Below are 115343 nucleotides of genomic sequence, written 5' to 3' on the forward strand. Positions count from 1 at the left end.
GAACATACAGGGAAGGCCCCCACCGCAAGGTGGGGGCCTTTTCGTATGCCCTGATTCGGAATTGCGCGATAGGATTCGGGCTGTGAATGAGCTGGCGGTCCGACGTATCGGGGTATTCGGCGGGACGTTCGATCCTCCGCACCTCGGGCATTTGGTGGCGGCCAGTGAAGCCGCATTCGAATGCGGATTGGACGAAGTGGTGTTCGTCCCGGCCGGCGACCCGTGGCAGAAGGCCCACATCAAGGTCACGGATGCGGCTGCGCGGCTTGAGATGACGCGGTTGGCAGTCGATTCCGACCCGATGTTCAGGGTCAGCACCTGCGATATCGATCGCGAGGGCGCGACGTACGCCGTGGACACGGTCGCCGATGTGCGGGCCGAGTACGAGGGCGATGTCGACCTGTTCTTCATCATCGGCGCGGACTCGCTGGAGAACCTGCACACGTGGCACCGGGTCGAGGATCTGGTGAGGTCGGTGAAGTTCATCGCGCTGAACCGTCCGGGGCATTCGCGGCGGGAGGTCGACACGTCGTTCGGGATCCAGGTCGAGTTCATCGACATGCCCGCGGTGGACCTGTCGTCGACGGAGTGCCGGCAGCGGGTGCGGGACGGGCAGCCGGTGCGGTACCTGGTGCCGGATGCCGTGGCGGCGTTCATTGAAGAGCGCGGGCTGTACCGCGGCTGAGGGCTGGGACGCGTCGCACAGCGACCGGCGCGAAACAGGGAGGTCGGCGTCGGACCGCCCGTGTAAAACTAGAGCTGAGCCGGTGGAGCAACCGGTGAAGACTCGTCGACAGGAGCGTTCGTGACCGCAAGCGAAACCGCCAAGACCCTGGCCTTCTCAGCAGCCCAGGCGGCGGCCGACAAGAAGGCCTTCGCCATCAATCTCCGGGACGTCACCTCGAAGATCGCACTCACCGATGTCTTCGTGATCGTCTCGGCCTCGAACGAGCGGCAGGTTCACGCGGTCGTCGACGCGGTCGAGGAGAAGCTCATCAAGGAGCACGACACGCGTCCGCTGCGCCGTGAGGGCAGGGGCGGCGAGCAGTGGGTGCTCCTGGACTACAACCACATCGTGGTGCACGTCTTCCACCAGGAGGCGCGTGACTACTACGGCCTTGACGGGCTCTGGAAGGACTGCCCGGAGATCGAGTTCGTCGACCAGGCCGAGGTGGAGCGGGAGCGCCGCGCCGAGGTGGCCGAGAGCGACGAGGACGAGCGGTGAACCGGCTCCTCGTCGTCCGCCACGGGCAGACCGAGTGGAACATCGCGGGCCGCATCCAGGGGTCCACTGACATCGACCTCGACGAGACGGGGAAGGCGCAGGCGGTCGAGGCCGGTCCTGAGCTGGCCCTGTATGAGCCGGTGCGGATCATCTCGTCGGACCTGCGCCGCGCCGTGGACACGGCCCGGCCGGTGTCCGAGGCGACCGGGGTCGAGATCGAGCTGGACAAGCGGCTCCGGGAGCGCGCGTACGGGCCCTGGGAGGGCCTGACGGGCGCGGAGATCGCGGAGCAGTTCCCCGACGACCACCGGCGGTGGCGCGCGGGGGAGCCGTTGCAGCACCCCGGGATCGAGACATGGGCGGAACTGCATCGGCGCACGTCTGAGGCGGTGCGCGACATCGTCGAGTCGGACGTCGAGGGGACTGCGATGATCGTCTGCCACGGCGGTTCGGCGCGGCAGATCGTCGGCGGCATCCTCGAATGGGACCAGGCGCCCACGAGCTCGCTGTCGGGCCTCGACAACGCGCACTGGGCCGACCTGCGGCGGATGCGGTCGGGGAAGTGGCGCATGTTCGGCTACAACCTGGGCGTTCCGGCTCCGCACACGATCGGCGCGAGCCCGCTCGCGAAGGGCCAGCTGGCCCGGTAGCGGCGGTTTTCCGGGCCGAGTGGTGGACCCGGCCGCCGTCCGGGAATTACGCTTCGGTCGTGGCGCAACCGCGCCGGGACCGGAGACGTCGAACCGTCATGGACACGCGAACTTCACGAACCAGACGAATCGCGAACGCTGCGGGGCTGCTCACCGGCGGGCTCCTGCTGGCCGCGCTCACCGCGTGCGGCGCGGGCGGGAGCGGATCCGGGGACGAGACCTCGGCGACCGCGTCCCCCACCGCGTCGCCTACGGCCGCAACGACTGAGGAGAGCACCGTGCCCGAGGAGACCAGCATCCCCGACCTGGACCCGACCATGGGCGACACGTCGAGGCCCGGGTCCGACTCGGTGACGACCATCTCCGGGACCGTGGAGGCGGGCGTGGAGTCCGGCTGCCTGGTCCTCACGTACGAGGGCACCGTGTACGGGATCTTCGGGAGCTTCGACTCCTCGGTCGTGTACGCGGGCGCCCAGGTCACGCTGCGCGGCACCGTCGACGCGGGCATGATGAGCACCTGCCAGCAGGGCACCCCGTTCGTGGTCCAGGAAGCCGAGACCGCGGATTAGGTAATGTGGCCGGGTGACCGTCGTCGTCGTTACCGACTCCACTTCTGCCCTGCCTGAGGCGCTGCGTGCTTCGCACGAGTGCCTGACGGTGCTCGGCATCCCGGTGCTCATGGGCGGCGACGAGCACCGCGAGGGCGAGGACGTCGGCGGCGAGGCGATCCTCCGCGCGATGCGCGAGGGCCAGACCGTGACCACTTCGGGCCTGCCTCCGGAGGAGCTGCGGGCCACGTACACGCGGCTGCTCGACGAGGGCGCGAGCGGGATCGTCTCGGTGCACCTGTCCGGCAGGCTGTCCGGGACGGTGGCCGCCGCCGAGGCCGCGGCCGCCGGGTTCGGCGGGCGGGTCGCCGTCGTCGACTCGCTCGGCGCGGGCATGGGCGTCGGGTATCCGGCCCTCGCGGCCGTGGAGGCCGCGGAGAAGGGGATGGACCTGCTGACGGCCGCGGCGGCCGCGCAGGCGGCGATCGGGCGGACCACGACGTACTTCTACCTGGACACGCTGGAGTACCTGCGGCGCGGCGGCCGGATCAGTGCGGCGCGCGCGATCGTGGGCACGGCGCTGTCGGTGAAACCCATTCTGGGCGTTGAGGACGGGCGCATCGACGTGGTCGAGAAGGTCCGGACCCCCACGCGCGGTCTGCAGCGCCTCGCGGCGCTCGCCGTCGCGGACGCCGGTGAGGCCGAGGTCGAGATGACCGTGCACCACTTGGGGACCGAGCGGCGGGCCGAGGCGCTCGCCGGGTGGCTCCAGGAGCGCTTCGAGGGCCGGCTGCGGCGCATGGACGTCACCGAGGTCGGTGCCGCGGTCGGCGCCCACTGCGGGCCGGGGCTCGTCGGGGTCATTACGCGTCGGCGTTCCTGACTTACGAGGGTTGTCGGCGGCGCCGGGTAGATTTGAAGTGGGGGGTCCCCCAGTGTCCGATATGCGGAGAACCGCCGTTCATATTGCGGGGCACGACTGCCGGGGATAATGGCTCGGCGGGGCGGCGGTCGTCCACGCCAATCAGGGTTGTCCACAGGTCGCGGTGAGTTATCCACAGGCCGGAAAAATCTCAGTCACGGCCGTAACCTTCGCTCGTTGAGCCGGGTATGGAACGCGACAAGACATCCGAAGACGAGGCCCTCGCCGCGAGGCTCCGCCTGAAACTCCACTCCGTAGACGCCGAGACTTGCAAAGAGACCGTCGACGCCGACAGCGGCGACGCCAGGCCCGAAGCCGTGCCGAAGGCGCCGCCGAAGCGGCGCTTCGAGGACCGGATCGAGCGGCTCCAGCACCGGTTCGGCCTCTCGCACCTGAACCGGTGGGTACTGGCGATCGTCGGGGTCCTCGTCGCCGCAGTGGGGCTCGCAGTGACGATCCTGTCCTGGCCCGAGACGCAGCCCGCCGCGACCGCGCCCACCGTGGTTCCCGAAGCGGCAGAACAGGCTCCGGAGCTGATCGTCGTGTCCGTGGCCGGGGCCGTGAACAAGCCGGGGATCGTCGAGCTCGAAGCCGGGGCGCGGGTCGCTGACGCCATCGAGGCCGCGGGCGGGCTCGCCGACGGCGCCGATCCCGGGTTCCTCAACCTCGCCCGCGTCGTCGCCGACGGGGACCTCGTGGCCGTGCCTGACGCCTCCGCCTCGGGGGTCCCGCCGCCCGGAGCGAGCGGAACCGGCGGCGGCGCAACGGGCCTCGTCAACATCAACGTCGCCAGCGCACAGGAACTCGACGCGCTCAAAGGCATCGGACCGGTCCTCGCCGAGCGGATCATCGAGTACCGGGAGGCGAACGGCAGCTTCCAGTCCGTCGACGAGCTGTCGGAGGTCTCCGGCATCGGGTCGGCGCTACTGGAGCAGCTGCGCGAGCAGGTGACGCTGTGAGCGCCGAGTTCACGCTGCGGCCGCCGCCTTCGGAGGTGGTGCGGCGGGACTGGCGGCTGCCGCTCGTCGCCGCCGGGGTATGGGCGGCCGCGATCGCGGGCCTGTACGGCAGCGCCGTCACCGGTCTGCTCACGGTGGTCGGGTGCATCGTGCTGGCGGCCTTCGGGATCGGCAGGCGCGAAGGGGTCGCGGCGGCGGTTGCGACGGTCGCGTTCGGGGCGGTGCTCGGGGCCGGGGTCACGACCGCGCACGTCGCGGCGCGCGACCATCCCGGGCTCGCCGCGCTCACTGCCGAAGAGGCGCACGGAGAGGCCGAACTCGTGCTGCACACGGTGCCGAAGCCGACATTGAAGCGGCCGGACATGGTCACCGCGACCGCGCGGCTGCGGTCGTTCAGGGCCGATGACGCCGTGGTGGACGGGAACTGGCAGGTGCTGCTGGTCGCGAGCGGCGGCGAGTGGGCCGAGTTGAGCTCCGGGCAGCGGCTCACTGTGCGTGCGGTGCTTCGGGAAGCGGAGCCGGGGCGCCTGACGGCCGCGATCGTGAGCGCCCGCGGACCGCCGGAGCTCGACGGCGAACCGGCACTGCCGCACCGGTTCGCCGCGCATGTGCGCGAACGGCTCGCCGAGGCCGTCGGGGCGGTGCCGCAGCCGGAAGCGGGGCTGATCCCGGCGCTCGCGGTGGGGGACACGTCGCTGATGGACCCCGAACTCGCCGCGGACTTCCGGACGACCGGGCTCGTGCACCTCGTGGTCGTCTCGGGCTACCACCTGAGCCTCCTGGTGGGCGCGGTGCTTGCCATGGCGGTCGCGTGCCGGGCCGGGCCGCGGGCCCGGGTGGTCGCCGGGGCGGTGGCGGCCGGGGTGATCGTGGTCGTCGCGGGGCCGCAGCCGAGCGTGCTGCGGGCCGCGGTGATGGCCGGGATGACGCTGCTGGCACTGGCGGCAGGGCGGCCGCGGGCGGCGATGCCGGCGTTGGCGACCGCGGTGCTGCTGGTGGTGCTCGTGGACCCGGACATGGCCGCGCAGGCGGGGTTCGCGCTGTCGGTGGCCGCATGTGTCGGCTTGCTGCTCTTGGCGTTCCGGTGGGCGAAGCCGCTGGAGCACCGTGGCTGGCCGCAGGGGGTGGCGCTGGCGGCGACGATCCCGGTGGCGACGCAGGTGGCGGTGACGCCGCTGCTCGTCGGCCTCGGCAGCGGGGTGAGCCTGGTGTCGGTGCCGGTGAACCTGCTGGCGGCGCTCGTGGCCGCGCCGGTGGTGGTGCTGTCGGTGGGCGCCGCGGCCGCGGCGGCGGTGTGGGTCCCGGCGGGGGAGATCGCGGCGCAGCTGGCGGCGTTTCCGGCGCGGTGGCTGATCTGGTTGGCGCGCACGGGCGCCGAAGTGCCCGGGGCGCTGCTGCCGGTGCCGGGCGGGCTGTGGTGGGGGGTCGGGTCGGCGCTGGTGCTCGCGCTCATGATCGGGCTGCTGCATGTACGGCGGTTCCGGCGGGCGGTGCTGGCGGTGCTCCTCGCCGCCGGGCTCGGCGCGGTTCCGGCCTGCCTGTTCTCCGGCGGGGCGCCGTCAGGCTGGGTCGTGACGATGTGCGATGTGGGCCAAGGGGACGCGCTGGTCCTCCCGGCGGAGGACGGGGCGATCGTCGTCGACGTCGGGCCCGATCCCGAGCCGGTCGACGCGTGCCTGGAGTCGCTCGGGGTGGACCGGGTGGCGCTGCTGGTGCTGTCGCATTTCCACATCGACCACACGGCCGGGATCGGCGGGGTGATGGACGGCCGCGAGGTGGCCGCGATCCTCGCGCCGCCGCCCGGGGAGGCCCGGTACGGGTACGACCTGGTGGAGGAGCGGGCCGGTGCGGTGCCGGTGCTCGAAGCGGTGCCGGGCGAGGTGTTCGTCTTCGGGGACACGAGATTGGAGGTGCTGGGGCCGCCCGCCGATCCGTTGAGCGGCACGCGGTCGGACCCGAACAACAACTCGGTCGCGCTGCGGGCCGAGGTCGCCGGGACGAGCGTCCTCCTCGCCGGGGACGTGGAGCTGGAAGGGCAGCGGGCGCTGCTCGACCGCCGGGCGGCGCTCGACGTCGACGTGCTGAAGGTGCCGCACCACGGGTCGTCGTTCCAGGTGCCGGAGTTCCTGGAGGCGGCCGATCCGGCGGTGGTGCTCGTCGGGGTCGGGGCGGGCAACGAGTACGGGCATCCGGACCCGGGGCCCTTGGGGCTCTTGGAGGAAGGGGGTGCTCTGGTCTTCCGGACGGACGAGGACGGGCCGATCACGGTGTCGCGTAGCGGCGGCGGCCTGGAAGTGCGGACAGGGGGGTGAGGTGAGGGATCGATTACATAGAGACGCCGTTCGGGTGATTGGGCGGCGGACGCGCCGGGGTGAACCGGGATCTTCCGGCAGGATGCGGGCGCTGCGAGGAAAGCGCCGGACCGGTCGCGGCCCGGGGCGGCCTGGACCGCATGCGAGGATGGTGCGGTGGCTGCACTCGAACCCATCCGACTGATCCTGGGCGACGACGAGTTCCTCGCCGAGCGGGCCGCCGCCGAGTACGTCAAGGCGGTGCGGGCCGAGATGCCCGAGGGGGACCCGGCTCCGGCCGTCAACCGCGTCTCGGGCGCCGACCTCACCGCCGGGGCCCTGACCGAGCTGACGAGCCCGACCCTGTTCGGCGGCGCGGTCGTCGGCGTCGTCGAGTCGGGCCAGGACGTCGACAAGGACGTCATCGCGGCGGTCCTCGCCTACGCGAAGCAGCCCGCGCCGGAGATCTACCTCGCCGTGTGCCACAACGGCGGCAACAAGGGCAAGGCGCTCTCGGAGGGGCTGAAGAAGCTCGACGTGCCGATCGTGCGGGTCTCGAAGATCAAGCGGCAGCCCGACCGGGTCGCGTTCGTGCGCGGGGAGCTGCGGGACGCGGGCGCGTCGCCGCGCTCGGCCTCGGCGGAGATCGCCGACACGATCATCCAGGCGGTCGGGTCGGACCTGCGCGAGCTCGCCTCGGCGTGCGCGCAGCTCGTCGCCGATACGGACGGGAAGATCACCCAGGAGAGCGTCGCGCAGTACTACTCGGGGCGAGCCGAGGTCTCCGGGTTCACGGTCGCCGACGCGACGATCGCCGGGGACGCGGCCGAGGCGCTCGGGGCGCTGCGGTGGGCGATGCAGGTGGGCGTCGACCCGGTGCCGATCGCCGACGCGCTGGCGATGGCGGTGCGGAACCTGTCGCGGGTCGCGTCGGAGCGGGGCGGGGCGGCGCAGCTGGCCGGTCAGCTCGGCATGGCGCCGTGGCAGATCGAGAAGGCGCGCAAGCAGGCCCGGAACTGGACCGCGGACTCGCTCGCTGAGGCGATGCAGGTGTGCGCGCGGCTGAACGGCGAGGTGAAGGGCGGCGCGGACGACCGCGGCTGGGCCCTGGAGCACGCGATCCTCCAGATCACCCGTTTGAGCGTTGCGGGGAGGGGCCGTGTCTGAGTACCGCCACGGACGGGTGAGCCGTCCGCGCAGGCCCTGGTACGCGAAGGCGCTGGGGATCAAGCACCTCTACCTGTCGAACCTGATGTGCGTGCTGCTGTTCGAGGGGACGGTCGGGCTCGCGGTCCTCATGGCGCTGACCGAGCTGGTGACCTGGTGGGTCGTGCTGATCCTGCCGCTCACGGTGGCCGCCATGGTGAAGCTCAACGACGTGGTCGCGGGGGCGCTGAGCCGGCACGGCTGAGCGGGCGGCCGCGGCGTTCGGCGGGCACGGCGAGAGGCTTCGGGGGTCGGATTTCGTCGCCCCCGGTTTCAATAGTGCCCGAGGGGCGCGACAGGAATGCCGAAGGCCCGGGGGCTGGGCCCCCGGGCCTTTGAAGCTTTTTGTGCTGTCTGCGGTGTCGCGGGTTAGGCGGCGGCGGAGAGCTTGTTGAAGGAGGCGGCGAGCTTGGACTTGCGCTGCGCGGCCTGGTTCTTGTGGATGACGCCCTTGGTCGCGGCCTTGTCGAGCTCGCGGCTCGCGGCGCGGAGGTGGCCCTGGGCGGCCTCGACGTCGCCAGCGGCAGACGCCTCACGGAACTTCCGGACGGACGTCTTCAGCGACGACTTCACAGACTTGTTGCGGATACGGCGCTTCTCGTTCGTGAGAATGCGCTTTTCCTTGGACTTGATGTTCGCCACGCGTGAAGCCTCAGTTTCGTGATTGCTTGGTTCCTTAATTGATCGCGTCGGAGGCAGAGGGCACTCCGGAGCGCCTGTCAACGTTACCAGGACCCGAGCAACACGCACGCCCTGGGAGCATGACCGCGAGCCAGGTTACACCAGGTCGCAGGGCTCGGCCGAGCTGAGGCCCCGGGCTGTCGCGCACATTACCCCCGCGCGGTCACACGCGCGCGCCGCGGGCGCGCAGCGCGGGGAGGACCACCTCGTCGACGATGCTCTCGATCGCCTCCCGCGGCACGGCCCCGTAGATGATGAACTCGTTGCGCACCAAGTCGATCGGGAGTCGCCGCAGTCGTTCCGTGAGGTGCTCCTCGGCCAGTTCGCCGCGGGCGATCGCGCGCGTGTACACGGCCCGGTCCAGGAGGTTCGTCAGCTCGCTCACGAGCGAGCCGACGAGGATCTTGCGGACCTCGGGGTCGGCGCTGACGTCGGTGAGCATGCCGAGCATCGCGGTCTGGCCGACCAGGCGCATGCGGCGGTGCGCGACGGTGACCAGCGCGACGATGTCGCCGCGGATGGACCCGGTGTCGGGGACCGTCTCGGCGCGCGGCAGGCGGCTCGCGACGCACGCGATGAGGAGCTGCACCCGGTTCGGCCAGCGCCGGTACACCACCGGCTTGCTCGTCCCGGCCCGCTTCGCGACGCCTTCCATGGTGAATCCGCCGTAGCCGGCGTCGCGGAGCTCCTCGAACGCGGCGTCGAGGATCGCCTGCTCCAGTTCCGCGCCGCGGCGCCTGGACGCTCCCTTGCGGTCCAACCCGTCCCCCCTAGATACCGATCGTTTCTTATGTTAGCTTGCGGCTAGCAAGATACGGAACGTATCTTACGAAAGGACACCGCCATGGAAACCACCCCCGAGCGCACCTCGATCGGACGCGTGATCGGGCTCAGCGCCGGTCTCGCCCTCATCGTCGGCGCCGTCACGCTCGCCTTCGCCTGGCCCTCCGCGGGCATGGGCCCCCACGAGGTCCCGATCGCCGTGGTCGGCCCCGAGGAGGCCGCCGCGCAGGTCCAGGACCAGCTCGACCAGGCCGAGCCCGACGGGTTCGACGTCACGGCCGCGGCCGACGCCGCCGAGGCCGAGCGGCTCATCGAGGACCGCGAGGTCTACGCGGCCCTCCAGATCGCCCCCGACGGGGTCACCGCCTACACCGCCTCGGCCGCCTCACCCACGGTCGCGCGGCTCGTCACCGGCATCGCCGACCAGATCGCCGCCCAGATGGGCCAGGCGGCCGGCCAGACCGTGGAGGTCACGGTCGAGGACCTGGTCCCGCTGCCCGCCGACGACCCGAACGGCGCCGGGCTCGCCGCCTCGGGCCTGCCGCTCGCCGCGGGCGGCATCATCATCGCCGCGCTCATCGGCTCGGCCGTGCGCGGCTCGGGCCGCCAGGCCGCGGCCGCGATCCTCGGACCGCTCGCGATCGGCGCGGGCGTGGCCGCGATCCTGCTGTACGTCCTGGAGTCCATCGAGGGCGACTACCTGCCGATCGCCGGGGCGATCAGTCTCGCGGCGGCCGCGACGGGCTGGTTCATCCTCGGGCTGCGCAAGCTCCTGGGGACGGCCGGGATCGCGGTCGGCGCGGTCGTCGTCATGCTCCTGGGCAACCCGGTCTCGGGTCTGACCAGCGCCCCTGAGCTGCTGCCCGCCCCGTGGGGCGAGGCCGGCCAGTACCTGACGCCGGGTGCGGGCGCGACGCTGCTGCGCTCGACCGCGTACTTCGACGGCGCCGGGGCGCAGACGGCGCTGCTCGTCCTCGCGGCCTGGCTCGCGGCCGGAGTGGTGTTCTTCACCATCGGGGCCGTGCGCAGCCGCGTCAAGGCCGTCGAGAGCCCGGAGCGGGAGCCCGCGGCCGCGGCCGCCTGACCCGGCCTGCGCCACCAGGAGACCGGAGGCCGTTCCCGCGACGTGGCGGGGACGGCCTTTCGCGCTGGGTGTGCGGGGGCACCGGGGCCCGTAAGGCAGAATTGTCAAGCCCGCCCCTTACACGACCGAGCCGTGATCATGAACGGCCCGACGGCGGGGAGCGGCGGCGCCTGCCCGCCGCAGTCCGTGCAGCCGAGAGGGAAGGTCAACGTGACCAACGCGCCAGGTTCGACCGCGCCGGAGTCGATCCGGAACTTCTGCATCATCGCGCACATCGACCACGGGAAGTCCACCCTGGCCGACCGCATGCTGCAGATCACCGAGGTCGTCGACGCCCGCCAGATGCGCGCGCAGTACCTCGACCGGATGGACATCGAGCGCGAGCGCGGCATCACCGTGAAGTCCCAGGCCGTGCGCATGCCCTGGACGGCCCGCTCCGGCGAGGCCGAGGGGCAGGGGTTCGTGCTCAACATGATCGACACCCCCGGGCACGTGGACTTCACGTACGAGGTGTCCCGCTCGCTCGCCGCCTGCGAGGGCGCGATCCTCCTGGTCGACGCCGCGCAGGGCATCGAGGCGCAGACCCTCGCGAACCTGTACCTGGCGATGAGCAACGACCTCACGATCATCCCGGTGCTCAACAAGATCGACCTGCCCTCGGCCGACCCGGACCGGTACGCCGAGGAGATCGCGAACCTCATCGGCTGCGAGCCCGAGGACGTCTTCCGCGTCTCCGGCAAGACCGGCGCGGGCGTCGCCGAGCTCCTCGACGCGGTCGTCGCGCAGGTCCCGGCACCCGTCGGCGACCCGGACGCGCCCGCGCGCGCGATGATCTTCGACTCCGTCTACGACGTCTACCGCGGCGTCGTCACCTACATCCGCGTGGTCGACGGGAAGCTCAACGCCCGCGACCGCATCCGCATGATGTCGACCCGCGCCGACCACGAGCTGCTGGAGATCGGCGTCATCAGCCCCGAGCCGGTGGTCTCCAAAGCCCTGAGCGTCGGCGAGGTCGGGTACCTCATCACCGGCGTGAAGGACGTGCGGCAGTCGAAGGTCGGCGACACCGTCACGCTCAACAAGAACCCCGCGACGGAGGCCCTGCCCGGCTACACCGAGGCCAAGCCGATGGTCTACTCCGGGCTCTACCCGATCGACGGCTCCGACTACGGGAACCTCCGCGAGGCCCTCGACAAGCTCCAGCTCAACGACGCCGCGCTCCAGTACGAGCCCGAGACGTCGGCCGCGCTCGGCTTCGGCTTCCGCGTGGGCTTCCTGGGCCTGCTGCACCTGGAGATCATCCAGGAGCGCCTGGAGCGCGAGTTCAACCTCGACCTGATCTCGACGGCCCCGAACGTGGTCTACCAGGTCGTGAAGGAGGACGGCGAGGAGGTCGAGGTCACCAACCCCTCGGAGTTCCCCGAAGGGAAGATCTACTCGATCACCGAGCCGGTCGCCAAGGCCACCATCCTGACCCCGAAGGAGTACATCGGGCAGGTCATGGAGCTGTGCCAGACGAAGCGCGGCGTCCAGATCGGCATGGACTACCTGTCGACCGACCGCGTGGAGATCCGGTACACGCTGCCGCTCGCGGAGATCGTCTTCGACTTCTTCGACCAGCTCAAGTCCCGCACCAAGGGCTACGCGTCGCTCGACTACGACATCGAGGGCTCGCAGGAGTCCGACCTCGTCAAGGTCGACATCCTCCTCCAGGGCGAGAAGGTCGACGCGTTCGCCGCGATCGTCCACAAGGACCAGGCCTACTCGTACGGGGTGCGCCTGTCGGAGCGGCTCAAGAAGCTCATCCCGCGCCAGCAGTTCGAGGTGCCGATCCAGGCGGCGATCGGCTCGCGGATCATCGCCCGCGAGACGATCCGCGCGCTGCGCAAGGACGTGCTCGCGAAGTGCTACGGCGGCGACATCTCCCGCAAGCGCAAGCTCCTGGAGAAGCAGAAGGAGGGCAAGAAGCGGATGAAGAACATCGGCCGCGTCGAGGTCCCCCAGGAGGCGTTCATCGCCGCGCTGCGCACCGACGAGGACTAGGAACGAAGCGACGAGGCGGCCGCCCCCTGTGCCGGGGGCGGCCGCCTCGCCTCATGTGCCGGTCCTTACAGGTCGACCACGGTGCCGCCGATGGTCACCACGAGGGTGCCGCCGGAGTTGAAGCTCCAGGCGAGGCTGCCGCCGTAGGCCGAGCAGCGGGAGCCGTTGGAGCCGGTGTCCCACTGGTTCGAACTGTCGGAGTTCCCGACGATGCGGTCGTTGGAGCCGCTGTCGCAGGAGGTGTTGCCGCGGAACACCGAGGAGCCCGCGTCGAAGTTGAAGTTGCGCTCGCCGTTGCGGATGCTCAGGTTGTTCGAGATCGTCATCGAGCCGGGGTTCGAGTTGTACGTGAACCCGTGCTTGCCGTTCTCGAAGGCGATGGACCGCACGACCGTGTGGTTGACGGCGATGTCCTCGCCGCCGAGCTTGTAGCCGTTGCGGTCCCCGGCGCCGGCCTGGCCGCCGTTGGAGAGCGTCCCGTTGTCGTACGCGAGGGAGTCCTCGATGGTCACCGCGCCGATGGGCCCGGTGTCCGGCTTGGTGTACAGGTCCCAGCCGTCGTCGATGTTGTTGTGGGACACGCAGAACCGGAAGACGTTCCCGGAGCCGGAGGTGAGCTTCGCGGCGAAGCCGTCCGCGTCCTCGCCGTCGGAGTCGACGTTGTCGTGCGACTCGGAGCTGAGGATGAGGTTGTTCGCCGGCCACTCGCTGGAGGGCGCTCCCGCGGTGTACCGGGCGATCTGGAGGCCGGTGTCGGCGTTGTGGCGGGTCACGACCCGTTCGATGACGTTGTTGCTGCCGCCGACGAGGATGCCGTTGTCGCCCGCGTGCTCGACCACGAAGCCCTTGAAGTGCCACCAGTCGCCGCCGAGCGCGATGCCGCGGTTGGCGCTGTCCTCGGCCTGCGCCGAGAAGTTGAGCACGGGCTGCTCGCTGCCGTAGGCGAACAGCTCGGTGCGGTTGCCCGAGACGCCGTCCTTGCCCGGCGGGATGTCGACCGTGCTCGTCAGGTTGTAGGTGCCGCCGCGCAGGTAGATCGTGCCGCCCGCGGTGATCCGGCTGATCGCCGAGGCGAGGGTCGTGGGCGCGGAGATGGTGCCCGCGGCGCTGGAGGAGCCGTTGGGAGCGGCGTAGAGCGCGTCGGCGCTCGGCGGGGGCGTGGTGGTGCCGGGGTCGCCCGGGGTCGTGGGCTCCTCGGTCGGCTCCCCGGTGGTCGAGCCGTCGGGCGTGCCAGCGTAGGTCTCGAACTCGGCGACGCGCGGCGTGCCGGAGGCGCTGGTGATGACGAAGTTGATCTTCTTGAGGGAGGTCGCCGCGAAGGTGATGGTGCCCGCGCCCGTGCCGGAGGCCAGCACGGACCCGTTGTCGTTGTTGACGACCTGCCAGTTGCCGATGGTGCCGCCGCCGGAGGCGGACTTGATGACGACGGTGGAGACGGTCTTCGCCGTGTCCCACTTGACGGAGACGCGGCCGGTGGTCCCGCTGGGGGACCAGTAGGTGCTCGTGTTCCCGTCGATGACGTTGCCGTAGCTGGTGCCGGAGGCCTTCGAGGTGCCGTCGGCGCCCGCGCCGAGGCTGAGGTTGGTGCCGAGGGCCTGGGCGGAGAACGACGGCTCGTCGGCGGTGTCCGCCGCGGCCATCGTCATCGACATGGCGGTTCCGGCGATCACCACCGCCGCCGCGGCCAGGGCCGCTCCGATCCGAAGTCGGGCTGTGCGTCGCATGCGCATTACCTCTCGTGAGGGAAATATTGAGGCATTTGAATGAATCTAAGGCAAGGGCTTTCATGCGGTCAAGGGTTTCGGTGCAACCGATTGCCTAAAATTTTTCGCGGGCCACTCCGGGCACGCGAAAAGGGGCGGAACCGGACCGGTTCCGCCCCTTGGCGTCTCAATTCCCTACTGCTGCGGCGGGTAGCCGGGCGACGGCGGGACCTGCTGGCCCGGCGCCGGAGGCTGCTGCGGGTAGCCCGGCGCGGGCGGCTGCTGGCCGGGGGCCTGCTGGTACCCCTGGGCGGGGGGCTGCTGCGGGTAGCCGTGCGGCGGGACCTGCGGGGGCTTGGGCTGGTTCCCCGGCTGCGACCGCAGGTAGTGCAGGACATCGGGCTGGCTCAGCAGGTAGAAGCTGAAGCCGACCGCGCCGAGGCGCGCGAGCGACACCAGCGCGCCGACCGCCGCGATCCAGCCCCAGCCGACCCACAGGCCGCCCAGGGAGAACAGGCCGAGGAGGCCGTAGCCGACCCACAGCCCCACGCGCGGGTCCTGCGCGCCGAAGACGCCCAGCCTGCTCTTGGTGATGAACCACGCGATCGTGCCCGCCACGCCGCCGTGGAAGATCAGGCCCACGATCGACGAGGCCACCACGAATCCCGTTGCGGCCCACCACGGCGCGGTCATCATGGCGACGATCGCCAGCGGCACCATGAGCACCGACAGGGCCACGTAGCCCCACAGCAGCTGCGTCAGCTGGTTGATCTTCTTGGGCCGCCCCGGGTGCTCCTTGGCGCCCCACTCGGTCAGGAGGTCGGGCCCTCCCGGCTGCTGCGGTCCGGGCGCCCCGGGGCCGGGGGCCGCGCCGTACGGATTCGGTTCGGGCGATTGCGGCGGATACGTCATAGTCGCTGCTCCGGGCATAGAGAAGGGTGTGCTATCACTGCTCACTGTAGCCGCACCGGGCAACCGCCGGTGTCCTCCATCGCGCCCTGAACGGCCGTCCGAAACGGGTCTTGCGGAGGCACCGCGGCGCACGGAGCGGGAGGGCGGCCTCGCGGCCGCCCTCCCTTTGCGGGGGAACCTAGTCCAGGTAGTCGTCGGCGAGCTCGTCGGAGTCGGCGAACGGGTTCGTGTTCGTCGACATGGTCGACACGTCGACCGGCCGGTCGTAGGTCTGGTGCAGCGAGGGGTCCCGGTCCTCGATCGTGTAGGACCGGCGGGTGTACACCGGCGCGTCCGGCACCGTCACCTGCGGCACGACCTGGAAGTTCACGTCCATCCGGTCGGGCCGGATCACGGTCTCCACATAGCCGCGCTGCGCGTTGCGGAACTTGATGTGCGGGTTGATGACCAGCGCCGAGTTGTCCTCCGGCACCGAGTCGACCCCGTTGCCGCCCGAGGTGATCGACGTCGCGACCAGCTCCACGCCGACCGAGTCGCCCTGCGCGTCGGGGAAGTCCGGGAGGATCTCCCCGGCCCAGTGCGTGTGCACGTCCCCGGTGAGCACCACCGGGTTGCGCACCCCGGCCTCGACCCAGCCGTCGATGATCCGCTGCCGCGACGCCGCGTACCCGTCCCAGCCGTCCATGCTGGTGCGCAGCACGTCGGCGGCGGCGCTGCTGTCGCGCTGCGTGAAGAACACCTGCTGGCCGATGACGTCCCAGCGGGCCGTCGACTCGTGGAACCCGTCGATGAGCCACTCCTCCTGGTCCGCACCGGTGATGGTGCGCGACTCGTCCCACGCGTCGGCGCAGTTGCTCTGCGTCCCGTCGCCGCACGCCTGGTCGTCGCGGTACTGGCGCGTGTCGAGCATGTGGAAGTTCGCCAGTCGCCCCCACCGGACCCGCCGGTACAGCTGCATGTCGATGCCGTCGGGCACGGAGCTGCGGCGCAGCGGCATGTTCTCCCAGTACGCCTGGAACGCCGCTGCGCGGCGGGCCAGGAACGCGTCGTGGTCGGGGGTGTCCGAGCCGACCTCCGGAACCTCGTCGGCCCAGTTGTTCTCGGTCTCGTGGTCGTCCCAGATCACCAGCCACGGCGCGACGAGGTGCGCGGCCTGGAGGTCGGCGTCGGCCTTGTACTGGGCGTGGCGCTGGCGGTAGGTCGCGAGCGTGACGGTCTCGGGCCCTTCGTGGTCGCGCACGTTCCCGTCGGGGGAGTTGTAGACGCCCGCCTTGTACTCGTACTGGTAGTCGCCGAGGTGGAGGATGAGGTCGGGGTGCGACTCGGCGAGGTGGCGGTAGGCGGTGAAGTAGCCGTGCTCGTACTGGGAGCAGGACGCGAACGACATGCGCAGCTCGTTCGGCATGGAGCGGCGCGAGGGCGCGGTGAGGGTCCGCCCGACCGGGGACGCCCAGCGGCCGGTCTTGAAGCGGTAGTAGTACTCCCGGGCCGGTTCGAGCCCGTCGACTTCGATGTGGACGCTGTAGCCGACCTCGGCGGCGGTCTCGACGTGCCCGGAGGCGACGCGGTGGCGGAAGCGCTCGTCCTTGGCGACCTCCCACTTGACGTCGAAGACGCCGTTCGGCATGCCGCCGAAGCCGTCTTCGGCGAGGGGGTTCAGCGCGAGGCGGGTCCACAGGACCACGCCGTCGGGCTCGGGGTCGCCCGAGGCGACGCCGAGGGTGAACGGGTCGGCGGTGAGCGTCGGGTGGATCCTCGTCTCGGCCCAGGCCGCGGCGGGGACCGCGGTCGCGGCGGCGGCGCCGGTGGACGCGAGCAGGATGCGGCGCGACATGCGCATGGTATGGCCTCGCTTCGGGGGGAGTTGAGCGGGTTTGTGACCCGTACAGCCCAGCAAGTGAGCGTGGATTGCCCGGAACGCGCGGACGACGCGCCGGTGAACCGGGGCGGAACTCTGCTCAGGCGGCGGCGAAGGTGATGATGACGGCGGCGTGGCTGTCGTTCGCGACGGCGACCGCGTCCTCGCCGTCCTCCTCCGCGTTCGGTTCGGTCCAGCCGTCCTCTCCTGCGGCCCAGACCATGCCGCCGTACGCGACGCTGGCGATCGAGTAGTCGTAGGACCTGGCCACCGCCCAAGCGGCCCGGTTCCAGCCCTCGGCGGCGTCGCTCGGGTCGACCACGACCGTCGTGCCGTCCACTTCGGACACTTCTGCGCCCCAATGGTACTCGAACGCCTCCGCGAGCAGCTCAGGGTCCGCCGTCACCTCGGGGGCGTTCCCCCTGACGCAGCCGATGCCGCCCTCCTTGCCCCCGGCGAAGACCGCGGCGATCACCGTCGCGTCCTCCTCCCACTGCTCGTACAGGTCCGGGTAGGCGCTCACCTGGACGGCCTGCGCGGCCTCGGCGAGCGTCATGTCCTCCCAGCCGTCGGTGCGGCGCAGCTTCTCGTAGAACTTGAACGAGGCGTAGACGGGGTCCATGAGCTCCTCCTCGGAGCCCCACCCCATGCTCGGGCGCTGCTGGAACAGGCCCAGGGAGTCGTCGTGGCCGTACTCGACGTTCTTCAGCTCCGACTCCTGCATCGCCGTGGTGATCGCCACGGCCACGGCCCGCTCGTCCATGCCGTCGCGCAGCCCGACCGCACTGATCGTCGCCGCGTTCGCCGCCTGCTCCGAGGTCAGGTGGGCCTCCCCGAGGCCGGTGGTGAAGTAGCAGCCGGTCTGGCTGGGGCGCAGGGCGTCCCGTGCTTCTTCGGTGCAGCCCGCGAGCACGAGCGCCGCGAGCAGCGAGGTCAGGGCCAGGAGTGCGCGCACGGGAGACTCCGATCAGGTCGGTCGGCGGCTGGTAAGCCTACCCAAGAAGCCGGTCGCTTCTCAATGAACGAACGGACCCCTTCGCGCCCCTCTTCGGCGAAGAAGTACTCGGCCGTCAGTGCCGCCGCCTCCCGCAGCCGCTCCCGCAGATCCGGTGTGGCCGTGAGCACTTTGATCCCCGCCTGGGCCGACGGGCCGCCCGCGACCAGGCTCTCGACCAGCTCCCCCTGGTGCTTCGCGAGCGCGTCGGGCACGACCGCCCGCGTCACCAGGCCCCACGAGGACGCCTGCACCGCGTCGAACGACTCCCCGGTGAGGAACAGCCGCCGCATCAGGCCCGCGTCGAGCTTGCGCGCCACGACCGGCGCGATCACGGCCGGGACGACGCCGAGCCGGACCTCGCTGAACGCCATCGGCGCGTTGTGGGCCGCGACCACGAGGTCGGCCGCCGCGAGCAGGCCCATGCCGCCGCCCTTCGCGCCGCCGCCCGCGGCCGCGACCACCGGTTTCGGCGCCTCGCAGATGTCGGCGAGCAGCTCGGCCAGGTGCGCCGCCGGAAGGTCTTCGAGCCGCGTCGCCGCCGCAGACTCCTTCAGGTCCGCGCCCGCGCAGAACACCGGCCCGGAGTGGTCGATCACGATGACCCGCACGACCGGGTCCGCCACCGCCTCGGCGATGGCCTCGCGCAGCTCGCCGATCATGCGAGTCGAGAGCGCATTGCGCCGCTGCGGGGCGTCGAGGGTAATCGAGGCCACGTTCAGGTCCGCGCGGTACTTGATGAGAGCGTCGTTGCCGTTCACGCAAGTACCGTAGACAGGGTGTCCACCAGTCCCGCAACCGACATCGCCGCGGCCGCCGCCGACCCCTCCGCCGGGAGCGCCGGATTCGGGTTCTACGTCCACGTCCCGTTCTGCGTCTCGCGCTGCGGATACTGCGACTTCAACACCTACACCGCCTCCGAGCTGGGCGCGGGCGTCTCCCGCGACACCTACGCCGCGATCGTGCGCAGCGAGATCCGCTCCGCGGCTGCACGCTTCGACACGCGCCCGAAGGTCGACACCGTCTTCTTCGGCGGCGGCACGCCCACGCTCCTGAGCGCCGCCGACCTCGCCTCGATCCTCGCCGAGATCGACCGCGAGTTCGGGCTCGCCGACGGCTACGAGGCCACCACCGAGGCCAACCCCGAGTCGATCGACGCCGACTACCTCGCCGAACTCCACGACGGCGGCTTCACCCGCCTGTCGGTCGGCATGCAGTCCACCGCCTCCCACGTGCTCAAGGTCCTCGACCGCGAGCACTCCCCGCAGAAGGCCCTCGACGCCGTCTCGCACGCGCACAAGGCCGGTTTCGAGCACGTCAGCCTCGACCTGATCTACGGCACCCCCGGCGAGAGCGCCGCCGACTTCGCCGACAGCCTCGCCGCCGCCGTCGACACCGGCGTCGACCACGTCTCCGCGTACGCCCTCATCGTCGAGGACGGCACCGCGCTGGCCCGCCGCATCCGCTCCGGACGGGTGCCGCAGCCCTCCGACGACGTCGCCGCCGACCGCTACCTCGCCGCGGAAGCCGCCCTTTCCGCGGCCGGGTTCTCCTGGTACGAGGTCTCGAACTGGGCCAGGAACGATACCGCCAGGTGCCGACACAACCTCCTGTACTGGGAGGGCGGCCACTGGTGGGGCGCCGGTCCCGGCGCCCACTCCCATCTCCCCGGCGTGCGCTGGTGGAACCACAAGCACCCCTCCACCTACGGGACCGCCCTCGCGGAGGGCCTGCCCGTCGCGGGCCACGAGCGCCTCACCGACGACGACCGCTATCTGGAGCGGGTGCTCCTGCTCACCCGCCTCGCCAGCGGCCTCCCCCTCGCCGAGCTGCGCCCCGAGGGCCGGGCCGCCGCTGAACGCGTTGCGGCCGAAGGACTCGCCGACATCCGGGACGACCGGCTCGTCCTCACGCTCCGCGGTCGCCTCCTCGCCGACGCCGTGGTGAGAGACCTCACCGGCTGACGACGCCCGAGCGGGCGCCCCGTAGATTTGAGCCCGTCACGGACGAGCCATCCTCGCGTTGGCCGTCGCGGCGCGCCGGCCCCCAGCCGACGGCGCCGACGCGGGCCGCGCCGACCCCCGGCACCAGGTCCCGTCCCCCGTACCGGACGGAACCCCCAGGCCCCGACCCCTGAATCCTCGACACCGGAGCCCGAGCACCCATGCACACGCCATCCCCCGCCGCCACCCGCCGCGGCGTCCTCGCCGCCTCCCTCGCCGGGCTCGCCCTGGCCGCGTGCTCCGAGGAGGAGCCGCCCCCGGCGGACGACGGCGGCGCGGGCGCCGCCGAGGAGAGCCCCTCCGAATCCCCCTCGCCCGAACCGCCCCGCGAGATCACCATCACCCACGTCGGCGACACCATGCCCGGCTCCTACCCCAACCAGATGGCCTCCGACGACGGCGCCAGCTTCTTCGACGGCGTCCGCGACAACCTCACCGGGGACGTCGTCATCGCCAACATGGAAGGCGCCCTCTCCACCCTGGAGTTCGACAAGTGCGGCGGCGGCGCCTGCACCTACTTCCGCCTCCCCTCCGACTACGCCCAGGTCTTCGCCGACGCGGGCTTCCACGTCCTCAACCAGGCCAACAACCACGGCTGGGACGCCGGACCCGACGGCGCCACCGAGACCCAGGACGCCATCCGCGCCGCCGGCATGGAGGTCTGCGGCATCAAGGACGAGGTCGCCCTCGTCGAGACCGAGTCCGGCCTCACCGTCGGCCTCGTCGGCTTCGCGCCCTACACCTTCTACACCGACAACCGCGACCTCGACGCCGTCGCCGCCCTCGTCTCCGCCGCCAAGGAGCAGGCCGACATCGTCGTCGCCACCGCCCACCTCGGCGCCGAGGGCACCGACCACCGCCACGTCCCCGAAGGCGTCGAGAACTACCTCGGCGAGGACCGCGGCGACACCCGCGCCTTCGCCCACACCTGCATCGACTCCGGCGCCGACCTCGTCTTCGGCCACGGCCCGCACGTGCTGCGCGGCATGGAGGTCTACAACGGCAAGCTCATCGCCTACTCCCTCGGGAACTTCGGCGGCGGCCAGAACCTCTTCAGCATGGACGGCGCCCTCGGCCGCTCCGCGATCCTCTCGGTCACCATCCGCGAGGACGGCACCATCGCCGCCGCCAAGGCCCAGGCCAGCCGCATGAACGGCGACGGCTACCCCACCATCGACGAGGACAACGGCGCGTTCGACGACCTCAACGAGCTGGCCGCCGACTTCGGCGACAGCGGCGTGACCGTCGCCGACGACGGCGCGCTCATCATCCCGGGCGTCTGACCCCCCACGTACACTGGCACTCCTGGACAGGGAGTGCCAAACTTGAGTCCGGCAGACTGAGCTTCCGCTCGGCCTGCCGGACCGAAGTAGGCACCGAGACCGAGGGGACGTGGCGGCGATGGACGATCGCAAGCTCGAAGTGCTGCGCGCCATCGTCGAGGACTACGTGGCGACCCAGGAGCCCGTCGGCTCCAAGGCCGTCGCCCAGCGCCACGCCCTGGGCGTCTCCGCCGCCACCGTCCGCAACGACATGGCCTACCTCGAAGAGGCCGGGTACATCCAGCAGCCCCACACCTCCGCGGGCCGCATCCCCACCGCCAAGGGCTACCGCCTCTTCGTCGACCGCCTCGGCAAGATCAAGCCGCTCTCGGCCGCCGAGCGCCGCGCCGTCCACCGCTTCCTCGCCGAAGCGATCGACCTCGACGACGTCGTCACCCGCACCGTGCGCCTCCTCGCCCAGCTCACGCACCAGGTCGCCGTCGTCCAGTACCCGAGCCTCAACCGCTCCTCCGTGCGCCACCTCGAACTCGTGTCCCTCACCCCCACCCGGCTCATGCTCGTCATGATCACCGACACCGGACGCGTCGAGCAGCGCTACGTCGAGGTCCCCGCCGAGCTCACCGAGGACGACGTCCTCGACCTGCGCCGCCTCGTCAACGAGCAGCTCCAGGGGAAGGCCCTCGCCGACGCCCCCCGCATCATCGCCGGACTCGCCGGGCTCGCCCGCCCCGAACTGCGCGCCACCGCCTCCGAGCTGGCCCGCGTCCTCCTCGACTCCGTCGTCGCCCGCACCGAGGAGCGCGTGGCCGTCGCCGGCGCCGCGAACCTCACCCGCAACGGGAACTTCTTCGCCGGGTCCCTGCGGCCCATCCTCGAAGCGCTCGAAGAGGAGGTCGTGCTCATGCAGCTGCTGGGCCGCGCCGACTCCAACGCGCTGCTGACGGTCCGGATCGGCGACGAGAACGAGGTCGCCGACTTCCGGGAGGCCACCGTCGTCACTGCCGGGTACGGCCCCGGCTCCGTCGTCGGGCACATGGGCGTGCTCGGGCCGACCCGCATGGACTACCCGGGCACGATCGCGGCCGTCCGCGCCGTCGCCCGGTACGTATCAGAGATTTTGGAACAGAACCGCTGACAGGACGATGAGCATCCACGTGGCTAAGGACTACTACGGCATCCTCGGTGTCGAGCGCAACGCGACCGAGGACGAGCTGAAGAAGGCGTACCGGAAGCTGGCGCGCAAGTACCACCCCGACGTCAGCGACGAACCCGACGCGCAGGAGCGCCTCCAGGAGATCAACGCCGCCTTCGAGGTCCTCATGGACCCCCAGAAGCGGGCGATCGTCGACGCGGGCGGCGACCCGTACGCGCGCGGCGCCGCGGGGGGCGGCGCCGGGGCCCCGTTCATGGGCTTCGAGGACATCATGGACGCGTTCTTCGGCGGCTCCATGGGCGGCTTCGGCCGCCGCGGCCCCCGCTCGCGCACCCGGCCCGGCAACGACGCGCTCCTGCGCCTCGACCTCGACCTCGAAGAGGTCGCGTTCGGCACCGAGTCCACGCTCACCGTCGACACCGCGATCCTCTGCGACGCCTGCGACGGCACCTGCACCGAGGGCTCCAGCGAACCGCAGACGTGCTCCACGTGCGGCGGCTCCGGCGAGGTCCAGGTCGTGCAGCGCACCATCCTCGGCCAGGTCCGCACCGCGCGCCCCTGCTCGGCCTGCTCCGGCTACGGCACGATCATCACCGACCCGTGCCGCAAGTGCGGCGGCGAAGGCCGCGTGCGCTCGCGCCGGCGCATCACCGTCAAGGTCCCCGCGGGCGTCGAGGACGGCATGCGCATCCGCCTCTCCGGCGAAGGCGAGGTCGGCCCCGGCGGCGGCCCCGCCGGCGACCTGTACGTCGAGGTCCACGAGAAGCCCCACGAGGTCTTCACCCGCGAAGGCTCCGACCTGCGCTGCCGCGTCCGCGTCCCCATGACGCAGGCCGCCCTCGGCACCAAGCTCACCATCCACACCCTCGACGACCAGGTCGAAGTCGAGGTCTCCTCCGGCACGCAGCCCGGCACGATCAAGAAGGTCCGCGGCCACGGCGTCCCCAAGCTCCGCGGCGGCGGCACCCGCGGCGACCTCTACGTCGAACTCGACGTGCGCACCCCGAGCAAGCTCGACGCCGAGCAGGAGGAGCTCCTGCGCAAGCTCGCGAGCCTCCGCGACGAGGAGATCAAGGAAGTCAAAGGCGGATCCGGTTTTTTTAGCCGCATGCGCGACGCGTTCAACGGCCACGCATAGGCCCCCAGCCTGACGAGCCCCGTCCCCCACTCCAGCGGTCGGGAGGCGGGGCTCCGCTACACTCCGGCCCCGTGATCAGCCTCGACCCCACCGCACTCGCGCTCCTCGCCCTCCTCGTCGTCGCGGGCCTCGTCGCCCTCGTCGTCTCCCTGCGCCGCCGCACCGCTCCCGCGGGCGGCCCCCGCCTCGACGCGGTCCCGCCGCCCGGCGGCCCGCAGACCGGCGAGCGCTGGTTGGCCGACGTGCCCTTCGAGGACGAGCCGCGCCGTTCCAAAGAGCGCCCCGTCCTCGTCATCGGCTACTCCGGCCGCGGGTACTGGGTCCTCAAATGCACCACCCAGGAGCCCCGCGAGGCCGAATGGCGCGTCGCCGCCCCCGCGAACCGCTGGGACCCGCCCGCCGACAAGGACGGCTGGGTCGACCTCGCCCCCGTCCACCTCCCGCGCCGCCGCTTCGACCACGCCTTCGGCCGCATCGGCGACCCGGCCCTCTACCGCAAGATCACCGGCCGCCTCCGCTGGGAACGCGCCGTCGACTTCACCCGCTGAATGCCCACTACACTGGCCCGGTGAGCGATCCGGTCTTCCTCGTCGACGCCCTCCCGGCCCCCGGCGACTACGTCCTCGACGGCCCCGAAGGGCACCACGCCGCCGACGTGCAGCGCCTCCAGCCCGGCGAGACCCTGCTCCTCGCCGACGGCTCCGGCGGCGTCGCCGCCGCGCGCGTCGCCCACGCCGAGCGCGGGCTCCTGCGCCTCGACGTCCTCGACAACCGCACGCTCCCCGACCCCGACCCGAAGCTCACCGTCGTCCAGGCCCTCCCCAAGGGCGACCGGGGCGAGCGCGCCGTGCAGATGCTCACCGAGATCGGCGTCGACGAAGTGATCCCCTGGGCCGCATCGCGGTCCATCGTCCAGTGGAAGGGCCCGCGCGGCGACAAGGCCCGCGCCAAATGGGACGCGACCGCCCGCGAGGCCTCCAAGCAGGCCCGCCGCGCCCACCTCGCGCACGTCGCCGAGCTGCACACCACGAAGCAGCTCGTGCAGCGCCTCCGCGCGGCCGCGCAGGTCCTCGTCCTCCACGAGGAGGCCACCCTCCCGCTCTCGCAGGTCCCGCTGTCCACCTCCGGTGAGATCGCCCTCGTCATCGGCCCCGAAGGCTCCATCAGCCCCGACGAGCTCGCCGCCCTGGCCGAGTTCGGCGAGCCGGTCCGCCTCGGCGACACCGTCCTGCGCACCTCCACCGCGGGCCCCGCGGCCCTCGCGGTCCTCCAGGCCCGCCTCGGCCGCTGGTGACCGGCCGCGCCTCCTAAGATCACCGGATGACCGACACCGACTGCATCTTCTGCAAGCTCGCCGCGGGCGAGATCCCTTCCCAGAAGGTGAAGGAGACCGAGCGCGTGCTCGCGTTCCGCGACCTGTACCCCAAGGCCCCCGTGCACGTCCTGGTCATGCCCAAGGACCACTACGCGAACACGGCCGAGCTCACCGCCGCCGACCCCGAGCTGGCGGCGGAGGTCCTGACCGTCGCGACCGAGGTCGCGGAGTCGGAGGGCATCGCCGAGACCGGGTGGAACCTCCTCGCGAACACCGGCGCCGAGGCCGGGCAGACCATCTTCCACGTGCACTTCCACGTGCTCGGCGGCAAAGCGTTCGAACCGCTGCTGGCGGGATGAAATCACACCGCCGCCCCGTTTACCCGCTGTCCCTTGTCGCAGGCAGGAACTACCATTGGGGCATGGAAACCGCGGCTCCCGAGGGGCCGCTCGAAGTCTCTTTTGAGGAAGCAGGTGGCGAACAGCCCTCGCGGCGAAGCCTATGACCGACCGCTCTGACAACGTCAACAACTCTTCGACGATCACGTCCACGATCACCGTCGGCGACCAGAGCGCGCTCATGGCACTGCTGGGCCGCGCCGACGAGAACCTGCGCTACATCGAACGCCGCTTCCCCGGCGTCGACCTCCACGTGCGCGGGGACACCATCACCCTCACCGGCATCAACGGGGCGCCGCGCGCCGCCGAACGACTCGTGAAGGAGCTGCTCGCCTTGATCGAGAACGGCGAGAACGTCGATCCCGACATCATCCGGCGCACGGAGAACATGCTCAAATCCGCGCCCGGCGAGCGCCCCGTGGACGTGCTCACGCAGAACATCGTCTCCAAGCGCGGCAAGGCGATCCGCCCCAAGACCATCGGGCAGAAGCGCTACGTCGAGGCGATCGACAACAACACGATCGTGTTCGGCATCGGCCCCGCGGGCACCGGCAAGACCTACCTCGCCATGGCGAAGGCCGTCCAGGCGCTCCAGGCCAAGGAGATCAGCCGGATCATCCTCACCCGCCCCGCGGTCGAGGCCGGCGAGCGGCTCGGGTTCCTGCCCGGCACGCTCTTCGAGAAGATCGACCCGTACCTGCGCCCGCTGTACGACGCGCTGCACGACATGATCGACCCGGGCTCGATCCCGAAGCTCATGGAGTCCGGCACGATCGAGGTCGCGCCGCTCGCGTTCATGCGCGGGCGCACGCTCAACGACGCGTTCATCATCCTCGACGAGGCGCAGAACACCACGCCCGAGCAGATGAAGATGTTCCTCACCCGCCTCGGCTTCGGCTCGAAGATCGTCGTCACCGGCGACGTCACCCAGGTCGACCTGCCCGGCGGCACCACCTCCGGGCTGCGCGTGGTCCGCGACATCCTCGAAGGCGTCGAGGACGTGCACTTCGCCACGCTCCGGGCGGAAGACGTCGTCCGCCACCAGCTCGTCAGCGATATCGTGAACGCCTACGAGAAGTGGGACGCCGCGAAGGACGGCCATCGCGCACCCGCCGGGAAAGGGCATCGAGGGAACCGTGGGCATCGAGATCATCAATGAGTCCGGGCGCGACGTCGACGAAGCGGGCATCCGCGCCGTCGCCGAGTTCGCGCTCCTGGAGATGGGCGTCAACCCGCTCGCCGAGCTCTCGGTCCTCATCGTCGACATCGAGCACATGACCGAGCTGAACAAGCGCTGGATGGGCGGCAGCGGGCCCACCGACGTCCTGTCGTTCCCGATGGACGACGCGATGCCGGCCCGCCCCGACTCCTCGGAGCCGGGCACGCCCATCCTCGGCGACCTCGTGCTCTCGCCCGAAGTCGCCGAGGCCCAGGCCAAGGACGCCGGGCACTCCACCGCCGACGAGATGCACATGCTCTCCGTCCACGGCGTGCTCCACATCCTCGGCTACGACCACGCCGAACCGGAGCAGGCCAAGGAGATGTTCGGCCTCCAGAACCGGCTGCTCGACTCCTGGCGGGCCAGACGCACGGCCTCGGCGGAGAGTTAGGCCCCGATGCCGTACACCCTGCTGGCAGCCGCCGTCGCGCTCATCGTCGTCGCCGGGGCCGCCGCCATGGTCGACTCTGCCCTCACCGCGGTCTCGCCGGCCCGCGCGGCCGAGCTCGCCGAGCAGCGCCGCCGCGGCGCCGAATCGCTGGTGAAGATCACCGAGGACCTGCCCGGGCACCTCAACCTGCTCATCCTGCTGCGCCTCGCGTGCGAGGCGGCGGCGATCGCGATCGTCGCGGTCATCGCGTTCGACACCTGGAACGACTCGTGGACGGCGGTCGGCGTCTCGGCCGCCGTCATGACCGTCGTGTCCTTCGTCGTCATCGGCGTGAACCCGCGCACGCTGGGCCGCCAGCACGCCTACCCGGTCGCGCTCGCGGTCGCGGGCCCGGTGTCGATGCTCGGCACCGCGCTCGGGCCGCTCGCGAAGGTTCTCATCCTCCTCGGCAACGCGCTCACGCCCGGCAAGGGCTTCCGCGAGGGGCCGTTCGCGACCTCGGAGATCGAGATCCGCGAGCTCGTCGACGCCGCCGAGGCCCAGGGCACCGTCGACCACGACGAGCGCGACATGATCGCCTCGGTGTTCGCCTTGGGCGACACCGTGGTCCGCGAGGTCATGGTGCCGCGCACCGCGATGGTGTGGGTGGGCGCCGACACGGCCGCGGACGAGGCCAAGCAGGTCGCGCTCCGCTCCGGCTACTCCCGCATCCCGGTGGTGGGGGAGGACCTCGACGACCTGCGCGGCGTCGTCTACCTCAAGGACCTGGTGCGCCTCGACGACGGCGCGAACCCGCCCGTGGGCGAGGTCATGCGCGCGGTCTCGATCGTCCCGGACTCCAAGCCCGTCGACGACCTGCTGCGCGAGATGCAGACCGCCCGGATCCACATCGCGGGCGTGGTCGACGAGTACGGCGGGACCGCCGGGCTCGTCACCATCGAGGACATCCTGGAGGAGATCGTCGGCGAGATCGCCGACGAGTACGACCAGGAGCTCCCGCCCGTCGCCTGGCTCGACGACCGCACCGCGCGCGTCACGGCCCGGCTCTCGCCCGAGGACCTCGCCGAGCTCTTCGACGTCGACCTGCCCGAGGTCGACGTGGACACCGTCGCGGGCCTCCTGGCCGCCGAGCTCGGGAAGGTCCCGCTCGCGGGCGACCGGGCCCGCCTCGCAGGCCTGGAGCTCACCGCCGAGGGCACCGTGGGCCGGCGCAACCGCATCGAGACGGTGCGCGTCGCGCGGCTGCCCGAAGCCGACGACGCGGCGTCTCCGACCTCCACTGACGAAAGGCACGAACTCAATGTCTGACCTGCACGTCGACGACCTCGACGCCGAGGACGCGAAACTCGTCACGCTGGCCCGCGGGGCCGCGGGGCGCGTCTCGCAGACCACCGGCGCGGCCGTGCGCGACGGCATCGGCCGCACCTACGCCTCGGCGGCGGTGGACCTGCCGTCCCTGCGGCTGACCGCGCTCCAGGCGGCGGTCGCGCAGGCGTTCGCGGCGGGCGCGGAGGCGCTGGAGGCGGCCGTGGTCTTCGGCGCGGAGTCGGACGGCGAGGGCCTGCGGGCCGCACGAGACATCAGCAGCGACGTGGCCGCGTACTCGGTCATCCGAAAAGAGGTGAACCGTCTTGCCTAGCAACGAGTTCCGCGCAGGGTTCGCCTGCTTCGTGGGCCGCCCGAACGCCGGGAAGTCCACGCTCACGAACGCGATCATGGGCCAGAAGATCGCGATCACCTCGAACCGGCCGCAGACCACCCGGCACGTCGTCCGCGCGATCCTGCACCGACCGGACTCCCAGCTCATCCTCGTCGACACGCCGGGTCTCCACCGGCCCCGCACGCTGCTCGGCGAGCGCCTGAACGACCTGGTCCGCCAGACCTGGTCCGAGGTCGACGTCATCGGCCTGTGCCTGCCCGCCAACGAGAAGCCCGGTCCCGGCGACAAGTTCATCACCGGCGAGATCGCCAAGCTCGGCGCCAAGGTCGTCGCGGTCGTCACCAAGATCGACCTCGTCTCCAAGGACGCGCTGGTCCGCCACCTCACCAACGTGGCGGCCCTCGGCGAGTTCGCCGACATCGTCCCGGTCTCGGCCAAGACCGGCGAGAACCTCGACGAGCTCGTCGGCGTCCTCTCCGGCCACCTGCCCGAGTCGCCGCAGCTCTACCCGGACGGCATGATCTCCGAGGAGCCCGAGCGGGTCATGATGGCCGAGCTCATCCGCGAGGCCGCCCTCGAAGGCGTCCGCGACGAGCTGCCCCACTCCCTCGCCGTCGTCATCGAGGACGTCGAGGATGAGGACTCCGACGGCGGCCCCCGCAAGAAGATCTGGGCCGAGATCTACGTCGAGCGCTCCTCCCAGAAGGGCATCGTCATCGGCAAGGGCGGCGAGCGCCTCAAGCGCGTCGGCACCAAGGCCCGCAAGGGCATCGCCCAGCTCATCGGCGGCCGCGTCTACCTCGACCTCCACGTCCGCGTCGCCAAGGACTGGCAGAAGGACCCCAAGATGCTCGAACGCCTCGGCTTCTAGCGCCCCGACCCGGCCCCTCCCCGGGGGCCGGGTCCCCAACCCCAGGTGAACACCGCGTGACCCCCCTCACCGAACCCGCTGTGGCAGGTGGTTTCAGGGATGATGTACTCTTTACATACCGACGCGGGATAGAGCAGCTCGGTAGCTCGCCAGGCTCATAACCTGGAGGTCGGTGGTTCAAATCCGCCTCCCGCTACCACGTGAAAGACCCGGTTTCCTCGGATGAGGAAGCCGGGTTTTTCGTTGTCCGGGCGCTGCTATATTCGTCTGCGCCCGTGCCCGCCGTGAGGACCGCTAGGAACGTCGAGAATGCAGCAGTACGCCATGCTGATCGCCCCTTCTGCCAACCGGGTGTACGCCCGGAGTGCGGTGCGGATGGTGGCCAATGAGATCGCCGTGCTGGGGCTGGGGGCCTTGGACGGGGTGGTCGAGGGGGTTGAGGAGCGGGTGCTCGGCGGGGTGCCGTATCTGGTGTTCAGGTCGGGGTCGCTGAGCGGGCGGGATGTGCGGCTGCTGTCGAACGTGTCGGGGCTGTTCGCGCTGTTCGAGGTGCACGGGACGATGCTGGAGCCGATTCCGGTGCAGCGGATGGACCGGTACGACGACGACCTGGTGTCGATCCTGAAGTACGCGGGGAAGACGAACGAGCAGTTCACGAAGCTGCTGCTGAACGTGACGGCGGCGAGTGCGTTCGGGGCGGAGCGGATTCTCGCGGGCGGGTTGAAGGTGTTCGACCCGATGTGCGGGCGGGGGACCACGCTCAATCAGGCCGCGATGTACGGGTTCGACGCGTACGGGGTGGAAGTCGACAAGCGGGACTTCGAGGCGTACGGGGCGTTCATCCAGCGGTGGCTGAAGGACAAGCGGCTCAAGCACAAGGCGCTGACGAGCCGGGTGAAGCGGGACGGCCGCGGCGTCGGCCAGCAGACCCGGGTGGAGTTCGCGGCGACGAAGGAGCTGCACCGGGCGGGCGAGACGCAGGTGATCGAGATCGTCAACGCGGACACGCTGCGCAGCGGTGAGGTCTACCGGCGGCGGAGTTTCGACCTCATCGTGGCGGACGTGCCGTACGGCGTGCAGCACGCCGCAGTGCGGGATACCCGGGAGCTGTCGCGGCGGCCCACGGAGCTGCTGGAGGCCGCGATCCCGGTCTGGGCCGAGCTGCTGCGGCCGGGCGGCGCGATGGGCTTGTCATGGAACACGTACATGACCGAGCGCTCGGAGATGGCCGAGATGCTGGAGGCCGCGGGGATGGAAGTACTGGACGCGGCTCCTTACCTGGACTTCGAGCACCGGGTGGACCACGCGATCAACCGGGACCTGATCGTCGCTCGAATGCCGCGATAGCGCTTGGGCGACACGCTGAAGCGAAGTTTCCGGTTTTTGTAGGGTTCCGCAAGCCGAATCGTTTACTGCTGGGCGCTTGTCGCTTACGTCTGCGTCTACAAGCGACGCTCGTCGTTCGAGTCTGACAAAAATCTGAATCGCGGGGCGTTCCAGTCACTTTGGGTGTTGTTGACTTCACCCAGCGTCGCCTCTACATTCTCCTGCAACGACTCCCATCAGTCGACCTGGAGGAACCATGCACTGCCGCAGTGAGATCGCTCCGAACCCGCGACAAGCCGTCTCCTATTCCTGCTTCTTCCTCAACGTCCTCACCGGCCGCAAGCCCGCATCAGAAGCCCGCCTCTTCGCCACCGACGAAGGCTGGGCCGCGTTCGCGCGGGTGCGGCGCCGGGTCCCCGGCCACTTCAGCCAGGTCCGAGTCCGCAAGGCCACCTTGCCCACCGCCACCACCGCCGAAGTCGTCGCGATGGTCGAGAACGGCCGCTCCCACCTCGCCATGACGTTCTCGTTCACCGCCACCCAGCACGGCTGGCGCCTCGCCCACTGCGAACTCCTCGACCGAACCCAGCCCCGCCACCTGTTGTAGGTGGACACACTGCGGCCGCCCAGTCCGATGGACTGGGCGGCCGCTTTTTGAGTGCTAGTGGCGGGTGCAGTTGGTGCGGAGGTTGAGGTTTTCGGCTACGGCTTGCCAGGAGAGGTATTTGAAGTTGGTGGAGGATTCGTCGGTGCCTTCGGGGGTGTTGTCGCCGTCCTGGACGACGAGGAGGCCGCCGGGGTAGCCGGGGAGGGGGATGTTGACGACGTCGGCGCCGTCGCTGTGCTGGGTGGAGTCGACGGGGCCGGAGGCGATGGCGAAGGAGCCGAGGTAGGAGTTGGAGCCTCGGAGGTTGTAGACGGCGTAGGTGTTGTCGCCCTGGGAGGAGGCGAGGAGGTAGCCGGTGCCGCGGCCGGTGGAGTAGATGGTAAGGCCCTCGATGTCGGTGTGGAGGACGTCGCCGCCGTAGCCGGGGTCGGGCCCGTATTCGCACTCGTCCGTGTCGGGGTTGTAGACGCCCGGGACGCCGAATTCGACGGCGGTGTCGACGAGTTCGGGCTCGCCCTTGAGGTCGGCGCTCACCTTCCAGATGCCCACGAGCTCTTGGCCGAGGTAGGCCGTGCCGGTCGCCTCGTCTACCACCATGCCTTCCACTTGGGCGTACTGGCCCGGGTCGTCGCAGGTGGTCCAGTCATCTCCGTTGGGGAGTTCGAAGGAGGCCGGAAGTTCAAGGGTCCTTACCTTTTGCCAGGTGACCTTGTCCTCATCGGCCACCAGTTTCAGCAGTGCCACTTCGGTTTCCGAGTTTCGGCTTACCAGGGCATAGGCGTTGTTCCTGGACTGCCATGTCGTCAGGCCGTATGCCGTGTGTTCCTCGTTGATTTCTTCTTGGCTCGCCGTGAAGATCGTTCCCGCGTTCTCGTCGGTGACATCCACCAGTCGGCCGTCTTCGATCTTGAAGATGCCCAGGTTGTCCATGCCCCGGTCGGAGGCCACGGCGAGGTCGACGCGTTCGCTGTCGAGTTTGAAGTTCTCGATGAGGTCGACGTTGTTGTAGCGGCCGGGGGCGTCGTCCTCGCCGGGGGCCGGGCGGGGGTCGACGTGCTGGAGTTCGTTGCCCTGCAAGTCGTAGACGTAGAGGCCGGCCTCTTTGGCGGTGGTGATTACCAGGCTGTCGGCGGGGTTGTCCTTGTCGACCCAGATCGCGGGGTCGTCGGCGTCGGCGTCGTCCTCGGACCACAGGGCGGGGGTTTCGAGGATCGCGGTCACCGGTTCGTCGGCATACGCGGCCGGGGCCGCCACCAGGGCGGCTACCGCGCCGACGGCGGTGAGGGCGAGCAGGCGTGAGGGCACGGGACCTCCAAAGAGCAGGGGTTCAACGGTCGGATCGATCCTCGACCCCGCCGGTGAACCCCTGGTGAATCCCGCCCCAATTCAGGCGCTCCTGGTGCGGGTCCTCCACAGCAGCCAGATGAAGTACGGCGTCCCGATCAGTGAGCAGACCAGTCCCGCGGGGATCTGCGCCGGGGCTATTACGGTGCGGCCCAACGTGTCCGCGAGGCTCACAAGGAGTATCCCGAGGAGGATCGAGACCGGGAGGACTCTTGCGTGGCGGCTGCCGACCAGGCCACGCGCCAGATGCGGTGCCACTAGGCCCACGAAGCCGATCACTCCGACGACGGCCACTGCCGCGGCCGTCAACATGGCAGCCGCTCCCAGCAGGAGCAGCCTGGTTCGCTCCAGTCTCACGCCCAGCGTTCTCGGGGTGTCGTCGTCCAGCGCCAGGAGGTCGATCTCCTTGCGGTGCGCGATGATTAGGGGGAGGACGACCACCAGGGCCGCCAGCAGGGGGATGAGGCGGTCGGCCGTGCGGCCGTAGGTGGTGCCGGAGAGCCAGGTCATGGCCTTGGGCGTGTTCCACGGGTCCGAGGCCAGGATGATGAGGGTGATCGCGGCCATGCCGATCGACCAGACGCCGATGCCGACGAGGACCAGGCGGGACGTGTCGAGGCCGCCGCGCCAGGCGAGGGCGTACACGAGCGCGAACGCGCCCAGCCCGCCTACCGCGGCCACACCGGTGATCGCCCACGCGCCTGACGAAGGGGCCCAAGTGATCAGGGTGACCGCGCCGATGCCAGCGCCCGCGGTGACGCCGAGGAGGCCGGGTTCGGCGAGGGGGTTGCGGAGGATGCCCTGGGTGACCGCGCCAGCGCAAGCGAGCGCCGCGCCCGCGAGGATCGCGGCGAGGACGCGGGGGTAGCGCTGCTCGATGATCCACGTGTAGCTCGCGCCGGTCTTGCCCGCGACCCAGTTGACGAGGTCGCCGCCGAGCAGCATCGTGTCGCCCGACAGCATGCCCGCGAACAGCGCGCCGAGCGATGCCGCGGCGAGGCCGATCACGATGAGCACGAAGGCGATCCGAGACCGGTTGGCGGCGCCGTGGAGGATCGCCGGGCGGTCCTCCGAGCCGGCGCTGGTGACCGTGCGGGCCAGCCAGACCATGACGCCCGCGCCGAGGAGCGTGGTCGTGACGCCCACGGGGATCTCGATGCTCTTGTCGGCGCCCAGGATCGCGCGGACGGCGAGGTCCGCGCCGACAATGACCAGCGCGCCGCACAAGGCGCTGAAGGGGATCAGGACCCGGTGGGCGAGCAGCGAGGGGAAGCGCCGCGCGATCTGGCGGGCGATCACCGGAGCCGCAAGGCCCACGAAGCCGATCGGTCCGGCGATCGTGACCGCGCACGCCGCGAGGAGCAGCGAGCAGAGGACGGCGACGGTCCTGGTACGCCGCACGTGGACGCCGAGGCTCGAAGCGGTGTCGTCGCCGAGGCGCAGCAGGTCCAGGCGCGGCGCCCACAGCATCGCGGCGGCCACCGCGAGCACGACGAGCGGCGCGGCCTGGGCCATCGAGTGGAATCCGGCGAGGCTGAGACTGCCTGAGCCCCAGGCGAACAGGCCGGTGGTCTCCTCCTGGAACAGCAGGATCAGCAGGGACACCAGGGAGTTGGCGGCCATCGCGGTGGCCGATCCGGCGAGGATCAGGCGGGTCGTCGCCGATTCGCCGCCGCCCGCCGAGAGCGCGAGCACCAGGCCCGCCGTCAAGAGCGCGCCGATGAACGCCACGCCCAGCCCGGAGACGAACGGCAGCGTGATCCCGAAGGCCGCCACCGCGGTCACGGCCAGGTACGCCCCGGCGTTCACCGCGAGCGTGTCGGGGCTGGCGAGCGGGTTGCGCGCCACCGACTGGAGGAGCACACCCGAAGCGCCCAAGGCGATCCCGACGAGGACCGCCCCGGCGAGGCGGGGCAGGCGCGCGCCTTCGAGGACGTGCCACACGCCCGGATCGGCGCCGCCGGAGACCAGCGCGAGCAGGTCTCCGGCGTCCACCTCGGAGGTGCCTTGCGTGAGGTGGAGGGCCGCCAGCGCGACCAGGGCCCCGACCGTGAGGATGAAGGCCGCCGCGGTAGGAAGGAGGCGCGGGGCCCTCGGGGCCGGAGCCTCCGGTCGCGCCGGCGAGCTCAGGGTGCTCAACTGGCGTAGACCTCGGCGAAGTAGTCGAGGAAGGCTTCGGAGGACTTGGGGCCGCCGAAGGTCCAGACGCCGTGGGGCAGTTCGTACATGGTGCCGTTCTTGACGAACGCCAGGTTCTCCCAGATGGCGTTCCCGGCGACGCCGTCGGTGAAGATGTTGCCGCCGTCGGCGTTGTTCCAGATGAACTTCAGCTCGGTGTCGGTGTACTGGGCCATGCCTTCGAGGTCGGTGCCGCCCAGGCCCCACACGCCGTCGGTCTCGCCGGTCCAGGCGTTCTCCAGGCCCACGGCGGTGCCGAGGGAGCCGACGAGGGAGGTGGCGCCGAAGGGGCGCACGGTGACGGCGTCGCCTTCGGCCCAGCCGTCGGCGTACAGGTACGGCACAGTGCCGGTCCCGGCGGCCTCGATGGCGGCCTTGGTGTCGGCGATCTTGGCCTCGAAGTCGGCCCAGAGGGCGTCGGCCTCGTCGGTCTTGCCGGTGAGCTCGGCGATCATGTCGACGTCGCGGTGCATGCGGTCGAGGTTGTCGGTCTCGCTGGAGCCCTCGGTGACGAGGACGGGCACGAACTCCTCGATGGAGGCGATGAGGTCCTCGTCGTCGCTTTCCATGACGACGAGGTCGGCGCCGAGTCCGGCGATGGCGTCGATGGACGGCTCCTGGCGGGTGCCGACGTCGGTGACCGAGTCGTCGAGGGGCACGGCCGCGCCGACCCAGGTGTTGTAGCCCTCCAGGTCGGCGACGCCGACGGGCATGACGCCGAGGCTCGCTGCGATCTCGACCTCGGCCCATTCGAGGGCGACCACTTTCTCGGCGGGGGCGTCGAGTTCGACGGTGCGGCCGAGGAAGTCGGTGACGGAGACGGGCCCGCCGGTGTCGGCGCCGCCGTCGGCGCCGTCGTCTTCGGTGGTGCCGCAGGCGGAGGCGGCGAGGACCGCTGCCAGTGCCGCGGGCACGGCGAACGTCTTGAGGGCGTTGCGCATCGGGTTTCCTTCTATTCGGTGGTGGTGCCCGCGAGCCTGCGGGAGTGGTGGCGGCCGATGGGCCGGGCCGTGAGGAGGCCGGTCGCGGGGTCGGCGTCGACGCGGATGTCGATGCCGTATGCGGCGGTGAGGTGCTCGGCGGTGAGGACCTCGGCCGGGGTCCCGGCGGCCTTGACGCGGCCGTCGTGGAGGAGGACGGCGCGGTCGGCGACCGCGGCGGCCTGGTCGAGGTCGTGGAGGACGACGCCGACGGCGGTGCCGTGGTCGTCGGCGAGGTCGCGCACGAGGTCGAGGATCTCGACCTGGTAGCGCAGGTCGAGGTGGTTGGTGGGCTCGTCGAGGAGGAGCACGGCGGTGTCCTGGGCGAGGCAGGAGGCAAGCCAGACGCGCTGGCGCTCGCCGCCGGAGAGGGCCTCCATGCCGCGTTCGGCCATGTGCCCGACGCCGCAGATCTCCATGGCGCGCTGGATCTTCGCGGGCCCGTCGGGGTCGCCGTGGCGCCAGCGGCCGCGGTGGGGGTGGCGGCCGTAGCCGACGACGTCGAGGACGCGGATGCCGCCGGGGACGGGGCGGGACTGGGAGAGGAGGGCGACGCGGCGGGCGAACTCCTTGGGGCTCAAGGCGGCCGCTTGGGTGCCGTCGGGGAAGTCGACGGTTCCGGCGTCGGGCCGGTGGAGGCGCGCGAGGGAGCGCAGGAGGGTGGACTTCCCGGATCCGTTGGGGCCCAGGAGCGCCGTGACCTCGCCGCCGCGCAGCTCGATGTCGGCGTCGTGGACGACGGTGTCGCCGAAGTAGGCGAGTCGGAGGGCGCGGCCGTTCAAGCCTGCGTCATCTGGCATGTAGGTAAGGCTAACCTACCTTGGTCTCGTTTGCATCTCGCAAGGTCACAGAGTGGGAACACTCGGTCCGCCCAGGTCGGGAGGGGTGTTGATGGGAATGAATCCCGTTCGCGCCCAAACGGTCTCTCATCCGGTGAGGACGCGCACACCACGCGTAAGAGTGAAAACCGGCGCGCCGCTCTGGACTCGGACGTGCCGCGTGGGTTCGACTGGTCCTTGGCACCATCGCGCCGATGCACCCCGTGTCGGCGCGGGACGCCGGAGAGGACGAACATGACACCGAATGCGAAGGTGGGGCCTTCGAGTGTCGCCACCATGGACGACATCTGGACGGTCGACCGAGTCAAGCAGCTCGGCGTGATGACCAATGTCGAGACCGCGGCGCAGATCCTGGGGATCGGCCGGACGGTCGCGTACCGGCTGGCGAAGGACGGGGACTTCCCCGTCCAGGTCCTGCGGATCGGCCACAGCTACCGGGTCCCGGTACTGCGGCTGCTGGAGGTCCTCGGCGCCGACGGCGACCGGGTCGACTGACCCCGGCGGGCGCCCGGCAGGGGCGCCCCGGGCCGGACAGGTGAATACAGCGCGGCGGCGCGGCCCCTGGGGAGGAGGACCGCGCCGCCGTCGGCGTCCCTAGCGCTTCTTGCGCTTGTCCTTGTGCTGGAAGTGGACGAACAGCCTGCCGAAGTTCTTCGAGTCCTTGTCGACCCGGTGGTACATGGCCTTGACGTCCTTCTGGTCGAGGAACCGCAGCACCTTCTTCTTGAGCTGCCCCGAGCCCTTGCCGGGGATGATCTCGACGAGGTCGATCCTCTTCGCGACCGCCTCTTCGATCACGTCCCGCAGCGCCTTCTCGATCTGGTCGCCCTTGTTGTAGATGTCGTGCAGGTCCAGCACCAGTTTCGCCATGACCGCAGCCTAAGCCTCGGTGCGCTGGATGTCCGGCTCGATGTAGATGAGCTTGGCCTTGGGCACGGCGGCGCGGATGCGCGCCTCGGCCGCGTCGATCTCGGCGGCGACCTGCGCGCCGGTCTCGGTGCGGTCGATGCCGACCTTCGCGGCGACCAGCAGCTCGTCGGGGCCGACGTGCAGGGTCTTGAGGTGGATGAGGGTGCTCGTGCCGTCCTGCTTGATCGCGCCCTCGATGGCCGAGATGTCCTCCTGCGTGGCGGACTCGCCGATGAGCATCGAGCGGATCTCGATGGCGAGCACGATCGCGATGCACACCAGCAGCACGCCGATGCTCATGGTGCCCAGGGCGTCGAAGATCGAGTTGTGGGTGATCCAGGTGAGGCCGACGCCGAGGAGCGCGAGCACGAGGCCGACGAGCGCGCCGATGTCCTCCAGGAGGATCACGGGCAGCTCGGGGGAGCGGGAGCCCTGGATGAACTTGACCCAGGACTGCTTGCCGCGCACCGCGTTCGACTCCTTCACCGCCGTGCGCAGCGAGAACGACTCCAGCGTGATCGCCACGAGCAGGACGATGACGGCCACGAGCGGCGTCTCCAGACCGTGCTCGGTGTCCTGGAGCTTGTGCCAGCCCTCGTACAGCGCGTACACGCCGCCGATGGAGAACAGGACGATCGAGACGATGAACGCGTAGATGTAGCGCTCGCGCCCGTATCCGAACGGGTGCGCGGGGCTGGCGGCCTTGCGGGAGGCCTTGCCGCCGATCAGGAGCAGGACCTGGTTGGCCGCGTCGGCGACGGAGTGCACGCCCTCGGCGAGCATCGACGCCGAGCCGGTGATCGCCGCCGCCACGAACTTGCTGATCGCGATGCCCGTGTTCGCCGCGAGGGCCGCGACGATCGCCTTGGTGCCGCCTTCTGCTGACATGCGCCCGAGATTCCTTCCATGTACGTGCGCACGCTGCGTGCGGCGCAGGACGAGTCTGTCATGGGCCCGCCACCCCGCTCGCGGGGAGCGGCGGCCGTCCCGTCCGGTGGTGAACGCTACCGCCGTTCGAACGGGCGGTGTGCCCCCGGACGCTGGTACCGTAGAGGCAGGCGACGCCCCGGAAGTACAACGCGCTTCCGGCCAGGGCAAACGCCCGTACACCGCCAAGGGGCCCTCAGCGCCCCGGCTTCGGCCCACCGGCCGCGGCCCCTGTACGGACGCCTCCCGCATCGCCTGCGCGCGGACCGAGTGGTGGACCGGTTCCGGCAATACGACCCGCAAGGGTCCTGCCGAGAACCGACTCTGAACCGCTTGGAGCGCCGCCGTGACCACCCTCGACCGCCCCCTCTCCTCCGCGACCGCTGCCGCCGTCGCCGCGCCCGAGCGCGCGACGCCGAAGCAGTGGCTCGCCGTGGCCGCCGTCTCCCTCGGCGTCTTCGTCGTCATGACCTCCGAAGTCCTCCCTGTGGGCCTCCTCACGCCGATCGGCGCCGAGCTGGGCGTCAGCGAAGGCACCGCCGGACTCATGGTCACCGTCCCCGGCCTCGTCGCCGCCGTCGCCGCGCCGCTGAGCATCGTCCTCACCCGCCGCCTCGACCGCCGCCTCGTGCTCCTCGGCCTCGCCCTGCTCGTGGCGGGCGCGAACGTCGGCGCCGCCACCGCCACCACCTTCGGCACGCTTTTGACCGCCCGCGTCCTCGTCGGCGTCGCCATCGGCGCGTTCTGGGCCGTCGCCGGAGGCATCGCCCTGCGCCTCGTCCCCGCCCGCGACGTGCCCCGCGCGACCGCCGCCGTCTACGGCGGCATCGGCGCCGCCACCGTCCTCGGCGTCCCCGCAGGGACGCTCATCGGCGACCACTACGGCTGGCGCGCAGCGCTCCTGGCGCTCATGGTCCTCGCGCTGGCCGCGATGGCCGCCATCGCGCTGCTCGTGCCGAAGCTCCCCTCGCAGACGACGGTCTCGTTCGCGTCGCTCCCGAACCTGGTGCGCCGCAACAAGGCCGTGCGCACGGGCCTGGCCCTGACGTTCTTCATCGTCACCGGCCACTTCATCGCCTACACGTTCATCAGCCCGATCCTCCAGGCCAACGGCCTCGCCGCCTCGCGGGTCTCGGGCCTGCTGCTCGTGTTCGGCGCGGCCGCGCTCATCGCCACCGTCGCCTCCGGCTCGCTCATCGGCAAGCATCTGAAGGGCACGCTCGCCGCGCTCGGCGTGATGATGGCGCTCGGCATGGCGCTCATGGCGTTCGCCGTCGGCGACCTGTTCTCGGCCGCCGCGGTCCTCATCCTGTGGGGCGCGGGCTACGGCCTGGTGTCCCCGGCCGTGCAGACCTGGTACATGAACGCCGCCGAGCCCGGCGAGGTCGAGATCGCGACCTCGCTGAACACCGTCATGTTCAACCTGTCGATCGCCGCGGGCTCGTTCGCGGGCGGCTTCGTGGTCGACGGCTCGGGCCCGACTTCGGTGCTGTGGATCGGCGCGGCCCTGCTGATCCCGGTCGTCGTCATCGCCTTGCGGGCGCGGAAGCGGGCTTGAGGAGCCGGTCCACCAGCTGCGCGAGCGCCGCGAGGAGCAGCGCGGCGAGGAGCACTCCGGCCGTGTTGAGCACGGCCCGCGTCCAGCCGAGCTCGGCGGCGTCCAGGAACGGGTACGGGAACCAGCCGGTCTCGCGGCCGCGCCAGAACGTGTAGGCGATCCACGCGACCGGCCACAGGAACGCCAGCCACGCCGTGCGCCCGTCGGCCTGCCCGCGCGGCCCGAACACGAGCCACCCGAGCAGGAACGCGACCGGGCTGATGTAGTGGAACGCCGCGTTCACCCACCACGCCACGCCCACCGGGTGGACCAGCGGCGCGAGGATCAGCGCGAACACGATCCCGGTGATGACGATCCCGAGGAGCGCGTCGAGGCGCAGCACCCGCCACGCCCGCCCGTCGCGCTTCGGATTCGCGGCGAGGAGCCCGGAGGCGGCGAGCACCAGCATGTTGCTCTGGATCGTGAAGTAGGAGAACAGCCTGATGAGGCGCTCTTGAAGGTCCGCGTCCCCGGCGCCCTCGGCGGCGTTCACGTCGGTCCCGCCCTGCACGACCAGCACCACCTGCGTCACCAACGCCGCCAGCACGATCGCGAACAGCGCCCCGTGCCACGCCCGGCTCGCCCGCATCCGCCCGCTCATCCGCACTCCCATGCGCGGGAGCGTATCGGAGCGGGGCGGCGCCCGGGTGGTTTCAGACCGCGACCGCCTCGCGCCCGAACGGCTCGGCGGCCGGGTCGCACGCGGGCGCCTGCTTGCGGAACTGGCCGGGCGGGGTGCCGAAGTCGCGCTTGAACGCGGCGGCGAACGCGAACTCCGACCCGTAGCCGACCTGCCGCGCGATCGACGCCAGGGGCGCCTCGGTGTCGGCGAGGAGCCGCGCGGCCATCGTCAGCCGCCACGAGGTGAGGTACGCGAGCGGCGGCTGCCCGACCATCTCGGTGAACCGCCGCGAGAACGCCGAGCGCGACAGGCCCGCGACCTCGCCGAGCGACGCGACGGTCCACTGGCGGGCCGGGGCGGCGTGGATCGCCTCCAGTGCGGGCCCGACCGCCTTGTCGGCCAGGGCCGTCGCCCAGCCCGCGAAGCGGCATTCGACGGTGCGGGGGCCGAGGAGCGCGCGCAGCAGGTACATCAGGACCGCGTCGAGCAGCGCCGGGACGAGCGTGTCGCCGCCGCGCTGCTCGGACGCCAGTTCGCCGTCGAGCATGGCGATCGCGTTGGCGAGTCCGGGCCGCTCGCCCGGGTCGGCCGGGAGGTGGACGAAATCGGGGAGGGTCCCGATGAGCGGGTGGGTCCGGTTCGGTGCGAGTTCGTATGCGAGGCAGAGGATCACGTGCGTGGCGTCGGGGTCGTCGGAGCGGAGCACGGCGCCGGGGAACGCGTGGCCCGGTTCGCATCGCGGCCCGGGCGGCGTGTCGGGCGAGTCGGCGACCAGGTGCGGAGCGCCGTGGGGGACGAGCAGGGCGTCGCCGGGGCCGAGCTTGAACGTCTCGCCGCCCTCGGTGACCGCGACCGCGGTGCCGCGCACCATGAGCTGCACGCCGAATCCGTTGGGGCGGCCGATCCGGTGGTCGGACCACGGCCCCGACTTCGCGAACCGGGCCGCGAAGGGCCGGCCGGTCCGCAGCACCGTCATGACATCGCTAAGCACGTCCATCGGTGAAGCCTATCCGGGGCGGGACGATCGGACATGAAGCGAGGACGCTCGCGGATTGGCGCTCGGCGCGCCCGGCTCTACCTTCGATGATGTTCCCCCGCACATGAAACCCAAGGCAGTGGAGACCATCGAATGTCCGAAGTAGATAACACTGCGGCCGCCCCGGTCTGGCGCGCCCGCCTCGTCGCCCTCGTCGCCGCCGTCCTCGCGGCCGGCCTCACCGCCGTGATCGCCCAGGCGGCCGGGGTCGACATGCTGGCCGCCAACCCCGGCCAGGACCCGATCGAGGTCGGCTTCCCCAACGCGGCCGTGATGACCCTCCTTGCTGGCGGCCTCGGCTGGATCGCCCGCGCCCTCCTCGACCGCTTCGCCCCTCGGAAGGCGGTGCTGCTGTGGCTCATCGGCGCCGGCCTGATCTTCGCGATCGAGATGGTCCCGCCCTTCTACACGGAGGCCACCCCGGCCACGACCGCGGTGCTCATCGCCATGCACGTCGTGGTGGCCGCGATCCTCGTCCCGGTCTTCGCCAGGCCGAAGCCCGCGCCGCAGCGCTGAGCGGACGGCGCGGGCCGGCCGGGCGATGGGTCCCCGGCCGGCCCGCGTCCTCATCCCCTCATCAGCAGTAGAGGTTGGACCCCGGCGCGACGCCGAGGATCGAGGTGAAGGACTGGTACTTGGTGACGCGGCTCTGGACCTGGGCGGGGTTGCCGCCGTTGCACTCGATGGAGCCGTTGATGGACCGGATGGACTCGCCGAAGCCCGCGCCGGAGGTCATGGCGGTGTGGCCGGTCATGGTGCCGGGGCCGGACTGGGTGTTCCAGTACCAGAGGGCGGTCTGCCATGCGACCGTGGCGTTCTGCTCCACGAGCCACGGGTTGGTGAGGAGCGGCAGGCCGAGGGCGTTGCCCGCGGCGTTGTAGTTGAAGTTCCAGCTCAGCTGGATCGGGCCGCGGCCGTAGTAGGCGGCCTGCCCGGCGGGGCAGCCGTAGGACTGGCTGGTGTCGCAGTAGTGGGGGTAGTTCGCGGTGTTCTGCTCGACGATGTGGACCAGGCCGCCGGTCTCGTGGGAGACGTTGGCGAGGAACGCGGCCACTTCCTGCTTCTGGACGGTGGCGCTGCCGGTGTTGCCGAACGCGGGGTAGGACGCGGTGGCGTTGACGAAGCCCTGGTAGGTGTAGAAGGAGTTCCGGTTCGGGAACATCTGGTTGAACTGGGCCTCGGTGACGTCGAGGCCGCTGGGGGTGCCGGGGTCGCCGGGATCGGTCGACCCGCCGCCGCAGGCGACCGGGTTGCGCCACACGCCCCATTCGCCGGTGGTGCCGGGCGTCTCGCCCTGCGTCCACCACTGGGCGGTCCAGTTGTTCCCGTTGTAGGAGACGACGTTGCCTTGCGTGTAGACCGAGCCCGCGTTCCATGCTGCGGCGCAGGCGGTCTGCGCGTTGGCGGCGGACATCGAGATCCCGGTGGCCAGGGCCAGTGCGAACGTGAACGCGCCGATCAGCGCGACCAGCTTCCGGCGGGGTCGACGGAGCATTGGATCACCTCATATCATTAAGAAGCCTTCCTTATAGATAAATGTAACTTTCTCCGTCGAACCGCACAAGAGCCTGGAAACGGTGTCCTGCCGGATTTTTCAGGACGTGCTCGCTCAGGAGCGGACGGTCACGGGCCGTCTGAAGCGGACCGGCACCCCGGGCGAGCACAGGACGCTCACCGGATCGCCGCTCACGGTGAGGCCCGCGGCCTCGACCAGGTCCTCGTCGCAGTCGAGCAGCTCGGCCCGGTGCAGCGGCCACCGCGGATGCTCGTTCGGGATGAAGCGCAGCCGCCCTCGGATCACGGTGTGCAGACCCCATCGGGCCGTGAGGAAGTGCTCCAGATCGGTCGGATGCTTGACCGGCGCGCCCCGTCGGAGCGTGATGCGGCTTTCCGGGTACTCCGGCCCCGGCCAGCGGCGGCGGCTCGCGTAGGTCCTCGTGGCGCCCTCGGTGCGGATGGTCATCTTCGACCACACGTAAGGGAGCCGGAACCCGATGCGGGCCGCGAGGACCGGGACGAGCCGCGACGCCTCAAGGGACCGGAACACCACGCCGCGCCGACCTGTGCCGTCCACCGAGTACAGCCGCACATTGGTCTCCGGGAACGTGCCGAAGTACGGCACGCCGGGCAGCCCGAGCCAGCCGACCTTGTGCATCCGGAACGGCACCAGGCCGACGTACGCGCGCCCCTCGAACAGGTCAGGGACCGTCCCGCGCGGCAGCAGCAGCGCCACCTCCTGCGGGTCCGCCTCCCAGTGGAGGAACGCGAGGTCGAGCCACGACTGCGTCATCAGCGCCCGGCCGACCCGCCGCGGCGGATCGGGGGTCACCGGTTCGGGGGCCACTTGAGTCCTAGACCGGGACCGCGCCCGTGTCGGGGTCGCGCGAGGTGATGCAGTACTCGAGGCCCGCCGGGTCCCGCATCACCTGCCACCAGTGGTGGCGCCGCACCGCCGTCGCCCCGAGTTCCGTGTGGCGCAGCGTCTCCGCGTCGACATCGGAGCACGCCAGATCGAGGTGCGCGGTGCTCGCGGGCCCGCGCCCGGCCGCGTCCAATCGCTGGAGCAGGAACCGCAGCGGCAGCTCGGGCGGCGAGTAGAGGCGCCGGAACTCCGGGGAGCTCGTGGGCACCTGCGGCCAGCCCGTGAGGCGCTGCCAGAACACCAGCTCGTGGTCGAAGGCCTGCGGCGCCACGTCGAGGCACAGCTGGTCCACGCGGCTGCGCTGCCCGCCCGGCCACGCCTCCGGCGCCGGGACCTTCACCTCGCCGTGGTGGTTCACCAGGCAGAACGCGAACCCGCCGGGGGAGTGCAGCACCACCAGGCCCGGCTCCGCGTACACCGGGGCCGCGCCGAGGACCTGCGCCCGCTCGGCCTCCGCCTCCACGTCGTCCACGTGCAGGTCGAGGTGGTTGCCGCCCTTGCCTTCCAGGACCCGCTGCACCCGCAGGCACGGGTCCGCGCCCGGCGGCACCAGCGTCGCGAACGACCCGCCGGGGCCGCGCCGCGGCGACAGCGTCGAACCGGTCGCTTTGAGCCAGAACGCGATACCGTCCTCGAAGCCCTCGGCGGGGAAGTCCCAGAACGCGGTCGTCCATCGAATCGCCATGCCCAGAGCGTAGTACGGATAGTGACCGATGTTCGTGTTCACGCGCCGATCCGCATCCGACTGCTCACCGTTTCCCCAGCTCGCTCACAGTTCAGCCGTTAAGTTGAGCAAGTGGACGATTTCAACAAGGCCGGGAACGCGGTTCACGGCGCGCGCCGCATCTGGGCGCCCCTCGCCGTGGCCGGCGTGCTCCTCGCGCTGACCGCCGTCGAAGGCCTCATCCCCAAGGCGCTCCCCGCGGGCGAGGAGCTCCCCGCCGGGACCGTCGTCGAATTCGGCAACGAGCGCGACGTCTCCGCGCAGGTCGGCGAGGGCTGGATCCTCGACAAGGACGCCAGCAGCCTCGACTCCGGCCTCACGTTCGTGCAGGGCGCCGTCTCCGTGCAGCTCTCCTACATCGGCTTCAACGCCGCCGAACCCGACGGCGTCGAGGCGGTCTGGGAGGGCATGGACCGCGTCTTCGACGTCGAGCGCTACTCCGGCGTCGCCGTCGACCTCGGCGAGCCCTCCGAGTTCGACACCAAGTGGATCGAAGGCGGCCTGACCGGGACCCTCCAGGTCGACAACCGCATCGGCACCGCGTTCGTCCTCCCCGCCGCCGACGGCACCGAAGCGGTCGAGGCGAGGGTCCTCGGCCCGCTCCACGCGCGGGCCGAGGTCTGGGACTCCGCCATGGCGATCATCGACTCCGTGGCCTTCGACGACGAGGAGCAGCAGGCATGACCGCCATCGCACGGCCGGAGACCGCGGTCCGGCCCGCCGCCGACGTCAAGTCCCTCGCCCTGTGGGCGATGATCGCCGGATCGGCGTTCGGGCTGTGGAACCTCGGGAAGAGCATGCTGCCGATGGCGCTGGCGTTCCCGGAGTCGGCGGTGCTGAACGTCGCGGTGCTCGGGGTGTGCCTGGTCGTGGGCGTGTGGCTGGCGCGGCGGACCATGCGCCCGGTGCAGGCGCCGCCGTGGTCGGGGACGTGGCTGGCGCTCATGTGGGGCGGGTTCGCCGCGTGCGGGCTGGCGCTGCTGATGAACACGCGGACGTTCTCGATCTGGTCGCGCACCTTCGACCTGGGGACCGCGGGCGACTGGTCGGCGGCGCTGACGGCGCCGCTGAACGAGGAGGTCGCGAAGATCGCCGGGGTGGTGCTGCTCGCGGCGGTGTCGACGCGGCTGATCCGCAGCGCCGCCGACGGGCTCGTGTACGGGGCGCTCGTCGGGTTCGGGTTCCAGCTGGTGGAGAACTTCCTGTACGGGTTCAACGGGGCGATCATGGCGGGCGGCGTGGAGCCGTTCGCGACGACGCTCCAGACGCTGTTCACGCGGATCGTGCTGACCGGGTTCGGGTCGCACTGGGCGATGACCGCCGTGGCGGGCGCGGGCGTCGGGTACCTGGTGAGTAATTCGGGGCGGTCGGCGGCGCGGCGCGTGTGGGTCGCGCTGGGATGCCTGGCGCTCGCGATGTGGATGCACTTCCTGTTCGACAGCCCCTGGTTCGACGGCGGGTTCGCTGGCGCGATCGGGAAGCCGCTGTTCAACTTCGTGATCCTGCTGGTCGTGTTCTTCACGGTGCGGCGCGGGTTCCGGGCCCGGTGGGCGCAGGTCTCCGCGGAGGAGGTCGCGGCCGGGGTGCTCTCGGAGGACGAGGCGCGCGGCCTGTCGCGGCGGCGCTCGCGGCGCCGGTACCTGCGCGCGTTCCGGCCGGGGCCGGAGCGGGAGGCGCAGCGGCGGTTGCAGCGGGTGCAGTTGGCGCTCTTGGAGGAGCGGGTTCCGGAGCTGCCGCCGTTCGAGGCGGCGCGGCCGTGGCGGGACGCCGTGGCGGCGTCGCGTCCGGGCGCGACCGAAGTCGGGTCCGCCGCGACTTAAGTATCGCCGCTCGGTCCTGTTCTCCTCCTTGCGTACTAGTCCTTCAGGATTGCGTTTCTGCAGGTGGGAAGGGGTGTTATATGCTCGCCTCGTTCGTATCCAACGGAAAGGCGGCGGCCCCATGCCCAGCGAGAACACCCGGACCGACGGCAGCGGCGGCACCGTCGTCGCCGATGCGCCCTGGGTCGCCCCGGCGGTCCTCATCGGCCTCCCGCTCGTGGGGGCGGCGCTCGGGTGGGGCCTCGTGCTCATCGCCGAGTGGATCACGGGGCTGTCCTGGTTCCCGTTCCAGGGCCTGTTCGAGCTGCTGACCGACCTGCCGCGGGCCGTGCAGCTCATCGGCGGGCTCGCGCTGGGGTTCGCGGCCGGGCTCGTGCTCGGGCTGTGGGTGGTGAGCGAGCTGCTCACGGTCACCGTGGGGCGCGAGAGCATGCGGTTCAAGCGCGGCGACGACGAGCAGGAGGTGGCGCGCGGCGACGTCGCGTCGGTGTTCCTCGACGGCAAGCGGCTCGTGGTCCTCGGCCACCGCCGCCAGGAGCTCGCGCAGGTCGAGTTCGACCTCGACCGCGAGCAGCTCGTCGCGGCGCTGCGGCGGCACGGCTACGCGTGGCAGGCGGGCGGCGACCCGTACGGCGGCGAGTTCAAGCGCTGGGTCCCGGGTGCCGATGGGCTCCCGCGCGGTGCCGACGCCCTGCTCAAGGCCCGCGAGCGCGCGTTGGAGAAGTCGAACGAGGGCGATCTGCGGGAGCTGCGCGAGGAGCTCGCCGGGCTCGACGTGGTCGTGCGCGACCGCGACAAGAAGCAGTACTGGCGGCTTTCGGACCCGGCCTGACGTTCGCGGCGGGGCGGCGCCTCGTGGCGGTGAAGCCCGAGACCCAGTCGACCGACCCTGTCGATCGTCCGATGCGGCCCGGCCGCGCCGGTGGCACGATCGGTGCATGACCGTGCTGCTGATCTTCGGCCTGGCGATCCTCCTCGCCGCCATCGTCCCCGGACCCGACTTCGCGATGGTCGTGCGCAACACCGTGATGTCCGGCCGCGGGAGCGGCATGTGGACCGCGGTCGGGGTCGGCCTCGGCATCGGGGTGTGGGTCGTGTCGACCTCGGTCGGGCTCGCCGCGCTGCTCGCGGCCTCGGCGATCGCGTTCACCGCCGTCAAGCTCGCGGGCGCGGTCTACCTCGTCTACCTGGGGATACGCGGGATCGTCACCGCGATCCGGGAGCGGCGCCGGCCCGCCGCGGAGATCACGCTCGACCGGGGAATGAGCCGCTGGGCCGCGTTCCGGTCGGGCCTGCTGTGCAACCTGCTCAACCCGAAGGCGGTCGTGCTGTTCACCGCGCTCATGCCGCAGTTCCTCGGGACCGGCGGGGACTGGCTCGTGATCGTGGAGCTCGCGGCCGTGGGGATGGCGGTCTGCGCGGGGTTCTACCTGCTGCTCGCCAACCTGATCGGGCTCATGCGCTCGGTGCTGGAGCGGCCGCGGGTGCGGGCCTGGCTCAACGGGGTCACGGGCGCCGTCATGGTCACCCTCGGGATCCGCGTCGCCGCGAACTGACACCGGTTGCGCCGCACGCCATGGCGGGTCCGACTCGCGGGGGAGCCGCGCGCGGGCGCGCCGGGGCGATGAGGTGAGATAGCACAGCGGCGGCCAGCCGACCGGGCCTGTGCACTTGCGGGAGCGCGCGGACCCGGAAGTCCGGCCGCCGTTCCTGTGCGCGAAACCCGGTGGCGCGGTGGATACCGCTGTCAGACAATCGTGCCCATGAATGAATGGGAACTCGAATCCGAGATCGCGGCCTATTACGAGCGCGGCGGCGAGCGGGAGCGGCTGAGCCGCAACGCGCGCGGCCGCCTGGAGTTCACGCGCATGCAGGACCTGCTGCGGCGCTTGCTTCCCGGCGAGGGGCTGGACGTGCTCGACGTCGGCGGCGCGACCGGCGTCCACGCGTCTTGGCTCGCTTCCGACGGGCACAAGGTGACGCTCGTCGATCCCGTTCCCAGCCAGGTCGCCGTCGCGGCGCAGATTCCGGGGGTCGACGCGATCGTGGGCGACGCGCGCGAACTCCCTTGCGGGGACGCGAGTTTCGACGCGGTGCTGCTCATGGGGCCGCTGTACCACCTGACCGAGCGCGAGCAGCGGGTGCGCGCGGTCGCGGAGGCGCGGCGGTGCGCGCGTCCCGGCGGTCTCGTCGCGGCGGTGACGATCAACCGCGCGGCGGCGTGGAACGACTGGCTCCTGTTCATGGCGCACGGCATCGACCGGAACATCACCGCCGAGGACAGCCTCCAGGTCCTGCGCGACGGGCAACTGCGGTTCCACGACCAGGAGATGTTCACGACCGCGCACCTGTCGCACCCGTCGGAGACCGCCTCGGAGTTCGCCGACGCGGGGCTCGCGCCGGAGCAGTATGCGGTGCAAGGGTTCCCGGGGTACCTGCCCGACCTGGAGAAGCTCATCGACGACGAGGCGGCCCGCGCGCACCTCATGGACGGCCTGCGCCTCATCGAGCGCGAACCGTCGCTGATCGGCGCGAGCAACCACCTGCTGACGGCGGCGGTCGTCCCCGAGTAGCGGTCCGGTTGGCGCCCAACCGCTGCCGTGCCCGCGGGGCTTCCCACGCGGGCGCGGCGGTGCCAGACTGAACGGATCGGTCGGGACGCGAGTGCAGCGGGGAGGCGCCATGCGATGGGTGCGGATCGGCATCATCGGCCTGTTCCTGCTGGCCGCGGGCGGGGCCGCGCTCACCGGGAGCATCGCGGGCCGCGACGCCGGGCCCGGGATCGGCGCCGACGGCGATGCGGGTGGGAACGCGAGCGTCCCGGGCGGCGACGCGGAGACCGATGCGGTCCAGGGCCCTTCGGCCCCGCCGGAGCTGACCGCGACGGCCGAGATCCGCCGCTCCTTCATGGCTCCGGGGATCGTCGCCATCGCGGTGACCAACCACGGCGACGCGCCGGTGCACGTCACCGGCGTCGAACTCGTCTCGGATTCCTTCGCGCCCTTGGGCATTCAGGAGTTCGACAGCGAGGTCCCCGGCGGCGACCGCACCCGCGACCTGCTCACCGAGTACGGCGCGGGCGTCTGCCCCGACGGACCCGACTCCACCGCGCAGCCCTCCACGGCGGTCCTCCACGTCGAGACCGAGGACGGCGCGGCCCACGAGGTCGCCGCCGAATTGTCGTACCCCAACGGCACGCTTGACCGACTGCTCCGCGAAGCCTGCGCCGCCCAGGCCGTCGCCGCCGCCACGGCGATCGAACTCGGGGAGCTGACCGAAGCCGCCGACGGCACGCTGGAAGGAGGATTGACACTGCGGCCGCTGAACGGGGCCGCTGTGGGCGCGACCGAAGTCCGAGGGAGCGTCCTCTTCACGGTCGAGTCCGCGCCGCTCGCCGACGCCCCGCTCCAGGGCGCCCCGGGCGAGACCGTCACGGTCCCGCTCGTCTTCGACGCCTTCCGCTGCGAAGGCCACGCCGTGGGCGACGCCAAGCAGCCCTTCGGCTTCACCGTCTGGATCCTCCTCGGCGGTGCTTCCGGGGCCGCCGACCCGATCGCCACGCCGATCACCGTCCCCGACGCCCAGCGCGAGGACCTCTGGGCGATGCTCGACGACCGCTGCGGTCGCACCGAGTAACCCGCCGCGCCCCGCGGTCGGGCGTGTCCGAATTCGACCGCCCCCGGCTTCAACGGTGCCCGGCCGGTACGACAGTGCGACAGCGAGCGTCGGGCCTTCGGCCACCCGGGGTCGGGTGTGTCGGATCGCAGTCGCCCCCGGCTTCAACGGTGCCAGCGGGGTGCGACAGTCGGCGCCGGCCCAGGCCGGGCCGGGCGGGCGAGGTCGGGGCGATGAGGAGACGGGCTCCAGGGTGGCGGGGGTCCCGGGGGCGGATGTGGGGGAGGCGGACGTGGCACATCGGACGTACGCTTGCGTCGTGGGTGATCACACCGATACCTCCGGTAACGAAGCGCATAAGCTCCGAACCCGCCTCGTCGGCGGCCTGCGGACCAGTGGAGTGCTCCGGAGCGAGTCGGTGGAGACCGCCATGCTCGCCGTGCCGCGCCACCGCTTCATCCCCGAAGCGCCCCTGCGCGCGGCCTACGCCGACGACGTCTACGTGACCAAGCGCAACAGCGACGGCGAAGCCGTCAGCTCCGCCTCCCAGCCCGCCATCGTCGCCGAGATGCTCGAACAGCTCGACGTGCGCCCCGGCCACCGCGTCCTCGAAATCGGCGCCGGCACCGGCTACAACGCCGCGCTCCTCGACGCGCTCGTCGGCCCCGAAGGCGCCGTCACCACCGTCGACATCGACGCCGACGCCGTCGACCGCGCCCGCCGGGCCCTCGACGACGTCGGATGCGAACGGGTGCAAGCCGTCCGAGGGGACGGCGAACTCGGCTGGCCCGAAGGCGCCCCCTACGACCGCGTCATCGCCACCGTCGGCACCTGGGACCTCCCCCCTGCCTGGTGGGACCAGCTCGCCGACGGCGGCCGCCTCGTGGCCCCGCTCAGCATCCGCGGCTGCGAGCACTCCGTGGCCTTCGACTACCGCGGCGGCGTCATGCGCAGCCGCTCCATCGTCTCCTGCGGCTTCATGCCCATGCGCGGCCTCGGCAGCCACGAAGGGCACACCGTCGAACTCTCCTCCGGCCGCATCCTCACCTTCCACGTCGACGAGGAGGTCGAGGCCGCCGGAGCCGAAGGCGCCCTCGACGGCCGCGGCTCCACCGTCTGGACCTCCGTGCGGCTCAAAGTGAACGAGGACGCCACCCAGCTGTCGCTGTGGCTCGCCTGCGCGTTCCCCGGCTACGGCCGCATGAGCGCGCCCTTCGGCGACCACGGCCTCCAGCGGCTCCTCATGCGCTGGGCCAACCCCGCGGTCGTCGAGGGCGGCGACTTCGCGTACGTCGTGTGCCGGAAAGTGCCCGGCGGCAACGAGATCGGCGTCCGCGGCCACGGCCCGAACGGCGCGGCGCTGGCCGCCCGGGTCGCCGACCAGGCGAACCTGTGGGACCGCGAGTGCCGCGACGGCGTGAGCCTCCAGATCACCGCCTACCGCGAGGGCGAGGCGCCCGCCGACGCCGCGGGGGCGCGGTTCACCGTGCCGAAGCGCCACACGCGCTTGGCGATCCGCGTCGCGCCCGTGGCCGACGCCCTCGGATAGCGGCCCGCCCGAACCCCTTCCGACGCCCGTTCTAGGGTGGAGTGGTTCAGCACCCGACGGCCGCCGCACGCCCCCTCGCGGCCCCCGAAGGACTCGGGTGACCCCGAGTAGCGGATCCGCTTCGACCGGTCGCAGTGGACGCAATGCGCTATGAATGGTCGACGCCCCGAGGAACCCTCCCGGCCCCACTCGCCTCCGCCCCGAGTCGGTCGGACGACAACACGCGAAATGAGAAAGGACGCCCCCGATGTCCGATCCGACATTCAAGCAGCGGGCACGCTATTGGTTCGACAACACCATGTCGAAGGGTACGAAAGCGCTCATCGGATGGCTCACCGTCATCACTCTGGTGCTCACTGCGATCGGTGCGCTGTTCCTGGCGATCGTCGGCGGCGGCGACGGCTTCGCCGGTACATTGTGGACTTCGTTCACGCACATCCTCGACGCCGGGACCATTACCGGCGACTCCGAGGTCGGATATCCGTTCATGGTCGTCATGTTCGTCACGACCATCGGCGGACTGGTGATCCTCTCGTCGCTCGTCGGTGTCCTCACCACGGGTCTGGACGCGAAGCTCGAAGACCTCCGCAAAGGCCGCTCGTTCGTGGTCGAGAAGGACCACACCGTGATCCTCGGATGGTCCGACCAGGTCTTCATCATCATCTCGGAACTGGTGGAGGCCAACGAGAGCGAGAAGCGCGCCGTGATCGCTATCCTCGCCGACCGCGACAAGGTCGAGATGGAGGACGAGATCCGCTCCAAGATCGGCGACCTGAAGACCACGCACGTCGTGTGCCGCACCGGCGACCCCGCCGACCCCGACGACATCGGGATCGTCAACCCCGGTCAGGCCAAGAGCGTCATCCTCCTCACCTCCGGCGAGGACGACCCGGACGCGCAGCTCGTGCGCAGCCTCCTCGCCGTCACGCAAGGCGGCCAGGGCGCCCTGAAGTGCCATGTCGTGGGCGCGGTCTCGGAGAGCCGGAACCTCCCCGCGGCCCGCCTCGCGGGCGGGCGCGGCGCGCACGTGGTCGACGCGAACGACCTCATGGCCCGCCTCATGGTCCAGACCTGCCGCCAGTCCGGCCTCTCGGTCGTCTACACCGACCTCCTCGACTTCGGCGGCGACGAGATCTACATGGTCGAGGAGCCGAACCTGTTCGGGCGCCCCCTGAGCCAGGCACTGCACTCCTACCGCACGTCCTCGTTCATCGGCGTCCTCACCAAGGACGGCCGCTGCATCGTCAACCCGCCCTCGAACGCGCAGCTCCAGCCCGGCGACAAGCTCATCCTCATCGCCGCCGACGACTCCGCGGTCCGCCTCGACGGCTCCAGGCCCTTCATCGACGAGTCGGCGATCGTCGCCCGCGCCGAGGAGAAGCACCGGCCCGAGCGGACGCTCATCCTCGGCTGGAACGCCAAGACCCGCATGGTCCTCGAACAGCTCGACCAGTACGTCGCGCCCGGCTCGGTCACCGACGTGGTCACCGACCACCCCGACGCGGCCGAGGCGATCCGCAAGATCGGCCCGACGATGCGCGTGCAGGGCCTGAACTTCAAGCAGGACGACACCACCGACCGGGTGCTGCTCGAATCGCTCAACCCCGGCTCGTACGACCACATCATCGCGCTGTGCTCCGACGACGTCGCGCCGCAGCTCGCGGACTCCAAGACGCTCGTGACGCTGCTCCACCTGCGCGACATGTCGCAGCGCTCGAACACCCGCTTCAAGGTGGTCTCCGAGATGGCCGACGACCGCAACCGCACACTCGCGCAGGTCACGCAGGCCGACGACTTCATCGTCAGCGACAAGCTCATCAGCCTCCTGCTGACGCAGACCGCCGAGAACCCGCACCTGTCGCACGTGTTCGGGAACCTGTTCAGCCCCGAGGGCTCGGAGATCTACCTCAAGCCCGCCGACCACTACGTGCGCCCGGGGGTGCCGGTCAACTTCTACACGGTCGCCGAGTCGGCGCGGCGCCGTGGCGAGACCGCGATCGGGTACCGGGTCGTCGCCGAGGCGCAGCAGGCCCCCAGCTACGGCGTGCACCTCAACCCGGACAAGTCGCTCCAGTTCATGGTCCAGCCCAGCGACAAGATCATCGTCCTCGCCGAGGACTGAGGTCTTACGACTTCCGGCGGAGCCGGAAGTACTCCGGTGAGCGGAGGCCGGTGTCGGTCGGCCCGGGTAGCTTCGATGGGGTCCCGCAGCACCCGGCGGGAGCAGCGACGATGCTGCCTTGACCGAAGGAACCAGGATGACCGACACCACCCCGGCCACCGAAGCCGCGCCCGAGGCCCCCGCCAGGGCCCCGATCACCCGATTGTGGGCGTACGCGCGCCAGCACCTGCGCCTGCTGATCATCGGCGGCGCGCTCTCGTTCGCGGGCGGGATCGTCGGCCTCGTCCAGCCGCTCATCGCGATGGACGTGATCGACACCCTCTCCAACAGCGAGTCCCTCACCCGGCCGCTCCTCTACCTCGGGGCGGTCGTGATCGTCGGCGGTGCCTTGAGCGCCCTCGGTCCCTACCTCATGCAGATCGCCGGGCAGGACGTGGTCCTGACGGTACGCAAGCAGCTCATCGGGCGGCTCGTGCGCCTCCAGGTCGCCGAGGTCGACCGGCTCAAGCCCGGCGACCTCGTCTCCCGGCTCTCCTCCGACACGAACCTCCTGCGCACGGTCGCGAGCACCACCGTCATCGGCGGCGTCACCGACGCGTTCATGATCCTCGGCGGCATCGCCCTCATGGCCTGGCTCGACCTGGTCCTGTTCGGCACCACCATGGCCATGGTGGTGTTCGTCACCGTGATGATGGTGTTCATCCTGCCGCGCATCCAGCGCGCCACCGGCGACTCGCAGAAGGCCCTGGGCGACATGGGGTCCCTGCTGGAGCGCGTCTTCAGCGCGTTCCGCACCGTCAAGGCCTCCGGCGCCGAAGACTACGAGATCGGCCGCCTCGAAGCGGCCGCCACGACCGCCCGCGACAAGGGCGTCAAGGCCTCGCTGTGGGAGGCGCTCGCGGGCGTCGCTGCGTTCTTGCCGGTGAACATCGCGTTCCTGATGGTCCTCGGCGTCGGCGGCGCGCGCGTCGCCTCCGGGGCCATGGAGGTCGGCACGCTCATCGGCTTCCTCCTGCTGCTGTTCTACCTGATGGGGCCGATCAACGGCCTGGTCGCGTCGCTCTCGCAGCTCCAGACCGGCCTTGCGGCGATCCACCGCGTGGAGGAGGTCGCGAACCTCGACTCCGAAGCGGCACAAGGCGAGCCGCGCGTGGCGGCCTCGGAGGGCCCGGCGCAGGTCGCGTTCGAGGACGTGACGTTCCGGTACGCCGAGGACCTGCCGTTCGTGCACCACGGCGTGACGTTCGCGTCCAGCGGGCGCGGCCTGACGGCGCTCGTGGGGCCCTCGGGCGCGGGCAAGACCACGGTGTTCTCGCTCATCGAGCGGTTCTACCCGGCGACGACCGGGCGGGTCACCGTCGACGGCGTCGACGTGCGCGACTGGCCGCTGGAGGACCTGCGGGGACTCATCGGCTACGTCGAGCAGGACGCGCCGGTCCTCGACGGGTCGCTGCGCGAGAACCTCGTGATGGCCGCGCAGGACGCGACGGAGGCCGAGATCGAGGACGTCGTGAAGACCGCGCGCCTCACCGAGCTGGTCGAGAAGCTCCCCGAGGGCCTCGACTCGCGGATCGGCTACCGCGGCACCACGCTCTCGGGCGGCGAGCGGCAGCGCGTCGCCATCGCGCGGGCGCTGCTGCGCAAGCCGCGGCTGCTGCTCCTCGACGAGGCGACCTCGCAGCTCGACGCCGCGAACGAGGCGTCGCTCAAGCAGGTCATGCTCGACGCGGCCGAGCGCACCAACGTGATCGTCGTGGCCCACCGGCTCTCGACGGTGACGAGCGCCGACCAGATCGTCGTGTTCGACGCGGGCCTCGTGCGAGCGGTCGGCACGCACGCCGAGCTGGTGGCGAAGGACGACCTCTACCGCGACCTGGCGGCCTCGCAGTTGCTCACGGCCGCTTAGCGAACAGGGACGAGAGGGCCGGGCCGCGCAGCGGTCCGGCCCCGGCCGGTTCCGGGCGGGGGTTCGGGAGCGTCCCGGAGGGTCTGCGCAAATCGGGCGCCGCGAGGTCCCCCCGGTTCGATAGTGCCTGCGGGGTCCGACATTCCGGTGCCGGGCGGGTGGCGAATCCCATATTGGCGGGCTTCGATGCTTGACGTTCGGGCGCGGGTGTATCAAGATGTTGTAGAAAGCGATTTCTATCGCTTTGGCAGGCTGAACAGAGCGGTCCATGCTGTTATCGAATGCTGATCGGCGCTCGATTGCAGAAACCGGTTCCCGGATCACCGGAGCGGTGGACCGCGGTGTTCGGCCCGGGGCCCGCCGCTCCGGTGACCGGACCGATGGTCGAGGTGGCGTATGCCGGGGTGGCCGCCACCGCCGGAGCGGCGGCCCTGCATCGGGTGCACCCGTCCGCGGCGGCGCCAGGGCGCCGCCCCCGCGGCGCGATGCGCCGAAATGGACGGTCCCGCGGGCTAGGGTGAATCGCCCGATTTCAACCAGGATTCAGGCCGTGTTCAACTACGGTCCCGCGCGAATACGGCCGCGCGCGGTTGGCTGAGGGTGACCCAGACCCCCCGACGGGCGCACCGCCCGTCAGAGAAAGGCGGATCCACATGTCCCGCAAGGGCGCCCTCCTGCGCGGAGCGGCGGCGCTCGCCGCCGCGGCCGCGCTGATCGGCATCGCCGCCGCGCCGGCCGCCGCGAAGCCGCACCGTCCCCAGCACGACCCGGGCCCGGTCGTCATCGCCCACCGCGGCGCGAGCGGCTACCTGCCCGAGCACACGCTGGAGGCCTACCAGCTCGCCGTCGAGCTCGGCGCCGACGTGGTCGAGCCGGACCTGGTGCTCACCAAGGACGGCGAGCTGATCGCGCGCCACGAGCCGGTGCTGGACGAGACCACCGACGTCGAGGACCACCCCGAGTTCGCGGACCGCAAGACCACCAAGAACATCGACGGCAAGCCGGTGACCGGCTTCTTCGCCGACGACTTCACCCTCGCGGAGATCAAGACCCTCCGGGCCGAGGAGCGCATCCCCGACATCCGGCCGCAGAGCGCCGCGCACGACGGCGAGTTCCAGCTCGTCACGTACGACGAGATCCTCGACTGGGTCGCCACCCTCGACGAGCCCGTCATCACCTACCCGGAGATGAAGCACCCGTCCTACTACGAGGACAAGGGGATGAGCATCGAGGAGTCGCTCGCCGACCTGCTCGACGAGCGCGGGCTCGACAAGCGGCGCTCGCCGGTGTGGATCCAGTCGTTCGAGTACGAGAGCCTGCTCACCATCGACGAGCTGGTGGACAACCGGATCGGGCTGAACATCGACGGGCAGGGCGAGATCCCGAACGCGACGCTCAACGAGTACGCGAGGACCCTCGACACCATCAGCCTCAACAAGAACCGCATCTTCCCGCGCGACGCCGACGGCTACCTCCAGGAGCCGACCGACATCGTGGAGCGGGCGCACCGGCGCGGGCTCGACGTGCACGTGTGGACGTTCCGCGCCGAGAACACGTTCCTGCCCGCGGACTTCCGCTCCAGCAGCGACCCGGCCGCGCGCGGCGACTACCTCGCCGAGTTCGAGCTGTTCTACGACCTCGGCGTGGACGCCGTGTTCTCCGACTACCCGGACCTCGCCGTCGAGGCGCGCGAGGAGTGCCGGGCCTAAGACCCAGGAATCGCAACACCGAGAAAAGAGGGGCCGCCCTGCCGCCGGGGCGGCCCCTCCTCGCGTCCGCGGTCTTGACCGGGGGAGGGCGATCTACTAGTTTCGATATATGAACGAGTATTCGCATGGCGAACACTCGGTGCCGTCATCTCACTCCTCCCGGGAGGCACCCTCATGAGACGCCAGCTTGCCCATGCCTCCATGTCCGCCTTGGCGATCGCGATGGTCGCGGCCACCGCCGCCTGCGGCGGCGGCGAAGAAGATGACGGCGGGGTCGACACCGTGTCGGTGGGCGTGATCCCGATCGTCGACGTCGCGCCCATCTACCTCGGGATCGAGCAGGGGTTCTTCGAGGCCCGCGACATCGAGGTGGAGCTGACCGAGGCGCAGGGCGGGGCCGCGATCGTGCCCGGCGTGGCCGCGCAGGAGTTCGACTTCGGGTTCTCGAACATCACCTCGCTGCTGCTCGCCCAGTCCTCGGGCCTGCCCGTGGAGATCGTCGCGAACGGCGTGGCCTCCACCGGTGTCGAAGGGGAGGACTTCGGGGCCGTCATGGTGCCCGCCGACAGCCCCATCCAGACCGCCGCCGACCTCGCCACGGCCACCGTCGCCGTCAACACGCTCAACAACATCGGCGACACGACCATCCGCGAGTCAGTGCGCCTCGACGGCGGCGACCCCTCGGACATCGGGTTCACCGAGGTCGCGTTCCCCGACATGCCCGCGCAGCTCAGCGCCGGGAACGTCGACGCCGCGTGGGCCGTCGAGCCGTTCAAGTCCATGATCGAGGCCGAGGGCGGGCGGCCCGTCGCGTGGAACTACGTCGACGCCGCACCCGACCTCACCGTCGCCGCGTACTTCACCACCAGCCAACTGTCCCAAGAGGATCCGGACCTCGTGGAGCGGTTCTCCGAGGCCATCGCCGAATCGTTGCAGTACGCGACCGACAACCCCGACGCCGTGCGCGATATCCTGGGCACTTACACCGACATCAGTCCCGACATCCGCGCAGCCCTGACCCTGCCGGCGTTCCCCGCAGAGGTCAACCGGGACTCCGTGGAGCGCCTCGCCGAACTCGGCGAGGCGGACGGCATCTTCGAGAATCCCCCGGACGTGGACGCGCTCCTGCCATGAGCCACAAGCGTTCAGACCGCCTCGACGCCATGAGCGGCAAGCGAACCCACTCCCACCAGCCACGCTCGAACAGACCCCGGCCGCGTCCAGTCCCACCGCTGCTCCTCGGTGCGGCCGGGGTCGCCGCGGCGCTGTTCGCAGGGCAGGTGCTCCCGCTGACGCCGCTGGTGAACCCCAGGTACTTCCCGACCACGGGCGCGGTGCTCGCCGCGCTCGCCGGCGACCTCGCGCGCGCCGAGTTCTGGCGGGCCCTCGCCGACACCCTGACCGCCTGGGCCGCAGGGCTTTCCATCGCCGTCGCGGCCGGCGCCGCGCTCGGCATCCTCATCGGGTCGCTCCCGCCGGTGCGGGCCGCGACCGCCTCCACCATCGAGTTCCTGCGCCCGATCCCCTCGGTCGCCCTGGTGCCCTTGGCGGTCCTGCTGTTCGGGACCCGCCTGCCCTCGACGCTGCTGCTCGTCGTCTACGCCGCGTTCTGGCAGGTCCTCGTCCAAGTGCTCGCGGGCGTGCGGGACGTCGACCCCGTCGCCGCCGACACCGCGAAGAGCCTGCGGCTCACCAGGTGGCAGCGCCTCGCGCACCTCGCCTGGCCGACCGCCCTGCCGTACCTCATGACCGGGGTGCGCCTCGCCGCCACGGTCGCGCTCGTCCTCGCCGTCACCGCCGAGCTCGTCATCGGCTCGCCCGGCCTCGGCCACGAGATCGCCGTCGCCCAGACCTCCGGCGCCGCCGAGCGCATGTACGCGCTCATCCTCGTCGCCGGGGCCCTCGGCGTCGCCGTCAACCTCGGCGTCCGCGCCCTCGAACGCGAGGTGCTCGCCTGGCATCCGGCCGTGCGGGGTGAGGCCCGGTGATCCTGCTCGTTCGCAAGGCGCTCTTGATCCTCGGCCTGCCCGCGGTGCTGTTCGGGGTGTGGTGGCTCGCTTCTGCGGGGTCGACGAGCTTCTACTTTCCCCCGCTCAGCGAGATCGTCGCCGAGTTCAGCGAGACGTGGACCGCCGAGCGCTGGCGCGAGGACGTGATGCCCAGCGTCGCCCGCCTCGGCGCCGGGTACGCCGCGTCCTGCGCCGCCGGGGTCGCGCTCGGGCTGCTCATCGGGCGCGTCAGGTGGCTGTTCCATGCGACCGAACCGGTCCTGGAGTTCGCGCGGGCCGTGCCGCCGCCGGTGCTCGTGCCCGTCATCATGCTGTTCGCGGGCATCGGCGACGGCATGAAAGTAGCCGTGATCGTCTCCGGGTGCCTGTGGCCGATCCTGCTCAACACGGTCGCCGGGGTCCGCTCGGTCGATCCGGTGCAGCTCGACACGGCCGCCGCATACCGCCTGGGGCGCTTCAGGACCCTCACCGAGATCGTCCTGCCCGGGGCGAGCCCGCGGATCGTCACGGGGATGCGGCAGGCGCTCGCGATCGGCGTGATCCTCATGGTCATCTCCGAGATGTTCGCCGCCCAGTCGGGGCTCGGGTTCGCGATCGTCCAGTTCCAGCGCAGCTACGCGATCCCCGCGATGTGGAGCGGCATCCTGCTCCTCGGCTGCCTCGGCGCGGCCCTCGCCGCCGTCTTCGCATGTGTCGACCGCGCGGTCCTGCACTGGTACCACCGCCAACGCACCGAGGAGGCCTGAGTGCTCGAAGTCGCCGGGATCGGCAGGGACTACCGCGTCGACGGCAAGGTCCACACCGCCATCGACGCCCTCACCTTCCAAGTGGCCGAAGGGGAGCTGGTCTGCGTTGTCGGGCCCTCCGGCTGCGGCAAGACCACGCTGCTGCGCATGTGCGCCGGGCTCCTCGCCCCCACCCGCGGCACCGCCCTCGTGGACGGCCGCGAAGTCGACGGCCCGCCCGAGGACACCGCGGTCGTGTTCCAGGAGTACGGCCGCAGCCTCTTCCCGTGGATGCGCGTGGGCGCCAACGTGGAGCTGCCGCTCAAGCGCCTCGGCCTCACCCGCGCGCAGCGGCGCGAACGCGTCGCCGAAGCGCTGCGCCTCGTCGACCTCGAAGGGAAGGAACGGGTCTGGCCCTGGCAGCTGTCGGGCGGCATGCAGCAGCGCGTCGCCATCGCCCGCGCCATCGCGTTCCGGCCCCGCCTCCTGCTCATGGACGAGCCGTTCGCCGCCGTCGACGCCCAGACCCGCGCCGACCTCGAAGACCTCATCCGCGACCTGTGGTCCCGGCTCGGCATCACCGTCGTGTTCATCACCCACGACATCGACGAATCGGTGTACCTCGGCCAGCGCGTGCTCGTCCTCTCCTCGCCGCCGACGACCCTGCGCGCCGAGGTCCACATCGGCCTCGGCCCCGAGCGGGACCAGCTGGAGACCCGGTCGAGCCCGGCGTTCGCGAAGCTCCGCGGGCAGGTGTGGGGCGAGATCCAGGCGGCGAAGCGGGGCGAGACGTGAAGCTGCGCCCTTCGAAGACCAGTGTCGGGATCATCGGGGCCGGGCCCGCCGGGCTGCTCCTCGCGCACCTCTTGTCCGCCAAGGGGATCGACGTGGTGGTGCTGGAGCGGCGGTCCCGCGCGCACTGCGAGTCGAGGGTGCGCGCGGGCGTGCTCGAACAGGGGACGGCCGACACGCTCGCCGAAGCGGGTGTGGGGGAGCGGATGCGTGCCGAGGGGCAGGTGCACCACGGGATCGAGCTGCGGTTCGGCGGCGAGGGCCACCGGATCGCGTTCGAGGAGCTCGTGCCCGGCCGTGCGATCACCGTGTACGGGCAGCAGGAGGTCGTGAAGGACCTCATCGCGGCGAACCTCGCGAACGGCGTGGACCTCCGGTTCGAGGTGGAGGACGTCGCGATCGGGAGCCTCGCCGACCCGTACCTGACGTTCGGAGGCGAGCGCCTGGACTGCGACTTCATCGCCGGGTGCGACGGGTTCCACGGCGTCTCAAGGGAATCCGTGCCCGCCGCGGACCTCGCGGTGTACGAGAAGACGTACCCGTTCGCGTGGCTGGGCATCCTCGCCGACGTCGCGCCGTCCGCGCCGGAGCTGGTCTACTCGGCGTCGGAGCGAGGGTTCTCCCTGCACTCCATGCGGTCCGACTCGGTGAGCCGCTTCTACCTCCAGGTGCCGCCCGACACCCGCCCCGACGACTGGACCCACGAGGCGATCTGGGCCGAGCTGAAGGCCCGCCACGAGACCGTCCCGGGCTTCACGCTCGCGACCGGGCCGATCACGCAGGTCGACGTGGCCGCGATGCGGTCGTTCGTGGCCGAGCCGATGCGGTTCGGGCGGCTGTTCCTCGCCGGGGACGCCGCGCACATCGTGCCGCCCACGGGCGCAAAGGGACTCAACCTCGCCGTCGCGGACGTGCGAGTGCTCGCCCGAGCGCTGGGGGAGTACTACCGGACCGGGAGCGAGGCGCTGCTCGACGCGTACTCGGCGGCCTGCCTCGACCGGGTCTGGCGCGCGCAGCACTTCTCGTGGTGGATGACGACCCTGCTGCACCGCTTCGAGGGCGACCCGTACGACCGGCGGCTCCAGCAATCGCACCTGGCGTACGTGGCGCGCTCGCGGGCGCAGGCGACGGCGCTGGCGGAGAACTACACGGGGCTGCCGTACGCGGACTAGCGGGGGATGCGGAGCCGGAAGTGCACGGTCTCGAAGGGCTCGTCAGTGTGGCGGTGCTCGTTGACGGCGATCCGCTCGTCGAAGAGGACGTCGCCGCGCCCCGACCAGAACTCGACGGCGCCGGGCGTGCGCGCGTCGGTGTGCAGGTACACGCCCGTGTACCGGTCGCGGGAGGCGATGAAGCCGAGGCACGCGTCGACGAGTGCGCCCGCGAGGCCCCTCCTGCGGTGCTCGGGCCGCACGTACACGCGGTAGAGGCTCGCGGTGCGGCCCTCCTCGAAGGCCGCGGCGACCAGCGCCGGATGCGGCGGCGAGACCGGAGTCTGCCCGCGCACGCCCGCGGTGGCGACGACGGCGCCGTCGCGTTCGGCGACGAACAGGGTGTTGTCCTCGGGCGCCAGGTAGAACGAGTCGAGGTCGATGATGTCGGAGTGCCAGCGCGGCAGGTAGCCGTGCCCGAAGTCCCGGTAGACCGTGTCGAGCATCACGGAGCGGGCACCTGCGATGTCGCCCGGTTCTGCTTGGCGCACAACGTATCCCGATAGTCCCCTGAGCTGGTCTGCGGTGGCGGTACTCGACATGTGTGCCATTATTGCACCCGATTTGCAATAAGAAGAAGTTCGCGAGAAGAGACGAGGCCCACTCGATGCCCAGGACCGCCCTCTCCCGGCGCACCCTCCTCGCCGCCTCCGCGCCCCTGGCGCTCGCGGCCGCCGGATGCTTCGCCGCCGACGACGAGGGGAGCGCGCGGCTCGTCCTCGCCAACGCCCTCACCCCCGCCGCCGGGCTCTCCCCGCACTCCGAGGACGCGTTCCTCCTCGCCCGCTGGGCCGTCGCCGAGACGCTCCTGGCCCTCGACGACGACGGCCTGCCCGTGGCGCTCCTCGCCACCGAATGGACCCGGAACCCCGACGGTTCATGGGACCTCGTGCTCCGCGGCGGCGTGCGTTTCCACGACGGCACCGCCCTCGACGCCGCCGCGGCCGCCGCCGCGCTGAACGCCGCCGCCACCGCCGCGGCCCCGCCCCGCGTGGTCGACGGCCTCGGCCTCGCCGCCGAAGCCACCGGCGACCTCACCTTGCGCCTCACCACGACCGATCCCGATCCGGTGCTCCCGCAGCGGCTTTCGAGCCCCCAGCTCGCGATCCTCGCCCCCGGCGCCTACTCCGGCGACACCGTCGACCCCGTCGGCTTCGCGACCGGCCCCTACGCCATCGCCGAATCCACGACCACCGGCGTCGAACTGAAGCGCCACGACGACTACTGGGGTGAACCCGCCGCCATGGACGGCTACCGCGCCGACTACGTGCCCGACGCCGCCACCCGCGTCGCCGCGCTCCGCTCCGGCGAAGCGCACGTCATCGAAGCGGTCCCCTACGCGCAGATCGCGACCCTCGATGAGGCGAACCTCCAGGACGCCCCCACCGGCCGCACCGTCAGCCTCTACCTGAACACCGGCACCGGCCCGCTCGCCGACCCGGCCCTGCGCGCCGCCGTCGCCGCGGCCGTCGACCCGGGCCCGGTCGTGGACGACATCTACGAAGGCCGCGCCGACGCCCCCGAGGGCCTCTTCGGCCCCGCCCTCGCCTGGGCCGCCGACCACCGCCCCTACACCCTTCCCGAGGCCGCCGCCCCGGACGGCGCGACCCTCGCGCTCGCCACCTACTCCAACCGCGCCGAGCTCCCCGAGGCCCTCACCGTCATCGCCGCCCAGCTGGAGGCCGCCGGATTCGCCGTCACCACCGAGGTCCGCGAGTACAACGACATCGAGCCCGACATGCTCGCCGGGGCATTCGACGCGTTCCTCATGTCCCGCTCCGTCGTCCAGGACTCCGGCGACGCCTACACCTACCTCGACTCCGACTTCACCAGCGCCGGCGGCTTCAACACCTCCCAGCTCGCCGACCCCGGCGTGGACGCCGCCGTCGCCGCCATCGCGACCGCCGCCGACGGGACCGACGATCCCGCCGAGGCCGCCGCGCTGCGCCAGGCCGCCGTCCTCGACGCCGAAGCCGTCGTCCTCGCGACCGCGGCCGTCGTCCCCGTCGCCCACGAACGGCTCGTCACCGGTGTCGCCCAAGGCGTCACCGACGTCGCCGCCGACCCGCGCGAGCGCCGCATCATCACCGCGGCCACCGCGATCGGCTGACCGTGGCGCTCCTGCGCGGCCTGCTCACCAGGCTCGCGGTCCTCGCGGCCGTCCTCGCCGCCGTCGGCCTCCTGCCGTGGCTCGCCGCCCGCGACCCCGCCCTCACCGTCCTGCGCGCCCGCTACCCCGGACGCGAAGCGACCGCGACCGCGCTCGCGTCCGTGCGCGCCGACCTCGGCCTCGACGCCGGGCCGCTCGCGATCCTCGGCGGCCGCTTCGGCGGCCTCGCCCGCGGCGACCTCGGCACCTCCTGGGTCTCGGGCGAACCCGTGGCGGCCTCGGTGCTCCCCGCCCTCGGCACCTCCCTCACCGTCATGGCCGCCGCGTTCGCCGTCGTCCTCGCCATCGCTTGCGCCGCAACGCTTCCCGCCCTCGCCCGCGCCGCCGAGGGTCGCCCGGTCCGCGGCGGCGGCATCGCCGTCGCCGGGCTCGCCGCCCTCCCCGAATTCCTCGTCGCCGCCCTCGGCGTCGCCGTCTTCGCCGCCTGGCTCGGCCTCCTCCCCGCGTACGGCTTCACCGGACCCGAGCACCTCGTGCTCCCCGCGCTCGCCATGGGCCTGTCCGGCGGCGGCGTCCTCGCCCGACTGAGCCGCGACGCCGTCGGCGCCGTGGCCGCCGAGGACTGGGTCCGCCAGTGGCGCGCCGCCGGGTACGCCCGCGCCCGCATCGTCCGCGGGCTCGTGCGCCGCGCCCTCCCGCCGCTGCTCCCGCAGCTCGCGATCATCGCCGTCTCCATCACCGGCGCGGCCGTCGCCGTCGAGACCGTCTTCGCCGTCCCCGGCCTCGGCCGCACCGCCCTCGCCGCCGCCGACGCCCAGGACCTCCCCGTCCTCCAAGCCTGCCTGCTCCTCCTCGTGGGCCTCGGCTTCACCGCCGGGCTCCTCGCGCGCCTCGCCGCGAACCGCCTCGCCGGACCCGACGGCACCACCGCCCCCGCGGCCCCGCCCGCCACCGGCCCGCGCCGCACCGCCCTCGCCTGGATCGCCTGCACCGCAATCCCCTTGCTGGCGGCCGTCGCCTACGGGCTCGCGCGCACCGGGGACATCGGCACCGACGGGCGCCTGGCCGCGCCGTCGGCCGCGCACTGGCTCGGCACCGACGAACTCGGCCGCGACGTCCTCGCCCGCCTCGGCCAAGGAGCACTGTGGACCGTGGGTGCGGCAGTCGCCGCATGCGTGCTCTCCTACGGGATCGCGCTGGCCCTCGGCTTCGCGCCGCGCCTGGCGCACCCGCTCGCCGAAGCCTGCAACTCGTTCCCCGTCGCCATCGCCGGGATCATCGTCGTCGTCATCCTCGGCCGCGGCCAGACCGGCGCGGTCCTCGCGGTCGTCGCCGTCTCCTGGCCCCCGCTCGCCGCCCACGCCGCCTCCCTCACCGCGCAGGCCCGCGCCGCCGGGCACCGCGAAGCCCGCCTCGCCCTCGGCGCCGGACCCGGGTGGATGCTGCGCCGCCACACCCTCCCGCTCGTCGCCGGGCCCCTCGCCTCCCACGCCGGACTCCGCCTGCCCGGCATGGCACTCGGCATCGCCTCGCTCGGCTTCCTCGGCCTCGGCGCGGGCCCCGACTCGCCCGAATGGGGCGCCAGCCTCGCCCGCTCCCTGCCCTACCTCGAACGCGCGCCCCTCGCCGCCCTCGCCCCCGCAGCGGCCATGATCGCGATGACCCTCGCCGTCACGGCCGCCCTCGCCCTCCCGCGCCGCCAGCGCCGCGGCTGAACGCGACACGCCAACGGATTCACGCGGATCGTCGCAGGTTGCTCCGTCGTCGTAGCGGCGCCTCTGCGCGACCGGGACGGCCCGCCGCGGGTCAGACGCCGGCGAGGTCCCCGCTGGCGCCAAGCGCGATGAGCTGTACTGCGGTCGCCGCGCCCGCGCCGACCGCCCACCACCAGCCCGAATCCGTCAGGACCGACCACGCCACGACCGCCAGCGACGCCGCGAACACCGCGGCCAGCCACGCCGTCCCGGCCCCGCCGAGCCGCGCGGCGATCCGCCGCGCGCGCCGGATCAGCCACACCCACAGGACGACCGAGCCGACCGCGATCAGTCCGATCCCGGCCAGGTCCAGGGGCCCGGGTCCGTGCATGTCGCTGATCCGCACCACCGGTCCATCCGAATCGGGCAGCGCAACCAGCATCGTGCCGACCGCTACGGCGGCGAACCAGACGGCGAAGATCTTCCAAGGGGTCATTCGCCGAACCTAACCCGCCGCCGCCAGGGCGGATCCGCCTACACCCAGGCGCGCGGGGAATGGACGCCCACGACCGTGCCGCTCGGCGTCGCGATGCCCGCGACGCGCAGGCCCGGGACGTCCATCGGCTCGGCCGCGACCGAGCCGCCGAGTTCGACAGCCTTGGCGCACAAGGCGTCCGCGTCCTCGACCGCGACCATGACGCTCCACTGCGGCGGCATCGACTTCTCGAACCCGTCGGCCGCGTGGCAGCCCCCGAACTCCTTCGAGTCCCCGCGCGCGGACAGCGCCGTGTACGGCGTCGGGTTCGCCGGGTCCTCCCACGGCGGGGTCACCGCGTCCCAGGCCAGCAGGTCCACGTAGAACCGCATCGCGTCGGCGGGCGCCCCGTCGTAGTGGTACTCGGCCCACGCGATCGAGTTCACCTCGCCCCACACGCCGAACCCGGTGGTCGGGTCCAGGGCCTCCACGACCCCGAACGACGCGTCGTTCGGGTCCCGCAGCATCGCGAAGCGCAGCATCGAGCCGACGCTCTCGGGCCCGGCGTCGACCGCCGCGCCCAGGCTCCGCGCCTTGTCGACCGCCTCGTCGCAGTCGGCGACCCGGAACTGGAGGTTCCAGGTGCGGGACGGCGACATGCCGGGAGGGCACGGCATGATCCCCATGACCGGGCGCGGCTCGGCACCCGGCAGGGAGAAGGTGGTGTAGTCGCCGTACTCCGGGCCCGAGTTCTCCGACGACCACCCGAACAGGCCCTCGTAGAACGCGGTGTCGCCCGCCAGGTCGGCGGTCAGGGAGTCCGACCAGATCGGGGCTCCGAGCGGGATCGATGGCATCGTGCGCTGCTCCTTCGCAGAGACGTCGTGACCGTCCCACCGTCGCACGGAGGACCGACACGCGAGCGCGATTCGGCTACTCCCGCGGCGACATCACGGTGAAGTACGCCCCCGTGGGCGACGCCAGCACCGCCATCCGCCCGCCCGGGTCGTCCACCGGCGCCACCGCGACCGCCCCGCCCAGGTCCACGGCCTTCGCCGCCGTCAGGTCCACCGACGCCGTCCCGAAGCACACCGTCCAGTGCGGCGTCATGTCCAGCTCCGGGCCCAGCGCCATCCGGGCCCCGCCGAACTCCTCGGACCGTGTCAGCGCGTGCCCCTCGCGGGTCCGCAGGCCCACGTACGGCGCGTCGTGCCCCGGCTCCGACCCGTCCGGCGCGTGCAGCGACCAGTTCAGCAGCTCCGCGTAGAACTGCATGGCCTCCACGGGCGCGCCGTCGTACACGTACTCGAACCACACGATCGCGCCCGGCTCGTTCCGGGCCGTGAACCCGACCTTCTCGCTCAACGGCTCGAACAGCCCGAACGCGCCCCCGTCAGGGTCCTTCAGCGCCGCGTACACCAGGTCGTCGCCCACCCGGATCGGGTTGCTCGTGATCTGCGCGCCCAGCTTCTCGGCCTCCGCCGCCGTCCGCACGCAGTCCCCGGCGTGGAACGCCACGCCCCACGCCGAGCCCTTCGCGCCCGACGCGGCCTCGGCGATCCCGCCCACGGCCCGCGCCTCCGAGACTGTCGTCCCCAGGCACAGCTCCGTGTAGTGCCCGAACTGCTCGCCCGAGTCGAACGCGGCCCAGTTGAACAGCCGCATGTAGAAGTCCACGTCCCCCGCCAGGTCCGGGGTCACGGCGTCGGCCCAGATCGGGGCGCCCAGTGGAATCGAGGTCGGCATCGCGTGCCCTCCCGTCGCGGTCGGTGGGGTCCAGCGTCCCAGGCCGGTGCGGCACTGGCAAGGGGCGGCGCCACCGGGGGTTGCCCGGCGCCGCCGCCCCTGAAACGGGCGGGACGGACGCTCAGCGCTGGCGCTGCTCGGCCAGCAGGTCGCGGATCTCCTGGAGCAGCACGACCTCGGCGGCCTCCAGCTCCTCGGACAGCTCGTTCTTGGGTCCGAAGCGCTCCATGAGCTTGTTCATCGGGTACACGACCACGAAGTACACGGCCACCGCGGTCAGGAAGAACACGAGGATGCCGTTGAGGAACACCCCGTACGGGAACTCGACGCCGTTGACGGTGAAGCTGCCGCCGACCTCGCCGCCGCCGGTGACGAGCTTGATGAGCGGGTTGAGGAACGCCTCGCCGAACGAGCCGACGAGCGCCGTCATCGCCGCGCCCATGACCACCGCGACGGCCAGTTCGATCACATTGCCGCGCATCAGGAACTCTTTGAAACCTTTGATCATGCCCCGATCCTCGCATCCGTCCCGGCCCCGGCCGCGACCGTGGCCCGCGGTGTCGCTGTGACCGATGCGATATCACCCGTGCGGGAACACGCGGGCGCCCGCGGCGGTTGGACCCGGCATGCGACCGTGCCGCGGCGCAGCAGGCCCGCGGCGCACTGAGAGAGGCAGAACAGCCATGGGCGACATCACCATCGGCGGCGACCTGACCGTGGACCGGCTCGGCTACGGCGCGATGCGCCTGTCCGGCGACCCGGGGATCTTCACCCCGCCGAAGGACCGCAAGTCCGCGAAGGCCGTGCTGCGCCGCGCCGTCGAGCTCGGCGTCGACTTCATCGACACCGCCGACTCCTACGCCCTCGGCGACAACGAGTCGCTCATCGCCGAGGCCCTCCACCCGTACGCCGACGGCCTCGTCATCGCCACCAAGGGCGGCAACACGCGCCCCACGGCCGCCGAGTGGGTCCCCTTCGGCCAGCCCGCCTACATCCGCCAGCAGGCCGAACTGTCCTTGCGGCGCTTGAACACCGAGACGATCGACCTGTACCAGATCCACCGCCTCGACCCGGCCCTGCCGGTCGCCGACCAGATCGCCACGGTCGCCGACCTCCAGCGCGAGGGCAAGATCCGGCACATCGGCCTCTCCGAGGTCACCGTCGAGCAGCTGAAGGAGGCGCAGGCGGTCGCCCCGATCGCGAGCGTCCAGAACCTGTACAACCTCATCAACCGCCAGAGCGAGGCCGTCCTCGACTACACCGCCGAGCAGGGCATCGCGTTCATCCCGTGGTTCCCGATCGCCGCAGGTGAGCACGCGGGCCCCGAGGGGCCCGTCGGGAAGATCGCCGCCGAGGTCGGCGCGACCCCCGCCCAGACCGCGCTCGCGTGGCTCCTGCGCCGCTCGGACAACATCGTGCCGATCCCCGGCACCAGCTCGATCGCGCACCTGGAGGAGAACGTCGCCGCCCGCGAGGTCGTCCTCACCGACGCCCAGTTCGCGGCGCTCGACGGCCTCGCCTCCGCGTAGCACTGCGAGTCCCCGCACGGGTCCGCGCCGTCCGGCGCGGGCCCGTCGGCGTCTCAGGGGTTCAGCGGCGCGATGCGGAAGCGCTCGAACTCGGCGGTCGGGCCGTGCTCGTTGCCGAACGCGATCGTGTTGCGCCCCTCTGCGAGGTCGACGATCACCGGGTACGTCCAGAAGTCGTTCCACGTCCACGTGCCGCGCATCGGGTACCGCCCCGCGGGCTTGCCGTTGACGACGAGGTCGCAGTGGCGCGTCACGATGTCGGCCCCGGACGGGCGGCCCTCGGCGCGCTCGCCGTTCGCGTACGACACGAGCAGCGCGTGCGGCCCGGCGGCGGCCTCGAACGCGATCGCCGCGCCCGCGCCGCGCCCGTTCCAGCCGATCACGTGCCCGCGGTGCGCGAAGTCGTTGACGATCAGGCACGACCCGCCCGAGCGGACCGCGTCGGCCGCGTCCACGTCGATCGGCGCCGGCCCCTCCGCGGGCTCGACGTCGAGGCGCGCGGCCGCGGCCCGGAGCCGGTTGATCCCCGCATGCAGGAACACCGGCCGCGTCAGATCCACTGGCACGCACTGGTTCTGCGGCCCCAGGAGCACGCCGCGCGCGGCCCCCGCGAACCGGTGGTACCGGTCCTCGGCGGCGTACACGTCGAACACCGGCTCGTCGCTCCCCGCCTCGTACCGCGCGAACGCCCCGTCGTAGGAGCAGCGCGCCGGGAGCCGCTCCGTCAGGTCGATCTTGTCGAGCGCGACCTCGCCGCGGGCCGTGCCGATCGCCCCCGACTTCGACAGCTCGATCGTGTTCTCGCCCGCGTGCAGCGCCACCGGCACGTGCACGACCGACCGGTGCTGCCAGTTCATCGTCGAGGGGTACTCCACGAACCGCTCCGCGCCGTTGACGGCCAGGACCTGCTGCGCGGGCTGCGGCTCGGTCGCCTCGGCGCCGCGCCCGTACATGTGGGAGTAGAACACCGCGAGGTCGTACTCGCCCTCCGCGGGGACCTCGACCGAGAACGTCACGGCCGAGTCGTTCATGTTCAGGCCGCTCACGTCGTACTCGCCCGACGCGGCGAACCCGTCGCCCTCCCCGGGATGCCCCTGCCGCGCCACCTCGCCGGAGGTGATCCGCGCCTGCTCGGCCTCCCACGTGCCGCGCCACGGCGCTCGCGGCACCGGCCCGGCCTCCCCCGGCGCCAGCGTGATCCAGTACGCGGCCATCCGGTCCGCCTGCGGCACATCGATATCGAAGCCGCCCGGCGGTCCGGTGACCCGGCTCAGCGCCACCGGCGGGGCCGCCGCGCCCTCGTACCCGGTCCAGTCGATCCGGTGCACCGTCGCCGTCACCACCGGCCCCCACGCCTCCGCGTCCAGGCCCCGCACCGCGACGGTGAAGTCCCCGGCGCACCCGCCCGCGAGGACCTGCGCCGTGCACCGCTCCGCGTCCAGGCTCGCGATGCCCTGCAACGTGTCCGGCGTGTCCGGCCGCGGCGGCGTCACGCGCACCGTGGTGCCGGTCATCCCCGAGTACACCTTGAGCAGCCACCACGCGCCGCTCGGCACGTTCGTCTGCGGCGCCGCACCCGAGTAGCCGCCCGCGGCGGTCCAGAACGCCATGTCCGCGTGGGCCTTCGCGTCCTCGAACAGCGCCGCCCACTGCACCAGCTGTCCCGGCACCGACAGGTCCCGGTTGTTCGCGTACTCGTCGATGTTCACCGGCCGCGGGTCGATCCCGAGCTCGCGCTCCAGGTCCCGGTACTCGGCGTGATGGCTCCTGAAGTCCGCCAGGGACTTCGGCGACAGCTCGTGCCAGGCCGTCCACTCCGGGAGCGTCCCGGTGTCGCGGGCGCGGCGCAGGAAGTGCCGCAGGAACTCCCGGTGGAAGTAGCCCTCGTTCGGGCCCGCGAGCGGCACGCCCGGCGCCACGCGCCGCAGCAGCCGCACCGTCGTGGTCCAGTCGGCCATGAACCGGTCGAACCGGGCCGGGTCGTTCTCCTTGAGCGCGTACCAGATCCAGTCCGGCTCGTTGAACGGCACGAGCACCAGCCGCCCCGCGTTCGCCTCTGTGAGCATCGGCGGCACGACCGCGCACAGCCGCTCGTGGTACACGTCGATCCCGACGTCCTCGTAGGGCCAGGACGCGAACAGGTCCTGGAGGTACACGAACGCGACCCCCGCCTTCCCCCGCGGCCTCCCGTTGCGCCGCAGCACCGCCACCGCGCCCGACGCGTCCCCGCCCGGGTGCCGCGCGCCCCCGTCGGGCCCCGCCGCGAGCGTCGTCAGGTCCAGCGCGTCCAGCAGCTCGTCGCCGGGCACGCCGTCCTCGGCCACGCCGTACAGGGACCCGGTGGCGCCGTGCAGGACCGGGCCGGTGGGGGAGGCGAAGTCCGCGGCGAGCACGGCCGCCGGCGCCACAGGGCCGGGCGGCCCCGCCGGCGGATCGGAGGGGACGGGGTTCATCAGCTGGGCCTTTCGGGGGTCTGCGGGTCGCGCCTCCACGAGGTCAGGAGGAGGGCGGCCCCGAGGTCTCGCGGACGATCAGCTCGGGCTCGGGCCAGCCCGGCACGGGCCGCGGGATCGAGCCGTCCACGCGGTGGCGCAGCAGCTCGAACGCGCCGCGGCCGACGCTCTCGAAGTCCTGGTTGACGGTGGTCAGCGCGGGGGTCGTGTACGCCGAGAACGGGGTGTTGTCGAAGCCCACCACCGACAGGTCCCCGGGGACCGAGCGGCCCGCCAGGTGCGCGGCGCGCATCGTCGCCAGCGCCAGGTGGTCGTTGCCGCACAGGATCGCGGTGACCGACGGGTCGGCCACGAGCGGCTGCACCGCCTTGAACGCCTCGGCGATCGTCCACCCCGACGGCACCGGCTCGGGCACCTCCCGCCCGGCCTCGCGCAGGACCCGCGCCCAGCCCTCGGCCCGGTGCGCCTTCCCGCCGCCGAACGTCGCGGTCGAGGTGGGGATCGCCAGGTGGTGGACGGTGGCGTGCCCCAGGTCCAGGAGGTACCTGGTCGCCTCGGCGGCGGCCTTCCCGTCGTCCATGCCGACCAGCCACGGCGAGGCCGCGAGCTCCTCGGCGGTGTACGGTCCGATCGCGACCATCGCGTGCGGCTGCTGGTCGAGCAGGACCTGCTTGGCGCGCATGCCGGGTTCGTCGTGCGCCATGATGATCGTGGGCTCGCCCGCGCGCGGCAGGCGCGCGATGATGTCCGCGTCCGAGTGCGTGTCCGCGGGGTCGAGGACCGAGATCTGCACGCTCCAGTCGAGGGCCCGCGCGGCCTTCTCGATCCCGCGCAGCGCCGCCTCGGGCCCGTAGAGGGAGGTGTCGGCGGTGAGGACGGTGACCGACTCGGCCGCCCCGCCCGCGAGGCTCCGCGCCAGCCGGTTGGGCCGGTAGCCCAGCTCCGCGATGGCCTCCAGGACCTTGTCGCGGGTCGCGGCCGCGACCCTGGGGGAGCCGTTGACGACCCGGGAGACGGTCTGGTGCGAGACGCCGGCCAGCCGCGCCACGTCCCAGATACTGGCTGCCTTCTTCGGTTGCGCCATCGCTGCCGTCGCTTTCCATGTTTCGTTCGCGCGCACGCCTTCCGGGGCGCCCGCGGCACCCCGGTCCCCTACGACGATACGCCGCCCGCTGTGAACGTTCACCTATCTGTCGATCCACAGCCATTAGAGCACAGTTCCGTAACGGAGCGGTCATGCCGAAGTCACGGTTCATTCGGGCCCGTCAATGCGTTCAAATGCCGCATCGACCCCACCCGCGACGCTGGCCACGCCGAAACGGCCCCCTGTGAGGGTGAGTTCACACACTCGAAATCTTTGGCGACAGCTTCTTAACACGCAGGCCCGGGTCGCGTAACACGTCGCAGTGAAGCTGGCTTCACTCCGGTAGGTAGGAGCGTCACGCGCCGGTCGCAAGGCCGGCGCGTGACAACAGCTCCTGAGCACCGTCGCTCCCCTCGACGCCGGACGACTCTAAAGCCCTTTGCAAGCAGTTACTACCTATCTTCGGAGAGAGGAGGCGGCACGCCCATGGAGGGTCTCGACACCGGCAACACAGCCTGGATTCTTACCTCAGCCGCCCTTGTCCTGCTCATGACTCCGGCGCTCGCCCTGTTCTACGGCGGCCTCACCCGCGCCAAGAGCGTCATCAACATGATGATGAAGTGCCTCGTGGCCATCGGCCTCGTCAGCGTCGTCTGGGTCCTCGTCGGCGAGTCGCTCGCCATCGGGGACGGCTCCGGCGACAACCCCCTCATCGGCGACTTCACCTCGCTGTTCGGCTCCCGCCACGCGATCGAGGTCCTCGGCGAGGCCGGTCTGAGCGGCGTCCCGAACGCCGTGTGGACCGCCTTCGGCATGATGTTCGCGATCATCACCGTCGCCCTCATCGCGGGCGCCGTCGCCGACCGCATGAAGTTCTCCGCGTGGGTCGTCTTCGCCACCGTCTGGGTCATCGTCGTCTACTGCCCGGTCGCGTACTGGGTCTGGGGCGGCGGCTGGATCGAGGACTGGGGCGTGCTCGACTTCGCCGGCGGGACCGCGGTCCACGTCAACGCCGGCGCCGCCGCGCTCGGCCTGGCGATCGTGGTCGGCCGCCGCATCGGCTGGAAGGACGGCAACTTCGCGCCGCACAACCTGCCGCTCGTCCTCCTCGGCGCGGGCCTGCTGTGGTTCGGCTGGTTCGGCTTCAACGCGGGCTCGGCCTTCGCCGCCGACGGCTTCGCGGGCCTCGCCTTCCTGAACACCCAGGTCGCCACCGCCGCCGCGGTCCTCGCCTGGCTCCTGATCGACCGCCTCCGCGGCATCAAGCCCTCGATCATCGGCGGCTGCTCCGGCGTCGTCGCAGGGCTCGTCGCCATCACCCCGGCCGCGGGCTACGTGACCCCGCTCGGCGCGATCGCCATCGGCGCCGTGGCCGGGATCATCTGCCCCTTCGCCATCGGCCTGAAGCACAAGTTCGGCTTCGACGACGCGCTCGACGTGGTCGGCCTGCACATGGTCGCCGGCTTCTGGGGCTCGGTCTCCCTCGGCCTGTTCACCTTCGCCGAGTCCAACGCCCTCGGCGTCGACGGCCTCTTCTACGGCGGCGGCTTCGAACTGCTCGGCAAGCAGGCCGCGGCCACCGGCGTGGTCCTGGTCTACTCGGCCGTGGTCGCCTTCCTCATCGGCCTGATCCTGAAGTTCACCATGGGCATCCGGATCTCCGAGGAGGAGGAGCTCGCGGGCATCGACGCCGCGCAGCACGGCGAGGCGGGCTACGACCTGCCCGTCAACGGCAACACCAGCGTCGACGCGCCCGTCGCCGCGGGCGAGCCCGAGAAGGTCAACGCCTAGCAAGGCTTCTTCACACCGCTGAGGACGGCCGCCCCCGCCACGGGGCGGCCGTCCTGTTTTCGCGTCCCGCCGCGCGCCCCGTTAAGCTCGTAGCAGTCCAATCAACCCACCGAGAGGTCAGCCCGTGTTCGACGCATTGTCAGATCGACTGTCGGGAATCTTCGAGTCGATCCGCGGCAAGGGCCGCCTGACCGATGCCGACATCGCCTCCACGGCCCGCGAGATCCGCCGCGCGCTCCTTGAAGCCGACGTCGCGCTCCCGGTGGTCAGGACCTTCATCTCCCGCATCGAGGAGCGCTGCAAGGGCGCCGAGGTCTCCAAGGCCCTCAACCCCGCCCAGCAGATCGTCAAGATCGTCAACGAGGAGCTCATCAGCATCCTCGGCGGCGAGACCCGGCGCCTCAACTACGCGAAGCAGCCGCCCACGGTCATCATGCTCGCGGGCCTCCAGGGCGCGGGCAAGACCACCCTCGCCGGGAAGCTCGCCAAGTGGCTCAAGGGCGACGGGCACTCCCCGCTCCTGGTCGCCGCCGACCTCCAGCGCCCCAACGCCGTGAACCAGCTCCAGGTCCTCGCCGAGCGCGCCGGGGTCGCCGCCTACGCGCCCGAGCCCGGCTCCGGCGTCGGCGACCCCGTCAAGGTCGCCACCGACTCCATCGCCGAAGCGAAGCAGCGCGGCCACGACATCGTCATCGTCGACACGGCCGGCCGCCTCGGCATCGACGAGGAGATGATGCAGCAGGCCCGCGACATCCGCGACGCCGTGAACCCCGACGAGGTCCTCTTCGTCATCGACGCCATGGTCGGCCAGGACGCCGTCAACACCGCCGAGGCCTTCCGCGACGGCGTCGGCGTCACCGGCGTCGTCCTCTCCAAGCTCGACGGCGACGCCCGCGGCGGCGCGGCCCTGTCGGTCCGCCACGTCACCGGCCGCCCCATCCTCTTCGCGTCCACCGGCGAGAAGCTGGAGGACTTCGACGTCTTCCACCCCGACCGGATGTCCTCGCGCATCCTCGGCATGGGCGACATGCTCACCCTCATCGAGCAGGCCGAGGCCGTCTTCGAGGAGAAGCAGAAGGAGGAGTACACCGAGAAGCTCCTCAAGGGCGAGGACTTCACGCTGGAGGACTTCCTCGACCAGATGCAGGCCATCCGCAAGATGGGCCCCATCGGCAACCTGCTCAAGATGATGCCCGGCATGGGCCAGATGAAGCAGCAGATCGACTCCATCGACGACAAGCAGATCGACCGCACCACGGCGATCATCCGCTCGATGACCCCCGCCGAGCGCCGCGACTCGTCGCTCATCAACGGCTCCCGCCGCCTGCGCATCGCCAACGGCTCCGGCGTCACCGTCTCCGAGGTGAACCAGCTCCTCGCCCGGTTCAAGGAGGCGCAGAAGATGATGCGCCAGATGGGCGGCGCCATGGGCATCCCCACCGGCAAGGCCACGAAGTCGCCGTACACCAAGCGCAAGGGCAAGAAGGGCGCCAAGAAGAAGACCGTGCGCCGCGGCGGCCCCGCCTCGCAGCAGCAGCGCGCCCCGCAGGGCCTCGGCGGCCAGATGCCGGACCTCTCCGGCTTCAACCCGGCCGACCTGCCCGACATCGACCTGGAACAGTTTTTGAAGCAGCAGGGTTTCAAGGACCAGGGCAAGGACAAGTAGCGCCCCCGCGCCGGGCCCGACACGGGGCCCGGCGCTGGACATCGCGACCCGTCCGGGTGATACTGCGAGGCGATGACTGCACTCGAACCGCTCGCGCCGCTCCACCTCCGCGTCGTCTGGCTCCCGTACGACACGGTCTGCGACCTCTACGTCGACGGCGACCGCATCACGTTCGACCCCGTCCCCGGCGCGCGCACCGTCGCCACCTCCGGGTACGCCCTGCCCGGCCTCGTGGACGCCCACTGCCACATCGGCATCCGCCGCGGCGCGGCCCCCATCGAGAGCCTCGACGAGGCCCGCGCGCTCGCCCGCACCGACCGCGACGCCGGCGTCCTCGCCATCCGCGACGCCGGATCGCCCTACCCGTACCCCGAGCTCGTCGGCGAGGACGGCCTCCCGCGGCTCATCCGCGCCGGGCACCACATCGCCGCCTCCAAGCGCTACCTGCGCGGCATCGGCCTCGAATGCGAGCCGCACGAGGCCGCCGCCGCGCTCGCCCGGCAGGCGAAGCTCGGCGACGGCTGGGTGAAGCTCGTGGGGGACTGGATCGACCGCGGCCGCGGCGACCTCGCCCCGTCCTTCGAGCCCGAGGTCCTCACCGCCGCGATCCACGCGGCGCAGGCCGAGGGCGCCCGCGTCGCCGTCCACACGTTCTCCGAAGAGGCCGTCGAGTGCGTCGTCGCCGCCGGGGCCGACTCCGTCGAGCACGGCACGGGCCTGTCCGCGGACCTCCTCGACACCATGGCCGCCAAGGGGATCTCCCTGGTGCCCACCATGATCAACATCGAGACGTTCGACGACATCGCGGCCGGGGCCGACGTCAAGTTCCCCCGCTACGCCGACCACATGCGCCGCCTCAAACGCGGCTTCCCGGAAGTCGTGCGCGCCGCCTGGGAGGCGGGCGTCCAGGTCCGGCTCGGCACGGACGCGGGCGGCGGCATCGACCACGGCCTCGCCGCCGAGGAGATGCGCCTGCTCCACGAGTCCGCGGGCATCCCCCTCGCCGAGGTCGTCGCCGCGGCCTCCTGGAAGGCCCGCGAATGGCTCGGCCTCGCCCCCGACCTCGGCGACGTCGTCGTCTACGACCGCGACCCGCGCACCGACCTGACCGCGGCCCGCGAGCCGTCATTGATCATCCTCCGCGGCCGGATCGTCGAGCACTGAACTTGTTGGGAAATACGCCCATTCGCGCCCTGACCCGCCGTCCCACCACTCGTTCGCGAAGCGGCCTCGTCACCACGCTGTGGCGCGAATCGGCTATCGTGAACGTCCCCGCGCCGTTTCCGCCCGAGCAGAGAGTGCAGCGATGACCTATCCTCCGACTCCGGACCAGTCCGGTCAGGGCGGCTTCCAGTACGACCCGTACGGCAGCCAGCCCGGTTCCCAGCCCCAGCAGCCCGGCTACAGCCCGCAGCCGCAGCAGCCGGGCTACAGCCAGCCCCAGCAGCCCGGTTACGGTGCCGCCCCGCAGCTCCCGCCCGCCGCCCCCGGCTACCCGCCGCAGTACGGCGCGCCCGGGTACGGCCCGCAGCTCCCCAAGGGCCAGGCCGTGGCCTCGATGGTGCTCGGCATCGTCGCCGTCGCGCTCTTCTGCGTGCCCTTCGTGAACCTCATCTGCGGCATCATCGCCGTCGCGATGGGCGCCGTGGCGCTCAAGAAGATCAAGCTCGGCCAGGCCGGCGGCAAGGGCATGGCGATGACCGGCCTGATCCTCGGCATCATCGAGTGCGCGTGGGCCGCGATCGCCATCATCATGTACATCAGCGGCGTCGCCTCCCTCGGGATGGTCGGCACCACCGTCTGACGCATCGACGACGCGGAACGGCCCGGGCGACGCCCGGGCCGTTCCGCGCGTTCGCACGTCGATCCTCCCGATCACATGGTGACCAGGCAGAACGGGTGCCCGACCGGGTCGGCGAAGACCCGGTAGGTCTCCCCGCCGCCGTCGAGGCGGCTCGCCCCGAGCTCCAGCGCCGCCGCCTCGCCCGCGTCGAGGTCGGGCACGCGCACGTCGAAGTGCATCTGCTGCGGGTGCGCGCCGCCCGGCCAAGTGGGCGTGGTGAAGTCGGGGATCTGCTGGAAGGCCACGCCGGGCCGGTCGGGCGCGTCGCCGATGACGACCCAGTCGCCGTCGTCCTGGACCCGGACCATGCCGAGCAGCTCCTGGTAGAAGGACGCGAGCGCATCCGGGTCGGGGCAGTCGATGATGAGGCCGTGCCAAGTTCCGATCATCCGGCCAGTGTTCCAGCCGGGTACGACGGGCAAACCCCGATCAGGTGACGTCGTCGAAACTGGCCGAGCGCCCGCGGGTCCGCTCGGCGGCCGACGCGTCGTCGGCACCGGTCGCGGCGCCGTTGGCCGAGCCGTTCGCGGACCCGTTCGTGCCGCGCGTGATCGCGCCGCGGTTGACGTTGCGGCGGGTCGTCTCGATGTCGCGGGTCGCGTCCGTGAGGCCCTCCTGGAGCGGCTTCGTGCCGTCCTGGAGGTCGCGCATCGTGGACTTGAGGGGGTTCGTGAGCATCTCCTGGTCCTCTTCGGTCAGGATGTGCTTGCGCACGAACGTCTTGGGGTTGAGGTCCTCGGGCTTGATGTCGGTGCCGATCTCGCGGCTGAGGTCGGCCGCGGCGTTCGACGCCATGTTCCGGGCCTTCGAGATGAACCGGCGGAGGTTCGCGAGCGCCTTGGGCAGCTTGTCGGGGCCCCACAGGAAGATCGCGATGAGGATGATGACGAGGAACTCGGTTCCGCCCAAGCCTCCGAACACGCTGACCCTCCGATGACCGACTGTGACTGCTGGTACCTGAAAAACCTCCGCCTAGCGTACCCCCACGTCAGTCCGCGGCCGCTTCTAGAGTGACCTGGGCGCTGTGCTCCTCGCCATCGCGCTCGTACACCACCGTGACCACGGTCCCGGGCGCGAGCTTGCGGATGAGGGCGATCAGCTGGGTGTTCTCCGTGACCCTCGTACCGTCGAAGCTGGTCAGGAGGTCGCCGTCCTCCAGGCCCGCGTCGTCGGCGGGGGAGCCGTCGACGATCGTCGCGAGGGTCACGCCGACGCCCAATTCGGATTCTCCGAGCTCCGCGCCGAGGACGGTGTGGGCGGCGCTCCCGGTCGCGATGATCTCGTCGGCGATGCGCTTGGCCTGGTTGATCGGGATCGCGAAGCCGATGCCGATGTTCCCGGCCTCGCCCTCGGCCGCGGTGGACGCGATGGCGGTGTTGATGCCGATGACCTGCCCGGCGATGTCGGTGAGCGGCCCGCCGGAGTTGCCGGGGTTGATCGCCGCGTCGGTCTGGATCGCGGCCATCACCGACTCGACCTCGCCGTTGTTGTTCTCGGTGAGCACGGGCCGGTCGATCGCGGACACGATGCCCTCGGTGACCGTCGACGACAGCCCGAGCGGCGCGCCGACGGCGAGCACCGGGTCGCCGACGGCGACCTTGTCGGAGTCGGCGAGGACCATCGCCGGGTGGTCGCCGCCCTCGATCTGGAGGACCGCGACGTCGGAGTCGGGGTCGGAGCCGATGACGTTCGCGGTGGTCACGGACCCGTCGCTGAACAGGACCTGGAGCTGCTCGGCGGGCTCGGTGCCGCCGCCGACGACCACGTGGTGGTTGGTGAGCAGGTACCCGTCGTCGGAGACGATGAAGCCCGAGCCGTTGCCGCCGTCCGCGGTGAGGACCGTGACGACCGACGGCATGATCTGCTCGACGACGCCCGCCACCGAGGTGAGGTCGCGCTGCGTCTCGGGGTCGGCGCCGGTGATCGTGCCGCCGATGTCGCCGCGGGTGGCCCAGATGCCGATGGCCGCGCCGAGGACCCCGGCGATGAGCGCGGTGACCGCCGAGACGGCGACGACGAGCCCGAGCCCGGCCCGCGCGGTCCGGCGGGGCCGCTCGGGAAGCGGTTCGAGCGGGGTCGCAGCCGGCGCCGGGCGGGTCTCGATCACGGCCCGGCTCCCCGGGTCCCGCCACGGGTCGCTCGCCGCCGCGGGATGCCACCACGCGGCCTGGCCGGCGGGCGGCTGCTGCGCGGCGGCCTGCGGCTGCGGCGCGGCCATCGCGACGTCGTGGCGCCCGTCCGCGGCGGGTCCGGCGGGGTGCGCCGGAGACGCGGGTTCCTGCGGGGCCGGCTGCGCCGCCGTCTGCGGGGCCTGCTGCTCTGGAGCCGACTGCTGCCAGGGCCGCTGGGGTCGCCACTGGTCGCCCGGATCTGCCTGGGGCGGCTGGGTGCCGGAAGTCATGGGTAGAGTCTATGCCGCATTTGCCGCCCCTTCACCCGCGCTGCGATTCCGGCCCGCCCCGTGACGGTGCGTCCGGATTCCGCTGCGTCCACCCGGCACGCCGCGCGCGTCCACCCCGCTCGGCGCCCGCGCGCTGCCGGTCCGAGGGCGCGAAGAAGGACCCGCTTCACGGAACCGTGCAGCGGGTCCTCAGTCCGGACCGGCGGCGGGGTGACCGCCGAGTGGGGTGGCTTCGGGCCGTTATTCGAGGGCGCCCTGGAGCTCCTTGTTCAAGGTCTCGGCCTCTTCCGGCGTCATCTCGACCACAAGACGACCGCCGCCTTCCAGCGGCACCCGCATGATGATGCCGCGGCCCTCCTGGGTAACCTCCAACGGACCATCGCCGGTCCGCGGCTTCATGGCCGCCATATTCGTCTCCCCTCGATCCAAGGCCGCAGGTTGCGACTCGACGTTGCTAGATCAAGTTTCCCCGATCCGCAGGCCGAGAGCCAACTCGCCCCTCCGAGTATGTGACAAAGTTGCGGAGAAAGTGCCTAAAACCGTTTAAATCGGACACCCGATTTGCGGTTTTCCGTTTCCCGTGCGCAGAGCCCTGAAACAATGCCGGATCGTGACGGTCCGTCCGGGTACCGGACTACTCCTCCGGGTCCTGCTCGTGCTCGGCGCCCAGGAGGAACGCGGTCCCCTCGATCTCGCGCCCGTACGGCGACACGAACGTCGGCAGCTCCTTGGGCCCCAGCGACCGGATGTACGACCAGAACAGCCGCACCGCCTCGGCCTTGTCGACCGCCTCGATCGGCATCGACAGCGTCACGAGCCAGTCGCTGCGCCGCTCCGGCGTCGGCAGGCTGCGGACCAGGTCCTCCCACGCGTCCGGCATGAGCTGCGTCCAGCCCGCCTCGACACCGGCGCTCTCGTCGGTCTTCTCCGGCTCCTCCAGGCGGCGCCGGTACACGACCGCGGGCCCGACCAGCTCGCCCAGCGCGAAGACGCCCTCCGGGCCGGCCAGGGCCACCTCGTCGCCGTCCGCGGCGCCCTCGGGACGGGCCCCCTCCGGCTCGACCGACTCGACCTCGTACGCCTGTTGCTCCGCGTACTCGTCCTCGTGCAACACCAGCAGCCAATAACGCATGGGCTTATCCCATCACGACCCGCCGCGCGGCGGCGCCTCCCCTTCATCCTCGCGCCCTGCCTCACGTCCGGTCCCCTCACCGTCCGCGCCGGACTCCTTCGCGAGCCGGAACGTGTCCTCTTCGAGGGGCTCGTCGAACGGCTCGGCGTCGAACGCCTCCGCCTGCGTCTCCGGCTCGACCGGGTCGTCGCCGTACTCCGCGTCGGCCGCCTCCTCGCGATCCGATTCGGCCGCAACGGCTTCCCCGCCGTCCAGTTCGGCCCGCAGCGCCGCCAGCTGCTCGTCGCGGCGGCCGATCTCCCACGCCAGGCGGTTCAGCGCCGCGTCGACCTGGTCGGTCCGGTAGCCGCGCGCCCCGGTGTCGAACCGCAGCGCCCCCACGGACGCCTCGCTCACCGGCTCCTCGTCCCCGAGCCCGGGCGGCGCGCCCGCGGGCGCGAGGTCCAGCAGCGTGTCGCGGCCGGTGGCCCACACGACGATCGAGAACGCGATCCACACGCCGACGACGGCGACGATGACCGGGAGCACGAGACCCACGGGACCCTCCAAGCAGTTCTAAGCGAAGAACGCGAAATAGGCGAACAGCGCCATTGTGCAGACCGCGAGGGTCACTCCCAGACGCGGGTTGTGGGGGACGACCGCCTTCACCGGCCGCCCGTCGCGGTCCGTGCGCGGCAGCCGGGGCCGGTTCGCGGCCCCCACCAGCAGATACCCCACCAGCGCGGCCATGACGGGCGGCAGGAACATGACCCACCACGCGGCCTCGCCGCCCCCGCCGCTCGCCGCCAGATAGACCAGCTGCCCGATCAGGCACGCGATCATGCACGCGCCGTAGACGAGGAGCTCGCGCACCACGTGGTGCACGTCCGGCAGGAGCGTCGGCCGCTGGGCCGCGCGCACCGTCGCCCGCAGCGACAGCTCCGCCTCCCGCAGCGCGGTCTCGGCCTGCGCGAGCGCCGCGTCCGGGTCGTCCACCGCCGTCTCGGCCGCCTGGAGTTCGTTCGAAGGCATCAGGTCCGGCGTGGACTGGCGCAGCCGCACGCTCAGGTCCACCACCTCCGCGGTCCGCGCGTCCAGCTCGGTCCGCACGCCCGCGAGCGCCAGCCTGCGCCGCTCCAGCCGCCGCGTCGCCTGCGCGCTGCTCGCCGCCGAGTCGGCGTCGAGCCGCGCCAGCTCGTGGACCAGGTCTTCGTACGCGCTCAAGCTCATCGGGTCTCCACCACTTCGTCCAGGCGGCCGGGCCGCACGTACGGCACCGCCAGCACCGCGGTCCCCGCGTGCCGGTCGATCACCAGGCACCGGTTCGCGCGCGCCTCCCAGGCCCGCTCGTACCCGCCGGTGATCGCCGCCAGGTCGTTCGCGGCGATGTTCAGCGCCACCACCCCGGCCACGTGCTCGCGCCCGGCCGTGCCTCCGATGTCGTCGAGGAACCGCCGCGCGCCCCGCCACCAGCCGATGACGTGCGCGCCCGTCGCCGGGCCGTGCAGCAGCAGGTCCCGCAGCGTCCCCGGCTTCCCGTCCGCGCCGTCGGCCCCGAACCACACCAGGTACACCGGCTTCCCGCGCGGCGCCGTCAGGATCGACCCCGGCTCCAGCTCCCGGCACTCGTGCCCGGCGCCCTTCAACTCCTCCACCAGGTCCCGCGCGAGGTCCTCCGCGCCCGCGGCCGTCGCCGCGACCTGGAACTCCACGCTCCCCGGCTCGTGCTGCCGCGCCACCGACAGCGCCGCCGACGTCAGCACGTCGGCCGCCACGATCGACGTCCCGAGCACCGCCAGGTGCCGCCCCGGGCTCCGGTCGAACTGGTAGCCCACCGTCGACATGTGCACGTCCACCGCCCGGCCCACCAGCGCCCGCGGCGCGTGCGTCGGCACGAGCGACGCGAACCCCGGATCGGCCGCGAGATGCTGCTCGTCGAACCCGCGGAACACCACCGGCTCCGCATCCGAGTCCCGCCGCTCCCACAGCTCCCGCCGCAGCCGCGCCAGCAGGTCGTCCGCGCTCGACGCGTCCGGGAACCGGCAGGTCCGGTTGCGGCCCTTCAGACCTCCGGCGTCGTTGAGGATCGCCTGCCCCACCGACTCGACCGCCGCGTCGTTCCCCTCGTCGAGCAGGTGCCGCGCCCCCGGCAGCGCCACCCGCAGCGGGAACTGCCCGAAGATCGAGTCCTTCTTGGAGTACAGCGCCTCGATCCCCGAGATCGTCTGCGACGCGAGCACCAGGTGCACCCCGTACGAGCGGCCCTTGCGCGCCAGCTCCTCCAGGTGCGCCACCGCCTCGCCCGCGAGCCGGTCGTTCCCCGCGAACAGCACGTGGAACTCGTCCACCACGGCCACGATCCGCGGCAGCCGCAGCTCCGGCCGCAGCTCCCGCAGCCGCGCCAGCCGCGTCGCCCCCGCCCGCTTCATCAGCCCGGCCCGCCGCGTCAGCTCCGCGCGCAGCGCCGCCAGGACCGCCACCCCGTACTCGCGGTCGGACTCGACGCCGACGGCCTTCACGTGCGGGATCCACGACGGGTCCAGCGGCGAGGGCGTGAACTCCGTGAACGACACGCCCTCCTTGAAGTCCAGAAGGTACAGCTCCAGCTCCTCGGGGGAGTACCGGGTCGCGAGCCCGTACAGCACGTCGAGGAGGAACACGGTCTTGCCGCCGCCGGTGCGCCCGCCGATGAGCCAGTGCGGCGTGGCGTCGTCGAACGACACCTCCACGTCGCCCCCGGCCATGCTCCCGGCCTGGTCGCGCCCGATCACCGTCGTCAGCCCGCTCCGGCTCGACTCGGTCCACAGGTGCTCGGGCACCAGGTCGGCCACCGACAGCTCGCCCGCCTCGCGGCGCTGGCGCGCCCGCGAGCCGAACACGGTGCGCGCCAGGCGGGGCGGCGGCGCGGCGTCGAGGACCACGGGCAGCGGGAGGCTCCCGAGCCGGACCTCGTCGCCGCATTCGAGGTAGGTCGCGTGCTCGACAGCGGGGAGCGGTTCGCGGTGCGGGTGGTTCCTCCAGCCGCACAGCACGAGGTGGCAGCGGGCGGCGGGCCCGGCGTGGGCGAGGGCCGCGAGGCGCTCGCGCATGGTCTTGCCGACCTCCGGCGGGAGCCCGGCGATGACGATGAGGTGGTAGGGCCGGTCGGCGATCGACTGGCCGCGGGCGGCGATGTCGCGCAGCTCGGTGAGCCGCTTCTCGGCGGAGGTGAGGGCCCGTCCGAGCGCGAGGTGGTCGGTGGCGACGGGGGCGGCGATCCCGGCGTCGACGAGCGCGGTCGCGGGCGCGAACACCTGCCCGAGCGTGACGCCGTCCACGAGGGACAGTTCGAGGTCGGGGTGCGCGGCGGTGACCCGCACGAGCAGCGACTGGAGCATCCCGGCCACGCGCGGGTCGGCGGCGTCGCCGTCGCACACGAGGTGGCCCTTGCCGAGCAGGCCCGTCAGTGCGGGGAACGCGGGCTCGTCGTCCAAGAGGGCCGTCCCGATCCGCACCGCCTCGACCCCCCGTGGGTCGGTCCACAGGGGCGTGTCGGGGTCGGTCTTCGCGAGGTCGTCGCCGAGCCATCCGGTGGCGGCGCCGGCCGCTGCCGCGCTGAGCCTTTGGGCCAGTTCACTTCTGCGGCGCTCGGTGTCGTCGGCGGCGAGCTGCGTGGCGGCCTCGATGAGGAGCCGCTCGGCCCGGTCGGCGGCCCCGGCGGCTTCGCGCAGCCGCGCCGCGGCCCGCTCCAGTTCGGTCCGCCAAGTCAATGCCGCCTCCAAGGGGGTGCCGTGAACGACACCACCTTACCGGTGCAGCGCAGGGCGTGAGGACTCCGGAGCGGGGAGTCGCCTAGTGCTCGAAGAGCCCCAGTGCGAGATCGGCGAGCCGGGCAGGGTCGTCGGCGCCGCACAGCTCGCGCGCCGAGTGCATCGACAGGATCGGCAGGCCCACGTCCACAGTGAGGATGCCGAGCTGGGTACCGGAGATCGGGCCGATGGTGGTCCCGCCGGGGATCGAGTTGCGGTTGACGTAGTACTGCCACGGGATGCCGGCGCGCTCGGCGGCGCGGCGGAACAGCGCCTCCTCTTCGGCGCCGCTCGCGTACCGCTGGTTGGCGCTGACCTTGATCATCGGGCCGCCGCCCGCGACGGGCCGGTGGCCGGGCTCGTGCTTCTCGGGGTAGTTCGGGTGGATCGAGTTGCCGGTGTCGGAGGACATCATCGCGGAGGACGCGATCGCCTGCGCGTACCGCTCGTAGTCCCCGGCGAGGACGCGCCGGAGCACCGACTCCAGGAACGGGCTCTGCGCGCCGGAGTAGGTCATCGACCCGATCTCCTCGTAGTTGAACGCGGCGAGCACCGGCAGGTGCGACCCGGTGTCCTCGGCGGCGATGAGCGCGGCGACCCCGGCGTGGACGCTGGTGAGGTTGTCGAGCCGCCAGGCCGCGAACAGCTCCCGGTCCTTGCCCAGGTAGCCGGGCGCGTCGAGGGCGACGGTGAACAGGTCGTGGCCGATCACGTCGTCGGGGTCCACCCCGGCCTCGCCCGCGATGAACTCCAGGAACTCGCCTTCGCGCGGCTGCCCGAGGCCCCAGATCGGGGTGAGCTGGCCCTGCGGGTCGAGGGCGCGGCCCTCGTTGACGCCGCGGTCGAGGTGGATCGCCAGGCGCGGGATGCGCAGCAGCGCCCGGTCGACGTCCACGAGCACCTCGCTGCCATCGCGCAGGACCAGGCGGCCCGCGACGCCCAGGTCCCGGTCGAGCCACGTCTGGTGCGGCACGCCGCCGTAGACCTCCACGGCGACCTGCTTCCAGCCCGCCGCGCCCGTGTCGGGCTTCGGCTTGACCTTGAACGCGGGGGTGTCGGTGTGGGCGCCGAAGATGCGGAACCCGTCGAAGTCGGCTCCTGTGACGCGCCACGCGATGATCGAGCCGTCGCGCACGGTGTAGTACCCGCCGGGCTCCTCCAGCGGCCACTCCCCGGTCTCGGCGAGCCGCCGGAACCCGGCCGCCTCCAGCCGCCGGCCCGCCTCGGCGCACGCGTGGTACGGCGTGGGGCTCGCCTTGATGAACGCGGCGAGGTCGTCGGTGTGCGACCGGTCGAAGCGGGCCATGGTGCTCCTCCTGGGCTCATTCGCGCCGCCGCGGGGGCCGATGCGGTGGCGGGTGGCTGGTGCGGCTGTCAGCATAGAGCCATGCGTGCTCTGAGACTTGGCAGACGGGTGTTCGATGACGGCGATTACGCGGTGATGGCGATCGTCAACCGCACTCCCGACTCGTTCTACGACGCCGGGCGGACCTTCGCGTTCGACGCGGCCGTCGCGGCCGTCGACAACGCGGTCGCGAACGGCGCCGACATCGTCGACATCGGCGGCGTCAAGGCCGGGGACATCGGGCCGGAGGTCACGCCCGCCGAGGAGATCGAGCGGGTCGTGCCGCTCATCGCGGCCGTCCACGACCGCCACCCCGAGCTGGTCATCTCGGTCGACACCTGGCGCGGCGAGGTCGCCCGCGAGGCGGTCGCCGCGGGGGCCGAGCTCATCAACGACACGTGGGCGGGCTGGGACCCGACGGTGATCGAGGCCGCCTCGGACACCGGCGCGGGGCTCGTCGTCTCCCACACCGGCGGGCTCGCGCCGCGCACGATCGCCGAGAAGGCCGTCTACGGCGACGTCGTCAAGGAGGTCCGCGGCGAGCTCGTGGAGCGCGCGGAGGCCGCCGTCGCCGCGGGCGTGCGCGCCGACGGCATCCTCATCGACCCGACCCACGACTTCGGCAAGACCACGTACCACTCGCTCGACCTGACCCGCCGCCTCGACGAGCTGGCCGAAACCGGCTGGCCGGTGCTGGTCGCCCTGTCCCGCAAGGACTTCGTGGGGGAAACCCTCGACCTGCCGGTGGACCGGCGCCTGAACGGCACGCTCGCGGCGACCGCGATCTCCGCGTGGAACGGGGCGCGGGTCTTCCGCGCGCACGACGTGGCCGCGACCCGCGAGGTCCTCGACATGGTCGCCTCCATCAAGGGCGACCGGCCGCCGAAGGCCCCGCTGCGGAGCCTCTGATCGTCGCGCGTCGCCGCCCGCTCGGCTACGGGCGCGCCTGAGCCGAGCGGGACTGCTGCATGTGCGCCACGGCCTCGTCGAGGTCGTCGGTGACCAGCAGCAGGTCCAGGTCCTTCGGGCTGATCTTGCCGTCGCCGAGCATCGAGGCGCGCAGCCACTCGACGAGCCCGCCCCAGTAGTCGGTGCCGATCAGGGCGATCGGGAACTTGCCGACCTTGCCCGTCTGCTCCAGGGTGAGCGCCTCGAACAGCTCGTCCATGGTCCCGAAGCCGCCCGGGAGGGCGCAGAACCCGCACGAGTACTTCAGGAACATGACCTTGCGGACGAAGAAGTACTTGAAGTCCAGCTCGATGTCCACGAACTCGTTGATGCCCTGCTCGAACGGCAGCTCGATGCCCAGGCCCACGGACTTGACGCCCGCGTCGTAGGCGCCGCGGTTCGCGGCCTCCATCGCGCCGGGGCCGCCGCCGGTGATGACCGAGAACCCGGCCTCGCCGAGCTTGCGGCCCAGGTCCACGCCGAGCTTGTACTCCTCGGAGTCGACCACGGTGCGCGCGGAGCCGTAGACGCAGACGGCGTCGCCGAGGTCGGCGGCTTCGAGCACGTCGAAGCCCTCCACGAACTCGGCCTGGAACTTCATGACCCGCCAGGCGGCGCGCTGCTTCCACTCCTCGCTGTGTTCGAGGTCCAGCAGCCGCTGGTCGTCGGTGATTCGCCTGTCCGAAGTCATGGTGCCTCCACATACGCCCGCAGCGCGTCCGCGCAGGCGCGGATGCGGGGGATCTCGACGCGTTCGTCCTGCTTGTGGGCGAGGTTCGGGTCGCCCGGCCCGAAGTTCACCGCGGGGACGCCGAGGGTCGCGAACCGCGCCACGTCGGTCCAGCCGAGCTTGGCGCGGAACTCCCCGCCCGCCGCGGCCACGAACTCGGCGGCCTCGGGCCGGTCCAGGCCCGGGCGGCACGACGGTGCCGAGTCCACGAGCTCGACCTCCAGCCCCGCGAACACTTCGCGCACATGCGCTTCGGCGGCGGCCTCGTCGCGGTCGGGTGCGAAGCGGTAGTTGACCTCCACCCAGCCCTCGTCGGGGATGACGTTCCCGGCGACGCCGCCGCCGATGAACACCGCGTTCAGTCCCTCGCGGTACGTGCAGCCGTCCACGTCGACCTCGCGCGCCTCGTAGGCGCTCAGCCGCTCCAGGACCGGCGCGAGCCGGTGGATCGCGTTCTCGCCCTTCCAGGACCGCGCCGAGTGGGCCCGCTTCCCGCGGGTCTTCACGCGCGCCCGCATGGTCCCCTGGCACCCGGCCTCGACCAGGCCGTACGTGGGCTCCAGGAGGATCGCGAAGTCCGCGGCCAGCAGCTCCGGCCGCGACTTCGACAGCTTGTTGAGGCCGTTGTGCACCGCCTCGATCTCCTCGCAGTCGTAGAACGCGAAGCTCAGGTCGAACTTCGGCTCCGCCACCGTCGCCGCGATCCACAGCGCGAGCGCGGTGCCCGACTTCATGTCCGAGGTGCCGAGCCCCCACATCACGTCCCCTTCGGTGCGCGTGGGGAAGTTGTCGTTGACCGGGACGGTGTCGAGGTGCCCGGCGAGCATGACCCTGCGGTCCCGACCCAGCTCGGTGCGGGCCACGAGGGTGTTCCCGACCCGCTCCACCGTCAAGTGGCCCAACCGCTTGAGGGCCGCCTCCACCGCGTCGCAGATCGCGGCCTCGTCGCGCGAGACGGACGGGATGTCGCACAGGGCCCGCGTCAGCGCGACCGGGTCGGCGAGGACTGCCTCACTCAAAACTGTCATGGCGCCTCGTAGGGATCGATCGAGAGACTCATTTCACTCTTTTCCAAGGACTGATGATGGCATCGGCGGATCGAGGGTGTCACACCCCGCGTTCATCCTTGTACTCGTGGGCACGTTTCTGCGATACACCTTCCGCGTCTACCCGACGGTGCCGCAGCGCCGCAGTGCGGCTCGAACGTTCGGGTGTGTCCGAGTCGTGTTCAACGACGTGATCGCAGCCCGTGAGCGCGCTCGCGCCGAAGGACTACCCTACCCGCGAAGTGCGCAGTTGCAGCGGCAGCTCATCACCGAGGCGAAGCGCACCCGGGAACGCGCGTGGCTCGCCGAAGTCTCCGTCGTCGCGCTCCAGCAGTCCGTCCGGGACGCCGACACGGCCTACAAAAACTTCTTCGAATCCCGGAGCGGCAAGCGGCCGGGACGACCGGTGGGGCCGCCCAGGTCGAAGCGGCGGTCGCACCGGCAGACCGCGCGATTCACCCGGCGCGGGTTCACCTTGAAGCAGAACGGCAAGGTGCACCTCGCCGGAATCGGGGAGGTCAAGGTCGCCTGGTCCCGTCGGCTTCCCGCCCTTCCTTCGAGCGCCACGCTGATCAAAGAGGCGTCAGGCAAGTACTTCGTCTCCTTCGTGGTCTCCGTGGAAGAGGACCAGACCCTGCCGCCCGTGCACGACGAGACCGGAATCGACATGGGTCTGAAGTCGTTCGCCGTGCTGCGCGGTGGCAACGTGATCGACAATCCAAGGTTCTTCAAGCGAATGGAGCGCAAGCTGGCGAAGGCGCAGCGCGCTCTCGCACGAAAGGATCAGGGGTCCAAGAACCGAGCCAAGGCCCGGCTCCGGGTCGCGCAGATCCACGAGTCAATCGCGAATCGGCGCCGTGACTTCCTGGAACAGGCCGCCCGACGGATCATCGCTGAGAACCAAAGCGTGTTCGTCGAGTCGTTGTCCGTCGCCGGATTGTCGCGAAGCTCCGCTGCGAAGGGGATTCACGATGTCGCATGGGGGAAGTTCCTGCGGTCGCTGGAGGCGAAGTGCGCCAGGTACGGACGAGATTTCGTCGCAATCGACCGCTGGTTCCCTTCCACCCGTCTGTGTTCGGCTTGCGGGTCGCTTGCCGGTCCTCATGGGCGGCAAGGTCTCCAGGTCCGCAAGTGGGTCTGCGCCTGCGGCGCCGCGCACGACCGGGATGCGAACGCCGAGATCAATATCCGCCGGGAGGGCCGTCGCCTCCTGGAGGAGCGCAAGCAGCTCGCCGAGGGGCGAAGTAGTTCCGAGTCCGGAGCGAAATCGGAGAGCCGAAACGACTGTGGAGGGTACGAGGACCCGTATCTGAGCGGCGACGCTCAGTCGGGGAGACCCGGCATCTGTTCAGGTGCCGGGCGCGGCCCGAGAAACCCGCTGAAAGGCGGACAGGAAGCAGTAACCACCACTCCCGCGAGGAAAGTGGGCCTCCGCAAGGAGGGAAACCGTGTCAGGGATGACAGGGTGGACGCCAAATCCGCAGACGATACCCGGCGCGTGGATAGGCTCTGAGGATGAGTGAATTCCTGACTGACGCAGCCTGGGGAGTCGGCGTGGCCACGGTCGCCCCCGACGGCACGGTCCTCGACGTGTGGTTCACCCGCCTCGGGCTCGGCGAGGCCCCGACCGGCGTGGCCGCCCCCGAGATCGACCGGGAGAACCCGACCGGGACCCGCTCGAAGGGCGTGTCGGTGCTCGTCAAGTCCCTCGCCGAGGAGCCGGTGGACACCGCCGACGTGTACCTGCGCCTCCACCTCCTCTCGCACCGCTTCGTCACCCCGCACACCATCGACCTCTCGGGCATCTTCGGGCTCCTCCCGAACAACGCCTGGACGAACCACGGCCCCGTCCCCGCCGACGCGGTGAACGCCGCGCGCCTGAAGCTGCGCGGCGAGGGGCAGACCCTCGAAGTGAAGTCCCTCGACAAGTTCCCGCCGATGGCCGACTACGTGACCCCGGTCGGCGTGCGCATCGCCGACGCCTCCCGGGTGCGCCTGGGCGCGCACCTCGCCGAGGGCACCACGGTCATGCACGAGGGCTTCGTGAACTTCAACGCCGGGACGCTCGGCAACTCGATGGTCGAGGGCCGCATCTCCGCGGGCGTCGTGGTCGGCGACGGCTCCGACATCGGCGGCGGCTCCTCGATCATGGGGACGCTCTCGGGCGGCGGCAAGGAGGTCATCTCGATCGGCGAGCGCTGCCTCCTCGGTGCGAACGCCGGCATCGGGATCTCCTTGGGCGACAACTGCGTCGTGGCCGCGGGCTGCTACGTCACCGCCGGTTCCAAGGTCACGCTGCCGGACGGGACCGTGGTCAAGGCCGCGACCCTCTCCGGCAAGGACAACCTCCAGTTCTGGACGAACACCCAGACCGGCGTCCTCGAAGTGCGCCCGCGCACGGGCACGTGGGGCGAGCTGAACGCCGCCCTGCACAGCGCGCAGTAGGCCCGGGTGCGCCGCACGTAGTACCTGGGTACCGCCCCTCATGCCTGAGCATGAGGGGCTTTTTCGTTCTTCGGACCGACGCGCGGGCCTGCGGATTCGCATAGCGTTGCCCGCATGGACTATGTCGGAGAATTCGGCGGCGCGAATCCCACCGCCTCAGGCTTCGTCGTCACGACGACGGAGAACGTCCCGGGCTACGAGGTCCTGGAGGCCCACGGCGAGGTCTTCGGGCTCACGGTGCGCTCGCGGAACATGTTCTCCGACATCGGCTCGGGCTTCAAGTCGATCCTCGGCGGCGAGCTGAAGGGCCTCTCGAAGGCCCTCGCCGCCTCGCGCGAGGAGGCCCTCACCCGCATGGTCGACCAGGCGAAGTCCTTGGGCGCCAACGGTGTCGTCATGATGCGCTTCGACGTCTCGGACGCTCGCGACATGGGCACCGAGGTCTGCGCCTACGGCACGGCCGTCACGGTCCGCAAGCTTTCTTAAGGAAACCGGGAGATAGGAAGCGGCGGCGCCGATCCGCGAGGACCGGTGCCGCCGCCCCGTTCGTTCCGGGTCCTAGACCACGCTCAGCCCGAGGGGCTTGCCCGCCAAGGACACCTTGCGGACCGCGAGCTGGTCGGCGATGGCGCGGATCGCGCGGGACGCCTCGCAGTCGGGGTCGGAGAGCACGAGCGGAATGCCCGCGTCGCCGCCTTCGCGGAGCTTCGGGTCCAGCGGGATCTGGCCGAGCAGCGGCACGTCGGTGCCCACGTCGCGGGTGAGCGCCTCGGCGACGGTCTTGCCGCCGCCGGAGCCGAACGGCTCGATGTGGGAGCCGTCGGGCAGCTCCATCCACGACATGTTCTCGACGACGCCCGCGAGCTTCTGGTGGGTCTGCGTCACGATCGCGCCCGCGCGCTCGGCGACCTCCGCGGCGGCCTGCTGCGGGGTGGTCACGACCACGAGTTCGGCGGTCGGCAGGAGCTGCGCCACCGAGATGGCGATGTCGCCGGTCCCGGGCGGCAGGTCGAGCAGGAGCACGTCGAGGTCGCCCCAGTAGACGTCGGCGAGGAACTGCTGGAGCGCGCGGTGCAGCATCGGGCCGCGCCACACGACCGCGGTGTTCCCGGGCGTGAACATGCCGATCGAGATGACCTTCATGCCGTGCGCCTGCGGGGGCATGATCATGTCCTCGACCTGCGTCGGGGCACCCTCGACGCCGAGCATCCGCGGGATCGAGTGCCCGTAGATGTCCGCGTCGGCGACGCCCACCGACAGGCCCTTGGCCGCGAGCGCGGCGGCGAGGTTCACGGTCATCGACGACTTGCCGACGCCGCCCTTGCCGGAGGCGATCGCGAACACGCGGGTGCGGGACTCGGGCAGGTTGAACGGGATGACCGGCTCGGCGCCGGCCTTGCCGCGCAGCTTCACCTGGAGGTCGGCGCGCTGCTGCTCGCTCATGACGCCGAATTCGAGTTCGAGCTCGGTGACGCCGTCCACGCCGTCGACGGCGGCGGCGATGTCGCGCTGGAGCGTGTCGCGCATGGGGCAGCCCGCGACGGTGAGGAGGATGGTCAGCGACAGGCGCCCGCCTTCGACCGCGACGGTGTCGACCATCCCCAGCTCGGTGATCGGACGGCGGATCTCGGGGTCGTTGACGTGCGAGAGCGCTTCGTGTACGGCCTCGACGACGGCGGCGTTGTCAGACATGACCCAATCGTAACCACGTGCCCGCAGGCGCCAATGTGAGCGTAGCCTTACCGCCCGCTCGTCACCCGGTGCGAGCTATAAGTGCTTCATGCTTCCGTTCGCGATCTACGACGTCTTCTCCGACCGCCCGTACGCGGGCAACCAGCTCGCCGTCGTCTACGACGGCCAGGACCTCTCCACGAACCAGATGCAGGCCGTGGCCAAGGAATTCGGCTTCTCCGAGACCGTGTTCGTGCTCCCCGCAACCGATCCCGGCGCCGACTACCTCGCCCGCATCTTCACCCCTGCGGAGGAGCTGCCGTTCGCCGGGCACCCCACGATCGGCGCCGCGGTCGCCGTCACGGCGGCCGGGCGGGTCGCGCCGAAGGACGGCCGGGTCGTCCAGGAGTGCGGCGCGGGCCTCATGACCGTCGCCGTCGACGGGGACGCGGCGAAGCTCACGTCGACCGCGATCGCCGTGGGCCCCGAGATCGACCGCGACACCGCCGCGGCGGCGCTCGGCCTGCACCCCGACCGGATCGTCGGCACCCCGAAGAACGCCAGCGCCGGGCTCGACCACAACTTCGTGCGGGTCGCCGAGAGCGACGTGGCCGCGGCGGTCGACGTGCCGGGGCACCTCGACAAGGTGTACGTGTTCAGCTTCGACGCCGACCACGCCGCCGTCCACGCGCGGCTGTTCCACGTGGGCGTGGGGGAGGACCCGGCGACGGGTTCGGCCGCGGTGGCGCTGGGCGTGCACCTGGTGGACGTCGGCCTGATCGAGGGGGACGGCGTGCACGCGTACGAGATCGCGCAGGGCGCGGAGGTCGGGCGGCCGTCGTCGCTGTACGGCGAGGTGGTCGTGGAGGGCGGCGTCGCGGTGTCGGTCTCGGTGTCCGGTTCGGCGGTCAAGACCGCCGAGGGAAACCTGGTCGTGCTGCCGGAGTAGGCCGGTCGCGGCGCGGCTAGGGCGCGCTGACGTAGTCCGTGGTCCCGTACCGCTCGGCCGTCAGGCCCTTGGGCCAGGGGGCCGAGCGGAGGCCGCCGTCCCAGATGCGGCGCGGCCAGCCGCCTTTGCGCAGCAGCGCGGCGACGAAGCGCTCGGGGTCGGGCTGGTTCGCCCACACGGACGGCAGGAACGTGGCGCGGTGTCCGTCGAGGTCCTTGAGCACGAGGCCGTCGACGCCGGGGCGCAGGCCGTCGAGGAGCGTCGGGAAGTCCTGGGCCGCAAGCGGTTCGGACGGGGACAGGACGGAGACCTTGACGGTGAGCCCGGAGACCTCGTCGGCCGCGACGGCGGGCAGGCGCGGGTCCTTCGCGGCGAGGCGCGCGTTGCGGACCACGTCGAATCCCAAGGGCCGCACGGCGATAAGCGTGCCGATGCAGCCGCGGAGCACGCCGTCGCGATCCAAAGTGACGAACGTCGCGGCCCGCTCGCCGAGTGCGGTCGGTGCGTCGGCGAGCAGTTCGGCCGCGCCGGGCGGGCGCGGGCCGAAGGAGGTCGCGACCGCGCTGCGCGCCAGCGCCGTCAGGACCGGGCCAAGGTTCGGCTCCATGCCCCGATGGTCCCACGCCGCGGGAGGCGCCCGTGCCGACCCCGGTGGTACGCCCTGATGGTGGCGGTTTCGCGCTGTTCGGCCCGGCGGTGGTGCGTTTGGTCGGGGCCCCGTGAGACACTGCCCGCATGACTGAACCGCGACCGAGCCGCGACGCTTTCGAAGACGGCCTCGCCGAGGTGATCGACCTGCCTTCCGCGGGTCAGGGCCCGTTGACGGAGCTCGGGCGGCTCCAGCAGCTCGATTCGCTCGCAGGGAAGATCGCGCTGGTCACCGGTGCCGGTGCGCCCGACGGGATTGGGATGGCGATCGCGACGCGGCTGCGCCTGGCGGGCGCGACGGTCGCGATCGTGTCGACGACGAAGCGGATCCACGAGCGGGCGGGGGAGATCGACGCGGTCGGCTTCGTCGCGGACCTGACCGACGAGGCGGAGGTCGGGGGCCTGGCCGACGCCGTCGTGGACGCGGTCGGCGAGGTGGACATCGTGATCAACAACGCGGGGCTGACGTCGAAGTCGGACCCGGCGGTCGTGAAGCCCGTCGCCCAGCTGTCCTATGAGGACTGGCGCTCGGAGCTGTCGCGGAACCTCGACACGGCGTTCCTGGTATCGCGGGCGTTCGTGCAGCCCATGGCCGAGCGCGGCTGGGGCCGCATCGTGAACGTCGCCGCCACCGCGGGCGTCGTCAACGCCGTCCCCGCCGAGGCCGCCTACGCGGCCGCGAAGGCCGGGGTCACGGGCCTGACGAAGGCCCTCGCCACCGAGGTGGTCGCCGACGGCGTCACCGTCAACGCCATCGCGCCGGGCCTGGTCCGCACCGGCTCGTCCACCGTGCCCGAGCTCCAGCAGGGCCTCGACGGCCCGATGGGCCGTCCGGGAACCCCCGAGGAGGTCGCTGCCGCGGCCGTGTTCTTCTGCGCGCCTTCGGCCTCGTACGTCACCGGGCAGACGCTCGTGGTCGACGGGGGCCGGTCCCTGCGGGTCTGACGCAGGCCGCCTGCCGTTTCGACGCCGGAGCGCCCCGCCCGGTTCCACATCGTCCGGATCGCCACATTCGGCGCTTTGCGCGCAACTCCGGTCGCGCCGCGCTCGTTACCCTTGCGTGATCACATCGACGGCAACCACGACAGACACCCAGGGGGCGCTCATGGACGAGGCGTTCGGCGAGACCGGAAGAGAGGCCCGCGGGCGCACGGTCACCGGGCTCGTCCTGCTCGTCGGCGGGCTCGTCGGCCTCGCGGCCGCGTTCGACCTCACCTATGAGCGGATCGCCTCGCTCATCGACCCGAACCACCAGATCTCGTGCAACTTCAACCCGGTGCTGTCGTGCGGCACCGTCATGAACACGTGGCAGGCGTCGGTGTTCGGGTTCCCGAACCCGCTCATCGGGCTCGCGGCGTTCCCGCTCGTGGTCTTCATGGGGGTCCTGTGGCTCTCCAAGACCGAGCTGCCGCGGTGGATCGCGCTGTCGTTCAACCTCGGCACGCTCGCCGGGATCGGCTTCGTGTCCTGGCTGATCTTCCAGTCGGTGTACCAGATCGGGGTCCTGTGCCCGTGGTGCATGGCCGTGTGGGCGGTGGTCCTGCCGATCTTCTGGTTCACCACGGTCCGCAACCTCCGCACCGGCGCGATCCCGGTGTCCGCGGACTGGCGCGACGCCGTCGACGACGTCCTGCGCTTCCACTGGATCGGCCTGGCCCTGCTGTACGTCGCCGTCATCGGCATCGTCGGCACCGGCTTCTGGGACTACTGGTCCACCCTGCTGTAGACGAGGCGGCAGACGAGCGGAAAGGCCCGGGCTCCCACCCGGGCCCTTCCCATGTCCCCTAAGCGATCCGCAGCCCGATCGGCTCCAGCCAGCCGCCCTCGGACAGGTACTCCAGGACCTGCTCCACGCCCTCGCCGACGGTGATCTCGCTCGTGTCGATCTCCAGCTCCGCGTGCGGCGGCGGCTCGTACGGGTCCGACACGCCCGTGAACTCCGGGATCTGGCCCGCGCGCGCCTTCGCGTACAGGCCCTTGCGGTCCCGCGCCTCGCACACCTCGATCGGCGTCGAGACGTGCACGAGCACGAAGTCCGCGCCCGCCGCCTCGGCCATGCGCCGGGCCTCGGCCCGGTCCGCCTCATAGGGCGCGATCGGCGCGGCCATGCCGATGCCGCCGTGCCGCGCCACCTCGGCCGCGACGAACCCGATGCGGCGCACGTTCACCGACCGGTCCGCGCGCGTGAACCCGAGCCCCGACGACAGGAGCCGGCGCACCACGTCGCCGTCGAACAGCGACACCGTGCGCGTCCCGTCCTCCAGCAGCGCCTCGTGGACGCCCCGCGAGATCGTCGACTTCCCTGAGCCCGACAGGCCCGTGAAGAACAGCACCAGGCCGCGCTGGCGCCGCGGCGGGCGGGCCTTGCGCAGCTCCGCGGCCACGCTCGGCGGCGTGTGCCACTCCGGGAGCCCGAAGCCCCGGTCGAGCATGTCCGCGATCTCGGCCTCGCTCAGCGCGGTGCGCCGGAACGGCGGCTCGATGTCCTCGATCGGCCGCCACTGGCCGTCCCGCGTGTCGTACGCCAGCTCGCGCGGCACCATCGACCGGACGCCGTCGCCCCCGCCGAGCCCGTCGGGCCCGGTCATCAGGTGCGTCGCCCCGTACGCGGCCGCCACCTTCGCCGTCAGCAGGCCGTCGCGGAGCCGGTCGCCGCGCTTCGACAGCGGCACCGTCAGCACCGTCGCCGTCGGCAGCCGGTCCTTCGCGGCGAGCACCGACCGCACCAGCGCCGCCGTCGGCAGCCGCAGTTCCCGGCCGCCGTTCGTCTCGTCGCCGGTCGGGATCATCACCAGCACGTGCGCCGCGAGGTTGTGGGCCGCGCGCGCCAGCTGCGCGAGCTGCGGCCGGTGCAGCGGCCGGTCCGCCACCAGCGCCAGCACCCGCGGCTTCGTGTACGTCGTGCGCGCCTGCTCGGGCGTCGCCCGCAGGCCCGTGAACACCCCGTGCGCCGCGTCCGCGATCCGCCGCACCGGGCCGCCGACCCGCACCATGTCCGGCCCGAGCGCGTCCAGGCTGTGGCACTCGACCGCGGCGACCGGCGCCCCCTCCGGGTCGGTGATGCGAAGCACACGCCGCTTCGGGTCCGGGTTGTCGAGCAGCCGCGCGATGGCGACCGGCACGTCCAGGGTCACCGGCACCGGCCACGCCGTCCCGTCGGGAAGCATCCCCGTCGTGGTCACCGACCGCGCCTCGGCCTCGCCCATGAACCCGCGCAGCGGCGCGTACGCGCCGTACAGCAGCAGCTCCAGGTCGGCCAGCTCGTGCGGGAGCGGGGTGTGGCTCGGCGCCTCGGCGAGGATCTCGTCGGGCAGTACCCAGTCAGACATCGGCGGTCGGGGTCCCTTCGCAGCGGAACGATCGGGGCGGCTTCGGTATCGGTCGAACCAGGGTATGCCACGGGTCCGTCACCCGCCTCACCCGCTGCGGCCGGGAACGCACCGGATCGTCCCGCATGGCGGACTGAGAAAGTGGCGCGGCCATTACCGGTAAGTTACGCTGACATCGCTCTCAGAGCACAGCAGTTCACCGCGGACAAGGACGTCGGCGCGAGCGGCCCCTCTTGGGTTTGCCCAGACCAGCAGTGGAGACCTCCCATGGACTACTACGACTCCTCCAGCGGCACCGACGACAAGCAGCTGCGCCGCGACATCCGGCGCCTCGGCAACCTCCTCGGCCAGGCGCTCGTCCGCCAGGAGGGCCCCCAGCTGCTCGAACTCGTCGAGGAGGTGCGCGGCCTCGTCCGCCACCAGCCCGAGAACGTGGCCTCCCGCCTCGCCAAGCTCGACGTCACCGAGGAGGTCGACCTCGCCCGCGCGTTCGCCACCTACTTCCACCTCGCGAACATCACCGAGCAGGTCCACCGCGCCCGCGACATGCGCCGCTCCCGCGCCGAGAACGGCGGCTGGCTCTCCCAGGCCCGCGCCGAGATCACCCTCGAAGACGTCCCCGCCGACCAGATCGCGGCCGCCGCCGAGCGCCTCGAAGTGCGCCCCGTCTTCACCGCCCACCCCACCGAGGCCGCCCGCCGCTCCATCCTCATCAAGCTGCGGAACATCGCCGACCTCCTCGACGCCGAGGCCGCCGAGCGCGCCGTGCTCGGCTCCGCCGACGTCGACGCCGTCAACTCCCGCCTCGCCGAGATCATCGACCTCCTCTGGCAGACCGACGAACTGCGCGTCGAGAAGCCCGAGCCCACCGACGAGGCCCGCAACGCGATCTACTACCTCACCGACCTCTACCGCGACGCCGCCGCCCGCGTCCTCACCGACCTCAACGCCACCCTCACCGACCTCGGCGGCTCCCCCCGCCCCGGCACCGCGCCCCTGCGCTTCGGCACCTGGATCGGCGGCGACCGCGACGGCAACCCCTTCGTCACCCCCGAGGTCACCAAGCAGGTCCTGCTCATGCAGCACGAGCACGGCATCGCCGCCGCCGAAGGCGCCGTCGCCGGGCTCATCAACGAACTCTCGGTATCCCAAGCGGTCCGGCCCGCCTCGCAGGAGCTCCTCGACTCCGTCAACGCCGACCTCGACCGGCTCGGCACCGCGATCCCCGGCCGCTACAAGCGCATCCACGCCGAAGAGCCCTACCGGCTCAAAGCCCGCGCCATCGAGGCGAAGCTCGCCAACACCCGCACCCGCCACGCCGAGGGCCTGCCCCACCGCCCCGGCTTCGACTACGCCGACGGCCGCGAACTCCTCGCCGACCTCCAGGTCATGCGCGACTCCCTCGCCCGCCAGCGCGGCCAGCTCCCCGCCAAGGGCGTCCTCGACCGCGTCATCCGCACCGTCGCCGCGTTCGGCCTCCAGCTCGCCACCATGGACGTGCGCGAGCACTCCGAGGCCCACCACGCCGTCCTCGCCGAGCTCTACGACGCCACCGGCGAACTCGACAAGCCCTACGCCGACCTCACGCCCGAGGAGCGCAGCGACCTCCTCGCCCGCGAACTCTCCGGCCAGCGGCCCCTCGCGCCCGCGAACGTCGAGCTCACCGACGCCAACCGCAAGACCTTCGACGTCTTCCACGCCGTGCGCGACGCCCAGGAGCAGTTCGGCAAGGCCATCGTCGAGTCCTACATCATCTCGATGACCCACGACGCCGGCGACGTCCTCGCCCCCGCGATCCTCGCCCGCGACGCCGGGCTCATCGACGTCGCCCGCGGCCGCGCCGACGTCGGCTTCGTGCCCCTCCTCGAAGAGGTCGAGGAGCTCGCGGGCGCCGACGTCCTCCTCGACCGGCTCCTCAGCCTGCCCGCCTACCGCGCGATCGTCGCCGCCCGCGGCAACGTCCAGGAGGTCATGCTCGGCTACTCCGACTCCAACAAGGACGCCGGGATCACCGCCTCCCAGTGGAACATCCAGGCCGCCCAGCGCCAGCTGCGCGACGTCGCCCACAAGCACGGCGTGCGCCTGCGCCTGTTCCACGGCCGCGGCGGCACCATCGGCCGCGGCGGCGGCCCCACCCACGAGGCGATCCTCGCCCAGCCCTCGGGCACCCTCGACGGCGCCATCAAGATCACCGAGCAGGGCGAGGTCCTCTCCGACAAGTACACGCTCCCGGCGCTGGCCCGCGAGAACCTCGAACTGACCGTGGCCGCGTCGCTGAAGGCGACGCTGCTGCACACCGAGCCGCGCCACCAGCCCGAGGTGCTGGCCCGCTGGTTCGACGTCATGGACCAGACCTCCGAGGCGTCCAAGGCCGCCTACCGGGGCCTGACGGGCCGCGACGGCCTCGCCGAGTACTTCTGGGCCGTGAGCCCCACGGAGCTGCTGGGCGCGCTGAACATCGGCTCGCGCCCGTCGAAGCGCCCGAACACCGACGCGGGGCTCTCGGGCCTGCGCGCGATCCCGTGGGTGTTCGGCTGGACGCAGTCGCGGCAGATCGTCCCCGGCTGGTACGGCGTCGGCTCCGGCCTCGCCGCGGCCCGGGAGGCGGGCCTCGGCGGCGACATCGCCGAGATGTACGAGAAGTGGCACTTCTTCCGCAACTTCGTGTCGAACGTGGAGATGACGCTCGCGAAGACCGACCTGTCGATCGCGGGCCAGTACGTCTCGACGCTCGTGCCCGAGCGGCTGCGCCCGATCTTCGACGCCATCAAGGACGAGCACGCCGCCACGGTGCGCGAGGTCCTCGCGCTCACCGGCGGGGAGCGCCTCCTCGCCTCCAGCCCGCAGCTCGCCCGCACCCTGGAGGTCCGCGACCGCTACCTGGCGCCGCTGCACCACCTCCAGGTGTCGCTGCTCAAGCGCTACCGCTCCGAGGGCGGCGCCGACGGCGACGTGGACCCGCAGCTCAAGCGCGCGCTCCTCATCACCGTCAACGGCATCGCGGCGGGCCTGCGCAACACGGGCTGATCGCCTCCAGCGTCGCAAATCGACCATGGGACCGGGGCCGAGCCCCGGTCCCGTGCTAGTTTCGCGCTTCCACCCGATTCGAAGCGCGGAGACCATGGCGAGAAGCTTGCGAGTGAGCGTCCGGAACGCGAAGTTCCAGCAGTGGGAGACCCTGCTGCGCAACCGGACCAAGCGGCACCGGGCCGGGTCGTTCCTGGTCCAGGGGGTCCGGCCGATCACGCTGGCCGTCGAGCACGGCTGGACCGTGCAGGAGCTGCTGTACGACGCCGACCGGCCGCGCCTCTCGGCGTGGGCCGAAGGGCTCCTCGACGCCCCGCACACCGAGCGCGCCGCCGTCGCCGCCGACCTCATGGCCGAGCTGGGGGACAAGGACGGCGAGGCGCCCGAACTCCTCGCGCAGGTCGCGATCCCCAAGCGCCGCCTCTCGCAGCTCGCGGTGCGCCCCGGCTGGCTCGGGCTCGTCATCGACCGGCCCGCCGGGCCCGGGAACGTCGGCTCGCTCATCCGCTCCGCCGACGCGTTCGGCGCCGACGCGGTCATCGTGACCGGCCGCAACGCCGCCGACCCCTACGACCCCAAGGCCGTGCGCGCCTCCACCGGGTCCCTGTTCGCCGTCCCCGTCGTCAACGCCGCCTCCGCGCACGAGGTCGTCGAATGGGCCGCCAAGCAGGAGCACAAGCCCGCGGTCGTCGGCACCGACGAGCACGGCGAGAAGGCCCTCTCGGAGCACGACCTCACCGGCGCGGTGCTCCTGGTCGTCGGCAACGAGACCGAGGGCATGTCGAAGGCCTGGCACGACCTCGCCGACGCCGTCGCGCGCATCCCCATGTCCCCCAAGGCCGCGTCGTCGCTGAACGCCGCCAACGCGGGCACGGTCGCGCTCTACGAGACCGCCAGGCAGCGCGCCGAGGCCGAGGCGCGCTAGACCGCGCCTTCGAGCGCCTCGGCCTTCGCGTCCTCCGCGAGCTTCTCCTCGTGCTGGGCCGCGGCCTTCGCCCACAGCGCCGCGACCTCGTCGTCGGCGAGCGTCAGGTTGAACCGTCCTCTGAGGAGCGTCGCGAACGCGTCGGCGTCCTCCACGACACGGACGGTCTTGAAGTCGGGCTGGCGCGGGTCGTACACGGTGAGGGTGCGGGCCCGCAGCACCCACATGTCGTCCTCGCGCGGGTTCTGCACCGTCAGGGTCTTCACGAACGGCGACTCCGGCGAGGTCGACAGCTCCCGGCACCGGTCCGCGAACTCCTCGGGACGCCGTGCGGGGAGCCGGAAGTCGAACGTCAGGTTCGAGACGCGCGGGTCGATCGAGCAGCGCCACGTGTCGCCGCCGAGGCTCCACATGCCGAAGTTGAACGCCCCGACCCGGTAGCTGCCGTTGCGGATCGGCAGCGGGTCGCGGAAGCCCGTCCCGATCCCCGCGTCCGCCAGGTACTCCGTGCCGCCGTGCTTCCCCTCGAAGCGCACCACCAGCGGCATGTGGTTCCACCAGTTCTTGTCGCCCTCGGTCTCGCGGGCGACCCCGCCGAGGACCCGGCGCACGTCGAAGCCCATGGCCTCCAAGGCCAGCGCCAGGACCCCGTTGTGCTCGTAGCAGTAGCCCCCGCGCCCGCGCTCCACGAACTTGCGGAACAGCGCGCCGGGGTCGAGGCTGATCGGGCGGCCCAGCTGGATGTCCAGGTTCTCGTACGGCATCGCGGCGACGTGGGCGCGGTGGACCCGCCTGAGCGCGTGCAGGGTCGGGCGACGCGGGGCCGTGACGCCCACGCGTTCGAGGTACGCGGCCAGCATCGCTGAGTCGAACACTCCTCGACCATAGCGCGAACGGCCCCCGGTCGGGCCGATCGTGATAGGACCGGTATGCGAATCCTGTTGCGGCGTCCGGATACTCCTGGGACACCGGGATTGGTGCCGGTGTGGGATAGTGTCGCCAGCTTCTCGACTGCTCACCGCCGCCCTGAGAACACCGCCCTGCACAGCAATGCATTGCCCTGAAGGAGTCCCCCTATGGTCATGGGTCCGACCCACGCCATGTCCGGCGCCGCCTTGTGGCTCGCGGGATCGGCCGTCGCCGACATCGCGTTCGGCATCGACCAGTCCTCCGCGGAACTGGTCGTCGGCACGATCGTCGCCGCCGGCGCCGCGCTCTACCCCGACATCGACTGCGCCGGCAAGGTCACCGAGAACAAAGGCGGGTCCACTGTAGCCCGCTCGTTCGGCGTCGCCTCCCTGATGGTCGCCGAGGTCGTCGAACGGCTCTGCTACTGGTTCTACCTGCTCACCAAATCCAAGAAGGACAAGCCCCGCAAGAACGGCCACCGCACGTTCACGCACACGTTCGTCCACGCCGCCCTCGTCGGCACCGGCACCGGCTACCTCGCGTACTGGTTCGGCAAGCCCGCGGTGGTCGCGATCCTGTTCGTCCTCACCGGTCTCGCCGTGCGCGGCCTGCTCGCCGAGACCGTCGAGAAGAAGGGGTGGATCGTCGTCACCGGCGTCTCCCTCGTCGCCGCCTACGGCATGTTCCGGCTCCTCCCCGAAGGCCGCGACTACTGGATCCTCGGCCTCGCCATGGGGATCGGCTGCTTCATCCACATCCTCGGCGACATGATCACCAAGATGGGCTCGCCCCTGTTCTTCCCCATCCCCATCCAGGGGCGCCGCTGGAAGGACGTCGGCCTGCCCAAGGCCATCGCGCTGCGCGCGGGCGGCAAGGAGGAGAACCGCATCCTCCTGCCGATCCTCACCGTCCTCGTCGTCATCGGCATGCTCTACAACCTGCCGGAGATCCAGGCCCTCATCTTCGACCAGGGCGGCCGCGGCGCCGCGAACTAGCGCTCGAATAATCACCGGCGCCCTTCGGGACGCCGCGAGGTAGACTCGACCGGTCGCCGGAACAGCCCCCCGTCAGGGCTGTCTCCGGCCATCCGTCGTGCCCGCGATCCGCCGGGCGGCACTCTTCTCGCACAGGGAGCCCGCGAATGTCCGAAGGCCAGCCGAAGCTCGCGAGCCTGCTCGACGCGGCCGCGCACGCCCCGAAGCTCGCGCGCCTCGCCGAACTGGCGTCCGGGTCCGACCGCCCGGTCGACGTCGTCGCCGTCCCCGGCGCCCGGCCCCTGGCCCTCGCCCAGGCCGCGCGGCACGCCGCCGGGCCGGTGCTCGCGATCACCGCGACCTCTCGCGAGGCCGAGGAGCTGGCCGAGTCCCTCGCGTCGTACCTCGCCGAGGCCGACATCGCCTACTACCCGGCCTGGGAGACCCTCCCGCACGAGCGGCTCTCCCCGCGCTCCGATACCGTCGGCGCCCGCCTCGACCTGCTGCACCGCATCCACGCCGGGGACGTCCCGCGCGTCATCGTCACGCCCGTCCGCGGCGCCCTCCAGCCCCAGCTCAAGGGCCTCGGCTCGCGCGAGCCCGTGCACCTGCGCCGCGGCGACGAGACCGACCTCACCGACCTCGCCGCGCACCTGATCGACCTCGCGTACGAGCGCGTCGACCTCGTTGAGAAGCGCGGCGAGTTCGCCGTCCGCGGCGGCATCCTCGACGTGTTCCCGCCGACCGCCCAGCACCCGCTGCGCCTGGAGTTCTTCGGCGACGAGGTCGACACCATCCGCGAGTTCTCCGTCGCCGACCAGCGCTCCCTCGACGCCGCCGCCGGGGACGAGCCCGCCGAGCTGCGCGCCGTCGCCTGCCGCGAACTGCTCCTCACCGACGAGGTCCGCGAGAAGGCCGCCGCGCTCGGCGAGACCTACCCCGGGCTCGCCGAGATGTGCGCGAAGCTCGCCCAGGGCATCCCCGTCGAAGGCATGGAGTCGCTCCTGCCCGCGCTCGCCGGGACCGGGAACCTGGAGTTGTTCCAGGAGGTCCTGCCGCGGGACGCGCTCGTCGTCGCCATCGAGCCCGAGCGCATCCGCACGCGCGCGCTCGACCTCGTCGCCACCTCGAACGAGTTCCTCGAAGCGTCCTGGGCCGCCGCCGCGGCCGGAGCCGAAGCGCCCGTGGACCTCGGCGCGGGCACGTTCCACGACCTCGCCGAGGCCCGCACTACCGCGCTCGCGAAGGGCCAGCGCTGGTGGACGATTTCGCCGTTCGCCGTCGCCCCCGAGGACGCGATCGACGACGCCTCGGCCGCGGAGCTCGCCGCGATCACCGGCGAGCCGCTCTCCTACGGCACCGGCGTCGAGGACGACGGCGTCACCGTCGACCTCGGCTTCGCCGAATCCCCGCGCTACCACGGGAACACAGCCCAGCTCGTGGAGGACCTGCGCGCCTGGACCCGCGAGGGCCGCGCCGTCGCGGTCGTCTACCCGGCCCTCGGCGGCGCCGAGCGCGCCGCCGAGCAGCTGCGCGGCGAGGGCATCGGCGCGCACCTGGAGTCCTCGCCCGCTGAGTTCGCGCGCGGCGAGGTCGTCGCGTGCGTCGGCACGCTCGCGCTCGGTTTCATCAGCGACCGGCTCGTGGCCGTCACGGCCGCGGACATCGCGGGCGGCAAGGCCCTCGCGGCGCAGCGGCCCCGAAAAGGCAAGGCCGCCAAGCGCAGGGGCGCGGTCAACCCGCTCGAACTCTCGCCCGGCGACTTCGTCGTCCATGACGCGCACGGCGTCGGCAAGTACGTGGAGATGGTGCGCCGCGCGATCGGCGGCGCCGAGCGCGAGTACCTCGTCATCGAGTACGCCGCGTCCAAGCGCGGCCAGCCCGGCGACCGCCTGTTCGTGCCGACCGACTCGCTCGACCAGCTCACCAGGTACGTCGGTGGCGAGCAGCCCACCGTCCACAAGCTCGGCGGCGCCGACTGGCAGAAGACGAAGCGCCGCGCCCGCAAGGCCGTGCGCGAGATCGCGGCCGAGCTGATCCAGCTCTACGCGGCCCGCCAGGCGGCCGAAGGGCACGCGTTCAGCCCGGACACGCCGTGGCAGCGCGAGCTCGAAGACGCGTTCCCGTACATCGAGACCCCCGATCAGCTCTCGGCGATCATCGACACCAAGGCCGACATGGAGGCCCGCGTCCCCATGGACCGGCTCGTCATGGGCGACGTCGGCTACGGCAAGACCGAGGTCGCCGTGCGCGCGGCGTTCAAGGCCGTGCAGGACGGCAAGCAGGTCGCGGTCCTCGTCCCGACCACGCTCCTCGCCTCGCAGCACTACGGCACGTTCGTGGAGCGCATGGGCCAGTTCCCGGTGAAGATCAAGCAGCTCTCGCGCTTCCAGTCCGCGCGCGAGGCCGCCGAGATCCAGCGGGGCATCGCCGCGGGGGAGATCGACATCCTCGTGGGCACGCACCGGCTCCTCCAGGCCGAGACCCGCTTCAAGGACCTCGGGCTCATCATCGTCGACGAGGAGCAGCGGTTCGGCGTGGAGCACAAGGAGAAGCTCAAGGCCCTGCGCACCGCCGTCGACGTGCTCACCATGTCGGCGACGCCGATCCCGCGGACCCTGGAGATGGCCGTCACCGGCATCCGCGAGATGTCGCAGATCTCCACGCCCCCGGAGGAGCGCCACCCGGTGCTCACCTACGTGGGCGCGTGGGAGGGCCGGCAGGTCGCCGCGGCGATCCGCCGCGAGCTGCTGCGCGACGGGCAGGCGTTCTACCTGCACAACCGGGTCGAGTCGATCGACCGGGCCGCGACGAGGCTGCGCGAGCTCATCCCCGAGGCCCGCATCGCGGTCGCCCACGGGAAGATGAGCGAGACGCAGCTGGAGCAGATCATGCAGGGCTTCTGGGAGGGCGAGTACGACGTGCTCGTCTCGACCACGATCATCGAGTCGGGCATCGACATCCCGAACGCGAACACCCTCATCGTCGAGCGCGCCGACCTCCTCGGCCTCTCGCAGCTGCACCAGATCCGCGGCCGCGTCGGACGCAGTCGCGAACGCGCGTACGCGTACTTCCTGTACCCGCCGGAGCAGCCGCTGTCGGAGACCGCGCACGAGCGGCTCGCCACGATCGCGCAGCACTCCGAGCTCGGCGCGGGCATGTACGTCGCCATGAAGGACCTGGAGATCCGCGGCGCCGGGAACCTCCTGGGCGCCGAGCAGTCCGGGCACATCGCCGACGTCGGCTTCGACCTGTACCTGCGGATGGTCGGCGAGGCGGTGACCTCCTTCAAGGGCGGCACCGAGGAGCCCCCGCCGCCGGTGAAGGTGGAGCTGCCGCTGGACGCGAACATCCCGTTCGACTACATCGAAGTGGAGCGGCTGCGCCTGGAGATGTACCGCAAGGTCTCCGAGGTCCGCGACGAGGCCGAGCTCGACGAGGTGCGCGAGGAGATGGAGGACCGGTACGGGCCCTCCCCCGAGCAGGTGCTCACCCTGTTCCACCTGGCGCGCTTCCGGCTCCTCGCCCGCCGCCACGGGCTCACCGACATCGCCTTGCAGGGCAAGAACCTCCGGTTCTCCACAGTGGATCTCCCGGACTCGAAGCAGCTGCGCCTGGGCCGCCACTACCCGGACGCGCACTACAAGGCCCCCGCGGGCCTCATCAGCGTCCCGCGGCCCACGACCTCCCGCGTCGGCGGCAAGCCCCTGGAGGGTCTCGCGCTCCTCCAGTGGTGCGCCGACCTCATCACCGACATCGTCCCGGAGGACGCGCCCGTCCCGGCCTGATCCGCTGCGGGCTAGGCCTGCTCGAAGTAGAAGCTCTTGATGAAGCAGTCGCGGGGCTGCCCGATCGCGAACCGGACGCAGTCCACGAGCGACCGGGCGCCCAGCGCGTCGCCCGTGCCGCGCTCCTCGTCCCACGCCGGGCCGAGCGGGTCGGCGTCGTCGAAGTCCGGCGGGTACAGCGAGATCACGCGGACCCCGCTGGGCCGCAGCCGCTTCGACAGCACCTCCGTGAACCCGGCCTGCGCGGCCTTCGCTGCGTAGAACGCCTCGTGCGCGGCCGACCGGTGGTTCCCGTACTCGCCGCACCCCGACACCATCGTCACGATGTCGGGCCGCGGACTGCGCAGCAGCAGCGGCAGCACCGCCTTCGTCACCAGCACCGTCCCGGCCGCCCCCGCGGCGATCACCTCCGCGACCTGCTCGTCCGTCGCCTCGGTGAACCCGCCCGCGTCCAGGTACGGCGCACCGTTGTTGACGAGCACGTCCACCGCGTCGCTCGTCTCTGCAAGCGCTTCGGCGAACTCCCGCACCGACACCGGGTCGGCGAGGTCGCACTCGAACGCATGCGCCCGCCCGCCGACGTGCCGCACCTGCTGCGCCGTCTCCTCCGCGGCCTCGAACCGCCGCGCCGACACGAACACCTCCGCGCCCTCGCGCCCCAGCGACACCGCCAGCGCCCGCCCGAACCCGCGCCCGCCGCCGGTGACGACCACCCGCAGCCCTGAGAACCCCATCGCGACCTCCGCATCCGTCTCCATCTCAGTGTCCTCACCCCCGCGGACGCGTCAAGTCCTCGGACCCGGTCCCGGGACCCCTGTACGCGCCCGCGCCCCGTGCCGCACAATGAGCCCATGGGCGCGGACTCCACGAGCACGCCGGCCGCGAGGCCGCTCACGGTGCGGCTGCTCATGGGCCTGCTCGTGCTCGGCTGGATCGACTTCATGGCCGTGCTCGTCCCCGAGTACTTCGCGTGCGGCCCGCACGACGCGCAGTGCGGGCGCATGGGGTACACGAGCCCGGCGTTCCTCACCGCGGCCGTCGTCGCCGCTTCCGGACTCCTGGTGTACGCCTTCGGGATCTGGCACCGCCGCGCCTGGGCCTGGTTCCTCGCGGTCGTCACCACCGGGGTGCCCGCGATGGTCCTCCTCGCCGACCCCGACTCGTGGCTCGCGGCCCCGCCGCTCGAAAAGCTCGCGGGCGTCCTCGACCTCGCCTGCCTCGGTGCGCTCGTCTCGCCCCCCGTGTGGCGCTGGGCCGGGCCGCGGGCCCGCGGCGACTGAAAACCGGTTCCCCACCAGCGGCTCCGCGGACGTACCCTGGAGTCAGCCCAGTGTTTGGAGCTCCCGTGAACAGCCCCGTCGCTTCCGGCCCCGCACCGCTGTACGACAAGCCGCATTCGGTCGACCTCGCCCAGGTCATGATGGTGTTCCAGTACTTCATGCTGGTCAGCGTCAGCCTCGGGCTCGGGCCGCGCCTGCTGCGCTGGGTCGAGTCCCGCACCGCCGACGTCCCCGGCGTCTCCGAACTCGAACGGGCCCTGCCCGTCGGCACGTCCTTCCCCATCGCGATCGTCCTGCCGCTCATCGCGCTCCTGACGATCCCGTACGCGGCCATCGTGTTCCAGCTCGGCCGCGGCCGCCGCTGGGCCCGCACGTTCGCGCTCGTCTTCGCGGTCGCGAACACCGCGATCGGCATCATCGGGGTCTCGCGGACCTACGGCGACATCACCGCGCTCGTCATCGCCCCGATCTGGATCGCCATGGGGCTGAGCGTCCTCGGCGGCCTCGCCTCCCGCACCGGCCGCCAGTGGTTCCGCCAGGACGGCTGGGCGCCCTGGTACGCCCGGTACGAGATGGACCAGCTGGAGCACCGCCGCTCGGGGCGCCGCAGCGTGCCCGCGGGCGACGAGGACAGCGCCGACTGAGACGCACCGCACAACTACTTCCTGTCATGGATTCCGGCGCCGCCCCGTTCAGAGTCCGAGCCAGCCAGACAGGAGTGAGACCATGAACCCGAAGCACCGCATCACCGTCCTCGGCGCCGGATACGCCGGAGCGTGGACCGCGGGCAACCTCGCCCGCCGCCTGCACCAGGACGACGTCGAGATCACCGTCGTCAACGCCGCGCCCCTCTTCGTCGAGCGCCTGCGCCTCCACGAACTCGCCGCCGGGCACCCGATGCCCGAGCACGAACTCGCCGAGGTCTTCGCGGGCACCGGCATCCGGCTGCGGATCGCCCGCGTCACCGCGGTCGACGCCGATGCCCGGACCGTCACCCTCGAAGACGAGCGCGGCACCGAGCGGCTCGAATACGACACGCTCGTCTACGCCCTCGGCAGCACCGCCGCCGTCGACGGCACGCCCGGCGCCGAAGAGCACGGCCACCACGTCGCCTCCCGGCCCGCCGCGCTGAAACTCAGGGCCCGCCTCGACGAACTCGACGGCGAGGGCCGCGTCCTCGTCGTCGGCGGCAACCTCACCGCGATCGAGGCCGCCACCGAGATCGCCGAGGCCCGGCCCGGCCTCCGCGTCGCCGTGGCGACCAGGGGCGAACTCGGCGGCTGGCTCGGCCCCAAGGCCCGCCGCCACCTGCTGAAGGCCTTCGACCGCTTCGGCATCGAGATCCACGAGCACACCCGCATCGCCGAGGTCACCGCCGCAGGCGCCCTCACCGGCCACGGCCGCCTCCTCGCCGCCGACGCCACCGTCTGGGCCGCCGGGTTCGCGGTCCACCCCATCGCCGCCGCCAGCGGCCTGGCGGTGCGCCCGGACGGCCGGATCACCGTGGACCGCCAGATGCGCTCGGTCTCCCACCCCGACGTCTACGCCGTCGGCGACGCCGTCTTCACCATCGGCGACAACGGCCTCCCGCTCCAGATGTCCTGCGCCTCCGCCGGATTCACCGGAAGGCAGGCCCTCCAGGCGATCATCGGCGACCTCACCGGCGCCGAGATCAGCCAGACCTCGCTCGCCTACTACGGCAACCACATCAGCCTTGGCCGCAACGACGCGATCCTCCAGATCGTCAACGGCGCCCGCACCACCTGGGCGCTGACCCGCGGCCCCGCGAACGCGTACAAGAAATTCGTCGTCAAAGGCAGTATGTGGGGAACCCTGCACCCGACCTTCACCCTGCCGGTCCGCAGGCACCGGACCGCCGCCGCGGCCGCGCGGACCGCCCCGTCGGTCCCCGCATAGGGTCGTCCGATGGACTCCGCCGCCACGGCGCGCTTCGAGGCCCTCCGCTCCAGGATGGCCTCGCTGGCGTACCGCCTGCTCGGCTCGGCGGCCGACGCCGAGGACGTCGTCCAGGACGCGTTCCTGCGCTGGCAGGCCGCCGACCGCGACTACGTCGAGGTCCCGGAGGCGTGGCTGACCAAGGTCGTCGCCAACCTCGCGCTCGACCGGCTCCGCTCCGCCTACGCTCGCCGCGAACGCACCGTCGGCTCCTGGCTTCCGGAGCCCCTCCTGGAAGGCGACCCGATGCTAGGCCCACTGGACACAGTGGAACAACGAGAATCAGTGACCATCGCGGTCCTCCTCCTGCTGGAGAGGGTCCCGCCGGTCGAACGGGCCGTCTACGTCCTGCGAGAAGCCTTCTCCCACTCCCACAAGGAGATAGCGCAGATCCTCGACATCACCGAGTCCGCGAGCCAGCAGCACGCCCTGCGCGCCCGCCGCCGCGTCCGCACCGCACCCCGCGCCGAAGTCGACCGCGCCGCCGCCCGCGAGATCGTCGAGGCCTTCGTCTCCGCCGCGGCCTCCGGCCGCACCGACCGCCTCGTCGCCCTCCTCACCGCCGATGCCACCGGCCTCTCCGACGGTGCCGGCCTCTCCGCGACTCTCATGTCCCTCACCGGCGCCGAGAACCTCGCCCGCGTCATCCGCGGCGGCTTCAAACCCACCCCCGCCAAACGCCGCCTCGCCGGAGGCGCCCCCGCCTTCCGCGCCGCCATCGTCAACACCGCCCCCGCCGTCATCGCCACCGTCGACGACCGCGTCATCGGCGCCGTCATCCTCACCACCACCCACGGCCTCATCACCACAGCCACCTCAATAGCCGCCCCCACCCGCCTCCACCGCCTCACCAAAACCTGGCAGACCACCCCGCAAGAAGCACCCCCGCTCATCGCGAAGTGGTGACTCAGGGCTCGAACGACCTGGGGTGGGCGGATTGTGGAGCGTTTGCTTGTGAGGTTAAGGTCACAGGGGCTGTCGATCGGGCGGCCTTGGCGATGAAGGGGAGTGCTGTGCGCACACTGAGACTGGCGGGTGTCGCCGCGGTCGGGCTGCTCGTGCTGGGGGCCTGCGGGAGTCAGCAGGGGGCGGCGCTGTTCGTCGGGGACGAGCGGGTGCCCGAGTCCACGATCGACGGTTACGTAACGACGATCGCGGACTTCCGCGAGGAGCAGGGCGAGGACCTGAGCGTCTTCGACTACTCGGGCGACCGGGAGCAGGTCGTCGTGTACGTGCTGTACTCCGAACTGGGCCACGCCATCGGGCTCGACCCGGTGGACGGCGCGGGCGCCGACGAGCTGGAGACCATCGCGCTCGAAGCGGAGCAGTACTTCCAGGCGCTCGTGGCCGAGTCCGAGCCGCGGCCGCTCACCGAAGACGAGGTCGCGCGCATCGCCGAGGCCGCGCAGACCGACGCGAACGTCGCCGGGTACAGTCAGGAGGACCTGGAGCTCCTCGCCGGGTTCACCGACGACCTCGCCGCGTACGTCGAGGAGTACGACATCTCCGTGAACCCCCGCTACGGCGACTTCGACCTCAGCCCGCTCCCCTCGGTGTTCCCCGTCGAGGTCCCGCAGCGTTGAGCACCGTCACCTGGCTCCTGACCTCCCCTCGCATCCCCGCCGGACTCCTCACCGTCGAGGCGTGGGACGCCCTGCAAGAGGCCGAGGCGGTGGCCGCGTTCGACGAGACGCCCGCCGTGGCGGCGATCCGCGACGCCGGGATCGACGTCGACATCGTCGAGGACGCCGCCGAGTTCCTTGAGGAGGGCGGCGTCTGGATCGTCGGCGAGGACGGCGACGAGGAGCTGCGCGAAGCGCTCGCGGAGTACGTCGCGGGCGGCGAGGTCGAGCTCGAAGTCGTCTACGGCTCTTGGGATCCGCCCGGCGCGCGCCTGCTCGACCTCGTCGAGGCCGTCGCGCGCCTCCACGCCGAGGACGGCTGCCCGTGGCACCGGGCCCAGACCCACCGGAGCCTGGGCCCGTACCTGCTGGAGGAGTCCTACGAGGTCCTCGACGCGATCGCCGGGGGCGACCCCGACGAGCTGCGCGAGGAGCTCGGCGACCTGCTGTTCCAGCCGCTCCTGCACGCCTCGCTCGCCGAGGGCTTCGACATCGACGACGTCGCGGGGGACCTGGTCGAGAAGATCATCCGCCGCCACCCGCACGTGTGGGGCGACGCCGACCCCGACGACCTGTACGAGCACTGGAACGAGGCCAAGGCCGCCGAGAAGCCGCACCGGGACCACCCGGCCGACGGCGTCTCCCGCCAGCTGCCGTCGCTCGCCTTGGCCGCCAAGGTCATCGAGCGCTTCAGCGACCAGGGCGAGCCGCTGGAGCTGCCGGAGCTGCCCGAGGGGATGAAGCTCGCGCCGGAGGACGTCGGGGACTTCCTGCTCGCCGCCGTCAGTGCCGCACGCCAGGCCGGGGTCGACCCCGAACTCGCGCTGCGCCATGCGATCACCGAGCGCGCCGGGCTCGAACGCCTTGACCCGCAAGGGCACGGCGCCGAGGACGGCGCCGACGACGAGGCCGAGACCTCCGAAGGCGGGCGCGGAGTATAGACGCAACCGCGATTCTGTGCGGAAAACTTCACAATATCGTTCTGTTGGGCTTAACAATCAGTCTGATCTTTGTTACGGTCGTCCCCATGCCATCCGGTGACGCAAGTGTTCCGAGCCCGGCAGGGGCCGACACCCAGGTCAAAGAACCGGGCGGCCCCGCGGGGCCGCCCGATCCGGGCTCCCCGACCCGTTTTCACCTGGGCTCGCCGAGCCCGGCGGACGGGGGCCCGATGGAACGGCTCGCCCGTGAATCGGGGGGCCTCGACGTGAACAGCAGGTACGCCTACCTGCTGTGGTGCCGCGACTTCGCGGACACCAGCGTCGTCGCTCGCGCGGGAGACCGCCTGGCGGGCTTCATCACCGGATACCGGCGCCCGGCCGCGCCCGACACGCTCTTCGTGTGGCAGGTGGCCGTGGGCCCGGACTTCCGCAGGCGCGGACTGGCATCGCGCATGCTCGGCCACCTGGCCGAGACCGTGCGCGCCGACATCGGGGTCCGCTTCGTCGAAGCGACCGTGACCCCCGACAACAAAGCGTCGATGCACTTGTTCGAGTCGTTCGCGCAGGCGAACGACGCGGACTTGACGCGCGACGTGCTGTTCTCCGAGCACGAGCTCGGCTCCGGACACGAACCCGAAGTGCTGCACCGCATCGGGCCGCTTGCGCGCCCGATCGGAGTGATCGGTGGGCCGCTGCGCCCGGACCGAGCGCTCGGTGGGCCGCTGACGCCCCCGCGCGGCACGACGGGCCGCGCCCGGGACTGAGTTCGCCCGCCCTACCCGGGCACCGACAAGAGCCGGCCCGGGTAAGCGCCCGTCCGCACCTGCGGACGGGGAGCGGAGGACCGCTGAACAGGCCGA

The 115343-nt window shown here is 71.6% G+C and carries 109 protein-coding genes and 1 tRNA gene; 69 read left to right on the forward strand and 41 right to left on the reverse strand.

Annotated features, from left to right (window positions below):
* Positions 1-91: 91 nt before the first annotated feature.
* The 9 genes from nadD to WA640_RS26345 all read left to right on the forward strand — a co-directional run bounded on the left by nadD (position 92) and on the right by WA640_RS26345 (position 8006).
* Positions 92-685: a nicotinate-nucleotide adenylyltransferase gene (nadD, locus tag WA640_RS26305; RefSeq protein ID WP_342761229.1), complete on the forward strand. Its 594-nt coding sequence runs from the start codon at positions 92-94 to the stop codon at positions 683-685.
* A gap of 120 nt (positions 686-805) precedes the next feature.
* Positions 806-1225, forward strand: a complete 420-nt coding sequence (gene rsfS, locus WA640_RS26310; protein ID WP_106365133.1) for a ribosome silencing factor — start codon at positions 806-808, stop codon at positions 1223-1225.
* Positions 1222-1875: a histidine phosphatase family protein gene (locus WA640_RS26315; protein WP_335991829.1), complete on the forward strand. Its 654-nt coding sequence runs from the start codon at positions 1222-1224 to the stop codon at positions 1873-1875. The genes rsfS and WA640_RS26315 overlap by 4 nt, the downstream gene beginning before the upstream one ends.
* A 98-nt stretch (positions 1876-1973) precedes the next feature.
* Complete coding sequence (locus WA640_RS26320) at positions 1974-2444, forward strand: hypothetical protein (RefSeq protein ID WP_335991830.1); 471 nt, start codon at positions 1974-1976, stop codon at positions 2442-2444.
* A 13-nt stretch (positions 2445-2457) separates the two neighbouring features.
* A complete protein-coding gene (locus WA640_RS26325; RefSeq protein ID WP_335991831.1) occupies positions 2458-3306 on the forward strand; it encodes a DegV family protein in 849 nt (282 codons plus the stop codon).
* Between the two features lie 227 nt (positions 3307-3533).
* A complete protein-coding gene (locus tag WA640_RS26330; protein ID WP_335991833.1) occupies positions 3534-4304 on the forward strand; it encodes a helix-hairpin-helix domain-containing protein in 771 nt (256 codons plus the stop codon).
* The gene (locus WA640_RS26335) at positions 4301-6616 is read left to right on the forward strand and encodes a ComEC/Rec2 family competence protein (RefSeq protein WP_335991834.1); all 2316 of its coding nucleotides are present in this window, start codon (positions 4301-4303) and stop codon (positions 6614-6616) included. Before WA640_RS26330 ends, WA640_RS26335 begins: the two co-directional genes overlap by 4 nt.
* Positions 6617-6772: 156 nt before the next feature.
* Positions 6773-7762, forward strand: a complete 990-nt coding sequence (gene holA, locus WA640_RS26340) for a DNA polymerase III subunit delta (protein WP_335991835.1) — start codon at positions 6773-6775, stop codon at positions 7760-7762.
* On the forward strand, positions 7755-8006 hold the full coding sequence (locus WA640_RS26345; protein ID WP_146148144.1) for a hypothetical protein: 252 nt from the start codon (positions 7755-7757) through the stop codon (positions 8004-8006). Before holA ends, WA640_RS26345 begins: the two co-directional genes overlap by 8 nt.
* A gap of 164 nt (positions 8007-8170) precedes the next feature.
* Here WA640_RS26345 and rpsT read toward each other — a convergent pair whose 3' ends face one another.
* Positions 8171-8443, reverse strand: coding sequence for a 30S ribosomal protein S20 (gene rpsT, locus WA640_RS26350; protein ID WP_106365125.1), 273 nt, complete (start codon positions 8441-8443; stop codon positions 8171-8173).
* Between the two features lie 202 nt (positions 8444-8645).
* Positions 8646-9242: a TetR/AcrR family transcriptional regulator gene (locus WA640_RS26355; RefSeq protein WP_335991836.1), complete on the reverse strand. Its 597-nt coding sequence runs from the start codon at positions 9240-9242 to the stop codon at positions 8646-8648.
* Between the two features lie 84 nt (positions 9243-9326).
* Here WA640_RS26355 and WA640_RS26360 point away from each other — a divergent pair, with 84 nt between their 5' ends.
* Both WA640_RS26360 and lepA read left to right on the forward strand, forming a co-directional pair.
* Positions 9327-10349, forward strand: a complete 1023-nt coding sequence (locus WA640_RS26360) for a hypothetical protein (protein ID WP_335991838.1) — start codon at positions 9327-9329, stop codon at positions 10347-10349.
* A 210-nt stretch (positions 10350-10559) separates the two neighbouring features.
* Entirely contained in the window at positions 10560-12392 is a 1833-nt protein-coding gene (gene lepA, locus WA640_RS26365) for a translation elongation factor 4 (RefSeq protein WP_335991839.1), read from the forward strand.
* 65 nt (positions 12393-12457) lie between these two features.
* Here the strand turns inward: lepA and WA640_RS26370 are convergent, their stop codons facing one another.
* From WA640_RS26370 to WA640_RS26390, 5 genes are all read right to left on the reverse strand, one after another.
* Positions 12458-14116, reverse strand: coding sequence for a hypothetical protein (locus tag WA640_RS26370; RefSeq protein ID WP_219926827.1), 1659 nt, complete (start codon positions 14114-14116; stop codon positions 12458-12460).
* A 174-nt stretch (positions 14117-14290) separates the two neighbouring features.
* Positions 14291-15007 carry a hypothetical protein gene (locus WA640_RS26375; protein ID WP_335991841.1) on the reverse strand — a complete coding sequence of 239 codons (717 nt, stop codon included), beginning with the start codon at positions 15005-15007 and terminating at the stop codon, positions 14291-14293.
* Between the two features lie 178 nt (positions 15008-15185).
* Entirely contained in the window at positions 15186-16847 is a 1662-nt protein-coding gene (locus WA640_RS26380; protein ID WP_442904838.1) for an alkaline phosphatase D family protein, read from the reverse strand.
* Between the two features lie 118 nt (positions 16848-16965).
* Positions 16966-17820: a hypothetical protein gene (locus WA640_RS26385; RefSeq protein ID WP_335991843.1), complete on the reverse strand. Its 855-nt coding sequence runs from the start codon at positions 17818-17820 to the stop codon at positions 16966-16968.
* A complete protein-coding gene (locus WA640_RS26390; RefSeq protein WP_219926825.1) occupies positions 17799-18620 on the reverse strand; it encodes an enoyl-CoA hydratase-related protein in 822 nt (273 codons plus the stop codon). Before WA640_RS26390 ends, WA640_RS26385 begins: the two co-directional genes overlap by 22 nt.
* A gap of 18 nt (positions 18621-18638) precedes the next feature.
* Between WA640_RS26390 and hemW the strand changes: the two genes are divergently transcribed.
* The 15 genes from hemW to WA640_RS26465 all read left to right on the forward strand — a co-directional run bounded on the left by hemW (position 18639) and on the right by WA640_RS26465 (position 31223).
* The gene (gene hemW / locus WA640_RS26395) at positions 18639-19823 is read left to right on the forward strand and encodes a radical SAM family heme chaperone HemW (protein WP_335991844.1); all 1185 of its coding nucleotides are present in this window, start codon (positions 18639-18641) and stop codon (positions 19821-19823) included.
* Positions 19824-20023: 200 nt separating this feature from the next.
* Positions 20024-21145, forward strand: a complete 1122-nt coding sequence (locus tag WA640_RS26400; protein ID WP_335991845.1) for a CapA family protein — start codon at positions 20024-20026, stop codon at positions 21143-21145.
* A 118-nt stretch (positions 21146-21263) separates the two neighbouring features.
* Positions 21264-22280, forward strand: a complete 1017-nt coding sequence (gene hrcA, locus WA640_RS26405) for a heat-inducible transcriptional repressor HrcA (RefSeq protein ID WP_335991846.1) — start codon at positions 21264-21266, stop codon at positions 22278-22280.
* Positions 22281-22299: 19 nt separating this feature from the next.
* Positions 22300-23436, forward strand: a complete 1137-nt coding sequence (dnaJ, locus tag WA640_RS26410; RefSeq protein WP_106365166.1) for a molecular chaperone DnaJ — start codon at positions 22300-22302, stop codon at positions 23434-23436.
* Between the two features lie 71 nt (positions 23437-23507).
* On the forward strand, positions 23508-23984 hold the full coding sequence (locus tag WA640_RS26415; RefSeq protein ID WP_335991847.1) for a hypothetical protein: 477 nt from the start codon (positions 23508-23510) through the stop codon (positions 23982-23984).
* A gap of 20 nt (positions 23985-24004) precedes the next feature.
* Positions 24005-24730 carry a 16S rRNA (uracil(1498)-N(3))-methyltransferase gene (locus WA640_RS26420; RefSeq protein ID WP_335991848.1) on the forward strand — a complete coding sequence of 242 codons (726 nt, stop codon included), beginning with the start codon at positions 24005-24007 and terminating at the stop codon, positions 24728-24730.
* Positions 24731-24756: 26 nt separating this feature from the next.
* Complete coding sequence (locus WA640_RS26425; RefSeq protein WP_335991849.1) at positions 24757-25110, forward strand: histidine triad nucleotide-binding protein; 354 nt, start codon at positions 24757-24759, stop codon at positions 25108-25110.
* Positions 25111-25252: 142 nt separating this feature from the next.
* Complete coding sequence (locus WA640_RS26430) at positions 25253-26308, forward strand: PhoH family protein (protein ID WP_335991850.1); 1056 nt, start codon at positions 25253-25255, stop codon at positions 26306-26308.
* A complete protein-coding gene (ybeY, locus tag WA640_RS26435) occupies positions 26286-26759 on the forward strand; it encodes an rRNA maturation RNase YbeY (protein WP_106365114.1) in 474 nt (157 codons plus the stop codon). The genes WA640_RS26430 and ybeY overlap by 23 nt, the downstream gene beginning before the upstream one ends.
* A gap of 6 nt (positions 26760-26765) precedes the next feature.
* On the forward strand, positions 26766-28067 hold the full coding sequence (locus tag WA640_RS26440; RefSeq protein ID WP_335991851.1) for a hemolysin family protein: 1302 nt from the start codon (positions 26766-26768) through the stop codon (positions 28065-28067).
* Positions 28060-28398: a cytidine deaminase gene (locus WA640_RS26445; RefSeq protein ID WP_335991853.1), complete on the forward strand. Its 339-nt coding sequence runs from the start codon at positions 28060-28062 to the stop codon at positions 28396-28398. Before WA640_RS26440 ends, WA640_RS26445 begins: the two co-directional genes overlap by 8 nt.
* Positions 28391-29290, forward strand: a complete 900-nt coding sequence (gene era / locus WA640_RS26450) for a GTPase Era (protein WP_106365111.1) — start codon at positions 28391-28393, stop codon at positions 29288-29290. Before WA640_RS26445 ends, era begins: the two co-directional genes overlap by 8 nt.
* Positions 29291-29412: 122 nt before the next feature.
* Positions 29413-29489: transfer RNA gene (locus tag WA640_RS26455), tRNA-Met, on the forward strand.
* Between the two features lie 110 nt (positions 29490-29599).
* A complete protein-coding gene (locus tag WA640_RS26460) occupies positions 29600-30637 on the forward strand; it encodes a TRM11 family SAM-dependent methyltransferase (protein ID WP_335991854.1) in 1038 nt (345 codons plus the stop codon).
* 235 nt (positions 30638-30872) lie between these two features.
* On the forward strand, positions 30873-31223 hold the full coding sequence (locus WA640_RS26465) for an Rv3235 family protein (RefSeq protein ID WP_335991855.1): 351 nt from the start codon (positions 30873-30875) through the stop codon (positions 31221-31223).
* A gap of 54 nt (positions 31224-31277) precedes the next feature.
* On the opposite strand, the gene WA640_RS26470 is transcribed toward WA640_RS26465, so the two are convergent.
* The 4 genes from WA640_RS26470 to WA640_RS26485 form a co-directional block, all read right to left on the reverse strand.
* Positions 31278-32528, reverse strand: coding sequence for a phytase (locus WA640_RS26470; RefSeq protein ID WP_335991856.1), 1251 nt, complete (start codon positions 32526-32528; stop codon positions 31278-31280).
* Positions 32529-32609: 81 nt separating this feature from the next.
* Positions 32610-34697 carry an iron ABC transporter permease gene (locus tag WA640_RS26475; RefSeq protein ID WP_442904843.1) on the reverse strand — a complete coding sequence of 696 codons (2088 nt, stop codon included), beginning with the start codon at positions 34695-34697 and terminating at the stop codon, positions 32610-32612.
* A gap of 5 nt (positions 34698-34702) precedes the next feature.
* Positions 34703-35686 carry an iron-siderophore ABC transporter substrate-binding protein gene (locus WA640_RS26480; RefSeq protein WP_335991858.1) on the reverse strand — a complete coding sequence of 328 codons (984 nt, stop codon included), beginning with the start codon at positions 35684-35686 and terminating at the stop codon, positions 34703-34705.
* A gap of 11 nt (positions 35687-35697) precedes the next feature.
* Entirely contained in the window at positions 35698-36525 is an 828-nt protein-coding gene (locus WA640_RS26485) for an ABC transporter ATP-binding protein (protein WP_335991859.1), read from the reverse strand.
* A 315-nt stretch (positions 36526-36840) separates the two neighbouring features.
* On the opposite strand from WA640_RS26485, the gene WA640_RS26490 reads away from it, so the two are divergent.
* A complete protein-coding gene (locus WA640_RS26490; RefSeq protein WP_106365104.1) occupies positions 36841-37059 on the forward strand; it encodes a helix-turn-helix domain-containing protein in 219 nt (72 codons plus the stop codon).
* Positions 37060-37158: 99 nt separating this feature from the next.
* Here WA640_RS26490 and WA640_RS26495 read toward each other — a convergent pair whose 3' ends face one another.
* Together WA640_RS26495 and WA640_RS26500 are read right to left on the reverse strand one after the other, a co-directional pair.
* Positions 37159-37434, reverse strand: coding sequence for a Smr/MutS family protein (locus WA640_RS26495; RefSeq protein WP_335991860.1), 276 nt, complete (start codon positions 37432-37434; stop codon positions 37159-37161).
* 9 nt (positions 37435-37443) lie between these two features.
* On the reverse strand, positions 37444-38361 hold the full coding sequence (locus WA640_RS26500; RefSeq protein ID WP_335991861.1) for a cation diffusion facilitator family transporter: 918 nt from the start codon (positions 38359-38361) through the stop codon (positions 37444-37446).
* A 385-nt stretch (positions 38362-38746) separates the two neighbouring features.
* Between WA640_RS26500 and WA640_RS26505 the strand changes: the two genes are divergently transcribed.
* Positions 38747-39958, forward strand: coding sequence for an MFS transporter (locus tag WA640_RS26505; protein WP_335991862.1), 1212 nt, complete (start codon positions 38747-38749; stop codon positions 39956-39958).
* On the opposite strand, the gene WA640_RS26510 is transcribed toward WA640_RS26505, so the two are convergent.
* On the reverse strand, positions 39927-40610 hold the full coding sequence (locus WA640_RS26510) for a Pr6Pr family membrane protein (protein ID WP_335991863.1): 684 nt from the start codon (positions 40608-40610) through the stop codon (positions 39927-39929). The genes WA640_RS26505 and WA640_RS26510 overlap by 32 nt on opposite strands.
* A 40-nt stretch (positions 40611-40650) precedes the next feature.
* Positions 40651-41616 (reverse strand): AraC family transcriptional regulator, encoded by a 966-nt coding sequence (locus tag WA640_RS26515; RefSeq protein WP_335991864.1) that lies wholly within the window; start codon positions 41614-41616, stop codon positions 40651-40653.
* Between the two features lie 132 nt (positions 41617-41748).
* Here WA640_RS26515 and WA640_RS26520 point away from each other — a divergent pair, with 132 nt between their 5' ends.
* Positions 41749-42171, forward strand: a complete 423-nt coding sequence (locus WA640_RS26520) for a DUF6069 family protein (RefSeq protein ID WP_335991866.1) — start codon at positions 41749-41751, stop codon at positions 42169-42171.
* 61 nt (positions 42172-42232) lie between these two features.
* On the opposite strand, the gene WA640_RS26525 is transcribed toward WA640_RS26520, so the two are convergent.
* The 3 genes from WA640_RS26525 to WA640_RS26535 form a co-directional block, all read right to left on the reverse strand.
* A complete protein-coding gene (locus WA640_RS26525) occupies positions 42233-43150 on the reverse strand; it encodes a glycoside hydrolase family 19 protein (RefSeq protein ID WP_335991867.1) in 918 nt (305 codons plus the stop codon).
* A gap of 114 nt (positions 43151-43264) precedes the next feature.
* A complete protein-coding gene (locus WA640_RS26530) occupies positions 43265-43945 on the reverse strand; it encodes a YqjF family protein (RefSeq protein ID WP_442904844.1) in 681 nt (226 codons plus the stop codon).
* A gap of 61 nt (positions 43946-44006) precedes the next feature.
* Entirely contained in the window at positions 44007-44762 is a 756-nt protein-coding gene (locus tag WA640_RS26535; RefSeq protein ID WP_335991869.1) for a VOC family protein, read from the reverse strand.
* Positions 44763-44873: 111 nt separating this feature from the next.
* Here WA640_RS26535 and WA640_RS26540 point away from each other — a divergent pair, with 111 nt between their 5' ends.
* From WA640_RS26540 to WA640_RS26610, 15 genes are all read left to right on the forward strand, one after another.
* Positions 44874-45485 carry a hypothetical protein gene (locus tag WA640_RS26540; protein ID WP_335991870.1) on the forward strand — a complete coding sequence of 204 codons (612 nt, stop codon included), beginning with the start codon at positions 44874-44876 and terminating at the stop codon, positions 45483-45485.
* A complete protein-coding gene (locus tag WA640_RS26545) occupies positions 45482-46621 on the forward strand; it encodes a PrsW family intramembrane metalloprotease (RefSeq protein ID WP_335991871.1) in 1140 nt (379 codons plus the stop codon). Before WA640_RS26540 ends, WA640_RS26545 begins: the two co-directional genes overlap by 4 nt.
* A gap of 121 nt (positions 46622-46742) precedes the next feature.
* Complete coding sequence (locus WA640_RS26550) at positions 46743-47453, forward strand: YqeB family protein (RefSeq protein WP_335991872.1); 711 nt, start codon at positions 46743-46745, stop codon at positions 47451-47453.
* Positions 47454-47559: 106 nt separating this feature from the next.
* Positions 47560-48177, forward strand: a complete 618-nt coding sequence (locus WA640_RS26555) for a LysE family translocator (RefSeq protein WP_106365090.1) — start codon at positions 47560-47562, stop codon at positions 48175-48177.
* 207 nt (positions 48178-48384) lie between these two features.
* Positions 48385-49194 carry a class I SAM-dependent methyltransferase gene (locus WA640_RS26560; protein WP_335991873.1) on the forward strand — a complete coding sequence of 270 codons (810 nt, stop codon included), beginning with the start codon at positions 48385-48387 and terminating at the stop codon, positions 49192-49194.
* A gap of 109 nt (positions 49195-49303) precedes the next feature.
* Positions 49304-50257, forward strand: a complete 954-nt coding sequence (locus WA640_RS26565) for a hypothetical protein (RefSeq protein WP_335991874.1) — start codon at positions 49304-49306, stop codon at positions 50255-50257.
* A gap of 298 nt (positions 50258-50555) precedes the next feature.
* On the forward strand, positions 50556-51785 hold the full coding sequence (gene fxlM / locus WA640_RS26570) for a methyltransferase, FxLD system (RefSeq protein WP_335991875.1): 1230 nt from the start codon (positions 50556-50558) through the stop codon (positions 51783-51785).
* Between the two features lie 247 nt (positions 51786-52032).
* Entirely contained in the window at positions 52033-53907 is a 1875-nt protein-coding gene (locus WA640_RS26575) for a CASTOR/POLLUX-related putative ion channel (RefSeq protein ID WP_335991876.1), read from the forward strand.
* A 136-nt stretch (positions 53908-54043) separates the two neighbouring features.
* Positions 54044-55813 (forward strand): ABC transporter ATP-binding protein, encoded by a 1770-nt coding sequence (locus WA640_RS26580; protein ID WP_335991878.1) that lies wholly within the window; start codon positions 54044-54046, stop codon positions 55811-55813.
* A gap of 653 nt (positions 55814-56466) precedes the next feature.
* Positions 56467-57522: a glycerophosphodiester phosphodiesterase family protein gene (locus WA640_RS26585; protein WP_335991879.1), complete on the forward strand. Its 1056-nt coding sequence runs from the start codon at positions 56467-56469 to the stop codon at positions 57520-57522.
* A gap of 174 nt (positions 57523-57696) precedes the next feature.
* Complete coding sequence (locus tag WA640_RS26590; protein WP_335991880.1) at positions 57697-58656, forward strand: ABC transporter substrate-binding protein; 960 nt, start codon at positions 57697-57699, stop codon at positions 58654-58656.
* Positions 58653-59510, forward strand: a complete 858-nt coding sequence (locus tag WA640_RS26595; protein WP_335991881.1) for an ABC transporter permease — start codon at positions 58653-58655, stop codon at positions 59508-59510. Before WA640_RS26590 ends, WA640_RS26595 begins: the two co-directional genes overlap by 4 nt.
* Positions 59507-60277 carry an ABC transporter permease gene (locus tag WA640_RS26600; protein WP_335991882.1) on the forward strand — a complete coding sequence of 257 codons (771 nt, stop codon included), beginning with the start codon at positions 59507-59509 and terminating at the stop codon, positions 60275-60277. The genes WA640_RS26595 and WA640_RS26600 overlap by 4 nt, the downstream gene beginning before the upstream one ends.
* A complete protein-coding gene (locus tag WA640_RS26605) occupies positions 60278-61051 on the forward strand; it encodes an ABC transporter ATP-binding protein (protein ID WP_335991883.1) in 774 nt (257 codons plus the stop codon).
* 2 nt (positions 61052-61053) lie between these two features.
* Entirely contained in the window at positions 61054-62220 is a 1167-nt protein-coding gene (locus WA640_RS26610) for a 4-hydroxybenzoate 3-monooxygenase (protein WP_442904845.1), read from the forward strand.
* Here WA640_RS26610 and WA640_RS26615 read toward each other — a convergent pair.
* Positions 62217-62750, reverse strand: coding sequence for a GNAT family N-acetyltransferase (locus WA640_RS26615; protein WP_335991885.1), 534 nt, complete (start codon positions 62748-62750; stop codon positions 62217-62219). The genes WA640_RS26610 and WA640_RS26615 overlap by 4 nt on opposite strands.
* A 116-nt stretch (positions 62751-62866) precedes the next feature.
* On the opposite strand from WA640_RS26615, the gene WA640_RS26620 reads away from it, so the two are divergent.
* Both WA640_RS26620 and WA640_RS26625 read left to right on the forward strand, forming a co-directional pair.
* A complete protein-coding gene (locus WA640_RS26620; protein WP_335991886.1) occupies positions 62867-64369 on the forward strand; it encodes an ABC transporter substrate-binding protein in 1503 nt (500 codons plus the stop codon).
* Between the two features lie 2 nt (positions 64370-64371).
* Entirely contained in the window at positions 64372-66084 is a 1713-nt protein-coding gene (locus tag WA640_RS26625; RefSeq protein WP_335991887.1) for an ABC transporter permease subunit, read from the forward strand.
* A gap of 91 nt (positions 66085-66175) precedes the next feature.
* On the opposite strand, the gene WA640_RS26630 is transcribed toward WA640_RS26625, so the two are convergent.
* From WA640_RS26630 to mscL, 4 genes are all read right to left on the reverse strand, one after another.
* Positions 66176-66559, reverse strand: coding sequence for a hypothetical protein (locus tag WA640_RS26630; protein ID WP_335991888.1), 384 nt, complete (start codon positions 66557-66559; stop codon positions 66176-66178).
* Between the two features lie 38 nt (positions 66560-66597).
* The gene (locus WA640_RS26635) at positions 66598-67395 is read right to left on the reverse strand and encodes a VOC family protein (RefSeq protein WP_335991890.1); all 798 of its coding nucleotides are present in this window, start codon (positions 67393-67395) and stop codon (positions 66598-66600) included.
* Between the two features lie 76 nt (positions 67396-67471).
* A complete protein-coding gene (locus WA640_RS26640; RefSeq protein ID WP_335991891.1) occupies positions 67472-68284 on the reverse strand; it encodes a VOC family protein in 813 nt (270 codons plus the stop codon).
* Positions 68285-68405: 121 nt separating this feature from the next.
* Positions 68406-68792, reverse strand: coding sequence for a large conductance mechanosensitive channel protein MscL (gene mscL, locus WA640_RS26645; RefSeq protein ID WP_335991893.1), 387 nt, complete (start codon positions 68790-68792; stop codon positions 68406-68408).
* 175 nt (positions 68793-68967) lie between these two features.
* Between mscL and WA640_RS26650 the strand changes: the two genes are divergently transcribed.
* Positions 68968-69813 (forward strand): aldo/keto reductase, encoded by an 846-nt coding sequence (locus WA640_RS26650; RefSeq protein ID WP_335991894.1) that lies wholly within the window; start codon positions 68968-68970, stop codon positions 69811-69813.
* Positions 69814-69866: 53 nt separating this feature from the next.
* Here WA640_RS26650 and WA640_RS26655 read toward each other — a convergent pair whose 3' ends face one another.
* Both WA640_RS26655 and WA640_RS26660 read right to left on the reverse strand, forming a co-directional pair.
* Positions 69867-72266 carry a CBM35 domain-containing protein gene (locus WA640_RS26655; RefSeq protein WP_335991895.1) on the reverse strand — a complete coding sequence of 800 codons (2400 nt, stop codon included), beginning with the start codon at positions 72264-72266 and terminating at the stop codon, positions 69867-69869.
* Positions 72267-72309: 43 nt separating this feature from the next.
* A complete protein-coding gene (locus WA640_RS26660; RefSeq protein ID WP_219926819.1) occupies positions 72310-73314 on the reverse strand; it encodes a LacI family DNA-binding transcriptional regulator in 1005 nt (334 codons plus the stop codon).
* A 522-nt stretch (positions 73315-73836) separates the two neighbouring features.
* Between WA640_RS26660 and WA640_RS26665 the strand changes: the two genes are divergently transcribed.
* The 4 genes from WA640_RS26665 to WA640_RS26680 all read left to right on the forward strand — a co-directional run bounded on the left by WA640_RS26665 (position 73837) and on the right by WA640_RS26680 (position 78611).
* Entirely contained in the window at positions 73837-75141 is a 1305-nt protein-coding gene (locus tag WA640_RS26665; RefSeq protein ID WP_106365069.1) for an ammonium transporter, read from the forward strand.
* A 124-nt stretch (positions 75142-75265) separates the two neighbouring features.
* The gene (gene ffh / locus WA640_RS26670; protein WP_335991898.1) at positions 75266-76807 is read left to right on the forward strand and encodes a signal recognition particle protein; all 1542 of its coding nucleotides are present in this window, start codon (positions 75266-75268) and stop codon (positions 76805-76807) included.
* Between the two features lie 72 nt (positions 76808-76879).
* Positions 76880-77971, forward strand: coding sequence for an amidohydrolase family protein (locus WA640_RS26675; protein WP_335991899.1), 1092 nt, complete (start codon positions 76880-76882; stop codon positions 77969-77971).
* 142 nt (positions 77972-78113) lie between these two features.
* Positions 78114-78611, forward strand: coding sequence for a DUF4190 domain-containing protein (locus tag WA640_RS26680; RefSeq protein WP_335991900.1), 498 nt, complete (start codon positions 78114-78116; stop codon positions 78609-78611).
* A gap of 71 nt (positions 78612-78682) precedes the next feature.
* On the opposite strand, the gene WA640_RS26685 is transcribed toward WA640_RS26680, so the two are convergent.
* The 9 genes from WA640_RS26685 to WA640_RS26725 all read right to left on the reverse strand — a co-directional run bounded on the left by WA640_RS26685 (position 78683) and on the right by WA640_RS26725 (position 87256).
* On the reverse strand, positions 78683-79039 hold the full coding sequence (locus WA640_RS26685) for a VOC family protein (protein ID WP_335991901.1): 357 nt from the start codon (positions 79037-79039) through the stop codon (positions 78683-78685).
* Positions 79040-79079: 40 nt separating this feature from the next.
* Positions 79080-79571, reverse strand: a complete 492-nt coding sequence (locus tag WA640_RS26690) for a hypothetical protein (protein WP_335991902.1) — start codon at positions 79569-79571, stop codon at positions 79080-79082.
* A gap of 67 nt (positions 79572-79638) precedes the next feature.
* Positions 79639-81051 carry a trypsin-like peptidase domain-containing protein gene (locus WA640_RS26695; RefSeq protein ID WP_335991903.1) on the reverse strand — a complete coding sequence of 471 codons (1413 nt, stop codon included), beginning with the start codon at positions 81049-81051 and terminating at the stop codon, positions 79639-79641.
* A gap of 240 nt (positions 81052-81291) precedes the next feature.
* On the reverse strand, positions 81292-81459 hold the full coding sequence (locus WA640_RS26700; protein ID WP_081913440.1) for a DUF3117 domain-containing protein: 168 nt from the start codon (positions 81457-81459) through the stop codon (positions 81292-81294).
* A gap of 226 nt (positions 81460-81685) precedes the next feature.
* A complete protein-coding gene (locus WA640_RS26705; protein WP_146148139.1) occupies positions 81686-82183 on the reverse strand; it encodes a hypothetical protein in 498 nt (165 codons plus the stop codon).
* A gap of 12 nt (positions 82184-82195) precedes the next feature.
* Positions 82196-82720, reverse strand: coding sequence for a DivIVA domain-containing protein (locus tag WA640_RS26710; protein WP_335991904.1), 525 nt, complete (start codon positions 82718-82720; stop codon positions 82196-82198).
* An 18-nt stretch (positions 82721-82738) separates the two neighbouring features.
* Entirely contained in the window at positions 82739-83392 is a 654-nt protein-coding gene (locus WA640_RS26715; protein ID WP_335991906.1) for a hypothetical protein, read from the reverse strand.
* Positions 83389-85911 (reverse strand): FtsK/SpoIIIE domain-containing protein, encoded by a 2523-nt coding sequence (locus WA640_RS26720; protein ID WP_335991907.1) that lies wholly within the window; start codon positions 85909-85911, stop codon positions 83389-83391. The genes WA640_RS26715 and WA640_RS26720 overlap by 4 nt, the downstream gene beginning before the upstream one ends.
* Before the next feature lie 82 nt (positions 85912-85993).
* The gene (locus tag WA640_RS26725) at positions 85994-87256 is read right to left on the reverse strand and encodes a M18 family aminopeptidase (RefSeq protein ID WP_335991908.1); all 1263 of its coding nucleotides are present in this window, start codon (positions 87254-87256) and stop codon (positions 85994-85996) included.
* 81 nt (positions 87257-87337) lie between these two features.
* On the opposite strand from WA640_RS26725, the gene folP reads away from it, so the two are divergent.
* Entirely contained in the window at positions 87338-88204 is an 867-nt protein-coding gene (gene folP, locus WA640_RS26730; protein WP_106365057.1) for a dihydropteroate synthase, read from the forward strand.
* A gap of 25 nt (positions 88205-88229) precedes the next feature.
* Here folP and WA640_RS26735 read toward each other — a convergent pair whose 3' ends face one another.
* Together WA640_RS26735 and dapE are read right to left on the reverse strand one after the other, a co-directional pair.
* A complete protein-coding gene (locus WA640_RS26735; RefSeq protein ID WP_335991909.1) occupies positions 88230-88934 on the reverse strand; it encodes a TIGR00730 family Rossman fold protein in 705 nt (234 codons plus the stop codon).
* Positions 88931-90001, reverse strand: coding sequence for a succinyl-diaminopimelate desuccinylase (dapE, locus tag WA640_RS26740; protein ID WP_335991910.1), 1071 nt, complete (start codon positions 89999-90001; stop codon positions 88931-88933). Before dapE ends, WA640_RS26735 begins: the two co-directional genes overlap by 4 nt.
* A gap of 106 nt (positions 90002-90107) precedes the next feature.
* On the opposite strand from dapE, the gene WA640_RS26745 reads away from it, so the two are divergent.
* The 3 genes from WA640_RS26745 to WA640_RS26755 all read left to right on the forward strand — a co-directional run bounded on the left by WA640_RS26745 (position 90108) and on the right by WA640_RS26755 (position 92950).
* Positions 90108-91532 (forward strand): RNA-guided endonuclease InsQ/TnpB family protein, encoded by a 1425-nt coding sequence (locus tag WA640_RS26745; RefSeq protein WP_335991911.1) that lies wholly within the window; start codon positions 90108-90110, stop codon positions 91530-91532.
* A gap of 2 nt (positions 91533-91534) precedes the next feature.
* Positions 91535-92464, forward strand: coding sequence for a DapH/DapD/GlmU-related protein (locus WA640_RS26750; RefSeq protein WP_335991912.1), 930 nt, complete (start codon positions 91535-91537; stop codon positions 92462-92464).
* Between the two features lie 114 nt (positions 92465-92578).
* Complete coding sequence (locus WA640_RS26755) at positions 92579-92950, forward strand: YbjQ family protein (protein ID WP_335991913.1); 372 nt, start codon at positions 92579-92581, stop codon at positions 92948-92950.
* A gap of 72 nt (positions 92951-93022) precedes the next feature.
* Here the strand turns inward: WA640_RS26755 and WA640_RS26760 are convergent, their stop codons facing one another.
* Complete coding sequence (locus WA640_RS26760; RefSeq protein ID WP_335991914.1) at positions 93023-94156, reverse strand: Mrp/NBP35 family ATP-binding protein; 1134 nt, start codon at positions 94154-94156, stop codon at positions 93023-93025.
* A gap of 88 nt (positions 94157-94244) precedes the next feature.
* On the opposite strand from WA640_RS26760, the gene WA640_RS26765 reads away from it, so the two are divergent.
* On the forward strand, positions 94245-95084 hold the full coding sequence (locus tag WA640_RS26765; protein ID WP_335991915.1) for a PhzF family phenazine biosynthesis protein: 840 nt from the start codon (positions 94245-94247) through the stop codon (positions 95082-95084).
* Between the two features lie 16 nt (positions 95085-95100).
* Here the strand turns inward: WA640_RS26765 and amrA are convergent, their stop codons facing one another.
* A complete protein-coding gene (amrA, locus tag WA640_RS26770) occupies positions 95101-95691 on the reverse strand; it encodes an AmmeMemoRadiSam system protein A (protein WP_335991916.1) in 591 nt (196 codons plus the stop codon).
* A gap of 128 nt (positions 95692-95819) precedes the next feature.
* Between amrA and WA640_RS26775 the strand changes: the two genes are divergently transcribed.
* Complete coding sequence (locus WA640_RS26775; RefSeq protein WP_335991917.1) at positions 95820-96677, forward strand: SDR family NAD(P)-dependent oxidoreductase; 858 nt, start codon at positions 95820-95822, stop codon at positions 96675-96677.
* Positions 96678-96792: 115 nt separating this feature from the next.
* On the forward strand, positions 96793-97458 hold the full coding sequence (locus tag WA640_RS26780) for a vitamin K epoxide reductase family protein (protein ID WP_335991918.1): 666 nt from the start codon (positions 96793-96795) through the stop codon (positions 97456-97458).
* A gap of 58 nt (positions 97459-97516) precedes the next feature.
* Here the strand turns inward: WA640_RS26780 and cysC are convergent, their stop codons facing one another.
* Positions 97517-99061, reverse strand: coding sequence for an adenylyl-sulfate kinase (cysC, locus tag WA640_RS26785; protein WP_106365047.1), 1545 nt, complete (start codon positions 99059-99061; stop codon positions 97517-97519).
* A gap of 267 nt (positions 99062-99328) precedes the next feature.
* Here cysC and ppc point away from each other — a divergent pair, with 267 nt between their 5' ends.
* Positions 99329-102088 carry a phosphoenolpyruvate carboxylase gene (ppc, locus tag WA640_RS26790; protein ID WP_335991919.1) on the forward strand — a complete coding sequence of 920 codons (2760 nt, stop codon included), beginning with the start codon at positions 99329-99331 and terminating at the stop codon, positions 102086-102088.
* A 94-nt stretch (positions 102089-102182) separates the two neighbouring features.
* Positions 102183-103013, forward strand: a complete 831-nt coding sequence (locus tag WA640_RS26795) for a TrmH family RNA methyltransferase (protein WP_442904840.1) — start codon at positions 102183-102185, stop codon at positions 103011-103013.
* Here the strand turns inward: WA640_RS26795 and WA640_RS26800 are convergent.
* Positions 103010-103888, reverse strand: a complete 879-nt coding sequence (locus WA640_RS26800) for an arylamine N-acetyltransferase family protein (protein WP_335991921.1) — start codon at positions 103886-103888, stop codon at positions 103010-103012. The genes WA640_RS26795 and WA640_RS26800 overlap by 4 nt on opposite strands.
* A 201-nt stretch (positions 103889-104089) precedes the next feature.
* On the opposite strand from WA640_RS26800, the gene WA640_RS26805 reads away from it, so the two are divergent.
* Positions 104090-104917, forward strand: coding sequence for a metal-dependent hydrolase (locus WA640_RS26805; protein WP_219926817.1), 828 nt, complete (start codon positions 104090-104092; stop codon positions 104915-104917).
* 146 nt (positions 104918-105063) lie between these two features.
* Positions 105064-108684 carry a transcription-repair coupling factor gene (gene mfd, locus WA640_RS26810; RefSeq protein ID WP_335991922.1) on the forward strand — a complete coding sequence of 1207 codons (3621 nt, stop codon included), beginning with the start codon at positions 105064-105066 and terminating at the stop codon, positions 108682-108684.
* A gap of 11 nt (positions 108685-108695) precedes the next feature.
* Here the strand turns inward: mfd and WA640_RS26815 are convergent, their stop codons facing one another.
* A complete protein-coding gene (locus tag WA640_RS26815) occupies positions 108696-109418 on the reverse strand; it encodes an SDR family oxidoreductase (protein ID WP_442904847.1) in 723 nt (240 codons plus the stop codon).
* A gap of 117 nt (positions 109419-109535) precedes the next feature.
* On the opposite strand from WA640_RS26815, the gene WA640_RS26820 reads away from it, so the two are divergent.
* The 7 genes from WA640_RS26820 (at position 109536) to ectA (ending at position 115247) form a co-directional block, all read left to right on the forward strand.
* Positions 109536-109964 (forward strand): hypothetical protein, encoded by a 429-nt coding sequence (locus WA640_RS26820; RefSeq protein WP_106365042.1) that lies wholly within the window; start codon positions 109536-109538, stop codon positions 109962-109964.
* A gap of 65 nt (positions 109965-110029) precedes the next feature.
* On the forward strand, positions 110030-110608 hold the full coding sequence (locus tag WA640_RS26825) for a hypothetical protein (protein ID WP_335991924.1): 579 nt from the start codon (positions 110030-110032) through the stop codon (positions 110606-110608).
* An 82-nt stretch (positions 110609-110690) separates the two neighbouring features.
* A complete protein-coding gene (locus WA640_RS26830) occupies positions 110691-111881 on the forward strand; it encodes an NAD(P)/FAD-dependent oxidoreductase (RefSeq protein WP_335991925.1) in 1191 nt (396 codons plus the stop codon).
* Between the two features lie 9 nt (positions 111882-111890).
* Entirely contained in the window at positions 111891-112826 is a 936-nt protein-coding gene (locus WA640_RS26835) for a sigma-70 family RNA polymerase sigma factor (RefSeq protein WP_335991926.1), read from the forward strand.
* Positions 112827-112933: 107 nt separating this feature from the next.
* Positions 112934-113503 (forward strand): hypothetical protein, encoded by a 570-nt coding sequence (locus WA640_RS26840; RefSeq protein ID WP_106365034.1) that lies wholly within the window; start codon positions 112934-112936, stop codon positions 113501-113503.
* Complete coding sequence (locus tag WA640_RS26845) at positions 113500-114483, forward strand: MazG family protein (protein WP_335991927.1); 984 nt, start codon at positions 113500-113502, stop codon at positions 114481-114483. The genes WA640_RS26840 and WA640_RS26845 overlap by 4 nt, the downstream gene beginning before the upstream one ends.
* Before the next feature lie 86 nt (positions 114484-114569).
* Entirely contained in the window at positions 114570-115247 is a 678-nt protein-coding gene (gene ectA, locus WA640_RS26850) for a diaminobutyrate acetyltransferase (RefSeq protein ID WP_335991928.1), read from the forward strand.
* The last annotated feature ends 96 nt before the right edge of the window (positions 115248-115343 follow it).

Origin of the sequence: Glycomyces sp. MUSA5-2 (assembly GCF_037034145.1) — a bacterium.
In the GTDB taxonomy this organism is placed as follows: domain Bacteria; phylum Actinomycetota; class Actinomycetes; order Mycobacteriales; family Micromonosporaceae; genus Glycomyces; species Glycomyces artemisiae.

Coding starts and splice junctions, on each gene's coding strand:
- WA640_RS26555 (WP_106365090.1), top strand. CDS start 47,560: ATGACCGTGCTGCTGATCTTCGGCCTGGCGATCCTCCTCGCCGCCATC.
- WA640_RS26750 (WP_335991912.1), top strand. CDS start 91,535: ATGAGTGAATTCCTGACTGACGCAGCCTGGGGAGTCGGCGTGGCCACG.
- WA640_RS26830 (WP_335991925.1), top strand. CDS start 110,691: ATGAACCCGAAGCACCGCATCACCGTCCTCGGCGCCGGATACGCCGGA.
- WA640_RS26580 (WP_335991878.1), top strand. CDS start 54,044: ATGACCGACACCACCCCGGCCACCGAAGCCGCGCCCGAGGCCCCCGCC.
- WA640_RS26650 (WP_335991894.1), top strand. CDS start 68,968: ATGGGCGACATCACCATCGGCGGCGACCTGACCGTGGACCGGCTCGGC.
- WA640_RS26520 (WP_335991866.1), top strand. CDS start 41,749: ATGTCCGAAGTAGATAACACTGCGGCCGCCCCGGTCTGGCGCGCCCGC.
- dapE (WP_335991910.1), bottom strand. CDS start 90,001: ATGACAGTTTTGAGTGAGGCAGTCCTCGCCGACCCGGTCGCGCTGACG.
- WA640_RS26820 (WP_106365042.1), top strand. CDS start 109,536: ATGGGCGCGGACTCCACGAGCACGCCGGCCGCGAGGCCGCTCACGGTG.
- WA640_RS26585 (WP_335991879.1), top strand. CDS start 56,467: ATGTCCCGCAAGGGCGCCCTCCTGCGCGGAGCGGCGGCGCTCGCCGCC.
- WA640_RS26700 (WP_081913440.1), bottom strand. CDS start 81,459: ATGGCGGCCATGAAGCCGCGGACCGGCGATGGTCCGTTGGAGGTTACC.
- WA640_RS26695 (WP_335991903.1), bottom strand. CDS start 81,051: ATGACTTCCGGCACCCAGCCGCCCCAGGCAGATCCGGGCGACCAGTGG.
- WA640_RS26495 (WP_335991860.1), bottom strand. CDS start 37,434: ATGGCGAAACTGGTGCTGGACCTGCACGACATCTACAACAAGGGCGAC.
- WA640_RS26640 (WP_335991891.1), bottom strand. CDS start 68,284: ATGCCGACCTCGATTCCACTGGGCGCCCCGATCTGGGCCGACGCCGTG.
- WA640_RS26735 (WP_335991909.1), bottom strand. CDS start 88,934: ATGACTTCGGACAGGCGAATCACCGACGACCAGCGGCTGCTGGACCTC.
- WA640_RS26510 (WP_335991863.1), bottom strand. CDS start 40,610: ATGGGAGTGCGGATGAGCGGGCGGATGCGGGCGAGCCGGGCGTGGCAC.
- WA640_RS26795 (WP_442904840.1), top strand. CDS start 102,183: ATGGCGAGAAGCTTGCGAGTGAGCGTCCGGAACGCGAAGTTCCAGCAG.
- WA640_RS26805 (WP_219926817.1), top strand. CDS start 104,090: ATGGTCATGGGTCCGACCCACGCCATGTCCGGCGCCGCCTTGTGGCTC.
- ectA (WP_335991928.1), top strand. CDS start 114,570: ATGCCATCCGGTGACGCAAGTGTTCCGAGCCCGGCAGGGGCCGACACC.
- WA640_RS26630 (WP_335991888.1), bottom strand. CDS start 66,559: ATGACCCCTTGGAAGATCTTCGCCGTCTGGTTCGCCGCCGTAGCGGTC.
- WA640_RS26330 (WP_335991833.1), top strand. CDS start 3,534: ATGGAACGCGACAAGACATCCGAAGACGAGGCCCTCGCCGCGAGGCTC.
- cysC (WP_106365047.1), bottom strand. CDS start 99,061: ATGTCTGACTGGGTACTGCCCGACGAGATCCTCGCCGAGGCGCCGAGC.
- WA640_RS26400 (WP_335991845.1), top strand. CDS start 20,024: ATGCACACGCCATCCCCCGCCGCCACCCGCCGCGGCGTCCTCGCCGCC.
- WA640_RS26485 (WP_335991859.1), bottom strand. CDS start 36,525: ATGCCAGATGACGCAGGCTTGAACGGCCGCGCCCTCCGACTCGCCTAC.
- WA640_RS26375 (WP_335991841.1), bottom strand. CDS start 15,007: ATGACGTATCCGCCGCAATCGCCCGAACCGAATCCGTACGGCGCGGCC.
- WA640_RS26765 (WP_335991915.1), top strand. CDS start 94,245: ATGCTTCCGTTCGCGATCTACGACGTCTTCTCCGACCGCCCGTACGCG.
- WA640_RS26815 (WP_442904847.1), bottom strand. CDS start 109,418: ATGGGGTTCTCAGGGCTGCGGGTGGTCGTCACCGGCGGCGGGCGCGGG.
- WA640_RS26490 (WP_106365104.1), top strand. CDS start 36,841: ATGGACGACATCTGGACGGTCGACCGAGTCAAGCAGCTCGGCGTGATG.
- hrcA (WP_335991846.1), top strand. CDS start 21,264: ATGGACGATCGCAAGCTCGAAGTGCTGCGCGCCATCGTCGAGGACTAC.
- WA640_RS26560 (WP_335991873.1), top strand. CDS start 48,385: ATGAATGAATGGGAACTCGAATCCGAGATCGCGGCCTATTACGAGCGC.
- WA640_RS26425 (WP_335991849.1), top strand. CDS start 24,757: ATGACCGACACCGACTGCATCTTCTGCAAGCTCGCCGCGGGCGAGATC.
- WA640_RS26370 (WP_219926827.1), bottom strand. CDS start 14,116: ATGCGACGCACAGCCCGACTTCGGATCGGAGCGGCCCTGGCCGCGGCG.
- amrA (WP_335991916.1), bottom strand. CDS start 95,691: ATGGAGCCGAACCTTGGCCCGGTCCTGACGGCGCTGGCGCGCAGCGCG.
- WA640_RS26320 (WP_335991830.1), top strand. CDS start 1,974: ATGGACACGCGAACTTCACGAACCAGACGAATCGCGAACGCTGCGGGG.
- WA640_RS26685 (WP_335991901.1), bottom strand. CDS start 79,039: ATGATCGGAACTTGGCACGGCCTCATCATCGACTGCCCCGACCCGGAT.
- WA640_RS26725 (WP_335991908.1), bottom strand. CDS start 87,256: ATGGCCCGCTTCGACCGGTCGCACACCGACGACCTCGCCGCGTTCATC.
- WA640_RS26675 (WP_335991899.1), top strand. CDS start 76,880: ATGACTGCACTCGAACCGCTCGCGCCGCTCCACCTCCGCGTCGTCTGG.
- WA640_RS26595 (WP_335991881.1), top strand. CDS start 58,653: ATGAGCCACAAGCGTTCAGACCGCCTCGACGCCATGAGCGGCAAGCGA.
- mfd (WP_335991922.1), top strand. CDS start 105,064: ATGTCCGAAGGCCAGCCGAAGCTCGCGAGCCTGCTCGACGCGGCCGCG.
- WA640_RS26705 (WP_146148139.1), bottom strand. CDS start 82,183: ATGCGTTATTGGCTGCTGGTGTTGCACGAGGACGAGTACGCGGAGCAA.
- WA640_RS26755 (WP_335991913.1), top strand. CDS start 92,579: ATGGACTATGTCGGAGAATTCGGCGGCGCGAATCCCACCGCCTCAGGC.
- WA640_RS26460 (WP_335991854.1), top strand. CDS start 29,600: ATGCAGCAGTACGCCATGCTGATCGCCCCTTCTGCCAACCGGGTGTAC.
- WA640_RS26620 (WP_335991886.1), top strand. CDS start 62,867: ATGCCCAGGACCGCCCTCTCCCGGCGCACCCTCCTCGCCGCCTCCGCG.
- WA640_RS26590 (WP_335991880.1), top strand. CDS start 57,697: ATGAGACGCCAGCTTGCCCATGCCTCCATGTCCGCCTTGGCGATCGCG.
- WA640_RS26775 (WP_335991917.1), top strand. CDS start 95,820: ATGACTGAACCGCGACCGAGCCGCGACGCTTTCGAAGACGGCCTCGCC.
- WA640_RS26380 (WP_442904838.1), bottom strand. CDS start 16,847: ATGCGCATGTCGCGCCGCATCCTGCTCGCGTCCACCGGCGCCGCCGCC.
- WA640_RS26530 (WP_442904844.1), bottom strand. CDS start 43,945: ATGACGCAGTCGTGGCTCGACCTCGCGTTCCTCCACTGGGAGGCGGAC.
- WA640_RS26440 (WP_335991851.1), top strand. CDS start 26,766: ATGCCGTACACCCTGCTGGCAGCCGCCGTCGCGCTCATCGTCGTCGCC.
- WA640_RS26680 (WP_335991900.1), top strand. CDS start 78,114: ATGACCTATCCTCCGACTCCGGACCAGTCCGGTCAGGGCGGCTTCCAG.
- ppc (WP_335991919.1), top strand. CDS start 99,329: ATGGACTACTACGACTCCTCCAGCGGCACCGACGACAAGCAGCTGCGC.
- WA640_RS26515 (WP_335991864.1), bottom strand. CDS start 41,616: ATGGACGTGCTTAGCGATGTCATGACGGTGCTGCGGACCGGCCGGCCC.
- WA640_RS26575 (WP_335991876.1), top strand. CDS start 52,033: ATGTCCGATCCGACATTCAAGCAGCGGGCACGCTATTGGTTCGACAAC.
- WA640_RS26480 (WP_335991858.1), bottom strand. CDS start 35,686: ATGCGCAACGCCCTCAAGACGTTCGCCGTGCCCGCGGCACTGGCAGCG.
- WA640_RS26835 (WP_335991926.1), top strand. CDS start 111,891: ATGGACTCCGCCGCCACGGCGCGCTTCGAGGCCCTCCGCTCCAGGATG.
- WA640_RS26655 (WP_335991895.1), bottom strand. CDS start 72,266: ATGAACCCCGTCCCCTCCGATCCGCCGGCGGGGCCGCCCGGCCCTGTG.
- WA640_RS26445 (WP_335991853.1), top strand. CDS start 28,060: ATGTCTGACCTGCACGTCGACGACCTCGACGCCGAGGACGCGAAACTC.
- WA640_RS26665 (WP_106365069.1), top strand. CDS start 73,837: ATGGAGGGTCTCGACACCGGCAACACAGCCTGGATTCTTACCTCAGCC.
- WA640_RS26545 (WP_335991871.1), top strand. CDS start 45,482: ATGACCGCCATCGCACGGCCGGAGACCGCGGTCCGGCCCGCCGCCGAC.
- WA640_RS26465 (WP_335991855.1), top strand. CDS start 30,873: ATGCACTGCCGCAGTGAGATCGCTCCGAACCCGCGACAAGCCGTCTCC.
- WA640_RS26525 (WP_335991867.1), bottom strand. CDS start 43,150: ATGCTCCGTCGACCCCGCCGGAAGCTGGTCGCGCTGATCGGCGCGTTC.
- WA640_RS26550 (WP_335991872.1), top strand. CDS start 46,743: ATGCCCAGCGAGAACACCCGGACCGACGGCAGCGGCGGCACCGTCGTC.
- WA640_RS26500 (WP_335991861.1), bottom strand. CDS start 38,361: ATGTCAGCAGAAGGCGGCACCAAGGCGATCGTCGCGGCCCTCGCGGCG.
- WA640_RS26360 (WP_335991838.1), top strand. CDS start 9,327: ATGGAAACCACCCCCGAGCGCACCTCGATCGGACGCGTGATCGGGCTC.
- WA640_RS26535 (WP_335991869.1), bottom strand. CDS start 44,762: ATGGCGATTCGATGGACGACCGCGTTCTGGGACTTCCCCGCCGAGGGC.
- folP (WP_106365057.1), top strand. CDS start 87,338: ATGCGTGCTCTGAGACTTGGCAGACGGGTGTTCGATGACGGCGATTAC.
- WA640_RS26635 (WP_335991890.1), bottom strand. CDS start 67,395: ATGCCATCGATCCCGCTCGGAGCCCCGATCTGGTCGGACTCCCTGACC.
- mscL (WP_335991893.1), bottom strand. CDS start 68,792: ATGATCAAAGGTTTCAAAGAGTTCCTGATGCGCGGCAATGTGATCGAA.
- WA640_RS26760 (WP_335991914.1), bottom strand. CDS start 94,156: ATGTCTGACAACGCCGCCGTCGTCGAGGCCGTACACGAAGCGCTCTCG.
- WA640_RS26565 (WP_335991874.1), top strand. CDS start 49,304: ATGCGATGGGTGCGGATCGGCATCATCGGCCTGTTCCTGCTGGCCGCG.
- WA640_RS26430 (WP_335991850.1), top strand. CDS start 25,253: ATGACCGACCGCTCTGACAACGTCAACAACTCTTCGACGATCACGTCC.
- WA640_RS26715 (WP_335991906.1), bottom strand. CDS start 83,392: ATGAGCTTGAGCGCGTACGAAGACCTGGTCCACGAGCTGGCGCGGCTC.